Source organism: Ramlibacter rhizophilus (assembly GCF_004681965.1).
Taxonomy (GTDB): Bacteria; Pseudomonadota; Gammaproteobacteria; order Burkholderiales; family Burkholderiaceae_C; genus Ramlibacter; species Ramlibacter rhizophilus.
Window position 1 is genome coordinate 497479 of sequence record NZ_SMLL01000003.1, and the last position, 113436, is coordinate 610914.

The window sequence follows — 113436 nt, forward strand, 5'->3', positions numbered from 1 at the left end:
GCGCGCACCGACGCACGCGCGACTACACCTTCAACTCGCTGCGCCGCGCGCTCACCGAGGTGGTGGCCTGCCTGCCGGTCTATCGGACCTATCTCATCGAGGGGCCGTCGCTGCAGGACCGCCGCTACCTGGACTGGGCGGTGGAGGAGGCCATGGGCCACAGCGAGGAGGCCGACCTCTCCATCTTCCAGTTCATCCAGCAGGCCCTGCTGGGCCAGAGCTTCCCCGATGCCTCGGCCGAACTGGTGGCGCGCGTGCGGCGCTTCGCGGTGCGGCTGCAGCAGTTCAGCTCGCCGGTGGCGGCCAAGGGCGTGGAGGACACTGCCTTCTATCGCTGGTTCCCGCTCGCGTCCCTGAACGAGGTGGGCGGGGAGCCGGCGCAGTTCGGCTTCACCGTGGCCCAGTTCCACGAGGCCAGCGCCGACCGCTGCGCGCGCTGGCCGCACACCATGCTGGCCACCTCCACGCACGACCACAAGCGCTCCGAGGACGTGCGCAACCGCATCGACGTGCTCTCGGAGATGCCCGCCGCCTGGCGCCTGGCGCTGCGCCGCTGGCGCGTGGCCAACCGGCCGGTGCGCGAGCGCCTGGTCGCCGCCGGCGCGCCGGAGGACGCGCCCAGCGCCGCCGACGAGTACCTGCTGTACCAGACCCTGCTGGGCACCTGGCCGCTGGAAGGCCCGGGCGAGGACTACCGCGAGCGCATCGTCGGCTACATGCGCAAGGCCGTGCGCGAGGCCAAGCTGCGCACGCGCTGGACCCAGCCGAACGAGCGCTACGAGAACGCGCTGGACGGCTTCATCGAGGCCATCCTCTCGCCGGAGCAGCACAGCCCCTTCCTGCCAGAACTGCAGGCCCTGGCACGGCAGCTCGCCTGGTTCGGCGCGCTCAACAGCCTGGGCACCACGCTGCTGAAGTTCGCCTCCCCCGGCGTGCCGGACACCTACCAGGGCCACGAGGTCCTGAGCCTCACCCTGGTCGATCCGGACAACCGCCGCCCGGTGGACTATGGGCGCCTTGAGGCCCTGCTGGACGAGCTGCAGGGCCTGGGGGACCGCGTGTCCGAGGTGGCGGCCACGCCCACCGACGGCCGGGCCAAGCTCTGGATCACCTGGCAGCTGCTCTCGCTGCGCCGCGAGGCGCCGCTGCTCTTCGAGCAGGGCGACTACCAGCCCCTGGCCACGGGTGGCGCGCACGCGGGCCGGCTGGTGGCCTTCGCGCGGCGGCAGGGGGATCGGCAGCTGCTGGCCATCAGCGGGCGCCTCTGGTCCCAGCTGCCCACCGGCGTGGGCACGCCCCCGCTGGGCGAGGCGGCCTGGGGCGACAGCTGGGTGGAGTGCGGCCTGCCGGAGGGCACGCGGCTTCGGAACGTGCTGGATGGGGGTGAGGTCGTGGTGAGTGGCGGGCGCATTGCCGTGGCCCAGGCCTTTGCGCGTTTTCCGGGCGCGGCCTTGGTGCCTGTCGCGAGCGATGGCTAAGATCGCCGGACCCCAGGAGGTCCCATGCAAGTCACTGCCGACGAGGCCGAGAAGCACTTCGAGTACTACTGCGATCAGGCAAAGGCCGATCCCGTCATCGTCGAGATAGACGGGCGCCCCGACACCGTGATGATGGACTTCGAGGCTTTCCAGGCGCTGAGGCAGCAGGCGGGGCCGATCTGCCCGGCCGACCCTCCGGCCGGCTGAGACCAGCCTCCGGTGACTGACCTGCGCCCCTTCAAGATCCCCGAGTCCGTCCTGGTCGTGATCCACACGCCCGCGCTCGAGGTGCTGCTGATCGAGCGCGCCGATGCGCCGGGCTTCTGGCAGTCGGTCACCGGCAGCAAGGACACGCCCGCCGAGGACCTGCGCCAGACCGCCGCGCGCGAGGTGTGGGAGGAGACCGGCATCGAATGCGGCCCCGGAACGCCGCTGCAGGCGCAGTTGAGCGACTGGGGCCTGGTCAACGTGTACGACATCTACCCGCAGTGGCTGCACCGCTACGCGCCGGGCACCGTGCGCAACACCGAGCACCTGTTCGGCCTGTGCGTGCCGCCGGGCACGACCGTGACGCTGGACGCGCGCGAGCACCGGGCCTTCCGCTGGCTGCCCTGGCGCGAGGCGGCCGACGCCTGCTTCTCCCCGTCCAACGCCGAAGCGATCCTCTTGCTGCCAGAATTCCGTCGATGACCGAAGTGCTCCGGGTGGCGACCTACAACATCCACAAGGGCGTGCAGGGGATCGGACCGGCGCGGCGGCTGGAAATCCACAACCTCGGCCACGCAATCGAACAGCTCGACGCGGACTTGGTGTGCCTGCAGGAGGTGCGCAAGCTCCACCGCCGCGAGTCCATCTACTTCAAGCGCTGGCCCGAGCTGCCGCAGGCCGAGTTCCTCTGCCCCGAAGGCTACGAAGCCGTCTACCAGACCAATGCCTTCACCCGCCACGGCGAGCACGGCAATGCGCTGCTCACGCGCTGGCCCGTGCTCTCGCATGGGCACGAGGACATGTCCGACCACCGCTTCGAGCAGCGCGGCTTGCTGCACGTGGGCCTGCACGTGCACGAGCGGCCCGTGCACGTGGTCGTGGTGCATCTGGGCCTCATTGCCGGCAGCCGGGTGCGGCAGGTACAGCGCCTGGCCGACTTCGTCGAGCGCGAGGTGCCCGCCCACGAGCCGCTGGTGGTCGCGGGCGACTTCAATGACTGGGGCGGCAAGCTGCGCGCGCCCATGAAGGCCCTGGGCCTGCACGACTGCGACTGGCTGCGCGGCCTGACCTACCCCGCGCGGCTGCCGCTCGCGCAGCTCGACTACGTGTACGCGCGCGGCCTGCAGCCGCGCAGCCTCATGATCCCGCGCGGGCGCATCTGGTGGCGCATGTCGGACCACCTGCCGCTGATCGCGGAGTTCGCGTTCTAGCCGCGCCACGATGTCGCTGCGCCTGCCACCCCTGCGCCCGGGCCACCGCATCGCGCTGCTCGAAGGCAGCGCCGAGCTGTTCCCGGCCCTGGTGGCGGCCGTGGACGCGGCCACGCACGAGGTCTGGCTGGAGACCTACATCTTCGACTTCACCAGCGCCAGCGCCGAAGTCGCCTGGGCGCTGGAGCGCGCGGCGCGGCGTGGCGTGGCCGTGCGCGTGGTGGTCGACGGCTTCGGCACGCCCGAGCTGCCCGCGCACTGGCGCGAGCGCTTCGACGCCGCCGGCGTGCGCTGGCTCGTCTATGCCCCCCTGGGCAGCCTGGGCGTGGCCTGGCCGGGCAGCTGGCGGCGGCTGCACCGCAAGCTGTGCGTGGTCGATGCGCGCCTGGCCTTCTGCGGCGGCATCAACCTGCTGGACGACTGGCACGACCCCAACCACGGCGCGCTGGAATCGCCGCGCCTGGACTTCGCCGTTCAGGTGAGCGGGCCCGTGGTGGCGGACGTGCGGCACGCCATGCACCAGCTCTGGCAACGCCTGCGCGCCGTGCGCCAGCTCGATCCGCACCTGCTGTCGGAGGTGCTGGCCTCGCCGCCGCCCCTGGCCGCGCAGCCCCGGTGGCGGGACGACGCCGGCGCGCCCGCGCAGGCCAAGGTCGCCCTGCTGCTGCGCGACAACCTGCGCCACCGCCGCCACATCGAGAAAAGCTACCTGCGCGCCATCGGCCGCGCGCAGCGCGAGATCATCATCGCGAACGCCTACTTCGTCCCCGGCGGGCGCCTGCGCCGCGCGCTCATTCGCGCGGCGCGGCGCGGCGTGCGGGTGATGCTGCTGCTGCAGGGCCGCTACGAGTACTTCATGCAGTACTACGCCTCCAGGCCGGTGTACGACGCGCTGCTGCGCGCGGGCGTGGAGATCCACGAGTACTCGCGCAGCTTCCTGCATGCCAAGGTGGCGGTCTTCGACCGCCGCGTGGCCACCGTGGGCTCGTCCAACCTGGACCCGCTGAGCCTGCTGCTCGCGCGCGAGGCCAACATGATGGTGGAGGACGGCGCCTTCGCCGAGTGCCTGCGCCTGCGCCTGCTGCACGCCATCGAGCACCAGGGCGTGGCCATGGACCCGGCGCAGTACGCGCGCCGCCCCTGGCGCGAACGCGGGCTGGAGTACCTGGCCCTGGGCGTGATGCGCCTGGCCCTCGTCGTGCAGGGAAAGAAGTACCTGTGAACGGCGACCTGGTCGTGCAGCGCCCCGAGGGCCTTTACTGCCCGCCCGGCGACTTCTACATCGACCCCTGGCGCCCGGTGGGGCGCGCTGTCATCACGCACGCCCATGCCGACCATGCGCGCGTGGGCCATGGCCACTACCTGGCCGCCACGCCCTCCGAAGGCGTGCTGCGCGCCCGCCTGGGCCGCGAACTGAACCTGATGACGCTGCCCTATGGCGAGCGCATCACGCACCACGGCGTCACCGTCTCGCTGCATCCCGCGGGCCACGTGCTCGGCTCCGCGCAGGTGCGGCTGGAATGCGGCGGGCAGGTGTGGGTGGCCAGCGGCGACTACAAGGTGGCGCCGGACCCCACCTGCGCGGCCTTCGAGCCGGTGCGTTGCGAGGTCTTCATCACCGAATCTACCTTCGGCCTGCCGATCTACCGGTGGCTTCCCGACGAGGAACTCTTCGCGGACATGAACGCCTGGTGGGCGGCCAATGCCGCGGCGGGGCGCGCGAGCGTGCTGGCCTGCTACAGCTTCGGCAAGGCGCAGCGCATCCTGGCCGGGGTCGATCCCGCCATCGGCCCCATCGTCGTGCACGGCGCGGTGGAGCCCCTGAACCGCGCCTACCGCGAGGCCGGCGTCGCCCTGCCGCCGACCGCGCTGGTCACCGACATCCCCGACAAGGCCAGCCTGCGCCGCGCCTTGGTGCTGTGCCCGCCCTCGGCCACGGCCAGCACCTGGCTGCGCCGCTTCGGCGACAGCAGCGTCGCCTTCGCGAGCGGCTGGATGCAGCTGCGCGGCGCGCGTCGGCGCGGCGGCTACGACCGCGGCTTCGTGCTCTCCGACCACGCCGACTGGCCCGGCCTGCACCGCGCCATCGCGGCCACCGGCGCCTCGCGCGTGATCGTCACCCACGGCAGCGTGCCGGTGATGGTGCGCCACCTCACGGAGCAGGGCCTGCGCGCCGAGGCCTTCGCCACCGAGTACGGCGACGACCGGATCGAGGCCGACCTGGAGCCACCCGCCGCATGACCTACCTCGCGCTCAAGTACCTGCACCTGATCGGCTCGGCCATCCTGTTCGGCACCGGCATGGGCATCGCCTTCTTTGCCTGGTTCGGCTATCGCAAGGCCTTGCGCGAGGACCAGCTCGCGCTGCTGCAAGGGGTGCTGTCGCTCACGGTCACGGCCGACACCGTCTTCACGGCAACGGCGGCGGTGCTGCAGCCCATCACGGGCCTTCTGCTGTGGCACATGGCGGGCGGCAGCTGGACCAGCCCGTGGCTCGCGTGGGTATTCGGCGTGTACGTCTTCGTGGGCGCGTGCTGGCTGCCAGTGGTGGTGCTGCAGGTCCGCCTGCGCAACGCGGCGCGCGCGGCGCCCTCCGTCGCCGCGCTGGGCCCGCAGTTTCATCGCTGGTTCCGCGTCTGGTTCCTCCTGGGCTGGCCGGCTTTCGCGGGCGTGCTCGTGCTCTTTGCCCTGATGCTGGGCCGCGGCTGGCTGGCATGAGGCAGTTCGCGGCCCTGTACGCGCAGCTGGATGCGACCACCTCCACCGCCGCCAAGGTGGAAGCCATGCAGCGCTACTTCGCGCTGGCCGAGCCGCGCGATGCCGCCTGGGCGGTGTACTTCCTTGCCGGCGGCAAGCCGCGGCAGGTGGCGCCCATGGCCACGCTGGCGCAGCTGGCCTGCGAGGAAGCGGGCATCGCGCCCTGGCTCTTCGACGAGTGCTACCAGGCCGTGGGCGACATCGCCGAGACCATCGCCCACGTGCTCCCGCGCGGCGAGCTGGTCTCCACCCTGGGCCTGGCCGACTGGGTGGAGCAGCGCCTGCTGCCCCTGCGCGGGCTGCCGCCGCCGGAGATCGCCGAGCGGGTGCGCGGCTACTGGAGCGAGCTGGACTGGCAGGGGCGCTTCCTGCTGCTCAAGCTGGTGGGCGGGGGCTTTCGCGTCGGCGTGAGCAAGCTGCTGGTGCAGCGCGCGCTGGCCGCGCATGGCGGCATCGACGCCAAGCTCGTGGCGCAGCGCATGATGGGCTACACGGACGGCCGCAGCATGCCCTCGGCCGAGCGCCTGGCCGCCCTCATCGCCACGCCGGCGCCCGGCGCCGAGCGCAGCGCCGCGGACATCGGCCAGCCCTATCCCTTCTTCCTCGCGCACCCGCTGGACGGCGCCGCCGAGGACTTCGAGGCCCGCCTGGGCCCGGTGGCGCAGTGGCAGGTGGAATGGAAGTACGACGGCATCCGCGGCCAGGTGGTCAAGCGCGGCGGCGCGGTGTGGATCTGGTCGCGCGGCGAGGAGCTGGTCACCGACCGCTTCCCGGAAATCGTCGCCCTCGCGCAGCCGCTGCCGGACGGCACCGTGCTGGACGGAGAAATCATGGCCTGGCGCGCGCCGCCGGCCGAAGGCGGCGAAGCGCGCGTGGACGTGGGCTGGGGCCTGGCCGGCCAGCCCGCGCCCTTCGCGCTGCTGCAGCAACGCATCGGCCGCAAGACGGTCACCCGCAAGGTCCTGGCCGACGCACCCGTTACCTTCATGGCCTACGACCTGCTCGAAGAGGCCGGCCAGGACATCCGCACCCTGTCCCAGCACGAGCGCCGCGCGCGGCTGGAGGAACTGCTGCAGGGCCGGCCCATGCCGCTGTCGCCCATCGAGCGGGCGAACTCCTGGGAGGAGCTGGCCCGCCGCCGCGAGCAGGCCAGGGCACTCGGCCTGGAAGGCTTCATGCTCAAGCGCCTGGACGCCGCCTACGGCACCGGCCGCACCAAGGCCGATGGCCTGTGGTGGAAGTGGAAGATCGACCCCATGAGCGTGGACTGCGTGCTGGTCTATGCGCAGGCCGGCCACGGCCGGCGCGCGTCCGTGTACACCGACTACACCTTCGCCGTCTGGAGCCGCGCGCCGGCCAGCCGGGAGGAAGCCGAGGCCGTGGTGGAAGCCATCGCCCGCCGCGAGCCGCCAGCGCCGGGTGGCCTGCAGCTCGTCGCCGTCGCCAAGGCCTACTCGGGCCTGACCGACGAGGAGTTCCGCCGCATCGATGCGCTCATCCGCCGCAACACGGTGGAGAAGTTCGGCCCGGTCCGCAGCGTGCGGCCCACGCTCGTCTTCGAGCTGGGCTTCGAAGGTATCAACCGCAGCGGCCGCCACAAGAGCGGCATCGCCGTGCGCTTCCCGCGCATGCTGCGCATCCGGGCCGACAAGCCGCTGCACGAGGCGAACACCTTGCAGGACCTGGAGGCGCTGTTGATGTCGACGTGAGCGGGCGGTGGAGGGGTGAAAGACATGCCCGATCAAACACATCCGTTCGCCCATGGGCTTGTCGAAGGGCTCGCGTGGTGGTCTGGGGCGATGTGCTTCGACAGGCTCAGCCCGAACGGTTTGGGGCTGGGTGCGCTGTTTGTTGAGAGACATGCCCGATCAAAACATCCGTTCGCACTGAGCTTGTCGAAGGGCTCGGGTGGTGGTCTGGGGCGATGGGCTTCGACAGGCTCAGCCCGAACGGTTTGGGACTGGGTGCGCTGTTTATTGGAAGCCTGTCGAGGGGCCTGCGCACGGGGCGAAGCTCCGACAGCCCATGGCGGGGCTCGTCCTCAGGCGAAAAGCCAGTCGGCGTGTACAGACTCCGCACTTGCAGTGGGTGTGGCCAGCTCCGCGCCGGACGCTGAAGGCGCTTCCGTCGCTCCTAGCTGCTGCGTTTCTGGTGTCGCTTCCGTCGCTATCTCCCTTTCCGCCGCGGAGCTGACCCATAGCATGAGCTCTACGTTGGCCGATGCCCCGGCGCGGTCAGTGGCCTGCAGGCGCAGGCCCCATTCGCCCGCGTCGCCGTGGCCAGGCCGCGCTTCGATGAACAGCAGCGCCGGGTCGAAACTCAGCCACTCGGGCAGGCCCGAGCCGTCGGCCCGGTCCAGGCGCCATGCGAGGGTGTCGCCGGCGTCCGCATCGGTGACCAGGTCCTGCGGCAGTTGCAGCGACAGCACCTCGCCCGCTGCGGTGCTCACCGCGGGCAGTGTGGCCGTGCCCGCCACCGGCGCCGTGTTGGGTGGTGGCGTCAACCCGCCGCGTGCGATCACCTCGCGTACGGCCGCCATGTCCATCTCGGTGCCGTCGGCGAACTGCAGCCGCTCGACCTGCTGGTAGGGCTGGCTCGGGTTGAGTCCGTACTGGACCAGCAATGTCTCGTCCGTCTCCAGAATGCGCAGAATCAGGCTCTGGTTGCCATCGGTCTCCAGCTTCACGTCCCAAGGGCGCAAACCGGTGAGGGCGATCACGTCCGCCTCGGTGGGCGAAGGCCAGTTGCCCTGCTCGCTGATGGTGTCGTGGCCCTGGCCGGCGCCCCAGACGTAGGTGTCGTTGCCGGCGCCGCCGACGAGATGGTCGTCGCCAGCGCCGCCGCTGAGCGTGTCGTCGCCATTGCCGCCGAACAGCTGGTCGTTGGCGGCGCCGCCGTCCAGCACATCGCTTCCGCCCTCGCCATACAGCGTGTCGTTGGCAGCCCCACCGAGCATCACCTCGTCGAGGAGGCTGCCCTGTCGGCTGTCGCCGACGGTGATGCGGTAGTCGGCCATCATCGCCCGCAGCGCGTCGCCGTCCACGGCGGCCCACTCGCGCAGCATGTCCATGAGCGGCTGGTACTGGCCGGTGGCGATCAGCTGGGGGCGGAACAGGGCGACCAGGTCCACGAGGTCGCCGCCGGCGGCCAGAGCGTCGGTCGTGTGTCGCTCGGCGAGCATCGTCGCCATGGCGCTGCCGTCCAGGCGCACGCCGTCCTCGTCGATGACGATGTTGATGGCGTCCAGATACGGTTTCAAGCGGGTCTGCAGGACCAGGGCGGCGTAGACGCTGTCGGACAGGGCGGTCCAGGCTTGCTCCAACATCGCCACCTGCGGCCCGGTGATCGTCACGTTGAACTGAAAGCGACCGGTCGCCGCGCCGCCACCGCCGGACGCACCCGCCGCGTTGGTTGCGCCGACTTGCGTCTGTTCGATCGCGCCCCGGTTCACCGGCACCTGCACGAAGTGCGAGCCATTGAACACCTCCAGGACATGCAGCCGGCCCATGAAGTCCACGCTCTCCGCGGAGACCTGTCTGGCCTGGCGGTCACCCGTCTCTGGCATGTAGGTCATGCCCTCAAAGGTGACTTGAAAGAACGCCATGGCATCGGCCAGCTCACTGAGGCCGCCGGTGGTCTGGATGTTCCCTTCGGTGATCAGGGGGTACAGGAAGCGCGCATCGTTCAAGCGTCCCGAGCTCTCCGCCCAGGCATCGACCACATTACGCAGAAGTTCCCCGCGTTGCGATGTTCGGTCGCCAGACTCTGCGAAGGCGCGCACCGCCTCCTCCAGGCCAGCAGCCTCCGGCGTGCCCAGGCTCATCGCCTCCCGCAAATCCCGCACCCAGCCCGAGCCGCGCATCTGCGGCAGCGCGCGCGCTGAGTCGCTAAGTTCTGGGTTGTCCGTGAATGTCCGAAAAAAGTTATTGCTTGCCAGAAGCAGACTCCCCGACAGCTCCGTCGTGCCGCTGCCGCCCACGCCGCCGTCGGTGCGCGTGAATCCGCCGCTGAGCACCTGCGTGTTGCCGTGGCCCAGTGCCTGCGTGTGCGGCGTACCCACGGCATTGATGCTGGCAATGCCGCTGTCGGCCAGTGCGCTCAGTTCACCGGACTGGCTCACGCCATCGCCATTGACATCGCGCCACAGTTGCAGCCGCCCATAGACCGGGTCCGCCGCGTCGATGCGCCCGTCGCCATTGGCGTCATGCTGCGCCAGCGCCTCGAAGCCGTCGCGCGCCAGCGTGCCGTCCGGCAGGCGTGTGTTGTCGCCGAAGAGTTCGCGGCCGCTGTCGATGCGGCCATTGCCATCCAGGTCCAGCACGACGAGCGCGTCGTCGGGGGCGATCCAGCCGGTGGCGGTGAGGATGCCGTCGGCGTTGTGGTCGAAGAGGGTTGGGGTGTCGTCGATGGGCGTGGTCTCGATGCCGTCGCCGTCGAGGTCCAGGACGAGGGGGTCGCGAGGGGGTGGGGTGAGGGCGGCGTTGAAGTGTGAGTTGACTGCAAGATTGACGGGCAGTGGCTCCCACACTTGCGGTTGGTCAATGCACAGCTCGCGAAGCATGTCGCGGGCAGCGTTCCAACTGGCGTTGATCTCCGATTGGCGATCAGGCGGTAGCGGCTCGTCAGTCCCTGGGGCCCGCCAGATTCCGGAGGGGTCCCGTAAATCCCGATACGCTGTACCGTCAGCTGTCGTTGCTAGCAAAGGAACACGATCTGAGTTGGCGCCAGCTGGGAGTGACGTAAAGAGCAGCCCCCAGCCCGGAATAGGCCCAAATGGAAAGCCAAAACCATTCGTCGCGATGAAGTTGACCGGAAGGCTGATTGCGAAACGTGACATTGGATTTGATTTAGTCGGTGAGAGTTATCCAGGCTGCGTAAGCGAGAGCAACAACAGCCACGGTGTAAACGGCGTAAGCGTCGACTTGTCTAATGCTAATCCGCCGCTTGCCGTTGAAGAGTTTGTTCAGTGCTATCGCAATCAGCGTGAAAGCGACATAAGAAACGCATATAAAGAAGACGTAGCTGCTCATGTGATCATTGAAAAGGCGGGTAAGCCGAAGAAATGAGTTCGCCAGGTTACGCTGATCGCCAGGCCAGGACGCATCGCGGATGGCGTTGGGGGAAGCGCTGTATAGGTCAACCCTCCAACGGCAGCGGAAGCTGCTATATCGCCGGTTGCCGCTGTATAGTCTGCGAGCGCGTCCGCTTCTTGGAACTTCTTGAACGCATCGGCAAGCCCGCGCGTATCTTCGGTTCTCCGAAGTACTTCTATTGCTCGGCCCGGAAGTGACAAGATCAATATATAAAGTTCGAAATGAAGTTGAAGGTTGGAAGCGCTGATAGAAACGCGAGCCGATAGAGTCGATCAAACATACTCCTCTGGTCCACGCTGGTTATCGAGAGGTTGATGTGGAATACCAGCAGCAGTGGTGGGCACAGGAGCCACGTTGCAACCCACTTCTCGGACGAACCGCTTTTGACGGGCAGCCAACCCGGCTCCGCCCAGTTCAGGGTCGCCAATAACAGCGATGTTGCGCTGATAAAAAGGACTAACTTACCTTCCAATGATCGGGGGAGATTCCTGATGTATCCGCTGACGGTCTCGCGCCCGCTGAGCATTGTGTTTCCTCTATGCTTGACTTGTTCATTGATATCAAAGCTTCCCGCTGAGGCAGAGTGCTTGTATTTCTACTGATTGCCCTCACCACCGAGGAGGTCCATTCGGATCGACTTTGGGTCCGATGAAATAGCGGACCAGGCAGGCCATTGCGCAGATGTAGAAGATGATGGTCATGCCCTGCGGGCCGGCCCATAGCCAAAGCGGGGTGAGGAAGAAGGTCAGTGGGCCGCGGGGTTCGCCGCCTTCCTTGACGAAGGAAGTGATGGTTGCCACGACGAAGAAGCCCGCGCATCCTCCGAGCCAACTGCGCTTGCGCTGTGAACGTTCGATCAGTTCGAGCATGTTTCCTCCTGAGGGTCGATGCGCTGCTGCTTCGGGACGCGGTGACGTCGCGCAGCGTCAGCCGGGAACGTTGAATGTGAAGACCGGGAGTGCGCCAACGAAGGCGGGGCGGTTCAGCTCCCGGTGGCGCAGTGTAGTTGTATATAGCTACAGCCAGGCGTCAAGAGCCCTTCGGTGTTACCGCGGCCCTGGCAAATCTGCCACTCGCCACGGCGCCCGCAAGGATTGCGGGAGCGGCAAGAAGCCGCCCCCGGCGAGGCTTAGCTGTCCTGCGGCCCCGGTGCCGGCAGCTTCGGCTGCAACTCCACCAGCGTGGTCATCATTTCCTTCGGCGGCCAGACGACCTGGGCGGACAGGGGCGGCAGCGGCGGGACGTAGGGGCGGCCGTCCACGGTGACGCGGGCATCGTCCATCATCTTCCGCATGAGGTCGCCATCGGCCGCGATCCAGTCGCGCAGCAACGCGGTGAGGGGTTCGTAGTGATGGGCGGCGATGGCCTGCGTGCGGAAATAGACGATGAAGTCGAGGAGGTCGCCGCGGGCGATGCGCGGGTGGGTGCCGTGCAGCTGGACCAGGAGCGCCGCCAGGCCCTCGGCGTGCAGGTGGGGGGTGTCGTCCTCGACGGTGAAGCCGGTCGCATCGACATAGGGCTTCAGTCGCGTCTGCAGGGCCAGGGCGGTGTAGACGCTGTCGGCCAGCAGGTGCCAGGCGTCTTCCATGACGTCGCCGTCGTAGAGGCCGATCACCTGCACCACGCGCGCGATGTGCTCGCCATCCAGGTACTGGCGGAAGCTGGGCGGGGCGGGGCGGTAGGGCACGCCGTTGAAGGCATACAGCGCGTTCAGCTCCTGGTAGAAGCGGATGCTCTCGGGCGTGAGTTCGTGGTCGTAGGCGACCGGGCTGGGGCCCGGTTCGGCGCTGAGCTTGAAGGGCAGGAAGTGCAGGACGATCTGCAGCCGGTTCTCCCTGGCATGGACGGTCCAGCCGAATTCGCCGGTGGCGGTCCAGGCGTCGATCACCGCTTCCAGCAGCGTGCCTCGCTGGGCCGAGCGCTCGGTCGATGCGGCGAAGGCGCGCACGGCGCTTTCCAGGGTGCGCGCCGCACGGGTGCCCAGGCTCATGGCTTCGCGCAGGTCGCGCATCCAGCCGGCTCCGCGCATCTGGGGCAGGGCGCAGGCCGCCGCGCTGGGCTCGAAGGTGTCCGGCTGCTCCAGCCGCTCCTCGCTGCCCATGGACAGCTCGATGGGCTGGCCCTTGTGGTTGCGGCGCAGGGCGGTCGGCGCCAGCGCCCGCCGGAATGCCGGGTGCAACTGCGGGCTCGGCCGCAGGAAGTCGCCGATGGTCGAGGCGGGCGCGGCGCTGTTCGCCGGGGTCGGCAGGGCGCTCGGGGCTGCGCCCGGCGGCCCGCTGGCGCCACTGAGCTGGCGCAGCACGTCCACGGTGGTGTCGGATGCAGGCATGGTGGTCGATTCCTCTCGAAAGCGCCCGGGCTGGCCCGGGCAGCGGCGCCGCGGCGCACGGGGGCGGTCCGGCGCGGAGTTTAGGTGAATCGAATTAGTTGTCCCAGCCATGGCGTACCCTAATTGATGAAGGACGACGGCGGCACGGGCTGCATGGCTGTACGCGGTACGGGCCTTCTGCCGCGCTTGAGCCATGCCGCGGCAACCCCGGTGTTAGCATCCCCCTGCCCATGAAAGCCGAACCGACTCCCTCCACCCTCGCCCATGCGGCGGATGACGAAGGCACGCCCGTTTCGGTCAAGATCCGCGAGCGCATCCGGGCGGCCCGCAAGCGCTTCCACGCCAACGACAACATCGCCGAGTTCATCGAGCCGGGCGAGCTGGAGGCGCTGCTCGACGAGGTCGAGGTCAAGATGCAGGGCGTGCTGGACAGCCTGGTCATCGACACCGACAGCGACCACAACACCAACGACACCGCGCGCCGCGTCGCCAAGCTGTACCTGCGCGAGGTGTTCAAGGGCCGCTATGTCAAGCCGCCGCCCATCACGGACTTCCCCAACGCCGAGCACCTGAACGAGCTGATGATCGTGGGGCCGCTCACCGTGCGTTCGGCCTGCAGCCATCACTTCTGCCCCGTGATCGGCAAGGTGTGGATCGGCGTCATGCCCAACGAGCACACCAACGTCATCGGCCTGTCCAAGTACGCGCGCCTGGCCGAATGGGTGATGGGCCGGCCGCAGATCCAGGAAGAGGCGGTGGTGCAACTGGCCGACCTCATCATGGAAAAGACGCAGCCCGACGGCCTGGCCATCGTGATGGAGGCCACGCACTACTGCATGGCCTGGCGCGGCGTGAAGGACATGGACAGCCGCATGATCAATTCCGTCATGCGCGGCGCCTTCCTCAAGGACCCGACGCTGCGCCGCGAATTCCTGGCCCTGCTGCCCAAGGGATGAGCCACATGCTGGTGCGACTTCTCTATTGCAGCCGCGCGGTGGACCCGAGCCCCGACGTGATCGAGTCGATCCTCGCGCAGTCACGCCAGCACAACCCCACCTGCGGGATCACCGGCATCCTGTGCTACGGCGGGGGCATCTTCCTGCAGGCCATCGAGGGCGGCCGCATGCCGGTGTCGGACCTGTACGGCCACATCCAGCGCGATCCGCGCCACAAGGACGTGGCCCTCTTGCACTACGAAGAGATTTCCGAGCGCCGCTTTAGCGGCTGGACCATGGGCACGGTGAACACCACCAAGGTTAACCAGACCGTGCTGCTCAAGTACTCCGAAAAGCCCGAGCTGGACCCGTATTCGGTCTCCGGCCGCGTGTCGCTGGCCCTGCTCGAAGACCTGATGGCCACCGCCGCGATCTGCGGCCGCGCCTGATCGTCGCCCGGTGAGCACGCCGCTGGCCGGCTGCGATTTCTCCAGCGCCCCCACGCCCCGCAAACCCATCGTGCTCGCGCACGGCACGCGCCTGGGCGAGCGCGTTCAGCTCACCGGACTGGAGGCCCTGCCCACGCTCGATGCCTTCGCGCAGTGGCTGCGCCGCCCGGCCGCGTGGGTGGGCGGCTTCGACTTCCCCTTCGGCCTGCCGCGCGAGCTGGTGGAGCACCTGGGCTGGCCGCGCGAGTGGCGGGCCTGCATGGACCACTACGCCAGCCTCACGCGCCCGCAGATCCGCGACACCTTCGCTGCCTTCTGCGCCGCGCGACCCGCAGGCGCCAAGTTCGCGCACCGCGCCTTCGACCGGCGCGCCGGCTCCAGTCCCTCCATGAAGTGGGTCAACCCGCCGGTGGCCTGGATGCTGCACGCGGCGGTTCCCTTGTTGATCGACGCGGGCGTCCACCTGCCCGGGCTCCACGCGGGAGACGCCGGCCGCGTGGCGCTGGAGGCCTACCCCGGCCTGCTCGCGCGCGAGCTGATCGGGCGGCGCAGCTACAAGAGCGACGACCGCGCCAGGCACACGCCCGAGCGGCTCATCGCCCGCAAGGACCTGCTCGCCGCGCTGGAGCTGGGGCGCACGCGTCTGGGCCTGCGCCTGAAGCTCACGCACGCGCAGCGGGATGCGCTGGTGGACGACGCGAGCGGCGACCGGCTGGACGCCGTGCTGTGCCTGGTGCAGGCCGCCTGGGCCGAGCGCCACGGCGCGCCCGCCTATGGCCTGCCGGCGGACCTGGATCCGCTGGAGGGCTGGATCGTGAGCGCGTAGGCGGGTGTGCGGCGCGCCCGAGGCGAGTGCCCGGCGCGGGTACGATTCCCAGCCATGCCCACTCCTCGACGCCCCAAGATCGGCCTGGCCCTCGGCAGCGGTTCAGCCCGCGGCTGGTCGCACATCGGCGTGCTGCGCGTGCTGGAGCGCGCCGGCATCGTGCCCGACGTGGTGTGCGGCACCTCCATCGGCGCCCTGGTCGGCGCCGCCTACGCGGCCGGCCAGCTCGATCGGCTGGAGGACTGGGTGCGCGGGCTCAGCTGGCAGTCGGTCATGGGGCTGCTGGACTTCACCACGCTCGCCGGCGGCCTGATCCAGGGCGAGCGCCTGCTCGCGTTCTTCCGCCGGCACTTCGAGGACCGCGCCTTCGCGGACCTGCCCGTGCAGTTCGGCGCCGTCGCCACCGAGCTGGCGAATGGCCGCGAGGTGTGGCTGCGCGAAGGCTCCGTGGTGGACGCCGTGCGCGCGTCCATGGCGCTGCCGGGCCTGTTCACGCCGGCGCAGATGGACGGCCGCCTGCTGGTCGATGGCGGGCTGGTCAATCCGGTCCCGGTGTCCCTGTGCCGCGCCATGGGGGCCGACATCGTCATCGCCGTGGACCTGAACTGGGACCTGATCGGCCGTCACCTGGAAATGGAGGCGCGCGAGCAGTCGCCGGGCGTGCTGGCGAGCTGGCTCGGCCGCCTGCCGCTGGGCCTGGGCCGCGTGCGCAGCGGCGCGCCCCGCGAGGTGGCGACGCCGACGCTGTCCATGTTCGACGTGCTGGGCGTGAGCCTGAACATCATGCAGGTGCGCATCACGCGCAGCCGACTGGCCGGCGAGCCGGCCGACGTGATGGTGCGCCCGCGCCTGGCGCAGCTCGCGCTGATGGACTTCCATCGCGGCGCGCTGGCCATTGCCGAAGGCGAGCGGGTGGCGGGGGAGGTGCTGCGGGAGATCGAGTCGCTGCTGGGGCCGCTGCAGCCCGGGATGCGCGAGCTGACTCCGCCCCGCGAGTGAGCTGGTGCGGATTGGAGATGGGCGGCCGCAGCGCGGAAGCGTCGCTCAAGGCCTGCGGCAGGAAGTCAGCGGCTAGAAAGCCGCCCCGGGCGTTCAGCCGTCATGCTCCCGGCGCCGGCATGAGCCGGCTCCCCCATGCTGCTCAGGCGCCGAGAGGCCCTCCGCAGTCCGCGCAACTTCCCGCGAGGCCCCGCCCATGACCGCCACCCCCGCCGCCTTCTCCATCAGCGTTCAGACCCCGCCTGCCGCATCGATCCCGCGAGACTCCAAGCGGACCGCATGGGCTGACACCGCCGTCACCGTCGGGGCTACGCCGCGACTGGTGCGTGCGATTTCGCCCTTGGAGACCGAGCCGTTCGAGAAAAGAAGCTTTGCCGTCGTCCTGTCGAGCCTCGTTGTGAGCAGCGTCACCGGTGCGTCCTTGTTGGGGACCGGCACGGTGCGGCACGGCGGTCTTGTTGCTGCTCCGTTGTTCGGCTTTATGACCCCATTGATCGGCGTGGGGATTTCCAGTTATCTGAAGCATCGGCAGGCGCTTGCCCGCGAGCTGGCGGGCGCTGGCGACGAACCGCAGGACGCAGCCGGAAAGTTGAAGATGGCCTGCGACGAGTGGCGGGGCAAGAAGGCCAACGGCGCCGGCGTCCATACGATGGTGTGGCGCATCGTCGATTTCGATGAGGCCACCGGGCGCAGCCTCTCGGAAGACCAGCTTGCAGGCGCCATCTGCGGACTCATCCGGGATGGTGTTGCCCACGCGCGTGATTACTACAGCCTCGCGACGATCTCGTCCGCACTGAGGACGCTCATCGAGGATAAGCGCTGCAGCGCGGCAGCCATCGAGCGGGAGCTGCGCAGCGCATTCAATGACGCCCCAACGACCGGGCTTGAACCCGACTCCGCAATGAAGGCGGAGTTCGTCGCACGGACGGTCGAATGGATGATGAAGGAGAAGGCTTCACCAGACCACATGCCAAAGGGGGTGGACCATCCAGTCCGACACCGAGGCTGCTGACCAGCGACTCGCGAATCAGGTCCCGATCAGGACCTGCTTTGTTCGAACGCCGCCAGCGCTTCCCCGTCGGTCCGGTACAGCCGCAGCAGCGGATCCTCCCGCAGCTCGCCCGCCCGCTCCAGCATGGTCTGCACCGGCAGCTTCAGGCCGCTCAGGTGCAGCGTGATGCCGCGGCCAACCAGGAAGCGCCGCAGCTGCCCGAACATCTCGACGCCGGTCGCATCGATGCGGTTGATCGGCTGCGCGAAGAGGCACACGTGGCGCAGCCCGGGATGGCTGGCCACGTACTCCACCACCTGCCGCTCCAGCGCGCTGGCCGAGGCGAAGTCGAGCTCGTCGTCCATGCGCAGCGCGTAGGTCTCGGGCGCGATGGGCGCGAGCTTCCAGAGGTGGCGGTCCCGCAGGCTGCCGTCCGGGTGCAGGCCGACCTCGATGATGCGCGGGTGCAGGCGGTGATGCAGGAAGTGCACCAGCCCGAGCAGCACGCCCGTGAGCACGCCCCAGTAGATGCGCGGCGCCGACAGCAGCGTGACCGCGAAGGTGACGACCGCGATCACCGCCTCCACCCGGTGCAGCCGCCACAGCGCCGGCACCAGGCGCGGCTTGATCAAACCCACCACGGCCGTGACCACCACCGCCGACAGCACCGGGGAGGGCACGTAGTAGAGCGCCGGCGTGAGGAACAGCAGCACGCCCAGCACCACGCCCGTGGCGAAGACCGTGGCCCAGCCCGTGCGCGCGCCGGCGTACAGCGTGATGGCCGAGCGTGAGAAGGACGTGCTGACCGGGAAGGCGCCCGAGAAGGCTGCGGCGAGCTTGCCCATGCCCTGGCCGACCAGGTCCTGGCTCGCGTCCCAGCGCCGTCCCTCACGCTGGTTCTCGATCTTGGCGCTGGCCGCCATTTCCAGCGAGGTGACCAGCGACAGCACGAGCGCCGGTGCGATGAGGGTGGCGAACTGTTCCCAGGGCAGCAGGCCCGGCCAGTAGAAGCCGGGCAGGCCGGCGGGCAGCTGGCCCACCACCGCCCCGCGCGTGGCATAGCCGGTGGCGGCGCTCAGGGCGGCGGCGCCGGCCAGCACCAGCAGCACGATGGGCAGCTTGGGCATGAGGCGCTTGCCGGCCTCGAAAAGGGTGAGGGCGACCACGCCGTAGGCCAGGCCTTCCCACTCGGGGCTCGGCGCCTGCAAGGCCTGGAGCAGGGCGCCCTTCAGTCCGAGCAAGGCCGGCAGCTGCGAGGCGATGATCAGCACCGCCGCCGCCTGGCTGAAGCCTGCCAGCACCGGCGAACTCACCAGGTTCAGCAGCCACGACGCCCCGCTCAGGCCCACGGCCAGCTGCACCACGCCGGCCAGCAGCGCGAGCCACACGGCCAGGGCCACCCACTGCGCGCTGCCCGGTTCGGCCAGGCCCACCAGGGACGCGCCCACCAGCACCGCGCTCAGAGCCGAGGGGCCCACCGACAGCCGCGTGGAGCGGCTGAAGAGGACGGCCGCGAGCGCCGGCAGGAAGGTGGCGTACAGGCCGGTGACCAGCGGCATGCCCGCCAAGCCGGCGTAGGCCACCGACTGCGGGATCATGACCACCGCCACCGTGAGCGCCGCGGCCAGCTCGCCGCGCAGGAGGGCCGCGTCAGGGCGCGGCCAGTCGAGGAAGGGGAACCAGTGGCGAAGCTTGGACATCAGTGGCCGAGCTTAAACGCGATGGGCAAGGCCCGGCTTCGCTCCTTCCCCCAGAGGGGGAGGGTGTTTTCGCACCATCCCTCGCGCCGCTCACCGCTGCGGCATGTCCTTGTAGCCGTAGCCCAGGCTCACGGTCGCATCCGCGGGAATGGCGGGCATGGTCTCGTTCCAGGCCTCCCAGGCCTCGCGCATGCGGGCCAGGCGCTGCGGGTCGCGGCCGGCCTGGTTCGCGCGCTCGCGCTCGTCGGCGGGGATGTTGAACAGGTAGTCGTGCCCGTCCACGCGCAGGTACTTCCAGTCGCCGTCGCGCGTGGCGCGCTGGCCGCGGTGGTTCATGCGCCAGTGCATGGGGCGGGCGAACTCCGCGCCGGCTTCGCGCAGCACGGGCAGCAGCGACACGCCGTCGAGCGGATAGGCCGGGTCGGGCTCGGCGCCGCCGGCCTCGATCATGGTGGCGGACCAGTCCATGCTCATGCAGTGCTGCGCGCTGCTGCGCCCCGGCCGGATGACGGCGGGCCAGTGCGCGATCCAGGGCACGCGGATGCCGCCTTCGGTCAGGTCCATCTTGCCGCCCACCAGCGGCCAGTTGTCCGAGAAGCGCTCGCCGCCGTTGTCGCTGGTGAAGACGATGAGGGTGTTGTCCAACTGCCCGTTGCGCCGCAGGGCCTCCACGATCCAGCCGATGCCCTCGTCCATGTGGTGGATCATGCGGCGGTAGGTGTGGATGTTGCCGCCGTGCAGGTGGAAGAGGTTGTCACGCACCTCGGGCGCCTTGTCCGCATCGTCGCGCGTCTCCCAGGGCCAGTGGGGCGCGGTGTAGTGCAGGCTCAGGAGGAAGGGCGCCTCCTGCGCCGCCATGCGGTCCACGTAGTCCACGGCGCGGCGGGACAGCAGGTCGGTGAGGTAGCCCTCTTCGTGCTTTTCCTCCTCGCCGAAGTACAGGTCGTGGTCGCCCGTGCCGGCGCAATGGGTGAAGTAGTCCACGCCGCCGGCCATGGGGCCGAAGAACTCCTCGTAGCCCGAGCGCAGCGGCCCGAAGGTGGGCGGGTAGCCCAGGTGCCACTTGCCGATGAGGGCCGTGCGGTAGCCCGCGCCCTTGAGCAGCGAGGGCAGGGTGGGCTGCTCGGTGGGCAGGCCGAGCGTGGTGCTGTGGCGCGCGCGGCTGTTGATCGGTTCTTCGGCCGCGCCGCGCAGGCGGTACTGGTAGCGCGCGGTCATGATCGCGAAGCGCGTGGGCGAGCACACCGGCGAGTTGGAATAGCCCTGCGTGAAGCGCAGGCCGTTCGCGGCCAGCGCATCGAGCACGGGCGAGACGGCGCCGAACTCGGCCTCGCGGCCGCCGTAGCAGCCCAGGTCGGCGAAGCCCAGGTCGTCGGCGACGATGTAGATGAAGTTGGGACGCTTCTGCGTGGAGCTCATTTATTCGACTTTCATGCCGGTGGCGCGGATGACCTTGCCGTAGCGATCGTGCAGGTCGGACAGGCGCTTGGCGGCCTGCTCGCCGGCCAGGCCTTCGTAGTGCATGTCCAGGGCCTTCAGGCGCTCACGCAGCGCGGGCTGGGCCAGGGCGTCGGCCACGCCCTTTTGCAGCTTCTGCACCACCGCGTCCGGCGTGGCGGCGGGGACGTGCATGGTGTAGAGCACTTCCTGTTCGAGCTGCGGCAGCCCGGCTTCGCTCACCGTGGGAATGTCCGGCGCGAGCTGCGAACGCTGGCGGCTGGTCACGGCCAGCGGCGTGATCTTGCCGGCTTTCACGTGCGGCAGCATGCCGGGCGTGGCGAGCACGCCGCCGTCCACCTCGCCGGAGAGCACGGCCGTCACGGCCGGCGCGTTGCCCTTGTAGGGAATGTGATTGATCTTCATGCCGGTGGCGTCGGTGGCCATCTCGGCGGCCAGGTGGCCGGGGCTGCCGGGGCCGGCGGAGCTGAAGTTCACGCCCTTGGCCTTGCCCGCGGCCACCAGGTCCTTCATGGACTTGAAGCCGGTCTGCGGGTTCACGCCCACCAGCAGGCCCGAGGAACTCATGACCATCACCGGACGCAGCTCGGAGGTCTTGAAGGGTGCGGCCTTGTAGATGTGCGGGTTGACCGTGTAGATGGTGTCGATGCCGAGCAGCACCGTGTAGCCATCGGCCGGGGCCTTGGCGACGCTGTCCGCGCCGATGTTGCCGGCCGCGCCGGGCTTGTTCTCGACGACGAAGGTCTGCTTGAAGTCCTTCTGCAGCGAGTCCGCCACTGCGCGTGCGAGCACGTCCAGCGGGCCTCCTGGCGGAAAGGCGACGACGAACTTGACCGGCTTGTCGGGCCAGGCGGCGGGCTGCGCCAGGGCCGTGCCGGCCGAGAGGGCCAGGGCGGCTGCGATCAGCAGGCTGCGGCGCAGGTGGGAAGTGGCATGCATGGTGTTCTCCCGGGGAAACGAAATCAGGGCGTGTAGCCGGACTGCTGCACCACCGGCGCCCACTGCTTGCGGTAGGCGTCCAGCATGGCGCGGGTCTGCGCCTGCGTGGCGGCCACGGGCGTCATCTTGGCGTCGTTGAATTTCTTGACGGTGTCCGGATCGCGCATGACCTCGTGAATGGCCTTGGACAGCAGGTCCACCTTCTCCTTGGGCATGCTGGCGGGTGCGAAGAGGGCGTTCCAGCCGGTGCCCACCAGGTTCAGGCCCTGCTCCTTGAGCGTGGGAATCTGCGGCGCATACGGCGAGCGCTTCTCGCCGCCGATGGCCAGGATGCGCAGCTTGCCGCCTTCGTGCTGCGGCAGCAAGGTCTCGAAGGTGTCGAAGGCCACCGGCACCTGGCCGCCGATCAGGTCCGTGATCAGCGGGCCGGAGCCGCGGTAGCCCACCACCTCGGCCTTCACGCCGGCCTTCTCGCCGGTCATGAGCGCGAAGAAGTGCGGCAGGCTGCCGGTGGCCGGCACGCCGAAGTTGGACTTCTCGGGGTTGGCGCGCATCCAGGCGATCAGGTGGCTCAGCTCCTTGACCGGCACGGCGGTGGCGACCGCCAGGCCGAAGTCGTAGTCGTTCACGTGCGAGACGGGCACGAAGTCGCGCTGCGGGTCGTAGCCGGCGTCCTTGAACACCAGCGGCGCGACCACCATGACGGCGGGGTTGCCCACCATCAGCACGTTCTGGTTGGCCGGCGTGTTCTTGACCTGCTGGGCCGCCAGGCGCCCACCCGCGCCGGTCTTGTTCTCCACCACCACGGGAACGCCCAGCTTGGCCTGGAGCTTGTCGGCCACGATGCGGGCGACGCGGTCGGTGGAGCCGCCTGGTGCATAGCCCGAGACGATGCGCAGCGGCCCGTCGAGCGCGGGCGCGGCTTGCGCGAAGGCGAGGGCGCCCGAGAGGGCCAGGGCGGCGCCCAGGAAGATATTGCGTCGGTTCATGCTTGTCTCCTCGGGCCCGTGCGATCTGCGGTGGCCCGTATCGGGCAACTCTAGTTCGCGGAGAATTCATTGATCAAATCAATCATCCACCGCACAAACCCTGATGCCTGCCCGCCCCTCGCGCCTGCGCCAGCCCGAGCGGCTGGACGATCTCCTCCTGTACCGCCTCGGCCGGCTCACGGCCACGGCCGGCACCATGGTCATCCGCCTGTGCGAGGGCCGGCACGGCATCACCCGGCGCGAATGGCGCGTGATCGCGGCGCTCTGGGAAGCGGAAGCGCTGCTGTCCTCCGAGCTGGCCGAGCGCATCCAGCTCGACCGCGCGCGCACCTCGCGCGCCATCACCTCCATGGTCGCCAAGCAGCTGCTGCAGCGCACGGCCGGTGCCGCCGACCGGCGGCAGGCGCGGCTGTCGCTGACCGAGGCCGGCCGCAGCCTCTACCGAAAGCTCATGCCGGAGGTGCAGGCCATCAACCGCGACATCCTCGCCGTGCTCTCGGCGGACCAGGTGCGCACGCTCGACGAGGCGCTGGCCCGCATGCAGCTGCGCGCCGCGCAGCTGGCGGCCGAGGCCGAGCTGCCCAAGGCCGACCGGCGACGCGGCGGACGCTCGCGTGCGCTGCTGGGGTGAGACGCTGAAGTGAAGCGCGCCCTGGCGTCGCAGTGGCTGGCCGCACGCGGCTGGAAGCCCTTCGCCTTCCAGCGCGAGGTCTGGCGCCACGTGGCGGCCGGGCGCAGCGGGCTGCTGCATGCGAGCACCGGGGCCGGCAAGACCTATGCGGTGTGGCTGGGCATCGTGCAGGCCGTGGCGGGCGAGGCGTCCGGCACGGCCCCGGGCCTGCGCGTGCTGTGGATCACGCCCATGCGCGCCCTGGCCTCGGACACGGCCAAGGCCCTGGCCGAGCCGCTGAGCGATCTGCTGCCCGCGTGGTCGCTGGGCCTGCGCACCGGCGACACGCCCTCGGCCGAGCGCGCGCGCCAGGACCGGCGCCTGCCGCAGGTTCTGGTGACCACGCCGGAGTCGCTGAGCCTGCTGCTCTCGCGCGAGAACGCGCGCGCGGAGCTGGGGGGCGTGTCCCATGTGGTGGTGGACGAGTGGCACGAGCTCCTGGGCAGCAAGCGCGGCGTGCAGGTGCAGCTGGCGCTGGCGCGGCTGCGCGTGTGGAACCCGGCGCTGGTGAGCTGGGGCCTGTCGGCCACGCTGGGCGACATGGCGCTGGCCGCGCAGGCCTTGTGCGGCCCCGGCAGCGAGCCCGCGCGGGTGCAGGGCAAGGTGCACAAGGACCTGGTGATCGACACCCTGCTGCCGCCCGACCCCGGCCGCCATGCCTGGGCGGGGCACCTGGGCGCGCAGATGCAGCAGCCCGTGGCCGAGGAGATCGCGCGCTCGGGGACCACGCTGGTCTTCACCAACGTGCGCTCGCAGGCCGAGATCTGGTACCAGCTGCTGCTGCAGGCGCGCCCGGACTGGGCCGGCGAGATCGCGCTGCACCACGGCTCTCTGGACCGCGCCACGCGCGACTGGGTCGAGGACGGCCTCAAGCAGGGGCGCCTGAAGGCCGTGGTGGCCACCTCCTCGCTGGACCTCGGCGTGGACTTCCTGCCGGTCGAACGCGTGCTGCAGATCGGCTCGGCCAAGGCGGTGGCGCGCATGCTGCAGCGCGCCGGGCGCAGCGGCCATGCGCCGGGCCGCCGCAGCCGGCTGACGCTGGTGCCCACGAATGCCCTGGAGCTGGTGGAAGCCGCGGCCGTGCGGCGGGCCATGCGGGCGGGGCAGCTGGAAAGCCGCGAACCGCCGGACAAGCCGCTGGACGTGCTGGTGCAGCACCTGGTCACCCTGGCCCTGGGCGGCGGCTTCCACGAGGACGCCGTGTTCGAGGAAGTTCGCGCGGCGTATTCGTACCGCCAGCTCACGCGCGAGGAGTTCGACTGGGCCATGGCCTTCTGCGCGCGCGGCGGCCAGAGCCTGACCGCCTACCCGGACTACCACCGCATCGCGCGGGACGAGGAGGGCCTGTGGCGCGTGCCGGACCGCGGCATCGCGCGGCGCCACCGCATGGGCATCGGCACCATCGTGAGCGACGCGAACCTGCAGGTGAAGTACGTGGGCGGCGCCACGCTGGGCACCATGGAGGAAGGCTTCATCGCCCGACTGCGGCCCGGCGACTGCTTCTACTTCGCCGGGCGCCTGCTGGAGTTCGTGCGCCTGCGCGAGATGGTGGCCTACGTGCGCCGGCCCACGCGCAGCAAGGGGACGGTTCCCACCTGGCAGGGCAGCAAGATGGCGCTGTCGGCGCAGATGGGGCGGGCAGTGCTGGAGGTGATGCAGCTGGCCGCCGACGGGCGCTTCCCGGACCCGGAGCTCAAGGCCGCGCGGCCCATGCTGCAGACGCAGGCGCGCCTCTCACGCCTGCCCACGCCCGACACGCTGCTGGTGGAAAGCCTGCGATCGCGCGAAGGGCAGCATGTGTTCATCCATCCCTTCGCGGGCCGCCACGTGCACCTGGGCCTGGCGAGCCTCCTGGCCTGGCGCCTCGCGCGCGAGCGGCCCAACACCTTCAGCCTGTCGGTGAACGACTACGGCTTCGAGCTGCTCGCGGCCGAGCCCTTCGCGCTGGACGATTTGCTGGCCGGACGCCTGTTCGAGGACGGCGAGCTGCTGCACGACGTGCTCGCCTCGCTGAACGCCTCGGAGATGGCGCGGCGGCGCTTCCGCGAGATCGCGCGCATCGCCGGCCTGGTGTTCACCGGCTACCCGGGCCAGCCGCGCAGCGCGCGCCAGCTGCAGGCGAGCAGCGGCCTCTTCTACGAAGTGTTCCGCAAGTGGGACGCGGGCAACCTCCTCATCACCCAGGCCGAGCGCGAAGTGCTGGGGCAGGAGCTGGAGATCACGCGCCTGGCGGCGACGCTGGCGCGCATGCGGGTGCAGCGCATCGAGCATGTGGGGCTGGCGACGGCCAGTCCGCTGAGCCTGCCGCTCATGGTGGAGCGCTTTCGCGAGAAGCTAACGACCGAGCAGCTCTCCGAGCGGCTGGACCGCATGCTGCGCGCGATGGAGGCCGAGTCCACGCGCTGACGGCAGGCCGGACGGAACGCAGGCCGGCGCTTGCGTTTGTCCTACGGGCAGATGGCATGGTGTCCAACGCCGGCAGCTCGGGACGCGGCCAACATCGGGTCCACCCGAGGGCGCACCCCGTCGCGCCCCGCATGTCCCCAAGGAGTGACCCATGAAATTCAACCGCTACAAGACCCTGACCGCGGCCTCGTCCGCTGCCGTGCTGCTGGCCCTGGTGGGCTGCGGCGACCGCGAGATCGAAACCACCTCCGTCACGCCGACGACGACCGGCCAGCCCGTGGCCGCCGCGCCGGTGGTTACCGCGCCCGACGCGAACCTGCCTGCGACGCAGGCCGCAGCGCAGCCGGAAGCCGAGGAGCGCCCCGTGCAGCAGGCCGTGGAGCAGGCGCAGCAGGAGACGCAGCAGACGCTGAACCAGGCCGAGAACCAGGCCCAGCAGGCCTTGCAGGAAGCGCAGAAGACCACCAGCCAGGCCATGGAGACCGCCAGCGAGCAGGTCAAGCAGGAGTTCAACCAGGCGCAGCAGCAGACCACCGAGACCCTGCAGGAAGCCAAGGGCGAGGCGCAGCAGGCGGCGCAGGAAATCCGCCAGGACTACGCGCAGCTGCAGCAGGAAATGCAGCAGGCCCGCGAGGAGCTGAAGCAGGCGCGTGAAGACCTGGCGCAGGCGCGCCAGGAGGCCCAGCAGAACGTGCAGGAGGCTCGCACCGAGGCGCAGCAGAACCTGCAGGAAGCGCGTCGTGATGCCCAGGAGACCGTGGCCGAGGCGCGCCAGGAAAGCCAGTCCAACCTGCAGGACGCGCGCCAGGAGGTCCGCAGCCAAGCGCAGGACGTGCGTCAGGACATGAGCCAGGCCCGCACGGAGATCGCGCAGGCCACGCCGCCGCAGCAGGATCGTGACACGGCCAGCGCCGGCGCCTCGGCCTCGCAGGGCTCCGACAAAGGCGTGAACTGGCAGGACCAGAAGATGGAACGCGCCGAATCACCCGAGCGCGCGACCATGGCCATGGGCAGCTCCGGCTCGACCTCGGCGCAGGGCAGCAGCGCCGCATCGTCCTCCCAAGGCAGCGGCAGCGCCGACAAGGCGGCCACGAGCGACTCGGGCACGAAGTCCATGGGCGCCGCGGGTGCCTCGGGCTCGTCCGACACGGCACGCACCGGCATCACCGGCGAGATCAACGACGCCCAGATCACCGCCAAGGTGAACACCGGCCTGTCGGTGGACAAGCGCCTGAGCGCCACCGGCATCAACGTGGACACCGAAGCTGGCGTGGTCACGCTCAAGGGCAATGCGCCGACGCAGGAAGCCAAGCAGCGGGCCGGGGAGATCGCCCGCTATGTGGCCGGCGTGAAGGACGTGAAGAACGAGCTCGAGATCAAGCAGGACACGGCCGGCACCGGCTCGGGTTCCTCGACCATGGGCGCAGGCGCGTCCTCGGGCAGCACCGGCTCGGGCACCTCGAGCATGGGCGCGGCCTCGTCGAGCGCGGACAAGTCCTCCTCCAGCAGCGCCGGCGGAATGAATGCCGACGGCACGGCGGCCGACCTGACCATCACCACCAAGGTGACGACGGGCCTGTCCGTGGACCGGGACCTGGGCGACAAGCGCCTGGACGTGGCGACCAAGGAGCGCGTGGTGACCCTCAAGGGCACCGTGCCCTCGGAAGAGGCCAAGAAGCGCGCCGCCGAGATCGCGGGCAACGTGGAGAACGTCAAGGAAGTGAAGAACGAGCTGAAGGTGGTCAAGTCCAGCTGACGTTCGGCATGCGGCGGGCCTGAACGGTCCGCCTCACGTGCGCATCATGGCCGGGTGGCGTCACGCTGCCCGGCCATTCTTTCGTCCCGTGTGCGGACCGGTGCTCAGCCCAGGCTCTTGTCTTTTCCTACGCGCGCTGTCGCGCCGTGCCCACCCGGGCGGGGCGGCGGGCGCCGCAGCATGGTCCGGCCATGCGACTTGTCTGCTGTTCCAGCACGGAGAAAGGGGCTGCCCATGCCGGAGGCTGAGGGCGCCATGGCACTCGACGGGGTGGCGGCCGGCATCGTGTTCGCCTTCGCGCTGGTGCATGCCTACGGCGGGCGCCTGCGCTTTCTCAGCCGCACGCCGCGCAGCGTGTGGCTGTCCGTGGGTGGCGGGGTCTCGGTGGCCTACGTCTTCCTGCACCTGTTGCCGGACCTGCAGCGCAGCCAGCAGCGCCTGGAGCAGATGCTGGAAATCGGCGGCTGGCTGAACCACCACATCTACCTGATGGCGCTGGCGGGCCTGACCCTGTTCTACGGGCTGGAGCGCCTGGCCTGCCGCTCGCGCGGCGGCGGGGTCGGCATCGACGAGGGGCAGTCCACGCCGCAAGGCGTGTACACGCTGCACATCTCGGCCTTCGCCATCTACAACTTCGCCGTCGGCGTGCTGCTGGCCACGCGGGAGGAGGGCAGCCTCGGCGAGCTGGTCCTCTACGGCGTGGCCCTGGCGCTGCACTTCCTCGTCAACGACTACGGGCTGCGCAACCACCATCGCGCCCGCTACCAGCGCCACGGCCGCTGGCTGCTGGCGGCGGCCGTGGTGCTGGGCTGGCTCACCGGGCTGTTCGCGCCCCTGCCGCCGCTGACGGTGGAGGTGGCCGTCGCGCTGCTGGCCGGCGGCATCGTCATGAACGTGATGAAGGAGGAACTGCCGGGCGAGCGGGAGAGCCGGTTCAGCGCGTTCCTGGCGGGCGTGGTGCTGTACGGGGCCTTGCTGGTGTCGGTGGGTTGAGCGGGCACGCTCAGCCGCAGCTGCCGAGATAGCCGCACTGGCCACACCAGTCGCAGCCGTCGCGCCGCACCAGCGCGTGCGCGCCGCACTCCGGGCAGCGCCGCCCGCCGGCGTCCGCAGCCACCACGCTGGGCGCGGGCTCGGGCGTTGCCAGGCCGGGCACGGAGGCGTCCGAACGCCGGGCGATGATGTTCTGCACCGCATACGCGATGGCCGCCACCTCGGAGTCGTGCCAGCGCGGGACCTCGGTGCCGTCGGCGCGCCGCAGCGTCCCCAGGCGCACGGGCCCCTGGTCCCAGGCGACCTTGCGCATGTCGGACAGCGCGCGCTCCAGGAAGCCGCCGCGCGCGGCCAGCGAGAGCATGCGCATGCAGGCCGAAATCCATTGCTGCGATTCGCTGCGCTGGCCCACCGGCATGAAGAACTCGATGGCCCGTTCGCGCCCGCCCTCCACGGGCAGGAAGGACACCAGCAGGTACAGGGTCTGGCGGCCCTCGCGGGTCCAGTACTCGATCTTCTCGGCCACCGCGGGCAGCGCGCCGGGCGGGCGGCGGGCGATCACGGCGCGCATGGGGTCGGAAGCAGGCTCGTCCGGCGCGGCTTGGGCCGTCTCCAGCACCGCGCCGCGGCCGGCGCTGGGGCGGTAGGTGGACAGGCCCTTGAGGCCGCTGGCCCAGGCGGTCCGGTACAGGTCCTGGAACGACTCCCAGGGGCAGTCGGCCGGCACGTTCACCGTCTTGGAGATGCCGGTGTCGATGAAGGGCTGCACTGCCGCGACCATGGCCAGGTGGTCCGCTGGCGCGAGTTCCAGGGCCGAGACGAAGGCCGGCGGGAGCGGCGCCTCCTCGCCCGCCAGGGACCGCCACAGGCGAAAGGCGTGGTCCTGCACCTGGTAGACGGTGGTGCTGCCGTCCGGCTCCCGCTTGTGGCGCCGGTAGGTCCAGGCAAAGGGCGGCTCGATGCCGTTGGAGGCGTTGTCCGCGAAGGCCAGGCTCACGGTGCCCGTGGGCGCGATGGACAGCAGGTGGCTGTTGCGGATACCGTGCTTCGCAATGGCCTCGCGCAGCGGTGCGTCCAGGCGCGAGGCGAAGCTGCCCGGGCGCAGGTAGCCTTCGGCGCGAAAGGCCGCAAAGGGGCCTTTCTCCTGCGCCAGCGCCACCGAGGCGCGGTAGGCCGCATCGCGCATGTGGCGGGCGATGCGCGCGGCCATGGCGCGGCCCGCATCGTTGTCGTAGCGCAGGCCCAGCATGGCCAGGGTGTTGCCCAGGCCCGTGAAGCCCACGCCGATGCGCCGCTTGGCCATTGCCTCCTCGCGCTGCTGGGGCAGGGGCCAGAAGCTCAGCGCCAGCACGTTGTCCAGCGCGCGCACCTGCACGGCCACGGCCTGCTCGAAGGCCGCGAAGTCGAATTGCGCCACGCCGTCCAGGCCGAAGGGGTGGCGCACGAAGCGGGGCAGGATGAGGGGGCCGAGGTCGCAGCAGCCATAGGCCGGCAGCGGCTGCTCGCCGCAGGGGTTGGTCGCGGCGATCTGCTCGCAGTAGGCGAGGTTGTTGTCGCGGGCGATGGCGTCGAGGAACAGCACGCCGGGTTCGGCGGTGTCGTAGGTCGAGCGCATGACCTCGTCCCACAGCGTGCGGGCGGGCAGGTGGCGGTAGACCCACAGGCCGTCCTCGCGCTGGTGCGCGCCGGCCGCGAGCTGCGCCGGGCCGGGGCGCGCGCGGTGGACGAGCGGCCAGTCGGCGCCGGCCGCGAGCGCCTGCATGAAGGCGTCGGGCACGCCGACGGAGACGTTGAAGTTGCGCCAGCGCGCCGGGTCGTGCTTGGCTGCGACGAAGGCCTGGATGTCCGGGTGGTCGATGCGCAGCACGCCCATCTGCGCGCCGCGGCGGGCGCCGGCGCTTTCCACCGTGGCACAGGAGCGGTCGAAGACGTCCATGTAGCTGCAGGGCCCGCTCGCGACCGAGCCGGTGCCGCCGACATGAGCGCCGTGCGGCCGGATGCGCGAGAAGTCGTAGCCGACGCCACCGCCGCGGCGCAGGGTCTCGGCGGCTTCGCGCAGCGCCTCGTAGATGCCGGGCTGGCCCTCGTCGTCGCGACCCTGGATGCTGTCGCCCACCGGTTGCACGAAGCAATTGATCAGGGTGGCGTCCAGTCCGCTGCCGGCGGCGCTCATGATGCGTCCGGCGCCGATGGCACCCGCCTGCAGGTTGGCCAGGAAGCGCGCCTGCCACTCGCCTTGCAGGGCCGGGGCCTCGACGCTGGCCAGCGCGCGGGCGACGCGCGCGAACACCTCGGCTTCGCTGCGCTCGTCGCCCTTGCAGTACTTCTCGCGCAGCACGACCTCGCTGATGTCCTGCGGGGCCGGCACGGGGGCGGGTTCGCGCTGCATGGCCGCTCCCGCCATCAGCGCGGCGCAGCCTGGGCGTGGATCAGGTCGTGCACGAAGTGCAGCTTGTCCAGCGCCGCCGGGCTTGGCGCGAAGGGATAGGCATCCTCCTGGCCGAGGCTGCGCGTGAGGCTGTTGACGAGGACCGTGAGCGGCAGCCAGTGGCGCAGCAGCGAATCGAAGTCCAGCGGCGCACCGGCGAAGGGGTCCGGCACCTGCTCGGTCTCGAAGCCCGGCAGGGCCAGCTGCGTCTGGAATGACGAGGCCGTCTCCATCAGGTCCACCAGGTGCAGGTAGTGCGCCCAGGTTTCCGCCCAGTCTTCCCAGGGGTGTGAGGTGGCATAGGCGCTCACGTGCCGCTCCTGCCACCCCGCGGGAGGACCGTGGGTGTAGTGGCGGTCGAGCGCGGCCGCGTAGTCGGCGCGCTCGTCGCCGAAGGCGCGGCGGAAGTCCTCGTGGCGGCCGGCCTGGTCGATCAGCTGCTCCCAGTAGAAGTGGCCGGACTCGTGGCGCAGATGCCCCAGGAGGGTGCGATAGGGCTCGTGCAGCGCCAGCCGCCGGCGCACGCGCTCGTCGTCGTCGGCTTCGGCCACGTTGAGCGTGATGACGCCGTCACTATGCCCAGTGAGCACCGGCTCGTGGGGCAGGTTGGCGAGGAAGTGGAAACGCGGTCCGGTCGACTCGCCCCCCGCAGGCCGCGTGTCCACCAGGCCCAGCCGCGCCAGCGTGAAGAAGAGGCGCCGCTTGGCGACCTCGATGCGGAACCACCGCCGGCGGTTGTCGGGGATGGACAGGTCCGGGAGCCTGCGCGTCTGCCGGCAGGAGACGCACAGGGGATTGGGGTCGTCCGCGGCAACGCCGAAGTTGCAGGCGCGCGTGCGCGTGTGTTCGCAGGGACGCCAGCGGCCCGGGTCCGCGCCGCCCTTGCGGCGCCACGTGCCCGCGACCTCTGCGGGCTCGATCGCGCACAGGGCCATGCGATCGGGCAGGAAGGCGAGCTCACTGCTGCAACGCAGGCACCTGACGTTCTCGAAGAACAGTGCGTTGCCGCAGTGGTCGCAGCGGAAGATCCTCATGCCCGCATGGTATGCGGGATGAGGACCGAAGACCCGTCGGTCAGGGCCGCACGATCAGGTTGTTCACGACTTGGCGCACGCCGGGCGTGGTGCGGGCGAGCGCCTCGGCCTGGGCCTTCTCGGACGGCGACTTGGCGAAGCCGGACAGGGCGACGATGCCGTCGAGCGTGTCGACGTTGATCGACATGCCGCCGGTGGTGCGGTCTTCCAGCAGCTTGGCCTTGACGCGGGCGGTGGTGACCTTGTCGTCCACGTAGCCGCCGACGGTGGTCTGGTCGCGCGCGACCGAGCAGCCGGCGGTGGTGAGGACGGCCAGGCCGGTCATGGCGGCCAGGAGGACGATACGGGCTTGTTTCATTGAAGACTCCTTGTTGATGATGGTGTGTGCTGCGGGAAAGCGCGGTGCGGCGTCAGGGCGGCGGCGGCATGGTGGGCTCCTCCTCGCCGGGGCCGTAGACCGCGGCGATGAGCGCCGAGGACAGCTGGGGCGAACGCAGGGCCGCCAGGGCCAATCCACTCAGCGAGATGAGGCGCCAGGGCCGCGCCACCCAGATCACGGCGCCGACAGCAGCCGACGCGGCCAGGAAGGTGAAGGGTCGGCGCTGTGCATAGGAGGACAGGGCAGGGGTCGCGAGTTCGACCACGAGCCGCGCGGGATGGTGCTGCCAGTAGGCGCGGCCCGCCTCCCCCAGCCCGGCGAAGCGGCCGCTGAAGAGGCGGTGCGCACGCTCGGCGTGGCGAGCCGCCGGGTCCGACTCGGCCCCCGGTCCCGCATAGTCCAGCGCTTCGGCCCGGTCGGCCGCCTCGATGCGCGCCTCGGCGGCGGCCTGCTCGAAAGGTTCGTTGGCCTTGCGCACTTCGGGCGATGGCGAGGGCCCCGCGGAGCGCGACAAGCCGGCGGCCTGCGCCGCCTTGTTCAGCGCCGAGCGGATCATGCCGGGGCTTTCCTGCTTGCGCTGGATGTGCTCCAGGATGGCCAGGCGCGACTGCTCCAGGCGGTGGCTGTTTTCGCTCATGACTGCGCCCCCAGGGTGTGCAGGGCCTGCGCGTCGGCATTGAGCTGCGAGCGAAGCTCCTTGAAGGCGCCATTGGGCAGCTTCTTCTTGGCTTCGAGGCCGGCGACGATGGCGATCACGAGGAAGACCCCGGGAACGACCAGCAGCATCCAGTGGAAGCCCGCGATCGCCCCCAGCATGGCGGCGACGCCCGCCAGCACGAGGAAGACGAGCAGGCACACGGCGGCGAGCACGCCAGCGACCGCTCGCTTGGCCAGCTCGGAGCCGACGTCCCGCGCCTCGTCGCGCACCAGGCCTGCGTAGCTCGAAAGATGGTCGGCCACGAGCTCGGGCTTCCTGAGCAGGACCGAGAAGATGGGATGGAACATGGTCGGGCCGTCCGCGCTCAGTCGTAGTAGCGGCGGCGGCGGGCCGTGAGCACGACCGCCATGACCAGGGCGCCGACCGCGGCGGCCATCATGGCGGCCTTCACCGGCTGCTCGGCGACGTAGCGCGTCGTGGCATCGGCATACACGCCGGCCTGGCGCTGCGCCGCCCCGGCGCGGTCGGCCACGCCGTAGCGCAGGTCCCGCATGCGTTCGGCCGTGCGCTCCAGCGCCTGCGCGGCGTAGTCCCGCGCGGTATCGACGGCGCGATGCGCCGATGCGCTCGCCTGGTCGGCGTACTGACTGCTCTTGCTGCGGTTGAACATGGCGGATCCTCTCGTCCTGGTTGTTGGTGTTCCGCCCGCGAGGGCGGCGAGGTGAAATGGCACGACACGAGGGTACGGCTCAAGGTCAGCCGTCCCCGATAAGCATCGGGCGTGAGTGCTTGTCGGCAGGTGCGGGGTGGCCTCGTAGGAGCCCACCGACGCGCTGACGAGCAGTTCAGGAGCTTGCGGTGGGGGCCTGCAGCGGCTTGGCTTCGGGCGTCTGCGGCAGCACGGCCAGCACCCGCGTGCCCTTGCCGCGTTCGGAGGTGACGGTCAGGCGCCCTCCGGCGGCCTCGACCCGGTGGCGCATGCCCGCCAGGCCATGCGTGGAAGGCCGGATGCCGCCCACGTCGAAGCCCTGTCCGTCGTCGCGCACGCTGACCTCCACCACGTTGGTGTAGGCATGCACGCTCACCTCGACATGCCGGGCCTGCGCGTACTTGGCGACGTTGGTGAGCGACTCCTGGACCAGCCGGTACGCGGTCAGTTGCCGCGCCTCGTCCAGTTCCACCGGCTCCAGGCTGGTGGCGACCTCCACGCCCGCCTGCTCGGAGAACTCGCGCGCCAGGATCTCCAGCGAGGAGGACAGGCCCAGGTTGGTGAGCGAGGACGGCCGCAGGTCCTCGATGATCCGGCGTTTGAGGGCGATGCCGCTGTTGAGCGTGTCGGTCAGGTGCTGCAGGCGCTGCGACACCTCGGGTGCAGGCGTGCCCAGGCGCGACTTGAGTCGCGCCACGTCCAGCTTGGCGGCGGTGAGCAGCGCGCCCAGCTCGTCGTGCAGCTCGCGCGCGAGGTGGCCGCGCTCCTGCTCGCGCACCTGCTGCAGGTGGGTGGCCAGTTCGCGCAGGGAGGCCGTGCGTTCGCGCACCTGCTGCTCCAGCAGGTCGCGCTCGGCCTGCAGCGCGTCCTGCTGCCGCTCGCCCGCGGCCTTGAGGGCATTGGTCTGGCGCAGGTACATGTAGAACGCGAAGAGCGCGACGAAAGCGACCAGGCCGATCCCCACGCGGGCCAGCAGGAGCGAGCGGCGCACCTGCTCCTGGCTCGCCTCGATGCGCGCGGTGGCGGTGTCCACCAGCTCGGCGACCTGCGTGCGGATCGCGTCCATGTGCCGCATGCCCATGTCCGTCATCAGCACGAACTTCCAGGCGTCGTCGTTGCCCTGCTGGCGCATCCGCACCAGCAGGTCCATCTCGGCCAGCTTGCGCTGTACCTCGCGCGAAATCTCCACCAGGGTAGCCCGCGCCTGCGGCTGGCCTGCGTAGACGCTGCGCAATTCGTCCAGGTGCTCGCCGATTTCCGCCACGGCGCGCTCATAGGGCTCCAGGTACTTGGGCTCGCCCGTGAGAAGGAAGCCGCGCGAGCCGGTTTCGGCGTCGAGCACCAGCTGCATGGCCCGGTTGAGGGCGCCGCGGGTGCGGGCGGCATTGGTGATTTCGCTGAGCGCTGCGGTTGAGCGCAGGAAGCCGAGTTCGTTGATCGCGATGAGCGTCCCCAGCGCGACCACGGCAAGCAGCAAGGTGATCGCGGTACGAGGCCAGGCGCGCCGCGCCATCAGACCCGCTCCACGGCGCACCCGTTGTGCATAGAATCCAGGCTCGTCATGTTAAAAGGGTAGGACATTTCAGTCGCCCTCGGAGTCCCGAGCAACAGGCGAGGAAAGAGAAGAGACATGATCAAAGTCGGCATTGTGGATGACCACGCCATCGTCAGGTCGGGACTGAAGCAGTTCTTTTCCGAACAGGTGGATCTGCGCGTGGTGGGCGAAGCGGCCAGCGGCCGGGAGGCCATCGACCTGGTGCGCACCACCGAGCTGGACGTGCTGGTCATGGACCTGTCCATGCCCGGCCAGAGCGGCATCGATGCCCTGGGCATGATCCGCGCGAAGGCGCCCGACGTGGGGATCCTCATCCTCTCGGGCTACCCGGAGGAGCACTACGCGATGAACCTCATCCGGCAGGGCGCGAGTGGCTACCTCAACAAGGAATGCGAGCCCATGGAGATCGTCAACGCGATCCGCACCATCGCGCTGGGCCGTCGCTATATCTCCCCCGCCGTGGCCGAGCTGCTCGCGCAGCAGCTCAACCGCAAGGAAGGCGGCGCTCCGCACGAGCAGCTGTCCGAGCGCGAGTTCCAGGTGTTCCTCAAGCTGGCCAAGGGCGAGACGGCCGGCGACATTGCCAAGGCCCTGTCCCTGTCGGTCAAGACCGTGAGCACCTACCGCACGCGCCTGATGGAAAAGATGTCGCTCACCTCGAACAGCGACCTGACCTACTACGCCCTCAAGAACAAGCTGATCGACTGATCGCGTGAGTGAGTGAATCCACGGCGCAGGCCGATCAGGCGCCTGCGTTTCTCGCCGTCCCCCTGCGCGGCTGCGATGCTCGGCGGCAGCTCCAGCCGCTCGCTGCGATTCCTTCCTACCTTCCCGATTTTCGGCTGTAGGCACCGGCTCACAGTCCTTGGCGCGGCGCACCGACGGCGCTACAAATCCTCACCCCACACACTGCACGAAACAGCCGGCCCGCCGGCTTGAAGGTGTGCGGTGACCCTGAGGCTTTTCGTCGGTTCCCTGATGATCTTCTTCGGCACCCTGCTGCTGGCGGGGCTGCTGGCCCTCGGCGCGCCGGGTGGCTGGGGCATTCCGTCCCTGGACTTCGAGGCCTTCACGCAACCAGGGCCGCCGCCATGGCGCCTGCTGGTGTCCTGGCTGGAGCCGTCCTGAAGAGGCCCATGCGCGCCGATTCCGCTGCCCCCCACGGCGCCGCGCGCTGGCGTTGGCAGCGGATCCTGGCCTGGGCCCTCCTCATCCTCCTGCTGTTGGTCGCGCTGCCGGTCGTCTTCCCCTGGGACTGGATGCGCGGCCCGCTCAACCGCTACGTGTCCGAACGCACGGGGCGGCACTTCGAGATCACGCGGCGGCTGGACGTGCGCTTCGGTTTCCCGATTCGGGTGATCGCCGAGGGCCTGGTGGTCGGCAATCCCGAATGGGCGACCGAGCGGTACCTGGTCCAAGCCGAACGAGCCGAAGTGGAGATCAAGCTGCTGCCGCTCATCCTGCAGCGACGGCTGGAGCTGCCCTGGGTGTCGCTGCGGCGTCCTCGGCTGGGTCTGGAGCTGCTGCCCGACGGGCGCCGAAGCTGGAGCCTGGAGCGCGGCGAGGGCCGCGAACGGGGCATGCAGGTGGGCGCCATGGCCCTCGACCAGGGCAGCCTGCGCTTCATCGCGCCGCAGTACGGCGCCGACCTGCGCGCCGACTTCGTCCTGGAAGGGCAACCGAAGACACCGGACGCGGCCATGCTGCCGCTGAGCTTCCGCGGGGGAGGGCGCTGGCGCGGCGAATCGGTCGTGATCGAGGGACGGGCCGGCAACGTGCTGGCCCTGCGGCAAAGCGGCGCCGAGCCGTTCCCGGCGGAGATCTACGCCACCTCGGGCAAGAGCTCCCTGCGCGCGGCCGGACGCATCGGCAGCCTCGTGGGCTTCGAGGGCGCGGACATCACCCTGGCATTGAGCGGCCGCAACCTGGCCGACCTGAACGGTGTCACCGGCCTGGTACTGCCGGCCACGCCGGCCTACACGCTGGAGTCGCGGTTGCGCCACCAGGCGCAGCGCTGGCAGGCCACGGACCTGCGCGCCGTCATCGGACGCAGCCCGATCTCGGGTGAACTGGCCTACGACAACTCGGGTGACGTGCCGCAGCTCACCGGCTCCCTGCATTCACGTCGGCTGGACTTCGACGACCTGGCGCCGCTGGTGGGCCTGGATCGCAAGCCGGCACGCGGCGCCGCCCAGCGGAACGCGAAGGCGCCTGCGGCGTCCCCCCGGAGCGGTGACCGGGTGCTGCCGCAGACGCGCTTGAGCGTGGCCGCGCTCACGCGCATGAATGCCGACGTGCAGTTCTCGGCCGACCGCGTGGTCGATGCACGCCCCTTGCCACTGGACCGGATCGCCACCCACGTGCGGCTGCAGGACGGGGTGCTGACGCTGGATCCGCTGGAGTTCGGTATCGCGGGCGGGCGCGTGGCCGGTGATCTCCGCCTGGCCGGCGCGAGCCGGCCAGTCCAGGCACGCCTTCAACTGACGGCGCAGGGCCTGCGGCTGGACCGCATGTTCACCGCGGCCGAGCTGAACCGGGCCAGCGCGGGACAAGTGCGCGGCCGGCTCAGCCTGGCCGGGCAGGGCGACAGCGTGGCCGAGCTGCTGGGCAGCGCCTCCGGCGAAGTGGCGCTGCTGATGGGGCAAGGGCGGATCAGCAACCTGCTGCTGGAAATACTCGGCCTGGACGGTGCGGAGATCATCAAGTTCATGATGGGCCGGGACCAGCGCGTGCTCCTTCGCTGCGCGGCGGCGAACTTCGCGGTCGACAACGGCCTGATGAGCTCGCGCGCCCTGGTGCTGGACACGGCGGACACGGTGATCTACGGCCACGGCCTGATCCACCTGGGCAGCGAACGCGTGGAGCTGGAATTCCGTCCGTATCCCAAGGACCCGAGCATCCTCACGCTGCGCTCGCCGCTGAAGTTGACCGGAACGCTGGCCCAGCTGGATGCGAGCGTGGACCGCGCCGCCGTGGCCGGCCGCGCGGCCATTGCCGTGGCGCTGGCCGCGATCAACCCGCTGCTCGGCCTGGCTGCCACGGTGGAGACCGGGCCGGGCGAGGACGCCGACTGCGCGCAGGTGCTCAAGCAGGCGGCCATGCCGCGCCAGGAGCCGCCGGCACCGCCTGCTGCGCCGCCTGCTGCGCCACCGGCGCGGGGCAAACGCCCCTGAGGCGGACGGTTCTCAGCGTTCGCCGCACACCGGGCAGCGGGGATTGCGCGGCACGCGGATTTCGTTCCATTCCATGCGCCGGGCGTCCAGCATGGACAGGCGCCCGCGCAGCGGCTCGCCCACGCCGGCCAGCAGCTTGAGTGCCTCGGCCGCCTGGATGCTGCCGATGATGCCCACCAGCGGCGCGAACACGCCCATCACCGCGCAGCGCGTTTCCTCCACCGGCGCGTCCGGCGGGAAGACGCAGGCATAGCAGGGGGCGTCTGCCGCGCGGGAATCGAACACCGCCACCTGGCCGTCGAAGCGGATGGCCGCGCCCGAGACCAGGGGCACGCGGTGGCGCACGCAGGCGGCATTGAGCGCCTGGCGCGTTGCGAAGTTGTCGCTGCAGTCGATGGCGACGTCGCTGGCCGCGACCAGTTCCCCCAGCAGCGCCGCATCGGCACGCTGCTCGACCGTGCGCACGTGCGTGGTGGCGTTCAGGGCCAGCATGGCCTGCCGCGCCGACTCGACCTTGGGCTGGCCTACGCGTGCCTGCGAATGCGCGATCTGCCGCTGCAGGTTGGTGAGATCGACCGTGTCGCCATCGACCAGGGTGATGCTCCCGATGCCGGCCCCGGCGAGGTAGAGCGCCACCGGCGAGCCCAGGCCGCCGGCGCCGATCACCAGCGCTCGTCCGCGCGACAGGCGCTCCTGTCCCTCGACCCCGATCTCCTCCAGCAGGATGTGGCGCGAATAGCGCAGCAGCTCGTCGTCCGTCATGCGGCGATTACAAACGAAAAAGCCGGCGGGCTTTCGGCCGCCGGCTGGGTGGGGAGCACGAAGGATCAGTTTTCCTTCTTGGCGTTCTTTTCCTCGACCACCTGGGTCTTGCTGATCAGCACGGGACGGCCCTTGAGCTGGTTGAGCGCCTGCTTGAGCTGGAAGTCCTTGTCGCTGCCGAACTCGGGCATCTTGGCGCGCTCGGCCACGGGCTTGCGGGACTCTTCCTCGGCGCGGCGCATGGCTTCCTCGCGTGCCTTCTCGCGCAGCGGGTCTTTCGCCTCGGGGCTCTTGTCGTTGCCCAGGTGCTTGACCAGGTCCGCCTCGCGGGTGCGCAGGATGGCGAAGACGTTGCCTTCCTCGCTCTCGTCCACCAGCACGTCCGGGACGATGCCACGCGCCTGGATCGACTTGCCCAGCGGCGTGTAGTAGCGCGCCGTGGTGAGCTTCAGGCCGGTGTCCGGGCCCAGCGGCCGCACCGTCTGCACCGAGCCCTTGCCGAAGGTCTGGCTGCCCAGGATGGTGGCGCGCTTGTGGTCCTGCAGCGCACCGGCCACGATCTCGCTGGCCGAAGCCGAGCCTTCGTTGACCAGCACCACCAGCGGCACGGTCTTGAGGGCGGCGGGAAGCCGCTTGAGCGGGTCGGCGCCGGCGCGGCGCTGGTAGAACTCGGGCGAGGCCTTGTAGACGAACTTGCTCTCGGGCAGCTGGCCGTTGGTGGACACCACGGTCACGCCCTCGGGCAGGAAAGCCGCCGAGATGGCCACCGCCGCGTCGAGCAGGCCACCCGGGTCGTTGCGCAGGTCCAGCACCAGCCCGCGCAGGGCAGGGTCGGCCTTGTACAGCTCTTCCACCTTGCGCACGAAGTCGTCGACCGTGCGCTCCTGGAACTGCGACAGGCGGATCCAGCCGTAGCCGGGTTCCACGACCTTGCCCTTGACGGAGACGGTCTTGATCTCCTCGCGGGTGATGGTGACCGGGAAGGTGCGGCTCTCGTCCTTGCGGTAGATGGTGAGCATCACCTTGGTCTGGGGCTCGCCGCGCATGCGCTTGACGGCCTCGGACAGGGTCAGGCCCTTCACGGCGACGTCGTCGATCTTGGTGATGAGGTCGCCGGGCTGCAGGCCCGCTCGGAAGGCGGGCGAGCCTTCGATGGGTGAGACCACCTTGACCAGGCCCTCTTCCTGAGCGATCTCGATGCCCACGCCGACGAAGCGGCCGGACGTGCCCTCGCGAAATTCCTTGAAGGACTTCTTGTCGAAGTACTGCGAGTGCGGATCGAGGCTGGCCACCATGCCGGAGATGGCATCGGTGATGAGCTTGCGCTCGTCCACCGGCTCGACGTAGTCGCTCTTGACCATGCCGAACACGGCGGCGAGCTGCTGCAGTTCTTCCAGCGGGAGCGGGGCCAACGAGCCACGGGCGGCGGTTTGCAACGAAACCGTGGTGAGCGCTCCGGCCAGTGCGCCTACGGAAATCCAGCCGGCAATCTTGAGTTTCTGGCTCATGGAAGTGCTTGTGTCCTCTTGACCTGCAATTTATACACCTGGGATAGCGCTATGACGCAATGGTTACCGGGTGGTTCCATGAGCGCTGCACAGGGCGTGCGAAAAATCCGCGTAGCGGCGTCGGACGCCGTGCTGCGGACCGGGTCCGATCCGGCGGCAACCGGGAAATTCCCGGCCGGCCGAAATCAGCCCTTGCCCTGCGCAGCGACCGCCGCGGCCGCCGCCTTGGCCGCCTCTTCATCGCCGAGGTAATAGTGGCGAATGGGGCGAAGCTGCGCATCCAGCTCATACACGAGCGGAATGCCGTTGGGGATGTTGAGCCCCACGATGTCCGTGTCGGAAATGCCGTCCAGGTATTTCACCAGCGCACGCATGGAATTGCCGTGCGCCGCCACGAGCACCCGCTGGCCGGCGCGGATCGCCGGGGCCATGGTCTCGTTCCAGAACGGCAGCACGCGTGCCACGGTGTCCTTGAGGCATTCGGTCAGCGGCACCTGCTCGGTGTCGAGCTTGGCGTAGCGCACGTCGCCACGCTCGCTGCGCGGGTCGCCCGGCTCCAGCGCGGGCGGGGGCACGTCGTAGCTGCGGCGCCAGACCAGGACCTGCTCGTCACCGAACTTGCGCGCGGTCTCGGCCTTGTCCAGGCCCTGCAGCGCGCCGTAGTGCCGCTCGTTCAGGCGCCAGGAGTGGGTGACCGGCAGCCAGGTGCGATCGAGCTCGTCCAGGCAGTGCCAGAGCGTGCGCGTGGCGCGCTTGAGAACGCTGGTGTAGCAGATGTCGAAGTCGTAGCCCTCGCTGCGCAGCAGCCGGCCGGCGTTCTTGGCCTGCTCGATGCCGGTGGGCGTGAGGTCCACGTCGGTCCAGCCGGTGAAGCGGTTTTCGAGGTTCCAGGTCGATTCGCCGTGGCGAACGAGGACGAGTTTGTGCATGGGCCGTCGTGTGCGGGGGAAAGGAAGGAACCCGGGATTCTAGAATCGCGGGTTGCCCTGCTGGCGGGTGCCAGCGGGCTGTAAAGGTGCAAAGTGAATTTCCTGATCGACAACTGGATGCTGATTTCGGTGGCCCTGCTCTCCGGGGGCATGCTCGCGTGGCCGCTCGTCAAGGGCGGCACCGGAGGCGGCATCAACCCCGCGAACGCGGTGCAACTGATCAACCGCGAGCGCGGTGTGCTGGTGGACGTGAGCGATCCCGAGGAGTTCGCGCAGCAGCATGCCGGTGGCGCGCGGAACGTGCCGCTGGCGCAGTTCGAGCAGCGCCTGCCCGAGGTGGTGAAGAACAAGGCCGTGCCCGTGATCCTGGTGTGCCCCTCGGGGTCACGCGCCAACCGGGCGCTGCCGCTGGCCAAGAAACTCGGCTACGAGAAGGCCCAAGTCCTGGGCGGCGGGCTGCGGGCCTGGAAAGACGCTAACCTGCCGGTCGAGAAAGCCTGAAAGCAAGACCCTCCCCCATGCAACCCGTCAAGATGTACACCACGGCCGTCTGCCCTTTCTGCATTCGCGCCAAGCAGATCCTCAAGTCCAAGGGCGTCGATCAGATCGACGAGATCCGCATCGACACCGATCCCCAGGAGCGCACGAAGATGATGGAGATCACCGGCCGGCGCACCGTGCCGCAGATCTTCATCGGCGACACCCACGTGGGAGGCTGCGACGACCTGATCGCCCTCGACGGCCGCGGCGGGCTGGTGCCCCTGCTGCAGGGCGCCTGATCGCGTGGTCCTGCGGGGCCGCCTGAGATAATCCCCGATCGTGCCCGCCGGCACCCTGCGCTGCCGGCGGGCCTCTTCACGACTGAAAGACACTTTCCATGGCCGAATCCCAAGACCCCGTGTTCCAGATCCAGCGCGTCTACCTGAAGGAGGCCTCGCTCGAGCAGCCCAACTCGCCCGCCATCCTGCTCGAGCAGGAACAGCCCGGCGTGGACATCCAGCTCGGCGTGGAAGCCTCGCAGGCCGCCGAAGGCGTGTTCGAGGTCTGCGTCACCGCGACCGTGCATACGCGCCTGAAGGAACGCACGGTGTTCCTGGCCGAGGTCAAGCAGGCCGGGATCTTCGAGATCCGCAACATCGACGCCGAGCAGATGAACGCCGTCATGGGCATCGCCTGCCCGCAGATCATCTACCCCTACCTGCGCGGCAACGTGGCCGACCTGATCACCCGCGCCGGCTTCCCGCCCGTGCACCTGGCCGAGATCAACTTCCAGGCCATGTACGAACAGCAGCAGGCCGCCCAGCAGCAGGAAGGCGCGGGCATCATCACCAGCGCCTGATGAAGCTGCTCGTGCTCGGCGCCGGCGCCTGGGGCACCGCCCTGGCGGTCAGTGCGTCGGCACGGCACGAGGTGCGGCTGTGGCTGCGCGACGCGCAGCAGGCGCAGGCGCTGCGCGCGCAGCGCGAGAATTCCCGCTACCTCCCCGGCGTCGTGCTGCCGGCGGGCTTGGCGGTGAGCGATGCGCCCTTCGACGAGCTCGCATCGCGCGTCGAAGCCCACGATCTGGCCATCGTCGCCACGCCCATGGCGGGGCTGCGGCCGATGCTGCGGCAGCTCGCGCAGGCCACGGTCCCGGTGGCCTGGCTGTGCAAGGGCTTCGAGTCGGCGGCGGATCACCCGGATGGGCTGCTGGGCCATGAAATACAGGCCGAGGTCGCGCCGCAGCTCAAGGGCGGTGCGCTGAGCGGTCCCAGTTTTGCGCAGGAGGTGGCCCGCGGCCTTCCCGCTGCGCTGGTCGCCGCCAGCGCCGACGCGCAGGTGCGCGAGGCGCTGGTGCAGGCTTTCCATGGCCCGGCGCTGCGCGTCTACGCCAACGACGACCTGGTCGGGGTGGAAGTGGGCGGCGCGGTCAAGAACGTGCTGGCCATCGCCACGGGCCTGTGCGACGGGCTCGGGCTCGGCCTGAATGCGCGGGCCGCGCTCATTACGCGCGGCCTGTCCGAGATGAGCCGCCTGGGCGTGGCGCTCGGCGCACGCGCGGACACCTTTACGGGCTTGTCAGGCCTGGGCGACCTGGTGCTCACGGCCACCGGAGACCTCAGCCGCAACCGCCGCGTGGGGCTGCTGCTGGCCCAGGGGCAGACTTTGGAGCAGGTGCTGCAGTCGCTCGGGCACGTGGCCGAAGGCGTGTACTGCGCCCGCGCCGTGGTGCAGCGCGCGGCGCGGCTCGGGGTTGAGATGCCCATCAGCGCCGCGGTGGTTGCCCTGCTGGACGGCGTCCTCACGCCGCCCGAGGCGGTGGCCGCCCTGATGGGCCGCTTGCCGCGGGCCGAGACGCCTTAGGCTTTCAGGCGGAGTCCGGCGTGGTGATCGTGCGTAGCGCCTGGGCGATGGCCTGGCTCGAATCGGGCCGCACCAGGCGCTCCACCTCCTGGCCGTCACGCAGGAAGATCAGCGTGGGCCAGAGCTTCACGCGATACGAGCGGCCCAGCGGCCGGCCCGGACCATCCTCGACCTTGATGTGCCTCAGGCCCTCGTGCTCGGCCATGGCCTTTTCGATGTCGGGCTGGGCGCCGCGGCACCAGCCGCACCAGGCGGTGCCGAATTCCAGCAGCGTGGGGCCGGGCAGGGCGTCGACCTCGCGGCGCTCGGGGGGCTGGGCGGCGTACTCACGGTTCATGCGGCCATTGTGGCGCGGCGGTGCATGGCCTGCGCGGGCGGCTATGCTCGGGCCCTTGTCCGACATATTCGCCTGGCGCGTGGGCTTGCGGATGATCCGCCTGCCCGCATGTGTCCCGCACGACGCCTGACCGAACCCTCGCCCATGAGTGCAGTGATCCCGATTTTCGACGTGGAGTACGAGCAGCCAGCCGGTGCTGCCTGCGACACGCGCCATGCCTGGGCCCGCGTGCCGCAGGAGCCCGGGCCCGAGGAGCGCGAGGCGCTCAAGGCGCGCGTCCGGCGCCTGCTGGCGGAGCGCAACGCGGTCATGGTCTCGCACTACTACGTGCATCCCGACCTGCAGGACCTGGCCGAGGAGACCGGCGGGCTGGTCAGCGATTCGCTGGAGATGGCCCGCTTCGGCCGCGACCATCCGGCCCGCACGCTGGTGGTCTCCGGCGTGCGCTTCATGGGCGAGACGGCCAAGATCCTCTCGCCGGAAAAGCGCGTGCTCATGCCCGACCTGGACGCCACCTGCTCGCTGGACCTGGGCTGCCCCGCCGACGCGTTCAGCGCGTTCTGCGACCAGCACCCGGACCGAACGGTGGTGGTCTATGCCAACACCAGCGCCGCGGTGAAGGCGCGTGCGGACTGGCTGGTCACGTCCAGCTGCGCACTGGAGATCGTGAGCGCGCTCAAGGACAAGGGCCACAAGATCCTCTGGGCGCCCGACCGGCACCTGGGCCAGTACATCGAGCGCGAGACGGGCGCCGACATGCTGATGTGGAACGGCTCGTGCATCGTCCACAACGAGTTCAAGGCCTTCGAACTGGAGGCACTGATGCGCGAGCACCCCGCTGCCAAGGTGCTGGTGCATCCGGAATCACCGGCGGAGGTCGTGGCCCTGGCCGATGCGGTGGGCTCCACCTCCGCCATCCTCAAGGCCGCGCGCGAGATGGACGCGACGGAGTTCATCGTCGCCACCGACAACGGCATGATGCACAAGCTGCGCACGCTCAACCCCGGCAAGCGCTTCATCGAGGCGCCCACCTCGGGCAACAGCGCGACCTGCAAGAGCTGTGCGCATTGCCCGTGGATGGCCATGAACGGCCTGGCCGGCGTGGCGCGGGTCCTGGAGACCGGCGCCAACGAGATTCACGTGGACCCGGACCTGGGCGCGCGTGCGCGGGTTCCCATCGACCGCATGCTGGCTTTCACGGCCGCCCTCAAGAGCGGCCGCCCGGCAGGCGCGCTGGTGCCGAATATCGGCGCCGCCTGATTCAAAGCGGCAGCCAGCGCTTCTCCTGCAGGCCGTGGCGCCCGGTCGCGGCGCGCACCACCAGCATCGACGCCAGGATCGAGCCGGCCAGCTTGACCGGGATCGATGCCCGCCGCGTGGCCATGAACAGCACCAGGCCGCCCGCCAGGGCCATCCAGTGCTCCGCGGGCAGGCCATCGCGGCTGGCATCCCAGGCCTGGACGCGGTGCTTGAGGTCCTGGGCCTGGACCTTCAGGTTGTCGAGTGTCGAATGCTGCATGGCAGGGGCCTCGGTGTCGTGATGAATCACGGCACTGTAGGCAGGCCCGTGGGACGAGCCTGTGCGCGGGCTACCGTCCCGCCTGTAGGAATCGTACCGCTGGGCTGGCCCGGGCGCGGCGTGGCTCAGGGCGGGGTGAGCACCGTGGGGGTGGCGACGGGCACCCGCTGCGGGTAGTCGCGGCTGAAGTGCAGGCCGCGGCTTTCCCGCCGCTGGCGCGCCGACTGAACGATGAGGTCGGCCACCTCGACCAGGTTGCGCAGCTCCAGCAGGTCGCGGCTCACATGGAAGGCGCTGTAGAAGTCGTGGATTTCCTGGCGCAGCAGCGCGATGCGGTGCGCCGCGCGCTCCAGGCGCTTGTTGGTCCGCACGATGCCCACGTAGTCCCACATGAAGCGGCGCAGCTCGTCCCAGTTGTGCGAGATGACGACCACCTCGTCCGGGTCGGTCACGCGGCTGTCGTCCCAGGGACGGAAGTCCGGCGGAGGCGGCAGCGAGGTGGCGAGGATCGCCTCGGCCGCCGAGCGCGCGAACACCATGCATTCCACCAGCGAGTTGCTGGCCAGGCGGTTGGCGCCGTGCAGGCCCGTGCAGGCCGCCTCGCCGATGGTGTGCAGGCCGGGCAGGTCGGTGCGGCCTGCCAGGTCGGTGAGCACGCCGCCGCAGGTGTAGTGCGCAGCCGGCACCACGGGGATGGGCTCGCGCGTGATGTCGATGCCCAGCTCCAGGCAGCGCGCATGGATGGTGGGGAAATGCGCGCGGATGAAGTCCGCGCCCTGGTGCGAGATGTCCAGCAGCACGCAGTCCAGGCCGTGCTTCTTCATCTCGAAGTCGATGGCGCGCGCCACGATGTCGCGCGGCGCCAGCTCGGCGCGCGCGTCGTGCGCGGGCATGAAGCGCGTGCCGTCCGGCAGCAGCAGGCGGCCGCCTTCGCCCCGCACCGCCTCGGAGATGAGGAAGTTCTTGACGTGCGGGTGATACAGGCAGGTCGGGTGGAACTGCACGAACTCCATGTTGGCGACGCGGCACCCCGCGCGCCAGGCCGCGGCGATGCCGTCTCCGGTAGCGGTGTCGGGGTTGGTGGTGTAGAGGTACACCTTGCCCGCGCCGCCCGTGGCCAGCACCGTCAGGGGCGCGCGGAAGGCCAGCACCTCGTCGCGCGCCTCGTCCAGCGCGTACAGGCCCACGCAGCGCTGCGGCGACTGCCCGAGCTTTCCGGCGGTGACCAGGTCCACCAGCATGTGGCGCTCGAAAACCGTGATGTTGGGGGTGCGCCGCACCTGCTCCACCAGCGTGCGCTGCACCGCCGCGCCGGTGGCGTCGGTCACGTGCGCGATGCGGCGGGCGCTGTGGCCGCCCTCGCGCGTGAGGTGCAACTGCCCCTGCTGCTGCGAGAAGGGAACACCCAGCGAGCGCAGCCAGTCGATGGTCTGCGGCGCATGCTCGACGACGAAGCGCACCGCCTCCGGGTCCGACAGGCCGGCGCCCGCGGTGAGGGTGTCGTTCACGTGCGCATCGAAGCTGTCGTCCTCGGACAGCACGGCCGCGATGCCGCCCTGCGCCCAGCCGCTCGCGCCGTCGCTCAGGGTGCGCTTGGTCAGGAGCGCCACGCGGTGGGTGGGCGCCAGGTGCAGCGCGGCGGACAGGCCCGCCAGGCCGCTGCCCACGATGAGGACGTCGAAGTCGAGCGTGGCTTCAGGGTTCATGGACGGCGTGGAAGTCAGGCCGGCTGGTAGGCCAGCCGAACATAGATGGGAGCGAAGGCCTCGGCCTGGGTCACCTCGATGAGCGACTCCTTGGCCAGCTCCAGCATGGCGATGAAGGTCACGACCAGGACGGGCACGCCCCGGTCGAGGTCGAACAGGTCCTCGAAGCCCACGAAGCGGCGGCCCTGCAGCTTGCGCAGCACGATGCTCATGTGCTCGCGCACGGACAGCTCCTCGCGGCTGATCCTGTGGTGCTGCACCAGGCGCGCGCGCCTGAGGATGTCGCGCCAGGCCTCCTGCAGCTCGGACAGCTGCACGTCGGGGAAACGCGGCTGCAGTGACTGCTCGATATGGACCTGTGCGCGCAGCACGTCGCGCCCGAGCTGGGGCACCTCGTTCAGGCGCCCGGCGGCCAGCTTCATCTGCTCGTATTCCAGCAGCCGTCGCACCAGCTCGGCCCGCGGATCTTCGGGCTCCTGGCCTTCGGCCGACTTCTTGGGCGGCAGCAGCATGCGCGACTTGATCTCGATCAGCATGGCCGCCATCAGCAGGTACTCGGCCGCGAGCTCCAGGTTGCGGCTGCGGATCTCGTCCACGTACTGCAGGTACTGGCGCGTCACCCCGGCCATGGGGATGTCCAGGATGTTGAAGTTCTGCTTGCGGATCAGGTAGAGGAGCAGGTCCAGCGGGCCCTCGAAGGCTTCGAGGAACACCTCCAGCGCATCGGGCGGGATGTACAGGTCGGTCGGCATGGCGAACAGCGGTTCGCCGTAGAGGCGCGCGAGCGCCACCTGGTCGACCACGTCCGGCATGCCGTCCACCGTGGGCGCCTCGACGCCGGCAACGTCCGCGGGGCGGGCGGGGTGGGGGTGCGGGGGAGCGGTCATGGGCCGAGGGATTCTACCGAGGGGCATTCCGCCCGCGCCCGGAACCGCAGGCGCAAGGACCGGTACTCAGCCGGCTCAGCCATGCTCCTGGAGGGACCGCCGTGCACCGCAACACCTTCACCGACGACCAGCAACGGGTGGACCGATGGCTGCGGGCACTGGGGCAGAAGGCCGGCCTGCCGCTGGCACTGGACGCGCAGGGGGTCTGTGCGGTGGGCCATGCCTCGGGCCTGGCCTGCGCGGTCGAGGTCGGCGCGGGCGAGGTCTTCTTCCGGGTGCCGCTCATGGACTGGGAGCCGGGACATTCCGCGTCCCTGGCGGAGTTCTGCCTCGGTGAGCACTTCCTGGGGCTCGCAACCAGCGGCGCGAGCTTCGCCATCGACCGCGATGAAGCTGAGCTGGTGTTGTGGCGGTCCATGCCTCTTGTGGTGCTGGACGAAGCCTCTTTCGCCGCCGCGCTGATGGATCTGCTGGAAGCCGCCAGCCACTGGCGGGAACAGCTCCAGGGCGTGCTGCACCGTTCCCTGGCGCCGAGCGGCGCCACGTCGCCTGCTTCCTTGTCTTCCGGTCTGGCCTGAACATCATGACCACTACCAGCTCCATCTCCGCCCCCATCGCGCATCCGGTCAGCACCGCGTCGTCGCGCGGCTTCAGCGCAGCGTACGAGTCCCTGCGGCCCGTGAGCCGCGGCTTCGTCGCCCGCCTGCGGGCCTGGTTCGGGCAAGCGCCAGTGCTGAGCGAGCCGCAGCGTCGGCTCGCGCGGCTCGCCCACACGGAGGTGCGCTATCAGGCGGCCCTCGCCCGTCACGTTGCGGGCCCCGCCGCGCAGGCGGAGGAGGGCGGCGTCCAGCTGGGCGATGGCTTGCGCGCGGCCTTGCGAAGGTCCCGCAGCGATCCGGGCCGGCTATTCGATGCCATGCGGGCGCATGCGGGCCAGAACGCCCCCGAAGTGCATGCACTGCTCGCATCAGGCACACCGGACGAGGTGGTCGCTGCGCTTGCCGCGGAATTCCGCCGCATGGGCGATCGGTGGCAGGCGCAGTCACGCGCCGAGCTGGTCCATGCCGCGCTGAGTACCCGCATGGCCGTGATCGACGCGCAGTACCGGGTGGGCGCGCGGGGTCTCGAGGTCGACTGGTCGGTCGCCGCGCGCAGCGAGGGGTCGTTCAGCAAGCGACTGGCAGCTCTGGACCGTGTCGAGGCGCAGCTCAAGGGCGCGGAGCATCCCGAGGCGCATGCACGTGCGCAGGCCTGCGGGGCGCTGCGTGCGGAGCTGTCGGCGCAGCTGCGAGACGTGCCCGCGAGAGTGAAGGAGGTGCTCGCCGGGACACGCGTCGACTCGGCGCTGGACGACATCAAGGCGCTTCGTGATGAACTCGCCTGGATGCTGCAGTGGCTCGAAGCGGACCCGGGCACCTCGGCGGCGCAGCGGGAGCAGGCGCGCGTCCTCCTGGGTGAGGCCTCGGAAGGACTTGCGCTGCTGGAGACGCGCGGTGCGAAGCTCGGTGCCCACCGGGCGGCGTGTCCCCTCCTGACCTCGGCGCTGGAGAAGCTCGATGCACGCGGGTACATGCTGCAGGCCCTGCGCATCCAGCGTGTGCTCGCTGCCGTGGGACCCGGGGAAGAGAACGCGGCCTGGAAAGCCCTTGAAGGCGTCACCGGAGGTGCGGGGGGCGAGTTCGTGATGCTCGAGGTGCTGTGCGACGTTCAGTCCGGGGCCAAGGACGCCCAGGACCGCCAGACGGCGTCGAGCAACCATGAATCCATGGCCGGACAAAGGCATGTCCAGGAGCGCCAGGACAACGAGCTGGTGGACCGCGCCTTCGGCGGCGAGACGTGGCTTGAGACGGCAGCGCTCCTGAAGCATGCGCGCATCGACCGTGCGCACGCGCGCGAGCGGCTCCAGATTCTTCTCGAGCAGCCGCCCGAGCGGCGGCCCGCCCTGCTGGAAGCGCTCGAGCAGCGAACCGAGCAACGGCGGCGGGCCGTGGACGTCCAGCACAACCTTCGCATCGCGCGCAACGAGCTCGATCGCCTGCTGAGGCTGGAGGCGTTCAAGCGCCTGCCGGGCGCTGCCAAGCTTCCCGCCGGGGCGTTCAGCGCCTTGGCGCCCAGTGCGGAGTGGATCCGCTGGTTGCGCAGCACCGCGCCCCAGTTCGTGCACAACACCGACCTGATGATCGCCAACTGGATCCGCCTGTCCTTCACCGACCCGAACACGCAGAAGGTCGATGAGGCGCGCGTTCGCCCCTTGCTGGCGCAGCTGGATCTGCCCGAGGTGCAGGCGCAGCAGCTGCAGCAATGGGTGGCGGAAGGCTTTTCCAGTGCGGCGGCCGTGGCCACCTGCCGGCGCCAGATCCAGCACTTCGCCACTGCCTTGCGGGATGCCGCCCTCGTCGGCGCCGCCGACGAACGCCAGGACGAGCGCACGGCGAGCCAACGCGTCGTCAAAGCGCTTCTTGCGCAGGTGTGTGGCCACCAGGTCGCGGTGGCCAGCGGTGAACCCACCGCTGCACGGGTTCGCCGGGCGGTACGCGAACAGGCGCCCTGGATCGGCATGGAGGCGGGCGTGGCTGTCCATCGCGCTATGCGTGACCAGCACCTGGCCGAGCTGTCGACCCCGGACTGGGCCCGGATGCGCGAGGGCCCCGAATCACCACGCCAGTGGCTGCGGGATGCGGCGCAACGCGCCCAGCGCCTGCCCCAGCTGCAGCCCTTGCTAAACCTGTTCGACCACCATCGCCGCGTCAGGGAGCTGCAGCAGCGCAAGGACGCCAACCCGAAAGATGCCGCCGTGTCCCAGGAGCTGGGGTTGGCGGCACGGGCCCTGGCCGATTCGACGCGGGCGCTCGAACGCCTCGACCTGACGGAGCTTCGCATCCTCAGCGAAGCCGAGGCGCGCCAGCGCGGGCACACGCCGCCCAGCACCGCGGACCTGCTGAAGCTGGAGCACCACGCCATGGCGATCCGCAGCCTCAGCACCCTGTCGCGCGTCGAGACCGAGATCGAGAAGCACAAGACCCCCGATTCTTTGGCCCTCGTGGACAGGCTGGTGGCTATCGCCATCCTCCAGGAAGCGCTGGCCTCGGGCGATCCGGCGTTCCGGCTGGACAAGCCGAGCAACGGTGCGAGCCACGTCGCGGGCGTGCTCAAGCGGCTGCGGGACTTCGGACTGGGGCCGGAGGTCGAAAGCCCCACGCTGCGCGTGAAACTGGCCTCGGTGGCCGAGGCGCTGGCCCGAGACGGCCGCACGCTGGCCGAGCTGAACAAGGCCCTCGCACCGCGCCAGGGCGCCGTGGCCAAGGTCCGCGCCCTGGCCGGGCTGAGCCCAAGCACCGCGCCGCCGGCCGCCGAGGACGAGGAGCCGAGCGCGACCCCGGAAGACGAGCGGGCGCAGGCCAATGCGGCCATCCTGGAGCGGCGCTTCGGCGAGCTTCAGCCCAACCAGAGCTTCGCGATCTTCATGGGGCAGTACGGAGACGTCGTGGCCGCGCAGCCGGTCGTGCCGGGTATCAGCGTCACGCAGGAAGTCCGGCTGGAGCGCAGCAGCGGCATCAACGTGTCCCGGCTGGGCGATGGCCGCTACCAGGTGCACCTGCAGGACGGCTTGAAGGCGCGCTGCGGCGTGTCGCTGGCGAGCTTCTCGCAGCTCCTGCAGCTGACCGGCAGCGCACTGCGGGAGCAGCGCGGCGGCCATCGTTTCACCTTCACGGACCGGGCGGCCTGCGAGCGCTTTGTGCAGGCGCTGGCCCGCGGCGACGCGACCGAGCCGCAGCTGTGGGCTGACGCCATGGTCGAGGCGACGCAGACGCGCGAGAGCGGCGGCGCGCTCGTGCTGGCAGCCAAGGCGGAGGCGGCAGTTGGCGGGCTGAGCCTGGCCGCGCTGTCGGCCGAAGTGGGCGCCTCGGCGCGGGTCTCGCGCAGCAGCTTCCGCACGGCCCAGGGTGAGGTCGTGCAGGAGCGCTGGCAGGCCAGCCAGCGGGTGAGTGGTCGCGCGGAAGCCGCCGGGGGCAGGCTGTCGGTGGATGGCGTGGCCGGGCGCGACCTGGCGGTCGAGCGCAGCCTCGTGCGCCAGTACGGCCTGCTGCAGCCGGGCTCGGGCCTGGCTTTCACGGCGACCGTGGTCGGCGGCAAGGTGGACCGCTGCCTGGCCGGCTTGCTGCCGCACCTGCCGGCGGACAGCGCCGAACTCCGGAAGCTGCAAGGCGCGGTTGGCGAGGTGGCCGACGGCACCGCCATCACCCTGTCCTGCCGGCTGTCCGAGGCGGCCATCCGGCAGGCCAACCAGGCCCTGGGAGATGCGCAGCGGGAGCTGATCGCGGCGGGGCGTTCCCGCGGCGCCGCGGCCGAGCAGGCCAAGTCACGCGCGCGCGAACAGATGGCGAAGATGCAGGCGGTGCTGAACGACCCGTCCAGCTACGTGCCCGAGGGGCTGGGCCTCACCAGCGGCAGCGAAGCCACCGCCGCGCGCCGGCGTGGGCTGCATCATGCCTTCGCCACCGTCTCGGCGCAGGCCACGCGCAGCTTGGCACTGGAGGGGGCGGCGGCGCTGCCCGTTCTTACGACTGCCTATCGCCCTCTGCTGGGCTAGCGCTTCCGTACACGTAGGCGTTCTGTCGCACCCGGGCCTGGCGCCATTCCTGCTGCTGGTCGCGGTCCACGCGCTTGTCCCACCAGATCGCGCGGCCGGCGCGCTGCTGGGCTTCCAGGTCGGGCTTCTGCTCCTTCAGTTGCTCGATGAACTGGGTGACTTCCGACTGGTAGTCGGGCCGGCGGAAGATGCGGAGCAACTTGGACATAGACTGGCGCTGTGAAGACCGGCCAGATTCTATCGACCCGTACCCCCTGGCGCGGCGCCGCCGCGGCCCTGTGCATGGCGTTTCTGCTGTCCGGCTGCGACCGCCAGCGCATCGCCGAGCTGGAGGAGGGCGTGGCCACGGAAGCCGACGTGCGCGCCCGCTTCGGCACGCCCGAGGCCATCTGGGAGGCGCCCGGCGGTGGCTACACGCTGGAATACAACCGCAACCCGGCCGGCCACCAGAACTACATGATCACCATCGGCCCGGACGGGCGCATGTCCTCGCTGCGGCAGGTGCTGCATCCGGGCAACTTCGCGCAGGTCAAGCCCGGCATGAGCATGGAACAGGTGCGGCGGATGCTGGGCAAGCCGGCGCGGCAGATGGACTTTCCCCTGCGCAACCAGGCCGCCTGGGACTGGCGCTGGATGCAGCCGCCCAACACGTCCATGTTCTTCACCGTCTGGTTCGACCGCGACTGGCGCGTGGTGGGCAGCGAAACCCGCCCGGACACGGAGGCGCCGGAGAACCGCTGAGGTCGGCGGTTCCGGTCAGGCGCCGACTTCGGGCGAGGCGCGGTGCTGCGCCAGCTCCTGCGTGAACCCGGAGCGTTCCATCACCTCCGCGGGTTGTGGCTGGAGCCCTTCGATCAGCAGCGTGCCGGCACGCAGCAGCACGGCCTTGTGCAGCTGGCGCAGGGCGTCCAGACCGGTCGTGTCCAGGTGGACCAGGTGCAGCGCATCGAGCACGACGCGGGGCGATGCAGGGCCGGCCTCGATGGCCTGCACCGCGGCGTCGAGCTTGGCCGCTGCGCCGAAGAAGAGCGACCCGTAGAGCCGGAAGCGCAAGCTCTTCTCCTCGCCGCCCTCGATCTGCTCGACCGAGAACAGCGTGTTCATGCGGCGGATGAAGAGCGCGCAGGCGGCGACGAGCCCCACCTCCAGCGCCACGGTCAGATCGAACACGACCGTGAGCACGAAGGTGCCGACCATCAGCACGCGGTAGTGCAGGCTGTAATGCGACAGCCGGGCGAACTCGCGCCATTCGCCCATGTTCCAGGCCACGAAGAGCAGGATGCCGGCCAGCACCGCCAGCGGCACGTGCAAGGCCAGCGGCGCGGCCAGCAGCACGATCAGGCCCAGCACCACCGCATGCGCGAGCCCCGCCACGGGCGTGCTCGCGCCGGCGCGCACGTTCGTCACCGTGCGGGCGATCGTGCCCGTGGCCGGCATGCCGCCGAAGAAAGGGACGACCACGTTGGCGATGCCCTGGGCCATCAGTTCCTGGTTCGGGTCGTGGCGCGGCAGGCCGCTCACCTGGTCGGCCACGCGGGCGCACAGCAGCGACTCGATGGCCCCGAGCAGCGCGATGGTCAGCGTGGGCGTGACCAGCAGCTTGACCGTCTCCCAGGAGAAGGCCGGCAGCGCGAACGCTGGCAGCCCCTGCGGAATGCCGCCGAAGCGCGAGCCGATCGTCGCCACCGGCAGCTGCAGCGCCCACGCCAGGAGCGTGAGCGACACCAGCGCCACCACCGGCCCGGGCAGGCGCGCGTTGACGGAGGCCGCGCCGCGCAGCAGCGGCAGCTTCAGCACGGGCTGCAGGGGCGACTCCCGCGCCCACAGCCGTGGCCACAGGGCCAGCCCGGCCACGCAGGCCAGGCCCAGCGCGAAGGCGTAGGGGTTGAAGCTGCCCAGGTGCAGCGCGATCTGCCGCCCCTGGCCGAAGAAGTCGGCCGGCATGCGCGCGATTTCCAGGCCCAGCCAGTCCTTGAGCTGCGACAGCGCGATCAGCACCGCGATCCCGTTGGTGAAGCCGACCACGATGCTCACCGGCACGTAGCGCACGAGGTTGCCCAGGCGCAGGAGGCCCAGCACGAACAGCAGCACCCCGGCGCAGGCGGTGGCGATCAGCAGGTTGGCCAGGCCGTAGCGCTCGACGATGCCATAGACGATGACGATGAAGGCGCCGGCCGGCCCGGCGATCTGCACATTGGAGCCGCCGAGAAGCGCGACCAGGGTGCCGGCGATGATGGCCGTCCACAGGCCCGCCCCGGGCGGCAGCCCCGAGGCGATGGCGAAGGCCATGGCCAGCGGCAGGGCGACGATGGCGACCGTCGCGCCCGCGCCCAGGTCGCGCACGAAGCGGCTGCGGTCATAGCCGGCAAGGGAATCCAGCAGGCGCGGACGGAAGCGCGCGAGGGGCAGCTTGGTCGCCATGACTGGCGATTGTGCGCCTGAGCTAGTCGGTGTTCGAGTCCGGAACGGCGAGGTCCACGGCCGCCCCCACCGCACGGCCGGTGAGCTTGACGGCGCCGACACCGGCGCCGACGGCGAGCGAGGCACCCGTCACGGCCACCGAGGTGGCGGTCGAGGCCACCGTGATGACGGCACAACCGGAGGTGGCAAGGGCGAGGAGCATGGCCGCGACGAGCGCGATGCGCCGAGGGGCCGGGGAGGCTGGGTGGGACATGAAGGAGCGCCCCTGCTGCTGAGGCGTCCCCGGATTCTAGGCAGGCTCGGCTGTGAACCTGAAGCGCATGCGTGACCAAGCGCAACAGCGCCGGGTGCTAGGCCTTCCCGCAGCGCCCTCGCACGTAGCCCGCCAGCACCTGCAGCAGCGCCGACAAGTCGCGCTGCACGCGCCCGAAGCCCTCATTGCGCTCGCGCGTCGCCTCGTCCATGTACAGCGGCCGGCGGATCTCCACCTGCAGGCTGTGGCGCCCCTGCTGCGGCTGGCCGATGCGGGCGATCAGCTGCACGCCCTTGTAGGGGTCGTTGCGCGCCACGGTGTAGCCGCGCGAACGCAGCTCGCGCTCGACCAGGTCGACGAAGCCCGGCTCGCAGGTCGTGCCGTCGCGGTCGCCCAGCACGAAGTCCGCCAGGGGATGCGGGCTGTCGATCTTCAGGCGCGCGTAGGCGTCGTTGGGCATGGAGTGCAGGTTCAGGTGCCAGACGGCCCCGAAGCGCTGCGCCGTGTCCTCGATCGCCCGCGACAGCGCGGCGTGGTAGGGCTCGTAGTAGTGGCGGATGCGGTGGCGCACCAGCTCGGGTGCCAGCGGCCCCGCGTAGATCGGTACGCCCGCGCCGACGTTGCGCCACACCAGCCCGTAGCCCAGGCGCGTCTTCTCGCCCGGGTTGAGCGGCGCGTCCCAGGGGCCGGACAGCAGCTCGGGGTCCAGGTCGTCCAGCGTGCGGTTGACGTCGATGTAGGTGCGCGGAAAACGCGCCGCCAGCAGCGTGGCGCCCACCGAGGGCGCCGCCTGCCAGAGCGCTTCCACGTGCGTGTCCTCGCCGCGGCGCAGCAGCGCGCGGGGCACCGCGTGCCCGAAGTCCTCGGGGTAGTCGGTGCCGCTGTGCGGCGAGTCGCACACCAGCGCCACCGGCTCGCCGGCGGGCGGGTGCAGATCGTAGGCCGTGACCGGCTTCATGCCTGTGTCAGTCGATCGCGATCTTCGCCACTTCCGCGACGCGCTTGTAGCGGGCCATGGCCTGCTCGATCTGGCGGGCGAAGTCGGCCGGCGTGCCGGGGATCAGCGTGGAGCCCGACTCGTCCATCTTGCGCGCGAACTCCGGATGCTTCATGGCCTTGTGGATGGCCGCGTTCAGCTTGTTCACCACCTCCGGCGGCGTGCCCGCCGGCGCCACCACGCCGAACCAGCCGCCCGTACCCATCTGGGGGAAGCCCAGCTCGCCGTAGGTGGGCACGTCGGGCAGCGTGGGCGAGCGCTTCTCGGCCAGCACGGCCAGGGGGCGCAGCTTGCCGGCCTTGATGTTGGTCAGCGCCGAGGGGAGGTTGTCGGTGATGGAATCGACCTGGCCGGCGAGCGCGTCGTTCATGGCCTGGCCCGCGCCCTTGTAGGGGATGTGCAGCAGCTCGATGCCCGACAGGTGCATGAAGTGCTCGATGTTCGCGTGGCCCAGCGAGCCCGTGCCGGGGGAGGCGAAGCTGAACTTGCCGGGCGCGGCCTTGGCCTTGGCGATGAATTCCTGCATGGTGGCAGCCGGCACGCGCGGATGCACGGCGAACACGCTGGGGGTGGTGGCCACGTTGGTCACCGGGGCGAAGTCCTTCACCGGGTCGTACTTGAGCTTGCTGCCGTACACGGCGGGGTTGCTGCCGTGCGTGCTCACGGTCGCCATGCCCAGGGTGTAGCCGTCGGGTTTGGACTTGGCCACGAACTCCATGCCCAGCGAGCCGCCGGCGCCGGCCTTGTTCTCCACCACGATGCTCTGCCCCAGCTCGCGGCTCGCGTACTCGGCCACCAGGCGGGCGGCCAGGTCGGTGGAGCCACCGGGGCCGAAGGGCACCACCAGCTTGATCGGGCGATCGGGCCAGGTCTGCGCGTGCAGGCCGCCGGCCAGGGCCAGGGCCGCCACGGCCGCGGCGGTCTTGAGGAAATGACGTGTGTTCATCAGAAGCTCCGGTCCAAGGAAGAGATGGACGCAGGGTAGGCAGCGGGGGTTCCGCCGGCAATCGACTTTTCGGTGCCAGGTGATGACATGCTGTAATCGCGTGCATGCCCATTCGCAGCCCTTCGCTGGTCGAGCTCCATGCCTTCCTGGCCGTGGCGCGCACCGGCAGCTTCCGCCGGGCGGCCGATGCCCTGTCGGTCACGCAGGCGGCCGTGAGCCGCGCGGTGCAGCGGCTCGAATCCGAGCTGGGTGTGCACGTCTTCGAGCGCAGCGGCGCGGGTGTGTCCCTGACATCCGCGGGCCTGGAGCTTCGCCGCCGGACCGAGAAGCACGTCCTCGCCCTGGAAGATGCAGCGCTGGCGCTTCGCCGCAGCGCCGACCGCCTGGGCCTGCGCGTGTCGGTGGCGCCCAGCATCGGCACCTTGTGGCTGCTGCCGCGCCTGCCCGACTTCCATGCGCGCCACCCGGAGGTGGGGCTGGAATTCCGTCAGTACCACCACGAGGAGGACTTCCAGCGCGAGGACGTGGACCTGTGGATCGCGCTGAAGGCCCGCGCCGGGCAACGCTGGCCCCGGCACATCGCCGCGGACTACCTGGTGGGCCGGGACATCGTGGCCGTGTGCGCGCCTTCGCGGGCGCGGGGCCTGCGCAGCGCCGACCAGCTCCTCGCGCAGCCGCTGCTGTACCACTCCAACTACCCGGACAACTGGGCGCTGTGGGCGCGGGCCGTGGGCGCGCAGCTGCCGCCCCGCTGGCGCGGCACCGGCTTCGACCTGGTCCTGAACCTGGTGGAGGCCGCCCGCGCCGGCATGGGCGTGGCGGTGGTGCAGCGCTGCATGGTGGAGGCGGACCTGGCCGAGGGGCGCCTGCGCATGCCGGTGCCCGGCTCGGCGTCCACCGGGCGCGGCTACTACCTGTGCCGCCGCCGCGCGCAGGCGGCGCACCCGGCGGGGGAGCGTTTCGTCGCCTGGTTACGGGAGCAGGCGGGCGCCGCCGAGGTTTAGCGAACCCGCATGCCCGGCTGCGCGCCCGGCCAGGGTTCGAGGATGAAGATGCCCGGCTGCTGCTTCTCGTCGGCGTGGCTGGCCGCCAGCACCATGCCTTCGCTCAGGCCGAACTTCATCTTGCGCGGCGTGAGGTTGGCCACCATCACCGTGAGCTTGCCCACCAGCTGCGCCGGCTCGTAGGCCGAGGCGATGCCGGAGAAGACGTTGCGGGTCTTGCCCTCGCCCACGTCCAGCGTCAGGCGCAGCAGCTTGGTCGAGCCCTCGACGCGCTCGCATTGCTCGATGCGCGCGATGCGCAGGTCGATCTTGGCGAAGTCGTCGATGGCGATGGTGGGCGCGAGTTCCTCGCCGCCGGGCACCGGCGCCGCAAGCTCGGCAGGCGCGGCTTCGGCGGGCGGCTCGAACAGGGCGTCGAGCTGCTTGGGGTCCACGCGCTGCATCAGGTGCTTGTACTCGCCCACGGCATGGCCGGCCGCAAGGGGGCGGGCCGCATTGGAGAAGTCCAGCGGCTCGCACTGCAGGAAGGCTTCCGCGGCGCCGGCCAGCTGCGGCAGCACGGGCTTGAGGCAGGCGGTGAGCACCTTGAAATGCTCGATGCACTCGGAGCAGATGGCGGCGGCCTCGTCCCCCCGGCCTTCCTTGACCAGCTTCCAGGGCGCGGCGGCGTCGAAGGCTTCGTTCACCTGGTCGGCATAGGCCATGATCTCGCGCAGCGCCTTGCCGTACTCGCGGGCCTCGTAGAGCTGGGCCACGCTCGCGACGAGTTCCTGCGGCTTCAGGCGCGCCGCGCCGTTGGCCACGAGGCGGCCGCCGGGGATGAACTTCACCGCCCGGCTCGCGATGTTCACGTACTTGCCGATCAGGTCCGCGTTCACCCGCGCCACGAAGTCGTCCGGGTTGAAGTCCACGTCTTCCACGCGCCCGTTGAGCTTGGCCGCGATGTAGTAGCGCAGCCACTCCGGGTTCATGCCCAGGGAGAGGTACTTGAGCGGATCGATGCCGGTGCCGCGGCTCTTGGACATCTTCTCGCCGCTCACGGTGATGAAGCCGTGCACGTTCACCTGCGACGGCGTCTTGCGCCCGGAGAACTCCAGCATGGCGGGCCAGAACAGGGTGTGGAAGTAAACGATGTCCTTGCCGATGAAGTGCACCTGCTCCACGGAATCGTCGCCCATGAAGGCCTCGAAGCTGGCCTCGGTGCGTGAAGGCGCGTGCCAGTGCTCGCGCGCCTGGCCCTTGTCGAAGTGGTTCTTCAGGCTGGCCAGGTAGCCGATGGGTGCGTCCAGCCAGACGTAGAAGTACTTGCCCGGGGCGTCCGGGATCTCGATGCCGAAGTAGGGCGCCTCGCGGCTGATGTCCCAGTCGGCCATGCCGGCCTCGAACCACTCGCTGGCCTTCTTGGCCATCTCGGGCTGCAGGCGGCCGGGCGCCTGCGTCCAGCCCTTCAGGAAGTCCACCACCTGCGGGTCCGAGAGCTTGAAGAAGAAGTGCTCGGAGCTGCGCAGCTCGGGCGTGGCGCCGGTGAGCGTCGAATACGGATTGATCAGGTCCGTGGGGGCATACACGCTGCTGCACACCTCGCAGCTGTCGCCGTACTGGTCCTTGGCGTGGCAGGTCGGGCACTCGCCCTTGATGTAGCGGTCGGGCAGGAACATGCCCTTGACCGGGTCGTAGAACTGCTCGATGGTGCGGCGCGCGATGAGGCCGCGCTGGTCCAGGCGGCGGTAGATGGCCTGGGCCAGCTCGGTGTTCTCGGCGCTCTCGGTGGAGTGCCAGTTGTCGAAGCGCACGTGGAAGCCGTCCAGGTACTCCTTGCGCCCGGCGGCGATCTCGGCCACGAACTGCTGCGGTGTCTTGCCGGCCTTCTCGGCGGCGATCATGATCGGCGCGCCGTGCGCGTCGTCGGCGCCCACGAAGTGCACCATGTGGCCCTGCATGCGCTGGACGCGCACCCAGATGTCGGCCTGGATGTACTCCATGATGTGGCCGATGTGGAACTTGCCGTTGGCGTAGGGCAGGGCGGTGGTGACGAAGAGCTTGCGCTGGGTCATGGGCGGCTGGGGCGGGCGGAACCGGCGATTCTAGGCCGCGGCAGCACGGCGCCTGGCGGGGCGGGTCCCCCCGGATCGAAGGGCCGGGGCGCGCTCGCTACACTGCCAGGTTCCCGACGCTTCACACCATGGCCACACCCGACCAGCTGCTTGCCGCCCTTGCGGCCGTAAAAGACCCCAACACCGGCCTCGACTTCGTCAGCACCAAGGCCATCAAGAACCTGCGCGTCGAAGGCGGCAAGGCGTCCTTCGACGTGGAGCTGGGCTACCCGGCCCGCAGCCAGGTGCCGGCGCTGCGCAATGCGCTCATCGCGGCCGCCCGGGGCGTGCCCGGCATCAGCGAGGTCGCGGTGCAGGTCACGATGCGCGTGACCGCGCACGCCGTGCAGCGCGGCGTGCAGCTGCTGCCCAAGGTGAAGAACATCATCGCGGTGGCCTCGGGCAAGGGCGGCGTGGGCAAGAGCACCACGGCCGCCAACCTGGCCCTGGCCCTGTCGGCCGAAGGAGCCAGCGTGGGCCTGCTCGACGCCGACATCTACGGCCCCAGCCAGCCCATGATGATGGGCATCGAGGGTCGCCCCGAAAGCCCCGACGGCAAGACCATGGACCCGCTGGAGAACCATGGCGTGCAGGTCATGTCCATCGGCTTCCTGGTCAACCAGGACGAAGCCATGATCTGGCGCGGCCCCATGGCCACCCAGGCGCTGGAGCAGTTGCTGCGCCAGACCAACTGGCGCGAGCTGGACTACCTCATCGTGGACCTGCCGCCCGGCACCGGCGACATCCAGCTCACGCTCTCGCAGCGCGTGCCCATGACCGGCGCGGTGATCGTCACCACGCCGCAGGACATCGCCCTCCTGGACGCGCGCAAGGGCGTGGCCATGTTCGAGAAGGTGGGCGTGCCCATCCTGGGCCTGGTGGAAAACATGGCCGCGCACGTGTGCAGCCAGTGCGGCCATGTGGAGCACATCTTCGGCGAGGGCGGCGGAAAGCGCTATGCGGCCGAGCGCGGCATCGATTACCTGGGCGCGCTGCCGCTGGACATGTCCATCCGCCTGCAGGCCGACGGCGGCAAGCCCACCGTGGTGGCCGACCCGGACGGCGCCATTGCGGCGCAGTACAAGGCGGTGGCGCGCCAGGTGGCGGTGAAGATCGCGGCCAAGGCCAAGGACTTCTCCTCGCGCTTTCCCACCATCACCGTCTCCAAGGACACCTGATGCAGCAATCGCCCGTCCGGCTGTTTCGCGGGGGCGATCGCACGGGGCGGCTCAAGGGCCGGCCGGTCGACGAGACAGCCCTGGAAGAGGTGCGCGCGCTGCTGGGGCCGGGTCCCCACGCACGCGACCTGCTGATCGAGCACCTGCACGTCCTGAACGACCACTGGCACGGCCTGCACGAGCGGCACCTGGCCGCGCTCGCGCGCGAGATGAACCTGCCCATGGCCGAGGTGTTCGAGGTCGCGAGCTTCTACCACCACTTCGACATCCTGCGCGCGGGGGAAGAGGGCGCGGCGCTGACGGTGCGGGTGTGTGACGGCTTGCCCTGTGAGATGGCAGGCGCGCGCTCGCTCCTGGATCGCCTCCCGGCGCTCCTGGGGCCTTCGGTGCGCGTGGTGGCGGCGCCGTGCATCGGGCGCTGCGAGCAGGCGCCGGCGGCCCTGGTGGGGCAGGAGGCGGTGGGGCAGGCGAGTGTGGAGAAGATCGCGGCTTTCGTGGGGGGCAGCCCCCAGCCTGGCCCTCCCCCAGAGGGGGAGGGGACGCATCCACTCCCTCCCCCTCTGGGGGAGGGCAGGGGTGGGGGCCCGCGCGCCAACCCTATCCTCTACACCGCCTACCGTGCCCAAGGCGGCTACCGCCTGGCCACCGCGCTTGCCCGAGGCGAGCGCGACCCCGAGTCCATCCTCGCCACCCTCGACCACGCCGGCCTGCGGGGCCTGGGCGGTGCCGGCTTTCCCGCCGCGCGCAAGTGGCGCATCGTGCGCGAGCAGCCCGCGCCGCGGCTCATGGCCGTGAACATCGACGAGGGCGAACCCGGCACCTTCAAGGACCGCCATTACCTGGAGCGCGACCCGCACCGCTTCCTCGAAGGCATGCTGGTGGCGGCCCGCGTGGTGGGCTGCGACGCCGTCTACATCTACCTGCGCGACGAATACCACGCCTGCCGGCAGCTGCTGCAGGCCGAGATCGCCGCCTTGCAGGCCGACCCGCCTTGTCCGCTGCCGGCCATCCACCTGCGCCGCGGCGCGGGCGCCTACATCTGCGGCGAGGAGTCGGCCATGATCGAGAGCATCGAGGGCAAGCGCGGCGAGCCGCGCCTGCGACCGCCCTACATCGCGCAGCTCGGCCTGTTCGGGCGGCCCACGCTGGAACACAACTTCGAGACGCTGTACTGGGTGCGCGAGCTCGTCGAGCGCGGACCCGACTGGTTCGCCCGCCAGGGCCGGCACGGCCGCCAGGGCCTGCGCTCCTTCAGCGTGAGCGGCCGCGTGCGCGAGCCCGGCGTCAAGCTGGCGCCGGCCGGCATCACGCTGCGCGAACTCATCGACGAATACTGCGGCGGCATGGCCGAGGGGCACACGCTCTACGGCTACCTGCCCGGTGGAGCATCCGGCGGCATCCTGCCGGCGGCGCTGGCCGACGTGCCGCTGGACTTCGACACGCTCCAGCCGCATGGCGCCTTCATCGGCTCGGCCGCGGTCATCGTCCTGGGGCACCACGACCGGGCCCGTGACGCCGCGCTCAACATGATGCGGTTCTTCGCCCACGAGAGCTGCGGCCAGTGCACGCCCTGCCGCGTCGGCACCGCCAAGGCCGCCGTGCTGATGGAGGCGCCGCAGTGGGACGATGCCACGCTGGGCGACCTCGCCGAGGTCATGGCCGAGGCCAGCATCTGCGGCCTGGGCCAGGCCGCGCCCAACCCGATTCGCTGCGTGCAACGCTACTTTCCCCATGAAATCGCCTGACCTGCCCCTCGTCTCCTTCCGCCTGGACGGCCAAGACGTGCAGGCCCTGCAGGGCGAAACCATCCTGCAGGCCGCCGAGCGCGTGGGCGTGGAGATTCCGCGCCTGTGCTTCACCCAAGGCATGCGCGCCGATGGCAACTGCCGCGCCTGCGTGGTGGAGATCGCCGGCGAGCGGGTACTGGCGCCCAGTTGCTGCCGCATCGTGACGCCCGGCATGGAGGTGCAGGCGCGCAGCGAGCGGGCGCTCAAGAGCCAGAAGATGGTGCTGGAGCTGCTGCTGGCGGATGTGCCGGCGCGGGGCTTCAAGTGGAACGATGGCGCGGGCCCTTCGACAGGCTCTGGGCGAACGGATTCCTCGCTTCTTCGAACACCCGCTTCCTCCGTTCGGGCTGAGCCTGTCGAAGCCCAGTCAGCCGGCCAGTCTTTGGAAGCGGGCCCTTCGACGGGCTCAGGGCGAACGGATCCATCGCTCCTTCCCCCCGGCCAGCATGGCGAGCTGAGCGCCTGGGCCGCGCGCCTGGGCGTCCAGCCCCGACCGGCGCTGAAGGCGCTCGAGCGCACCCAGCCCGCGCCCGACCTCTCCCACCCGGCCATGGCCGTCAACCTCGACGCCTGCATCCAGTGCACGCGCTGCGTGCGCGCCTGCCGCGAGGTGCAGGTCAACGACGTCATCGGCTTCGCCGGCCGGGGCGCCGAGGCGCGGATCGTCTTCGACCTGGAGGACCCCATGGGCGCGAGCACCTGCGTGGCCTGCGGCGAATGCGTGCAGGCCTGCCCCACGGGCGCGCTCATGCCCAAGACCCTGCTCGGCTCCCAGCAGGTCGATCGCGAGGTAGCCTCTGTCTGCCCCTTCTGCGGCGTCGGCTGCCAGATCAGCTACAAGGTGCGGGACGAGAAGATCGTGGCCGTGGACGGCCGCGACGGACCCGCCAACCATGGCCGCCTGTGCGTCAAGGGCCGCTTCGGCTGGGACTATGCCCACCACCCGCAGCGCCTGACCGTGCCCCTGATCCGGCGCGAGGGCGTGCCCAAGGACCCGTACGCGCTGCCGCCCGCCGGCCCCGATGCGCTCGCCGCCACCTTCCGCGAAGCGAGCTGGGACGAGGCCCTGGACTTCGCCGCCGGCCGCTTGAAAGCGCTGCGCGACACGCACGGCGCCCGCGCGCTCGCCGGCTTCGGCTCGGCCAAGGGCACCAACGAAGAGGCCTACCTGTTCCAGAAGCTGGTGCGCACGGGCTTTGGCAGCAACAACGTGGACCACTGCACGCGCCTGTGCCATGCCTCCAGCGTGGCGGCGCTGCTCGAAGGCGTGGGCTCGGGCGCGGTGAGCAATCCGGTGGCCGACGTGGCCGAGGCCGAGCTGGTCCTCGTCATCGGTGCCAACCCGACCTCCAACCACCCGGTGGCCGCCACCTGGATGAAGAACGCGGCCCGCGCCGGCACGAAGATCGTGCTGGCCGATCCGCGCGTGACAGACCTGGGCCGGCACGCCTGGCGCACGCTGCAGTTCCGCGCGGACACCGACGTCGCCCTGCTCAACGCGATGATCCACACCGTCATCGCCGAAGGGCTGGCCGACCAGGCCTTCATCGAGGCCCGCGCCAGCAACTTCGAGGCGCTGAAGGCTTCCGTTGCGGCCTTCACGCCCGAGGCCATGGAACCCGTCTGCGGCGTGCCGGCAGCCACCATCCGCGAAGTCGCCCGCGCCTTCGCCGCCGCGCGCAGCGCCATGATCCTGTGGGGCATGGGCGTGAGCCAGCACGTTCACGGCACCGACAACGCACGCTGCCTCATCGCCCTGTGCGCCGTCACCGGCCAGATCGGCAAGCCCGGCAGCGGCCTGCATCCCCTGCGCGGGCAGAACAACGTGCAGGGCGCGAGCGACGCGGGACTCATCCCCATGATGCTGCCCAACTACCAGCGCGTGGACAACGCGGCGGCGCGCACCTGGTTCCAGGACTTCTGGGGCACGACGCTGGACCCGGAACCCGGCTACACCGTGGTCGAGATCATGGACAAGGCGCTCGCGCCCGACGCCGATCCGCACAAGGTGCGCGGCATGTACGTGCAGGGCGAGAACCCGGCCATGAGCGACCCCGACCTGAACCACGCGCGCGAGGCCCTCGCGGCGCTGGAGCACCTGGTCGTGCAGGACATCTTCATGACCGAGACGGCTTGGTTGGCCGACGTGGTGCTCCCGGCCACGGCCTGGCCCGAGAAGACCGGTACCGTCACCAACACCGACCGCACCGTGCAGCTCGGCCGCCAGGCCATCGAGCCGCCCGGCGACGCCCGGCCCGACCTGTGGCTGATCCAGCAGGTCGCCCGCCGCATGGGCCTGGCCTGGCACTACGAAGGCGAGCACGCCGGCGTGGCCGCCGTGTACGAGGAGATGCGCCAGGCCATGCACGGCGCCATTGCCGGCATCGGCTGGGAGCGCCTGCAGCGCGAGGGCAGCGTGACCTACCCGTGCCTGGCCGAGGACGACCCGGGCCAGCCCATCGTCTTCACCGACCGCTTCCCCACCGAGGACGGCCGCGTGCGGCTGGTGCCGACGCAACTCGTGCCCGCCGACGAGCGGCCCGACCCGGACTACCCGCTGGTGCTGATCACCGGCCGCCAGCTCGAACACTGGCACACCGGCAGCATGACCCGGCGCAGTTTCGTGCTGGACGCCATCGAGCCGGTGCCCACGGTGGCCCTCAACGGGCGCGAGCTGGCGCGGCGCGGCCTGGTAGCGGGCCAGCCGGCCACGGTGCAGTCGCGCCGGGGGGAAGTCCGCTGCCATGTGCGCCGCGACGACGGCACGCCCGACGGCGCGGTGTTCATGGCCTTCGCCTATGCCGAGGCGGCCGCCAACCTGCTGACCAACGCGGCGCTGGACCCCTTCGGCAAAATTCCCGAGTTCAAGTACTGCGCGGTGCGCCTTCTGCCATGACTGAACGTCCCAAGCTCCAGGTCGCGGTGGTGATGCGCCGCGAGAAGATTGACAACCGCTGGCAGCCCTGGCGCTGGGTGCTGGATGCGGTCGTTCCGCAGGAAGACCGCTTCGGCGCCGAGCCGCGCCTCTTGCGCGAGGACGCGGGCGAGGCGCTGTGGCTGCATCCCGGCTTCGAGGTGGAGCTGTTCCGCGACGACGCCGAAGGCTACTACCTCAATGCCAGCTCGCCCGCGCCCTGCTGGTTCGTGCTGTGGCGCATGGAGGAAACGCCCACCGTGGCCGACGAGCCCATCGCCCGCCCGGCCATCGTCACCCTGAGCTACCACGACGCCGGCCGCTGGCTGGATGCGCAGGAGACGGTGGAGAACGTGCCCGCGCCGCCCGAGGTGGTGGCGCTGATGCGCGAGTTCGTCGAGGCCCACTACGTGCCCGAGCCCAAGCGGCGCAAGCGCCCCGAGAGCTTCAAGCCCCTGCAGGACCGCTTCGGCAACCCGGTCTCGGTCAGCACGGACAAGGTGCGGGGAGGTGGCGGCCATGGCTGATGGATTCCTCGGGCGCTGGGCGCGCCGCAAGCTGGACGTGCAGCAGGGCAAGCCGGTCGAGCCCGATCCGGAGCCGCCGGTTGCGGCGCTGTCGCCGCGGCCGTCGGAGCTGCCCGTGCCGCCCGCCGCCGCGCCGGAGGCGAAACCGGCCGAGCCCACCGACGAGCGCCCGCCCGCGCCGCCCCCGCCCACCCTGGAGGACGTTGCCGCCCTTACGCCGGACGACGACTTCAGCCGCTTCGTCGCCTCGGACGTGGCGCCGGACGTGAAGAACGCCGCCGTGAAGAAGCTCTTCGCCGACCCGCACTTCAACCTGATGGACGGCCTGGACGTCTATATCGACGACTACTCCAAACCCGATCCGCTGCCCGAGTCCATGTTGCGCGACCTGGCGAGCGCGGAGTTCCTCGGCCTCTTCCGCGAGGAAAAAGACACGCATCCCGACGTGGCCGCGCCGGCCGGCGGGACAAGGGAAGCTGCCGATGCGCAGGTCGGGCAAACCGTGGCACAGTCGCAGCCGCCCGAAGAGACCCCCAGCCAAGGCGTGAACGCCGAAGACGGCCGCCCCGCATCCGAACGCCCGAGCCACCATGCCGACCCTGATCTGCGACTGCAACAAGACCATGCCCCTGGACCCGAAGGTCCTGGGCCAGGCCCTCGGTGAGGACCTGACGCTCCACTCCACCCTGTGCCGGCGCGAGGCCGGCGCCTTCCAGCAGGCCCTGCGCGGCGGCAGCGAGCTGGTCGTCGCCTGCACGCAGGAGCAGCGCCTGTTCGCCGAGCTCGCCGAGCAGACCGAGGGCGTGGGCTGGGTGCCGCTCAAGTTCGTCAACATCCGCGAGACCGGCGGCTGGAGCCGTGACGCCTGGCAGGCCGCGCCCAAGATGGCCGCGCTGCTGGCCGCCGCGCGCCTGCCGGAGCCGGAGCCCGTGGCCACGGTGAGCTACAGGAGCGAAGGGCGGCTGCTCGTGATCGGTCCGCTGGAGGCGGCCGAGAAGATTGCCGCCAGCGTGGCCGACGTGCTGCAGGTCACGGTCTTTTCCACCGGCGGCAGTGGGGCGCAGGAGCGCCGCTGGCCGGTGCTGTCCGGCCGCGTGGACCGCGTGAGCGGCTGGCTGGGCGCCTTCGAGCTGGCCTTCACCCAGGACAACCCCATCGACCTGGACCTGTGCACGCGCTGCAACGCCTGCATCGAAGCCTGTCCGGAAGGCGCCATCGGCTTCGACTACCAGGTCCGCCTGGATGCCTGCACCGGGCACCGCGCCTGCGTGAAGGCCTGCGAGGCGGCCGGCGCCATCGACTTCACCCGCGACGCCCGCAGCGACACGCAGGCCTTCGACCTGGTGCTGGACCTGCGCCCGCAGCCGGCCATGCTGCGCCACGCGCTGCCCCAGGGCTACCTGCATCTGCCTCCGGACAGCGCCCCCGAGGTGCGCCTGGCGGCCGTGCTGCGCCTGCGCGAGCTGGTGGGCGAGTTCGAGAAGCCCAAGTTCTTCGCCTACAAGCAGAAGCTGTGCGCCCACAGCCGCAACGAGACGGTGGGCTGCCAGGCCTGCATCGACATCTGCTCGGCCGAGGCCATCTCCAGCGACAAGTCGCGCCAGCAGGTCAAGGTCAATCCCAATCTGTGCGTGGGCTGCGGCGCCTGCACCACCGTGTGCCCCACGGGCGCCATGAGCTACAGCTACCCGCGCCCGAACGAGCAGGGCGACAAGCTGCGCGCCTTGCTGTCCACGTATGCGAAGAGCGGCGGCCGTGATGCCGTCCTGCTGCTGCACAGCCAGGAAGCCGGCCGCCTCATGGTCGAGGAACTCGGCCGCGCCGCGCGCGTGGGCACGGCCCAGGGCGTGCCGGCCAACGTGATCCCCGTGCCCCTGTGGCACGTGGCCAGCACGGGCCTTGAGCTGTGGCTCACGGCCGTGGCCGGCGGTGCGCGGCACATCGCGGTGCTGGCCACGAGCGAGGAGGCGCCGCAGTACCTGGACGCGCTGCGCCAGCAGATGGACGTGGCGCAGGCCCTGCTCGAAGGCCTGGGCTATGCCGGCACGCACCTGTCACTCCTGCGCTGCGCGCATCCGAGCGACCTGGACCAGGAACTGCAGCTGGTCACGCGCCGCCTGGGCGCCGTGCCGGCGACCCCGGCGCGCCATGCCGTCTCCGGCGACAAGCGTGCCACGCTGGAGCTGGCGCTGGACCACCTGGTCGAACAGGCGCGCGTGCGGCCCGAGGTGATCGCCCTCCCGGCGGTCGGCTCGCCGCTCGGAACCATCGCGGTGGACAAGGACAAGTGCACGCTCTGCATGAGCTGCGTAGGCGCCTGCCCGGCCAGTGCCCTGCAGGACAACACCGAGCTGCCGCAGCTGAAGTTCATCGAGAAGAACTGCGTGCAGTGCGGCCTGTGCGCCACGACCTGCCCCGAGGACGCCATCTCGCTCACGCCGCGCCTGCTGCTCACGCCCGAGCGCCGCCAGCCGCGCGTGCTGAACGAAACCCAGCCCTATGGCTGCGTGCGCTGCGGCAAGCCCTTCGGCACCCTCAAGGCCATCGAAGCCATGCTGGGCAAGCTCTCCGGCCACAGCATGTTCCAGGGCGCGGCGCTGGAGCGCCTGAAGATGTGCGGCGATTGTCGCGTGGTCGACATCTACTCCGCCGAGAACGAAGCCAAGATCACCGACCTATGAGTGACACCTACACCCCCACCTCGGCCCTGGACGAAGAGACGGCGCGTGCCGAGGTCTATGGCGTGCTGGCGCAGCTCTGGTATGCGCCCATCACCCCCGAGCTGCTGGAGGCGCTGCGCGTCGCACCCACCGACGCGCCCACCCAGGGTGGCTTCCTGGAGGAGCCCTGGCGCGAGCTGGTGGGCATCAGCCGCGCCATGTCGCGCGACGAAGTGGCCGCCGAATACGACGCGCTCTTCGGCGGCGTGGGCAAGCCCGAGGTGTACCTGTTCGGCTCGCATTACCTCTCCGGCTTCCTGAACGAGAAGCCGCTCGCCAAGCTGCGCGAGGACCTGGCCGCGCTGTCGCTCACGCGGGGCGATGCCATGTCCGAGACCGAAGACCACTTCGCCTACCTGTGCGAGGTGATGCGTTATCTCATCGCCGGCGACGACGTGGCGGTGGCCAACCTCACGAAGCAGCGCGAATTCTTCACCGAGCACCTGCAGCCCTGGGCCACGGGGATGTGCGAAGCCGTCTCCGCCCATCCCCGCGCCCGCTTCTACGCCGTGCTGGCCGACTTCACGCGGGCCTTCCTGAACGTGGAGCAGCAGGGCTTCGACATGCTCGGCTGATCGAAGGACGGCACCTGTTCACGCTTTGACTCGCTACGGCTGCTGCGTCATGCTCCACTGCTGGAAGGCCTGCTGCCATGCCAGCAAGGCCGCAGCGTCCAGGTCGCCCGCCGGAGGCAGGGGCGGGCCGGGCCAGCTTGCCGGGTCCTGTGCGGTGACGTTGCCCAGGGCGGCCTGAAAGTCGGGGTCGTTCACTTGCGATCCGCTCAAACGGGCGGCAGGGCGCCAGACGCCCTGTTCAAGCGCAAACGCCTGGGACCGCCCGAACCGGAGAAGGCATTCGGGGTAGGCCATCGCTCCCGCTGGTGACGTGCACATGCTGTAGCCGGGCTCGGGGAGCACTGGCGAGACCAAGGTCACCGACGTGCCAGCGGGGTCCATCGCCACCAGGGTGCCGAGCTGGTCGTCGCCCTCGCCCGGGAACACGCTGGCAGGTGTCCAGGCGGGGCGGCCGAAGGGCGCTTCGAAGAGGATGGCCTGTCCGGCATTCCGGGTGACGGACAGCCGCCCATCCGGTTCTTCTCGCAAGCGCACACCCGGTGCGCCGACCAGCAGGCGCTGGGCGTTGGCGGAGAACGCCACGCTGGTGCCGAATGCCTGGCCCGCACTGGAGATTCCCAGCCGTGCCACCGGCGCCCAGTCAGCGCTTCCCTGATTCATGTACACCTGCACGGCACCCGCGGGGCGGCCCTGCGCGTCGGGCGCATCGGGCAGGCCGATCGCCAGTGCGCTGCCGGAGCCGGCCAAGGCCAGCGACAGGCGCGTGGCGCTGCAGTCGCCGGTGGTGCCCAGGTTCAGGCGGTCGATGCGATCGCGCGCTGCGCTCGTGTCGATCAGGACGATCTCGGTGCAGGTGCCGTTGCGGACCGCGAAGGCCGCACGCGTGCCGGCGGGTGAGATCGAGAACGTCCGTGCCAGGGCGAAGGCGCGGGCGATGGCGGGTGCGTCCAGGCGGACCGTGGCGGACGCGCCGTTGCAGTCCCAGAAGGTCTTGGGCACGACCAGCCATCCTTGCCTCATCAGCTTCACAGTGGCCGTGCAGGCTGCGACGCGGTAGTGCGCGCCCAGCACCTGCGCCAGCGCCGTGCCGGCCGGCAGGTTCAGCGTGGGACTGTTCGTCACGGGGGTGATCGGCCGCTCCGGCAGCGGGCCGCTGCCATCCGGATCCTCCATGAGGCGGTGGTAGCCGGCAGGGGCCTGGACCACGAAGGTGCGGTTCATCACGGTGAGCCGCGGTACCGAGGGAGCCAGCGGCATTTCGGGCGGGGCGGGCTCCATGAAGATCGGATCCCCCGTCGACGGGGCCATGGCCTTGGTGCTGAAGGCGGCTTCTTCTGCCGCAAGGGCGTCGCCGGCTGGCGCATCGCCTCCGCCACATCCCGTGAGCGCGAGGGCGGCGAGCAGCGGCAGGGCGTGCCACCTGGAATGGATCATGGTCGTATCTCCCTGGTTGTGGACCAGGGCATGGGTGGCCGTGAGCCGGCTCGGGTTCCGAGCGGGCGCAAGCGCCGCCCCGACGCGCGATATCCTGCCGGGCTCAACGCCCATTCGCTCGCGCCATGATCTCGCCTTCGACCGCTCTCTCGCCCACGTTCCCAGGCGCATGCTGATGGGGAGCTCCGTCCCCACACCGACCCGCTCGGACCAGGCATCCGCCTGGACCATGCTCCTGGCCTTCACGGCCGTGTTCGCCATGAGCCAGGCCTTTCGCACGCTGCCGGCCATCGTGGCACCGCCGCTGGTGAGCGAGTTCGGCCTCACGCCTGGCCAGCTCGGGGTCTTCGCCGGCGCCTTCCATTTCGCCTTCGGCGGGCTGCAGTTCGTGATGGGCGTGGGCATGGACATGTTCGGGCCGCGCCGCACGGTGCTGTGGGTGTTTCCGCTGGCGATCGCGGGCGCGCTGATCGCGGCGGCGGCGCCGGGCTACGGCGCGCTGCTGATCGGACAGGTGCTGATCGGGACCGGCTGCGCGCCGGCCTTCGTCGCCTGCACGCTCTTCATCGCGACGCGCTTCGAGCCGGCGCGGTTTGCATCCATGTCCGGGGCCATCCTGGGGCTGGGCTCCGTGGGGCTGCTGGTGACGGGCACGCCGCTGGCCTGGCTGATCGAGGCCTCATCCTGGCGTGCGGCCTTCATCGCCCTGGCGGCAGCCTCGGCCCTGGCCTGGCTGGCGGTGTGGCGCATCGTGAAGGACCCGCCCGGCGCAGGGGCAGGTGCCCGCATGTCATTGGGCACCGCCCTGCGTGGGTACGGCGAACTGTTCCGCCTGCCGCACACCTGGGGCATCGTGGCCCTGGGCCTGGTCACCTATGCCTCCTTCATGGCGCTGCGCGGCCTGTGGCTCGGGCCGCTGCTGGTGGACCGCCATGGCTTCAGCCTGGTGGCGAGCGGGCACGTGGCGCTGGCGGTCTCGGTGGTGGGCATGCTGGGGCCGCCGCTCTTCGGTCGGATCGACCCGGGCACGGGAACGCGCCGGCGCTGGCTGGTGGGCTACAGCCTGCTGATCGCGTTGGGTTTCTTCGTGATGGCGGCCACGCACAACCCCGGCGTGGACGTGGGACTGGCCGTCGTGATGAGCCTGGTCTCCGGCTACATGGTGCTGCAGTACGCGGACGTGAAGTCCGCCTACCCCGCCGCGATGACGGGGCGGGCCATGGCCATCTTCACGATGGCCATGTTCCTGGGGGTGGCGCTGGTGCAGTGGCTCACGGGCCGGGTGGCGTCCGTGGCGGCAGCGCGGGGCGCGGAGCCCTATGCCTGGATCCTGGCCAGCATCGGCCTGATGCTGGTGGCCGGGGCGCTGGCCTTCCGCTGGCTGCCTGCGCCGGGGCGGCCGGGCGAACGCGCCTGAAAAGGGCGAGCAGCGCCGGGAGGCTTCAGTACAGGTAGACGGCGCCCGATTCGGAGGCGCTGCTGTTGCCCTCGACCGGAAAGCGCCGCGCGCCACCCAGGTCGGAGGGCTCCGCTGTGTCGCCTGCGGCCAGGGTCTTTCCGTCGCCCGAGATCGCGACGCTGGTCCAGTACGAGCCGAGGCTCCATTCGGTCCCACCCAGCCGGGTGGCGGCGACGGTCCTGCCGGTCTTGAGGTAGGCGGCCTGAGCCCAGCCGCTGCTGGCGCGTTTGAACACGTACAGGGCGCCCGAGCCCGGGCTGCTGGTGTCGGCGCCATTGAGCACGGCATCCCCCATGCGCGCGGCGCTGTCCTCGAGCGGCGCGCCGGCCACCAGGGTCTGACCGTCGGCCGAGAGCGCCACGGCCAGCCCGAAGCGGTGATTGCTGCGGGTGTTGGTGCCCTGCACGCTGGCCGTGAGTTGCCAGCCCATCGCGTCACGATCAAACACGTGCACGGATCCGCCACCGGGCGCGCCGGCGGCCAGCACCTTCCCGTCGGCCGAGAAGGCCAGGGCGGCGCCGAAATCGGTGAAGGGGGCGCTCGGATCGTTCGTGGCGGGGCTCGCAATCTGGACCGGCATGACCCAGTCCGGGCCCTGCCGGGTGAAGACGTGGATCGCGCCGTTCGTCGCGGAGTCGGCGGGGTCGCTTACGGCGAGCGTCTGCCCGTCCGGCGCAATCGCCACGGCGCGACCGAAGGCCAAGCTCGTACTCGTCGTTGCGAGAGCCGACATCGGGGCCCAGCCACTGTCCTCCAGGCGGGAGGCGAAAGCCCCGACGCCGGCCGACGTGCCGGCCACCACCGTGCGGCCGTCGGCCGACACCGCCACGCGCCAGCCGAACCCGGCCTCGGCGGGGAGGGTGGACATGCCCTGTCCGGGTCTGAAGGACTGTTCCAGGCGATAGCTTGCGAACCATCGCCGGAAGACGTAGACCGCACCGGTTTCGCTGGACTCGCCCTGCGCGCCGACCACCACGGTGCTGCCATCCGCGGAGACCGCCACGCTGGAGCCGAACCGGCCGTTGATTGCCGACGCTGGGCTGTTCAGCGTGCCGTTCAGGACCCACTGCCCGTCCGCTCGCGCATACACGCGCACCTCCCCGCTGCGCAGCGGCGCACCGTTTGGGGTGGAGGCATTGACGCCGACCACCAGCGTGTCGCCGTCCTGCGACAAGGCGACGGCCGAGCCGAAATGTTCGTTCGTCACCGGCGCATCCGCCTTGAGGAAACCCATGGTGTCGATCACCCGCGGTGCCACGGCGGCGGAGGCGCTGCTGCAGCCGCTGCCATCGCAGGCGCGCACCGAGAACCGTGCGTCCGGCAGGCCGTACAGCTCGGGCGGCGGCGTGTACTCCTTCGTAACCCGCGCGTCGCCGCCTGGTGCCGCGATGTCGCCATCGACCGGGTCCGCCGGGAGCGGACCGTCGCCGTCCGGGTCGAGCAGCAGCTGGTAGAAGCTGGCGCCGGGCAAGGCGTCCCAGCTGAAGGAGTAACGTTTGATGCCGGCGGTGAACCCGAGACCGGCAGGCGCCGCGAGGGTGACGGCTTGCGCATCGGGCGGCGTGGGCGCGACCGGCGGCGCGGCCGCGTCGTCGGGCGCGGCGACCGCAGGCGCCTCGGGCTCGGGCGGGGCGCCGGCGCCGCCGCCACAGGCGGCCAGGATCAGGAGGCTGCTGGCGCACAGGCAGCGCGCGAGTCGCAGGGCAACAGGGGACATGAGGGCTCCGGGAAATGAAAGGACGGGCGCGCGAGCAGGCCGCGCGCTGCGCCTCAGTCACAGCCGAAGCGATTTGGTTCTCATCAATTCGAGGCGGCGGCGATCACCGCCTCGGGCGGCACCGGCTCGGTGGCCAGGCGCAGGCGGAACACCGCGCCGCCGCCGGCACCGGGCAGGGCTTCGAGCCGCCCGCCGTAGCGCTCCACCAGGCTCTGGCTCACCCACAGGCCCAGGCCATGGCCGTCCGGCCGCGTGGTGAAGAAGGGCCGGAACAGCCGCTCCGTGCTGCCGGGCGGCAGGCCGATGCCGTTGTCCTCCACCTCCAGGCTGACGCCGGCTTCGATGTCGCGCGTGCGCAGGACGAGGCGTCCGCCCCCGGGCATGGCCTGCACGGCGTTGAGGATGAGGTTGATGAGGACCTGCTGCAGCTCCTGGTGGTTGAAGCCCACCGTCCCCGTGGCGGCGTAGTCCTTGACCACGTCGATCTTGGCCTGGGCGAGTTGCGGACCCGCCAGGACCAGGCATTCGTCGAAGACGCGCCCGGGGTGCAGCGACTCGACGTAGCCGGCGTAGTCGGTCGGCCGCGCATGCTGCAGCAGCTGGTTGACGATGCGCCGCATGCGCTCGACCTGCTGGTCCACCAGCTTCAGTTCGGCCAGCACCGGCGTGGCCTTCGGCCCCAGGGTCTCGCGCAGCAGGTCGAGGTTGCCCTGGATCACCGCGATGGGGTTGTTGATCTCGTGGGCCACGCTGGCCGTGAGCTGGCCGATGGCGGCGAGCTTTTCCGACTGCACGAGCTGCCGCTGCGCCTGCACCAGCGAGGCGTTGCTCTGCGCCAGCTCGCGGGTGCGCTCGGCCACCTTGTGATCGAGCTCGTCGGCCCAGCGCTGGAGGCTGCGGGTCTTGTCGTCCACCACGTCCAGCAGGTGGTCCAGGTGCTGGGCGAGGGCGCCGATCTCGTCGCGCGAGGCGAGTGCGCCCACGCGCGCCCGGGCGTCGCCCGCCTCCACCTGCTCGATGGTGCGGTTCATCCGCTCCACCGGCCGGAAGATGCTGCGCGCCAGGCGCAGCGACACGATGGCCGCCAGCGCCATCACCGCGAGGAAGAGGAGGGCGATGCTTCCGAGCATGGCCTGCATCACCCACCGGAACGGCTGCTCCAGGAAGCCGACGTAGAGCATGCCCACGCGCTTGCCCTGCGCATCGACCAGCGGCTCGTAGGCCGAGACGTACCAGTCGTTGACCACGAAGGCGCGGTCCAGCCAGGTGCTTCCGCGCTGCAGCACCGCTTCGCGCACGGCCTGCGACACGCGGGTGCCCACGGCGCGGCGGTCCTGGAACAGGCGCACGTTGGTGGTGATGCGCACATCGTCCAGGAAGAGGGTGGCCGTGCCCTGGCTGCCGAAGGGCAGCGAGCCTTCGGGATAGACGATGCGGTTGATGTGGTCGATGAAGTCCAGGTTCTGATTGAGCAGCACGCCGCCGCGCAGCACGGCCAGCACCTCGCCCGCGTCGCCGCGCACCGGTGAGGCGGCCAGCACCACCAGGGCGCGGTCCTCCACGGTGCGGTCGGTGGGCGTCGCGTTGCGCGTGGGCACCAGGGGCACCGCCACCCGCTCGGCGGCGTGCGGCGCGAGCGCGGCGAAGCGCTCTCCGTCGATGAGGGCCAGGCGGGCGGCACGGGCGCCGGTCACCGCACCGGACCAGGTCGGGTCTCCGGGCGCCGAGATCACGAGGAAGTCCAGGTCCAGCGCCTCGCGCTCGCGGGCGAGCAGGGCGTCCAGCCGCGCGCGGTCGCGGGCCGCCAGCGCCCGGTGCAGCGCATGGGACTGCGCCACGGACTCGGTGCCGCCGCCCACTTCGCTGACCACCTGGTCGAAGTAGCCACGCGCCACCGCCAGGTCGCTGCGCACCTTGGTGATCAGGAGCCGGTCGTAGGCCTGGTCGCCCCAGATCACCAGCGCACCGATCAGGAGCGGCAGGGCCACCAGCAGCGGCAGCAAGGCCATGGCCAGCAGCTTGCGGCGCACCGAGTGCGCGAGCCACGCCTTGGGGCTGGCGAGGATCACGGCAGCGCCCATTCGGCCACGCGCCGCTCCAGCGTGCGCCGCGAGATGCCGAGCAGCTGCGCCGCGCGCGTCTTGTCACCCTGCACCGACTCCAGCACGGACAGGATGTGCTGCTTCTCCAGCGCATGCAGGTCGGTGGGCTGGCCCGCGGTGGTCAGGCGCGCCGCCGCCGGCTGCGCGTACAGGGCCGAGACGTTGAGCGCGCCCAGGATCAGCGAGCGCTCGATCAGGTTGCGCAGCTCGCGCACGTTGCCCGGCCAGTCGTAGCGCTGGAGGAAGGCCATCTCGGTGTCGCTCAGGGCCAGCGGCTCGGCGCCGAGGGCGGGGGCGAGCTGCGCCATGAAGTGCGCGGCCAGCTCGGGAATGTCCTCTTTGTGCTCGCGCAAGGGCGCGAGCGTGAGTTCGACCACCTGCAGCCGGTAATAGAGGTCCTTGCGGAAGCGGCCGGCCGCCACTTCGCTGGCCAGGTGGCGGTTGGTCGCGGCGATGATGCGCACGTTCACCGGCACGAGCTGCTCGCTGCCCACGGGACGGATCTTGAGGTCTTCCAGCACGCGCAGCAGGGTGGACTGCAGGGGCAGCGGCAGCTCCGCCACCTCGTCGAGGAACAGCGTGCCGCCCTGCGCGTAGTGGAAGAGGCCGTTGCGCGCCCGGGTGGCGCCTGTGAAGGCGCCCTTGGCGTGGCCGAAGAGCTCGCTTTCGATCAGCTCCGGCGAGACGGCGGCGCAGTTCACCGGAACGAAGGGCCCCTGGGCGCGCGCGCTTTGCGCGTGCAGGGCACGCGCGACGAGTTCCTTGCCGGTGCCCGACTCGCCCTGCAGCAGCACGGTGCTGTGCACGCCCGCGGCGCGGCGCACCGACTCCCAGAGCTGCGCCATGGCAGGCGAGGAGCCCACCAGCCCCCCGCGCGCCTGCCCCTCGACCGCGCTCGCACGCCGCAGGATGTAGTTCTCGCGCGCCAGGCGCGAGCGCACCCAGCAGTGCTGCACCGCATTGAGGATCTGCGGCATGCGAAAGGGCTTGAGGATGAAGTCCGAGGCCCCCGCGCGCAGGGCCTCGATGGCGGTGTCCAGGTCGGCGAAGGCGGTGATGAGGATCACGTCGCCCGACCAGCCCTGCTCGCGCAGCTCCTTGAGCCAGGCCACGCCATTCTTCCCGGGCAGGGAGATGTCCAGGATGATCAGGTCCACGTGGTGCGCGCGCAGCTGCTGCTCGCCGGCCTCGGCGCTCGCGGCCTCCAGCACGGCGTGGCAGCGCGGGCCGAGCGCCTTGACCAGGAAGTTGCGCATGCCCTGTTCGTCGTCCACGACCAGGAGGGTCCAGAACGGCCAGGCTTCGGCGGCTCGCTCGGGCGGGGGAGTGGTGCTGGGGGTCGTCACGGGATCCTGGGTTGTGCGCTGCGGATTCTAGGAAGCCTCGGCCGAGCAATTTGCTCGGGTATGCCATGCCCGCGACAGCGGCGCGCGACAAGTTGTCGCACGCCGCGCGACAGGATGACGCAGCTCACGTTCATGCTGCAGTGCAACCTCCAGTGAAGCGATGCGAACGAGTGGCTGCAGAGCTTGTGGCACGGTTTCTGCAACCCCGTCGCCTAGGGTCGGTCCCATTGCCGCGGTGAAGGCGTGGGAATAAATTCCGCGAGCGCTATGCACCCGTGTGCATAGCCCCGAGCTTGCACGTTAGGAGACAACATGAGCCAGCCCAATCAACGCCAGCTCTCGCGGCGCACCCTCTTCGCGGGTGCGGGCACCGTCGGTGCCGCCGCCGCAGCCGTCACCCTTTTGCCCACGGTGCGCGTGGAAGCGCCCACGGCTCCGGAGCAGAAGCAGCCCCCGGCACGCGGGGGTGGCTACCACCTGAGCGAACACGTTCGCCGTTACTTCAAGACCACCCTCATCTGACGCCCGAAAGGCGGGAGACCCCATGTTGCTGACTAAAAAATCGGGCAGCGCTTCCGGCGGCGCGCGTTCGCCCTTCGTCCACAGCCTCCAGCGCGGCCTGGCGCACGCGCTGCCCACCATGGACCGTCGCGGCTTCCTACGCCGCTCGGGCATCGGGGTGGGCGTGGGCCTCGCCGCGGGCAGCCTCACGCTGGTGAAGAAAGCCCAGGCGGCGCAGAACGCCCCGGCCATCGGCCAGGGCAAGATCGAGGTCAAGCGCACCGTCTGCACCCACTGCTCGGTGGGCTGCGCGGTCGATGCCGTCGTCGAGAACGGCGTCTGGGTGCGCCAGGAGCCGGTGTTCGACTCGCCCATCAACCTGGGCGCGCACTGTGCCAAGGGCGCGGCGCTGCGCGAGCACGGCCACGGCGAGTACCGCCTGCGCTATCCCATGAAGCTGGTGGACGGCAAGTACCAGCGCATCAGCTGGGACCAGGCCTACAACGAGATCAGCGCCAAGATGCTGGAGCTGCGCAAGGCGAGCGGCCCGGACTCCATCTACTGGATCGGTTCGTCCAAGCACAACAACGAGCAGGCGTACCTGATGCGCAAGTTCGTGAGCCTCTGGGGCAGCAACAACTGCGACCACCAGGCGCGCATCTGCCACTCCACCACGGTCGCCGGCGTCGCCAACACCTGGGGTTATGGCGCCATGACCAATTCGTACAACGACATGCAGAACAGCAAGTGCGCGTTGTACATCGGCTCCAACGCCGCCGAGGCGCACCCGGTCTCCATGCTGCACATGCTCCACGCCAAGGAGAACGGCTGCAAGATGATCGTGGTGGACCCGCGCTTCACGCGCACCGCGGCCAAGGCCGACGAGTACGTGCGCATCCGCTCGGGCAGCGACATCCCCTTCCTGTTCGGGCTGATGCACCACATCTTCAAGAACGGCTGGGAAGACCAGAAGTACATCAACGACCGCGTCTGGGGCATGGACAAGGTGCGCCAGGAGGTCATGACCAAGTGGACGCCGGACAAGGTCGAGGAGGCCTGCGGCGTCTCCGAGGCCCAGATGGCCAAGGTGGCCGAGATGATGGCCAAGAACCGGCCCTCGACCATCGTCTGGTGCATGGGCCAGACGCAGCACACCATCGGCAACGCCATGGTGCGCGCCTCCTGCCTGCTGCAGCTCGCGCTGGGCAACATCGGCGTCTCCGGCGGCGGTGCCAACATCTTCCGCGGCCACGACAACGTGCAGGGCGCCACCGACGTGGGCCCCAACCCCGACTCGCTGCCCGGCTACTACGGCATCGCCGAAGGCTCCTGGAAGCACTTCGCCACCGTCTGGGGCGTGGACTTCGACTGGATCAAGAACCGCTTCGCCAGCCCCGCGATGCTCACCAAGCCGGGCATCACGGTCTCGCGCTGGATCGACGGCGTGCTCGAGAAGAACGAGAACATCGACCAGGACCCCAACCTGCGCGGCGTGGTCTTCTGGGGCCACGCGCCGAACTCGCAGACCCGCGGCCTGGAGATGAAGCAGGCCATGGACAAGTTGGACCTGCTAGTGGTGGTGGACCCCTACCCCTCGGCGACCGCCGCCATGGCGGCCATGCCGGGCCGGGCCGAGGACCGCAACCCCAACCGCGCGGTGTACCTGCTGCCCGCGGCCACGCAGTTCGAGACCTCGGGCTCGTGCACGGCGTCCAACCGCTCCATCCAGTGGCGCGAGAAGGTCATCGATCCGCTGTGGGAAAGCCGCAGCGACCACATGATCATGTACCAGCTGGCGCAGAAGCTCGGCTTCGGCAACGAGCTGGTCAAGAACTACAAGATGCAGAAGGTCAAGGGCCTGGACGAGCCCGTGCCCGAGGACATCCTGCGCGAGATCAACCGCTCCGTCTGGACCATCGGCTACACCGGCCAGAGCCCCGAGCGCCTGAAGGCGCACATGAAGAACATGCACGTGTTCGACGTCAAGTCGCTCAAGGCCAAGGGCGGCAAGGACAAGGACACGGGCTACGACCTCACCGGCGACTACTTCGGCCTGCCCTGGCCGTCGTTCGGCACGCCGGAGATGAAGCACCCGGGCACGCCCAACCTGTACGACCCGAGCAAGCACGTCATGGACGGCGGCGGCAACTTCCGCGCCAACTTCGGCGTCGAGCGTGACGGCGAGAGCCTGCTCGCGGCCGACGGCTCGCACTCGGTCGGCGCGGACATCACTACCGGCTATCCCGAGTTCGACCACGTCCTGCTCAAGAAGCTGGGCTGGTGGGGCGAGCTGACCGAGGCCGAGCAGAAGGCCGCCGAGGGCAAGAACTGGAAGACCGACCTGTCCGGCGGCATCCAGCGCGTGGTCATGAAGAACCATGGCTGCCACCCCTTCGGCAACGCCAAGGCACGGGCGGTGGTCTGGAACTTCCCGGACGCCATCCCGCAGCACCGCGAGGCCCTCTACAGCACCCGGCCCGACCTGGTCGCCAAGTACCCCTCGCACGACGACAAGAAGGCCTTCTGGCGCCTGCCCACGCTGTACAAGTCCGTGCAGCAGAAGAACCTGCAGGACAAGGTGCACGAGAAGTTCCCGCTGATCCTCACCTCCGGCCGCCTGGTCGAATACGAGGGCGGCGGCGAGGAGACGCGCTCGAACCCCTGGCTGGCCGAACTGCAGCAGGAAGCCTTCGTGGAACTCAACCCCAAGGCCGCGGCCGACCGGGGCATCCGCAACGGCGACCGTGTCTGGCTCACCACGCCCACCGGCGCGCGCCTGAACGTGCAGGCCCAGGTGACCGAGCGTGTGGGGCCCGACACCGCCTTCATGCCCTTCCACTTCTCCGGCCGCTGGCAGGGACAGGACATGCTGGCCTACTACCCCAAGGGGGCCTACCCCGTGGTGCGCGGCGAGGCGGTCAACACGGCCACCACCTACGGTTATGACAGCGTGACGATGATGCAGGAGACCAAGACCACCGTCTGCAACATCGAGCGCGCCACGACGGCATAAGGAGAGCGAACATGGCACGAATGAAATTTGTTTGCGACTCCGAGCGCTGCATCGAGTGCAACAGCTGCGTCACCGCCTGCAAGAACGAGCACGAGGTGCCCTGGGGCGTGAACCGCCGCCGCGTCGTCACCCTCAATGACGGCGTGCCCGGCGAGCGCTCCATCTCCGTGGCCTGCATGCACTGCTCGGACGCCCCCTGCATGGCGGTGTGCCCGGTCAACTGCTTCTACCGCACGGAAGAAGGCGTGGTGCTGCACGACAAGGACGTGTGCATCGGCTGTGGCTACTGCAGCTACGCCTGCCCCTTCGGCGCACCGCAGTTCCCCTCGGCCGGCACCTTCGGCGTGCGCGGAAAGATGGACAAGTGCACCTTCTGCGCCGGCGGCCCCGAGGCCAACGGATCGCAGGCCGAGTTCGAGAAGTACGGGCGCAACCGCCTGGCCGAAGGCAAGCTTCCGGCCTGCGCCGAGATGTGCTCCACCAAGGCCCTCCTGGCCGGTGACGGCGACATGGTCGCCGACATCTTCCGCAACCGCGTGCTGGCACGCGGCAAGGGCGCCGAGGTCTGGGGCTGGGGCACCGCCTACGGCTCGCAGCAGGCCGGTCAACCGAAAGGAAAGTCATGATCGCGCGCGTCCTCATCGCCACCTTCGCGCTTGCGGCCCTGGCGGGCTGCGCCGACCGCGAACAGACCGCCACCGGGGTCAAGAGCGACCAGCCTTCCTTCGCCGGCACGGGCGCTCCAGCCCCCTACGCCCTGGCCGACTGGAAGCAGGGCGACAAGGCCAGCTGGGAACAGCAGCTGCGCGCCCGCACGCAAAGGCAGAACGAATATGTCCGTGTCAACCAGCAGTGAGCGTGGCCGCATGCTGCGGGGCCTGGCGGCCTCGCTGCTGATGTGCGTGGGCCTGGTGGCCGGCGTCTCGGCGCAGACCGTGCGTCCGGCCGACGAGGCGCCGCCCGCCGCCGCCCCGGCCCAGCCCGGGCCGGGCGGCATCCGCAGCCAGAACATCTTCGACGTGAAGCCCGATGCCGACCAGCAGAAGGGCTACATGGAGCAGAACAACGCCCAGCGCAACCAGGTCCAGCCTGGCAACAACGCCCCCATGTGGCGGGCCGTGGGTGACGGCGTGGCCGGCTACAGCAGCCTGCCGGTCTCGCAGGCGCCCGAGGCGGGCGTGCTGATCCAGCGCCAGGTGCAATACCCGGGCTCGCGCCTGACCACGGCCGGCGAGGCCTGGCGGCAGGTGCGCAACAGCTGGATCGTGCCCTATGGCGGCGCGCTCCTGCTGATCATGCTGGGCGCGCTGGCGATCTTCTACTTCACCAAGGGCTCCATGGGTTCGGCACAAGGCGGCGGCCGGCGCATCGAACGCTTCACGCCGTTCGAACGCTCGGCTCACTGGGCCAACGCCATTGCCTTCGTGCTGCTGGCCGTCTCCGGGATCATCATGGCCTTCGGCCGGTTCTTCCTGCAGCCGGTGATCGGCACCACGCTCTTCGGCTGGCTGACCTACGCGCTCAAGAACGTCCACAACTTCGTGGGGCCGCTCTTCGTGGTGTCGGTGGTCATCGTGTTCTTCACCTTCGTGAAGGACAACCTGCCGCAGCGCGGGGACCTGCGCTGGATGCTCAAGGCCGGCGGCGTGTTCAGCAAGCACGAGGTGCCCTCGCACCGCTTCAATGCGGGCGAGAAGGTGGTGTTCTGGGGAGGCGTGTTCTTCCTGGGTGCCATCGTCGCCGGGTCCGGGCTGGTGCTGAACATGCTGATCCCGGGCCTCCTGTACGACCGGGGCACCATGCAGGTGGCGCACATGATCCACGCCGTCGCGGCCGTGCTCATGATGACCATGTTCCTGCTGCACATCTACATGGGCACCATCGGCATGCGCGGCGCCTACAAGGCCATGCGCACCGGCTACGTGGACGAGGCCTGGGCGCACGAGCACCACGAGTACTGGGCCGAGGACATCAAGTCCGGCAAGATCCCTGCGCAGCGCAGCAAGCCCGCCGGCGTGACGGCGCCCCCGGCCGACGTGCGGCCCGCCTGACTGGAAGACCCGCGATGAAGAACCTGACCCTGTCCCTCCTCCTCGGCCTGCTCGCCCCCGTGGCCCTGGCCAAGCTGCCGGCCCCCGTGCTGGACGACGCCGCCAAGGCCAAGGCCGAGGAAGCCAAGGCCAAGACGGCCTGGCAGTCCAAGGTCGATGCCTTCCAGCTGTGCAAGGCGCAGGACCGCGCCGTGGCCAATGCGCGCAAGTCCGGCAATGGCGCGAAGCAGGCCCCCGCGGCGGCGGGTTCGGCGAACGGCACCGCGCCCACCGCAGCCGCTGGCGCGGCGCCCGCGGTGCCGACGCCGGTGTCCTCGCCCATGGCGGCCGTGGCCTGCATGGACCCGGGGCCCTTCGCCTACACGCCTCCGGCGCAAAAGCCGCTGGAGGCCTCGGGGGCCCACTCGCCCACCGGCACCGCGATCAGCCCGCCCAGCACCAAGCAGCCCGCCGCGGCGACGCCCGACAAGAAGTCCTGAGGCTGGCCCAGCCAGCCCTCGAACCGGGCCCCGGCGCCGCGGCTTGCCGCGGGTCGGGGCCTTTGCACGTCCTGCCCGCGCGCTGTGAACGCGCGGCCTACACTCGCCTGCCATGTCCCTGCCCCACCTGACCGAAGCCCGCGCCGACCTCGTCCGCGAGGTCGAGGTGACCGACGAGCACGGCGTGCGGCAGACCCTGCAGATTCCCGCCGAGCGTGACCTCACGGTGTACGTGGACCGGCGTGAGCTGGTCACCCTCATGACGCTGGGCGCGCGGCCGGAATGGCTGGTGCTGGGATACCTGCGCAACCAGCGACTGGTGCGCTCACCCGAGGAGGTGGAGTCCATCACGGTGGACTGGGAGGTGGGCGCCGCGGCCGTGCGCACCCGCAGCGGCATCGAGCGCATCGAGGAGCGCACCGCCAAGCGCGTGGTCACCACCGGCTGCGGCCAGGGCAGCGTGTTCGGCGGCCTGATGGACGAGGTGAACGCGCTCGCGCTGCCCGAGGCACGCCTCGCGCAGGGGCAGCTCTATGCCATCGTCAACGCCATCCGCCTCCAGGAGAGCACCTACAAGTCGGCCGGCTCGGTGCATGGCTGCGCGTTGTTCCGGGGTCCGGAGATGCTGGTCTTCGTGGAAGACGTGGGCCGCCACAACGCCATCGACACCATCGCCGGCTGGATGTGGATGCACGGCGTGAGCACCGATCATGCCCGGCCCGACGAGCCTTTCGTCTTCTACACCACCGGCCGGCTCACCAGCGAGATGGTCATCAAGTCGGCGCAGATGGGCGTGGCCCTGGTCGTCTCGCGCAGCGGCATCACGCAGATGGGCCATGCCATTGCGGCCCAGATCGGCCTGTGCGCCATCGGGCGCGCGACCAACCGGCACTTCTACTGCTACACCGCGCCCGAGCGGCTGCTGTGGCAGCCGGAGCTGGCCTCGGCGCCGCGGCAGGCGGGCTGAAGCCCGCGGCAGGCCTGGTCAAGGATCTTTCCAGCGTCGCCTCTCGTCGCGCCGATGCCGAAGCGACGCGGCGAAAAAGCCCTTAGTCGATGCGCCTGAACCAGCGCACCGACAGCCCCACGGCCGCCAACGTGAGCAGCGCCGCCAGCAAGGCCAGCACCGCGGTGATCTCCGTCTCGCGCATCTCCACCTGCGCGCGCGTGCCCAGGCCCTGGTACACCTCACGCAGCCTGTCGGCCGTTCCGGCGTGCTGGTAGATGCCGCCGGTGATGCGGGCCACCTCGCGGAGCGTGGGCTCGTCCAGGCGCAGGTAGATGGCCATGCCTTCGGGGTGGGTGCCTTCGCCATCGGCGGTGCCCAGCCCGATCACGTCGATGCGCACGCCGCGCTCGGCGGCCATCTTCGCGGCTTCCAGCGTGTCCACGCCCGTGGTGCGGCGGCCGTCGCTCAGCAGGATGATCGCGGCCGACTTGTACGAGCCGGGCGCCACGGGCGTGATGCTCTTGGGGGCGACCTTCGGCTTCTCGTCCAGGCTGCGCGCCGCAGCGCGCTGGCTGCCGAAGGTCATCTCGCCGACGTCCAGGCCGTGGTCCGGGAACAGCTCGGCCAGGCTCACCACGATGGCGTTGCCCACCGCGGTGGCGGTCTGCATCTGGAAGCTGTCGATGGCTTCGGCCAGCACGGCGCGGTCGAGCGTGGGACGCTGGGCCACCTGCGCGGTGCCGGCGAAGGTGACGATGCCGACCTCGATGTCGCGCGGCAGCTCACGCAGGAACTGCCGGGCCGCGGCCTGCGCAGCCACCATCCGGCTCGGCTCCACGTCGCGCACGCGCATGCTGAGCGACACGTCCATGGCCAGGATGAGGGTGGTGCGCGCCCAGGGCAAGGGGATGCGCGAGACCGGCCGGGCTGCCGCGACCAGCAGGGCCGCGCAGGCCAGCAGCAGCAGCAGCGGTGGCATGTGGCGGCGCCAGCTCGGCCTGTCCAGCGCCGCCCGCACCGTCGCAAGGCTGCTCAAGCGCACGGCCGCCCGCCTGCGCCGGCGCAGCAGCCAGGCGTAGAGCAGGGGCAGTACGGGCAGCGCCAGTAGCAGCCAGAGGAAGTCGGGCCAAAGGAAAGACATGGGCGCGGGTTGTCGTTGACGCCCCATCGTGGGAGGCCGTGGGTGACTTGGCAATCCCGGCGCGAAATCACGCCTGCGTCGCGGCGCGCAGACGGTGCGCCGGCGCCACCATGGGCCCGCGGTGTAGGTAAGTGCCGCATCCTTCTGTAATCGCCCCCGTTGCGCGGCCGAGCCAGGCTTTGCGGGCCCCACGAGGCTCGACAGAAGTAGCAAGATGAGCCTTGACCGCGCGGAATTCGACCACTGCGCGGACGCTCGAGATTTCGACACGCGATGACCTGTACCCCTTGCTTCATCACCGCCGAACCGGCCTTCATACGAGCGGCGGCGCATCGTGTCCATAGCTCTTTGGGGCTGTGCAGTCCCCGCCTGCCGCGCGCGTCCAATCGGGTGCGGCTTCCACTTCCGAATTCCCGCGAGACCGACCGCCGGGCTGCCGCACCCGGCACGCCTGGCAATGGATTTTTCTCACCGGTGAATCATTCTTTTGCGAGACCCTGAATGTTGACTCCCATGCGCGCAGTGTTCGTCGGCAATGGCACGCTCCTGATCCGGTGTGCCGAGGCCTTCCGCAGCGAAGGCCACGAGATCGCGGCCGTCGCGAGCAGCGACCCCGCCATCCTCGACTGGGCCCGGCAGCAGGCCATCGTGGCCGAGTGCATCGACGGCCGCGTGCCCTCGCTCGAGGGCTTCGATTACGACTATCTCTTCAGCGTCGCCTGGCTGCAGGTCCTGCCCGAGCCGCTGATCCGGCGTGCCCGGAAGCTGGCGGTCAACTTCCATGACGGCCCGCTTCCGCGTTACGCGGGCCTGAACGCCACGTCCTGGGCCGTGATGGCCGGCGAGCGGCAGCACGGCGTCACCTGGCACGAGATGACCGCCGAGGTGGACCGTGGCCGCATCCTGCGCCAGGAGCTGTTCGAGCTCGCGCCCGACGAGACCGCCTTCAGCCTGAACGCACGCTGCTACGAGCGCGGCTTCCAGGCCTTCTGCACGCTGCTGGCGGACCTTGCACGCGCTGCGCCGGTGCTGCAGGAGCAGCCCGCCGGCGGCAGCTACTTCGCGCGCCACCAGCGGCCGGCCGCCCTGGGCACGCTGGACTGGCAGCGCCCGGCCAGCGCCCTGGCCGCACTGGTGCGGGGACTGGACTTCGGCAACTACGCCAACCCGCTGGCGCTGCCCAAGGTGCTGCTGCCCGACGGGGCGCTGCTGGTGCCGCGTTCGGCCCGTGTCGCCCCCGCACCAACCGCGGCGAGCCCCGGAACCGTGCTGGAAGCCCAGGGGGCGCGCCTGCGCATCGCCACGGCCGACGGCGAGCTGCTGCTGGACGGCCTGCGCGGCATCGACGGCTCGGCAAGCCTCGGCGGCCTGCAGGCCGGCCAGGTTCTGCCCTCGCTCACTCCGCCGACGCTCGCGCTGCTGGACGAGCGCGCGCCCGCGCTGGCGCGGGGCGAGGCGCACTGGCGTGCCGAGCTGGGTGCGGTGCGTTCGGCCGAACTGCCGTACCCGCGCCTGGCCCAGCGCGACGCGGCCGTCGCACCGGTTCGCCTGCCGCTGGAGGTCACCGCGCGCGGACCCGCGACGCTCGCGGCCTTCGCGGCCTGGCTGTGTGCGCTGGGCGGGCAGGACCGCGTGTCCCTGGCCTATGCCGACAGCGCCCTCGCGCAGCAGGCGCGCGGCCTCGAAGCCTGGGCCACGCCCTGGGTGCCGCTCACGATCGCCTGCAACCCGGACGAGGGGGCGGCGCAGCTCGCCGAGCGCGCCGCCGGCCTGGTGTCCCATGCCCACGCCGCCGGCCCCATGACGCGCGACCTGCCGCTGCGGCTGGGTGGCGCGGTCCCGGCGCCCGCGACCTTCGCCATCAGCCTCGGCGGCGGCGAGCCGCAGGCCCCCGCGCAGCTGGCCCTGGTGGCTGCCGCGCCCGACGCGCCGCTGGAGCTGCGGGTCGAAGGCGGCCTCTTCGATCCGGCGGTGATGGCCTGCATCGCCGCCCATCTGCAGGCGTGGCTGCGCGCCTTCGAGCAGGCGCCGGGGCCGCTGCGCGCCCTGCCGCTGCAGCCGCCGGCGGAACAGGCGCAGCTTTCGGCCGGCAATGACGCGAGCACGGTGGCGGTGGACACGTCCGAGGCCGTCCACCTGCAGATCGCCCGAGCCGCGGCCGAGCGTCCGCAGGAAGAGGCCCTGGTCTGCGGCGAGGCGAGCCTGACCCACGCCGAGCTGCAGGGCCGCGCCACGGTGCTGGCCCAGGCGCTGCGCGAAGGCGGCGTCGGCGCCGGAGACATCGTCGGCGTCTGCCTGGACCGGGGCCCGGAGCTGCTGGTCGCGGTGCTCGCCATCCTGAAGTCGGGCGCCGCCTACCTGCCGCTGGACCCCGACTACCCGCACGACCGCCTGCGCTACATGGTGGCCGACTCCCAGGCGCGCCTCGTGGTCTGCCGCGGTCCGATGGCCGGGCTGCTGGACCTGCCGGCGGACCGCGTGATGGCCCCGGACGCACGCCCCGCGAGCGAGGTCTCGGCCGAGCTCCCCGCCGTGCCCGCGAGCAGCCCCGCCTACGTGATCTACACCTCGGGGTCCACCGGCAAGCCCAAGGGCGTGGTGGTCACTCACGCGAACGTGCTGAACTTCTTCGCCGGCATGAGCGCCCGCGTGCCGCACGCGCCCGGCGCGCGCTGGCTGGCCGTCACCAGCCTGTCCTTCGACATCTCGGTGCTGGAGCTGCTGTGGACGCTCTCGCGCGGCCTCACGGTGGTGCTCTATGCGCCGACCCAGGCGCAGCAGGCCGGCCCCGAATTCAGCCTCTTCTACTTCTCCAGCGACGAGTCGGCCGCGGGCGCCGACCGCTACCGCCTGCTGATGGAGGGCGCCCGCTATGCCGACGAGCACGGCTTCGCGGCCGTGTGGACTCCCGAGCGCCACTTCCACGCCTTCGGCGGCCTGTACCCCAATCCCATGCTGACCAGCGCCGCCATTGCGGCCGCCACGCGCCGGGTGAAGATCCGCGCCGGCAGCTGCGTGCTGCCGCTGCACCATCCGGCCCGCGTGGCCGAGGACTGGTCGGTGGTGGACAACCTCTCGAATGGGCGCGTGGGCGTGTCCTTCGCGGCGGGCTGGCAGCCCAACGACTTCGTGCTGGCGCCACAGAATTTCGCCAACCGCAAGCAGTCCATGCTGGACAACATCGACGTGGTGCGGCGACTCTGGCGGGGCGAGAGCATCGACTTCCCGGGCCACGACGGCAAGCCGGTTTCCGTGCGCACGCTGCCGCGCCCCGTGCAGCGCGAGCTGCCCATGTGGCTCACCGCGGCCTCGAACCCCGAAACCTTCCAGCAGGCCGGCGAGAAAGGCTGCCATGTGCTCACCCACCTGCTGGGCCAGAGCGTGGAGGACCTGGCCGGCAAGATCGAGGTCTTCCGCGCCGCCTGGCGCGCCGCGGGCCACCCGGGCGAGGGCCAGGTCACGCTCATGCTGCATACCTTCGTCGGACCCGACGAGGACGCCGTGCGCGAGACCGCGCGCGGGCCCATGAAGGCCTACCTGCGCAGCTCGGTGGATTTGATCCGCCAGGCGGCCTGGAGCTTCCCCACCTTCGTGCAGCGCGGCAAGGCGGCCGGCCGCACGCCGCTGGAAGTGATGCAGGAGCAGCCCCTGTCCGAAGCGGAGATGGACGCGCTGCTCGACCACGCCTTCTCCCGCTACTGGAACACCAGCGCCCTCATCGGCACGCCCGAGCGCTGCCTGGAGATGGTGCAGCGGCTGCAGGACGTGGGCGTGGACGAGATCGCCTGCCTGATCGACTTCGGCATCGAGACCGACACCGTGCTCGCCCACCTGGAGCCGCTGCGCCGGCTGATGCAGATGGCCCAGCGCCCGCGCCGCGGCGACGCGGACCTGGGCGTGGCCGGCCACATCCAGCGGCACGCGGTCACGCACCTGCAGTGCACGCCCTCCATGGCCACCATGCTGGTGGCCGATGCACCGGGCCGCGAGGCGCTGTCGCGTCTGTCGGCCCTGCTGGTGGGCGGCGAGGCCCTGCCACTGCCGCTGGCGCGGCGCCTGCGCGAGCTGGTGCCCGGCCAGCTTCTGAACATGTACGGTCCGACCGAGACCACCGTGTGGTCCAGCTGCTGCGCGCTAGACGCCATCGGCGATTTCGTTCCGCTGGGCGAGCCCATTGCCAACACGCAGCTCCACGTGCGCAACGCCTGGGGGCAGGAATGCCCGGCGCTGGTGCCCGGAGAACTCCTCATCGGCGGCGCCGGCGTGACGCCGGGCTACCTGAACCGGCCCGAGCTGACCGCCGAGCGCTTCGTGGCCGACCCCGCGCGCCCCGGCGAGCGCCTCTACCGCACCGGTGACCTGGTGCGGCGCCACCCCGACGGCCGGCTCGAATTCCTCGGCCGCCTCGACCACCAGGTCAAGATCCGCGGCCACCGCATCGAGCTGGGCGAGATCGAGAACACGCTCGCGCGCCAGCCGGGCGTGCGCGAAGCGGTGGTCATCGCGCGCCAGGATGCCGCGGGCGAGTACGTCCTGCTCGGCTATGTCACGCCGGAGGCGGGCGCGAACCTGGAGGCCGAGGCGCTGCGCCGCGCGATCGCCCAGGCCCTGCCCGAGATCATGGTGCCGCGCGCCGTGGCGGTACGAAGCAGCCTGCCGCTCACGCCCAACGGCAAGGTCGATCGCAAGGCCCTGGCGCAGTCCGGCGCGGAGGCGGCGGCTGCGCCGGCGCAGCCATCGGCAGCGCCCGCGGGCGGTGCGCCCGGCGACGCGCTGGAGCAGACCGTCGCGGGCATCTGGCGCGAGGTGCTGGGCCTGGACGAGGTGGCGCGCGACAGCAACTTCTTCGACCTGGGCGGCCATTCGCTGCTGGTGATCCAGGTGCAGCGGCGCCTGAAGGACGCGGTGGGCCAGGAGGTCTCCATCACGGACATGTTCCGCCTGCCCACCGTGGCGGCCATTGCCGAACACCTGCGCGGGAACACGCGCGACAACGCCGTGAGCGCGGGCCTGAGCCGCGCGCATGCACGCCGCGCGCTGCGCGGGCAGGGCGCGCGCACGGCTTGAGACGACCAGGGAGGACGACAACAAGATGACTGCACAGACCGAGAACCTCGCGGGCCAGATCGCCATCGTGGGCATGGCCGGCCGTTTCCCCGGTGCACGCAACGTGGGCGAGCTGTGGCGCCTGCTGCGCGAGGGCCGCGAGGCCACCGAGTGGCCGGACGACGAGGCGCTGCTGGCCGCCGGCGTGAGCGAGGCCGAACTGGCCGACCCGCAGTACGTCCGCGCCACGCTGCCGCTGGCGGACATGGAGATGTTCGACGCCGGCTTCTTCGGCTTCAGCAAGCGCGACGCCGCCGTGCTGGACCCGCAGCACCGCCATTTCCTGGAGTGCGCCTGGGAGGCGCTGGAGGACGCGGGCCACCCGCCCGAGAAGTTCGACGGCGCCATCGGCGTCTTTGGCGGCTGCGGCATGCAGGCCTACATGGCCTACAACCTGCTGACCAACGCACCGCTGCTGCAGTCCATGGGCCTGTTCCTGCTGCGGCACACCGGCAACGACAAGGACTTCCTCACCACCCGCGTGTCCTACCTGCTGGACCTGAAAGGGCCCAGCGTGGGCGTACAGACCGCCTGCTCCACCTCGCTGGTGGCGGTGCACATGGCAGCGCAGAGCCTGCTCTCGGGCGAGTGCGACATGGCGCTGGCCGGCGGCGCGAGCATCGAGCTGCCGCACCGCCGCGGCTACCGCTGGGCCGATGGCGAGATCCTCGCGCCCGACGGGCACTGCCGCGCCTTCGACGACGAAGCGGCCGGCACGCTCTTCGGCAGCGGCGCGGGCATCGTGGTGCTGCGCCGGCTGGAGGACGCGCTGCGCGATGGGGACCATGTCTATGCCGTCATCCGCGGCTCGGCGATCAACAACGACGGCAGCGGCAAGGCCGGCTACCTCGCGCCCAGCGTGGACGGGCAGGCGCGTGCGGCGGTGGAGGCGCTGGCGGTCGCGGACGTGGACCCGGCATCGGTGGGCTACATCGAGGCACACGGCACGGGCACGCCCGTGGGCGACCCCATCGAAGTCGCCGCGCTCGCGCAGGCCTATGGCGACGCGCCGCAGGGCGGCGTCGGCCTGGGATCCATCAAGACCAACATCGGCCACCTCGACACCGCCGCCGGCGTGGCGTCCCTCATCAAGGTGTGCCTGGCACTGCGCCACGGCCTGCTGCCGGCCACACTGAACTTCCAGCGCGCCAACAGCCGCTTCCAGGACGCGCTGCGGCCCTTCCACGTCAACGACCAGCCGCGCCCCTGGCCGCGCGGCGAGCGGCCCCGCCGGGCCGCCGTCAATTCACTGGGCGTGGGCGGCACCAACGCCCACGTGGTGCTGGAAGAGCCGCCGCTGCGGCAACGTGCCGGTGATGCCGGTGATGCCGGCGAGCCGGGCTGGCAGGTCTTCACGCTCTCGGCCCGGAGCGCCGCGTCCCTGGCCGCCCTGCGCGAACGCTGGCAGGCCTTCGCCGCCGAGCCGCCGCCGGAGTTCGACCTCGCAGACGCGGCCTTCACCACGCAGGAGGGGCGGCGCGCCTTCCCGCACCGGCTGGCGCTGGTCGCCCGCGACCTGGACGGCCTGCGCGCGGCGCTCAAGGGCCCCGTGCCCGGCCGGCCATCCGCCGCGAGTGGGGTGGCGGGCCGCACGGCGCCGCCGGTGGTCTTCCTTTTTCCCGGTGGTGGCGCGCACTTCCCCGGCGCGGGCCGCGACCTGCTGCGCTATGCCGCCTTCCGTGCGGCGGTGGACGAGTGCATCGCGGCCCTGCCGGCCGATGCGCCGCCCCAGCTCGGACAGCGCCTCTTCGCGGGCGAGCCCGGCCATGCCGAGGACGTCGCCTGGCTGGAGGCACCCGTCAACGCCATCCCGGCGCTCTTCATCCTGGAGTACGCGCTGGGGCGGCTGTGGCTGTCCTGGGGCGTGAAGCCGGCCGCGATGATGGGCCACAGCGCGGGCGAGTACGCGGCCGCGTGCCTGGCGGGCGTTTTGAGCCTGCCCGACGCGCTGCGCATCGTGGTGCTGCGCGGACGCCTGTTCGAGAAGGCACCGCGCGGCGGCATGCTCTCGGTGGACCTGCCGCGCGATCAGCTCGCGCCGCTGGTGGACGAACTGGGCCTGGACATCGCCGCCGTGAATGCGCCCGACCTGTGCCTGGTCTCCGGCGCACCGGACCGCCTCGCTGTTCTGAAGGAGCGGCTCGCGCAGCAGGGCGTGGAAGCGCGACGCCTGCACATCGACGTGGCCGCGCACTCGCGCCTGCTGGACGGCATCCTGGACGAATTCCGCGAGGGCATCCGCGGCATCGCGCTCAAGCCGCCGCAGATCCCCATCCTCTCCAGCCTGAGCGGGGAATGGATCACGCCCGAGCGTCCCCTCGAGGGGGACTACTGGGCGCGCCACCTGCGCGAGCCGGTGCAGTTCGCCCGGGGCATTTCGCGCCTGATGGCCGAGTTGCCCGACTGCGTGCTGCTGGAGACGGGGCCGGGGCAGGGGCTGGGGTCCCTCGCCCGCCACAACGGCGCCGGCACCGGTCATCCGGTGCTGGCCTCCGGCCGCAAGGCCGACGAGGCGGACGGCGACGTTCCCGCCCTGCTCGCCAGCGCCGGGGTGCTCTGGACCCGGGGTCTTGCCCTCGACTGGTCGGCCCTGCGCGGCGAGCAGCCGCGTCGGCGCATCCCGCTGCCCACCTACGCCTTCGAGCACGAACGCCACTGGATCGAAGCCGGACGCATGGCGACCGAGCCCGCGCCGCAGGAAGCGTCCGCTGAGGCGTCGGGGCCGAAGCGGCTCGCGTCGCTGGACGACTGGTTCCGCGCGCCGCAGTGGCAACCGCAGCCGGCGCCGCAGGGCCCGGCGCCCGGACGCTGGCTGTTGCTGGGCGCCGAGGTTCCCATCGCAGCCGCCTTGCGCCAGACCCTGCAGGCGCAGGGCGCGCAGGTCCTGGCCGTGGAATCCGGCCCGACCTTCGAGCGCCGCAGCCCCGAAGCCTTCGCCTGCGACCTCGGTCGCCCCGAGCAGCTCGCGCAGCTCCTGGAAACCCTGGAAGGCGAGGGCCGCTGGCCGCAGCGCGTGCTGCACTTCGGCGCACTGCTCGGCGCGGGAGAAGGCGCTTTCGCCGCGCAACGCGCCGGCGCCTTCGACCAGCCGGTCGCCTTCGCCCAGGCCCTGCAGCAGGCCGACCTCAGCCAGCCGCTGGAACTGCTGCTCGTCACGCGCGGCAGCCAGGGCGTGGAGGGCCACGCGCCGGTTGCGCCCGCGCAGGCCCTGGCCCTGGGGCCCTGCCGCGTGATCCCGCGCGAGCTGCCGCAGGTGCGCGCCCGCCTGGTGGACCTCGACCCCGGGGCCAGCCCCGAGGACTCGGCCCCGCAGCTGCTGGCCGAGGCGGCCGCCACCGACGCCGGTGACCTCGCCGCCTGGCGCGCCGGCAAGCGCTGGCAGCCGCGCACCGTGCGCCTGCCGGCCCCCCAGGCTGGCGTGGCGCAGCGGCTGCGCGACGGCGGCGTGTACCTCATCACCGGCGGCCTGGGCGGCATCGGCCTGGAGCTGGCGGACTTCCTGGCCCGGCGTCACAAAGGCCGGCTGGCCCTGGTCGGGCGGCGCGGCTTTGCACCGCGCGCGCAGTGGCCCGCCCTGGCCGCCCGCGCCGCCACCGACCCGCAAGGCCGCGTTGCCGCGCGCCTCATCGCGATGGAGGAGGTCGGCGGGCAGGTCCTGTGTCTGCGCGCCGACGTGCTCGATCGCGCCAGCATGGCCGAGGCGCTGGAGGCCTGCCGGCGTGAGCTGGGTCCTGTCGAGGGCGTGTTCCACGCGGCCGGCGAAATGGCCGACGCGCCGCTCGCGACCAAGCCGCTGGCCGACATGCACCGCCTGATGGCCGGCAAGGCCGAAGGCGCGCAGCTGCTGCACGCGCTGCTGCCGCCGGGGGCGCTGCGCTTCTTCGCGGTCTTCTCGTCCACCAGCGTGGAACTCGGGCCGCCGGGCCAGGTGGACTACGTCGCCGCCAACGCCATGCTGGAGGCGCTGGCCCTGTCGCGGCCCGACGGCTGGGTGCTGCGTTGGGGCGTCTGGGCGGATGTGGGCATGGCGGCGCGCGCCGATGCGGGGTCGGCCCAGGCGGCACCGGACGCGCCGCCGCTGCATCCCCTGCTCGGATGGCGCGCCGATGCCGAGGGCGCCGTGGTGTTCGAGACGCTGCTCGATCCGGCCCGGCTCTGGGTGCTGGACGAGCATCGCGTGGGCGGCCGCGCCGTGCTCCCGGGGACCGGCTACCTGGAGATCGCCCGCGCCGCGCTGGCCGCCTTGCATCCGGGCGTGCCCATGGAGCTGGAGTCGCTGTCCTTCGAGGAAGGCATGGTGTTCGAGCAGGGCCCGCGCCGCATGCAGGTGCGCCTGCAGGCCGGCGAGGACGGCTACGACTTCCTGGTGCGCAGCCGCGGCGCCGACGACGCGGGCTGGACCGACCATGCGCGTGCCGGCCTCAAGCCCTTCCTGGGCACGCTCGTGCCGGCACCCGCGCCGGCAGGGCCGTGGCAGGCCGGGCGGGCGCCGCAGGCGCGCAGCACCGCACTCGCCTTCGGCCCGCGCTGGGGCAACCTGGCGCGCATGCGCCTGGCCCAGCGCTCGGCCGTCGCCGAGCTGGTCCTGCCCGACGCCTTCCGCGCCGACCTGCCGACCTGGGGCGCGCACCCGGCGCTGGCCGACATGGCCGCCACTTTCGGCCTGCACCTGCTGGAGGAGGGCGAGCGCGAGCAGCGCCTCTGGGTGCCGGTCTCCGTGGACCGGGTGCGCTGGATCGCGCCACTGACGCCCGAAATCACCAGCCGCGTGGAGTTGCGCGGGCGGCCGGGCCACGGCGTCGCGAGCTTCGATGTGAGCCTGCATGGCCCGGACGGCGCGCCGCTGGCCACCTTCGAGGGCTTCACCCTGCGCGCCATCGATCCGGCGCAGCTCAGTGCGCCGCGCGCGGCCAGCGGCCAGCGTCCGGCGGCCCTGGCGCAGGCGCTGCGCGAGAACGGCATTCGTGCGCAGGACGCACCGGCGGTGTTCGAGCGCCTGTTCAGCCTCGATGCGCCGCAGCTGACCGTCTCCTCGGTGGAACTGCGCAGCGTGCGGTCCCTGATGGCGCCGACGGCGCAGCGTGCACCGGCGGTGCCTGCACGCCCGCGTGAGGCGGGCGCGCCGGACGAGGCCGCGCTCACGCCGACCGAGCAGGCGCTGGCCCAGGTCTGGCGCGAGCTGCTGGGTATCGAGCAGGTCGGGCGCGGCGACGACTTCTTCGCCCTCGGCGGCCACTCGCTGGTCGCCGTGCGGCTCTTCGCGCGCCTGCGCAAGCAGTTCGGCGCCGACCTGCCGCTGGCCACGCTGTTCGAGGCGCCCACGCTGGGGCAACTCGCTGCGCTGGTGGCGCAGCACGGCACCTCGGTGCCTGCGGCCGCCGCGTCGGCGGCCGCCGCGCCCGCACCCGACGCCCAGGCGCCGGAGCCGGCGCGCTCCCCCGCGCCGTCCAACGTCATTCCCCTGGGCAAGCGCGGCTGGTCGCCGCTGGTGGAGATCTGCCGCGGCGAGGCGGGCCGCAGGGCACTGTTCTGCGTGCACGGCGCCGGCGGCAACGTGCTGAACTTCAAGCTGATCTCCGACCGCGTCGGAACCCACCAGCCCTTCTTCGGCCTGCAGGCGCAGGGCGTGGACGGACGGCTACCGCCCCTGGGGACGGTCGAGCAGATGGCGGCGCAGTACCTGGAGGCGATCCGCAGCGCGCAGCCGCAGGGGCCCTACCGCCTTGCGGGCTACTCGGCGGGCGGCGTCATCGCGCTGGAGATGGCGCAGCGCCTGCGCGCCCAGGGCGAGCAGATCGAGCTGCTGCTGATGATCGACACCCTCTCGCCCGCGGCGGCGCGGCGGCCGGTGCCGCTGTGGCGCAAGCTGTGGCTGATGCGGCACTGGACGCTGCGCTTCGCGCTCGACTGGCCGCAGCGCCGGCGGCGCGGGCGCGAGATCGAGCTGCGCTACACCGAGGCGCTGGAACAGCTCGCACGCGGCGAGCCGCTGCCGCCGGAGCTGGTGGACTTCCACCTGTTCCGCAACTTCATGGCCGCCCAGGCCCGCTACGAGCCGCAGCCCTATCCGGGCGACATGGTGCTGCTGCGGGCGCGCGAAAGCGAAAACCAGTACCTGCAGGCCGGCCGCACGCTGGGCTGGGAGGCGCATGTGCAGGGCCCGATCGACTCGCAGTTCGTGGACGGCTCGCACTTCACGATGATGAACGAGCCCGGCCTGAGCCAGCTCGCACAGGCCATCCGGGGCGAGCTGGAGCGGGTGGACAGCGGCCGCCGGCGCGACCCGGCCGGCGGCTCCCGCGGCGCGGGACGGGGGTGGTGGAGGGCGTTCGCGCGCTGACCGGATCGGGCCTGTGTGATGGCGGCGGGCCAATGTCCCAGCAGGTGAGGTCCGCACCCGGTCTGCGGTATGGTCCGCCGCATGACCACCGGCACTTCCTTCTGGCACCTGGGCTGGCGCACCCTCTGGCGTGACTTGCGCGCGGGCGAGCTGCGCCTCTTGATCGTCGCGGTCGTGCTCGCGGTGGGCGCCCTCACCGCCGTCGGCTTCTTCGCCGACCGGCTCAAGGGCGGCTTGAACCGCGATGCGCGCCAGCTGCTCGGCGGCGATGCGGTGGTCTCCAGCGACCATCCGGCGCCACCCGCGTTCCTCGACCGGGCGCGTGAGCTGGGCCTGGAGACCGCCCGCACCCTCACCTTTCCCACGATGGCGCGCGCCGCGCAGGCGCAGGGCGGCGCCGTGCGCCTGGTGGCGCTCAAGGCGGTGGAGGCTGGCTATCCGCTGCGGGGACGGGTGCGCACGGCGCCGGCCGTCGGTGCCTCGGGCAGCGAGACCGCCGAGGTGCCCGCTGCCGGCGAGGCCTGGGTCGATGCGCCGCTGCTGGAGGCGCTGTCGCTGCGCGTGGGCGACGCCTTGCTGCTTGGCGACGCGAGCCTGCGCATCGCCCGCATCATCACGCTGGAGCCCGACCGTGGCGCCGGCTTCATGAGCTTCGCGCCGCGCGTGATGATCAACGAGGCGGACCTCGCGGCCACCGCGCTGGTGCAGCCGGCCAGCCGCGTGCGTTACCGCCTCGCGGTGGCGGGGCCCGACCCGGCAGTGTCGCGCTTCGTGGACTGGGCCGAGCAGCGCCTGGAGGCGCGCGAGCTGCGCGGCATGCGCATCGAGTCGCTGCAGGCCGGCCGGCCGGAGATGAGCCAGACGCTGGACCGTGCCGAGAAATTCCTCAACCTGGTGGCGCTGCTGGCTGCCTTGCTCAGTGCCGTGGCCGTGGCCCTGGCCGCACGGGGGTTCGCGGCGCGGCACCTGGACGACTGCGCCATGCTGCGCGTGCTGGGGCAGAGCCAGCGCACCATCGCGCTGGCCTACGCGGTGGAGTTCGCGGTGGTCGGCCTCGCGGCCTCCGCGCTCGGCGTGGCGCTGGGCTTCGGCGTCCACTTCGTCTTCGTGCTGCTGCTCGCCGGGCTGGTGGAGACGGCGTTGCCGGCACCGGGCCTGTGGCCCGTGGCCTTCGGCTTCGGCATGGGGCTGACGCTGCTCTTCGCCTTCGGCCTGCCGCCCGTGCTGCAGCTGGCACGCGTGCCGCCGCTGCGGGTCATCCGCCGTGAGCTGGGCGCGCTCAAGCCGGCCTCGCTCGCGGTGCTGGGCGTGGGCATCACCGGCTTCGCCACCTTGCTGCTCGCGGCCAGCAGCGACCTGAAGCTGGGCGGCATCGCCGTGGGCGGCTTCGCCGGCGCCGTGCTGCTCTTCGCCGGCCTGAGCTGGGCGGCGGTGAAGCTGTTGCGCCGCGTGGTCAACGAGAGCACGGCGCCGCGCTGGCTGGTGCTGGCCACGCGCCAGGTCTCGGCCCGGCCGGTCTATGCGGTGGTACAGGTCAGCGCGCTGGCCGTGGGCCTGCTGGCGCTCATGCTGCTGGTGCTGCTGCGCACCGACCTCATCGCCAGCTGGCGCGCGGCCACGCCGCCGGACGCACCCAACCGCTTCGTCATCAACGTGATGCCCGAGCAGGAGGAGGGCTTCCGAGCGCTGCTGCGCGAGGCGGGCGTGCCGCGCTACGACTGGTACCCCATGTTCCGGGGTCGTCTCGTCGCGGTGAACGATCGGCCCGTGTCGCCGGACGATTTCACCGACGACCGCGCGCAGCGCCTGGTGGACCGCGAGTTCAACCTCTCGCACAGCGCCGAGCAGCCGCCCCACAACCAGATCGTGGCCGGCCGCTGGCAGACCGAGGAGGCTGGCGCGGTGAGCGTGGAGGAGGGGCTGGCCGAGACCCTGGGCCTGAAGCTGGGCGACGTGCTGCGCTTCGACATCGGCGGCGTGCAGAGCGAGGCGCGCGTCACCTCGCTGCGCAAGGTGGACTGGGGCTCCATGCGGGCCAACTTTTTCGTCATGTACCCGGTCAGCCGCCTGCCCGAGGTGCCTGTGACCTACATGGGCGCCTACCGGGCGCCCGACCGGCCGGGCTTCGACAACGCGGTGGTGCGCGCCTTCCCCAATGTCACCAGCGTGGACATGACCGCCACCTTGAACCAGGTGCAGCGGGTGCTGGACCAGGTGATCCGCGCCGTGGAGTTCCTCTTCGGCTTCACCCTGGCCGCCGGGCTGGTGGTGCTGTTCGCGGCCGTGACGGCCACGCGCGAGGAGCGCGCTCGCGAGTACGCGATCATGCGCGCGGTCGGCGCGCAGTCCTCGCTGCTGCGGCAGGTGCAGCGCGCCGAGCTGGCCGGCGTCGGCCTGCTGGCGGGCTTCCTGGCCAGCGTGGTGGCCATCGCGGTGGGCTGGGCGCTGGCGCGCTACGCCTTCGACTTCAGCTGGCGCGCGTCCCCGTGGGTGCCGCTCTTCGGCGCGCTGGCCGGCGCCGCGCTCGCACTGGCGGCCGGGTGGTGGGGCTTGCGGGAAGTGCTGAACCGGCCGGTGATCGTGACGCTGCGGCAGGCCAGCGAGTAAGGATCGCAGCTTCTCAGGGCAGCTGCGCCGAACGCATGCGGGCGCTGATCACCCCGGCCCGGTCGGCCAGGTAGTCGGACTGGGGCAGCTTCTCGTAATGCTTGGGCCGCGGCAGCATGACGGCCAGGCGCGCCGCTTCCCAGGCGCTGAGCTGGGAGGCGCTCTTGCCGTGGTAGCGCCGCGCCGCGGCTTCCGCCCCGAACACGCCTTCACCCCACTCGACGCTGTTGAGGTACAGCTCCAGGATGCGCTCCTTGGGCAGAAGGATTTCCAGCGCCAGGGTCAGCACGGCTTCCTGGCCCTTGCGCAGCAGGGTGCGCTCGCCCGAGAGGAACAGGTTCTTCGCCAGCTGCTGCGTGATGGTGGAGCCGCCGATGATCCTGGGGCTGCGGCCCGCGGCGAGCCGGGCGCGGCGGGCGGCCTGGCGCTCGGCCCGCGCGTTGCGTTCCCAGGCGGACTCGATGGCTTCCCAGTCGAGGCCGTCGTGCTGGGTGAAGCTGTCGTCCTCGGAGGCGATGACGGCGCGCTTGAGGTGGTCGGACAGCTCGCCATAGGGCACCCACTCCTGGCGCCAGCGCCAGCGCTTGCCGGGCTCGGTCGCGAGGCGCCAGGCTTCGGAGCGCTGGAAGGCGGTGGACTGCGGGTCGATCCAGGCCATGAGCGCGATGCGCAGCACGAAGAACAGCTGCAGCGCGAGGAAGGCCGCGAGCACGAGCAGCAGCCAGCGCAGGGCGATCTTCATGCGCGCGGCGCTGCGCCTTCGAGCAGCGTGCGCAGTTGCGAAAGCACCGCCGCCGTGGGCGGCCGAACGCCGCGCCAGCGGAGGAAGGACTCCGCCGCCTGCTCCACCAGCATGCCCAGGCCGTCGCGCGGCACCGCGCCATGGCTGGCCGCCCAGTCCAGGAAGCCACGCGCCGCCGGCCCGTACATCAGGTCGCAGGCGAGGGCGCCGCGCGCCAGCACGTCAGGGCGCACCGGCACGGCCGCCTCCTTGAGGCTGCTGGCCGTGGCGTTGACGACGAGCTCGTGGGCCTCGCCCGCCTCGTCGAGGGTTCCGCAGGCAAGCTGCACGCCGTGCTCGTCGGCCCATGCCTGATGCGCCGCGACCAGTGCCTCGGCCTTGGCCACCGTGCGATTGACCATCATGACCCGTGCCGGCCGCGCCGAAATCACCGGTCCCAGCAGCCCGGCGGCGGCGCCGCCGGCGCCGACCAGCAGCACGCGCCGCCCAGCCAGCGCGAAGCCCGCGCCCTGCTCAATGTCGCGCACCCAGCCGGCACCGTCCGTGTTGTCGCCCAGGATGCTGCCGTCCTCGCGCAGCACCAGCGTGTTGCAGGCGCCTGCGAGTGTGGCGCGGTCGGTCAGTTCCGAGGCCAGGGCCGCGGCCTCGAACTTGAAGGGCACGGTGACGTTGCAGCCGCGCCCGCCTTCGGCCTGGAAGCGCCGCACCGCATCGGCAAAGCCGTCCAGCGGCGCCAGCAGGGCGTCATAGCGCAGGGCCTGCCCGGTGAGCTCGGCGAAGCGGGCGTGGATCCAGGGCGACTTGCTGTGCGCCACGGGATGGCCGATCACGCAGTAGCGATCCATCATCGTGCGGCGATCAGCGGTCCGAGAGCTGGGTTTCCAGCGTCTCCTCGCGGGTGAAGCGGAAGCGCGAGACCACCACGATCTGGTCGGCCCGCGCACGCATGCCCTGGTTGAAGCGGCCGAAGGGGCTGGCCGCGCGGGCAATGCTGACCGCACGGCGGTCCAGCGTGGGGTTGCCCGATCCGGAGACGATCTCGGCGGCCAGCATGCGGCCGTCGTGGTTGACGGTCAGGAGCATGGTGAGCTCGCCATAGAGCTTGTTGCCGGCGAGCTCGGGGAAGTTCTGCGTGCCGCGGTCCTCGATCCTGCGACGCAGCGCGTCGTAGTAGATGGCGTAGACCTCCTCGCGGGTGGAGGGGCTGATGTAGCGCTTCTTGGGTCGCGCGTTCTCTTCGTTGATGCGGCGTTCGATCTCGGCGAGCAGCTGCAGCAGCTGGCGCCGCTTGTCCTCGCGGGCACGCGCCTCGGGGTTGTTGGCACGCTGGCGCGGATCGGGCGGGGGCAGGGCCGCGAGCTGCCGCTGCGCCTGGGCCAGCAGCAGCATCTGCTGCTCCTGCATAGCCTCCACGCGGGCTTGCGCGTCCTCGGCCGAGTCGCCGGTGGCCGTGAGCGCCGAGGGCGGCAGGGGCGAAGTGGCGCGGCCCTTGTCCAGATCTCCGCCGCCGGCCAGCGAGAACTGCGCGATGGCCTGGGCCTTGTCCGGGCGTTCGTCGCTGCGGGCGTTGACCAGCACCACCTCCAGGGGCGTGTCCTGGAAAACGCGGTTGAAGGCCTCCGGGTCGACGATGCGGACCGTGAGCAGCGCCGCATGCACGGCGACCGACAGTCCCAGGGCAATCTGCAGGGTGCTCAGGCGCTTGAGGTTCACGAGGGCGGATTATCGTCGGCCGCCGCGGGCTCGCTCACGTCCACCGCGATGGCGATGGGCCCGGCCACGGTTTCTTCCTCCGCGGTGTCGTCGAGGGCCGACACCGCAGCCGGCCCGGTGTCCAGGCGCTCCACCACCGTGCCATGCACGTCCAGCGCGATCTCGTCGATCTCGCCGAGGCGCACGCGCACGCGGGCGCCGCGCGGCAGGTCGCCCGCGCCCAGCACGGGCAGCACCAGGGGGAGGGTGTCGGCACGCACCAGCCCCTCCTTGATCACGCTGGCCTCCAGCTCCGTGATGCCCTGCTGGCGCAGGTAGCGCAGCGTCCAGAAACGCTCCATGGCGGCCTGGTGGCCGTTGTAGGCCGAGTAGGCCGCGTCGAAGCCCGAGATGATGGAAAAGAGCTCGGCGTCCTTGGGCTTGAAGGGTGCGGCCAGGGCCGCGGTGCGGCCGTGGCGCGCGGCCGCGATGATCTGCCACTGGTTCACCAGGTCGGTGTAGCGGCGAAGCGGCGAGGTGCTCCAGGCATAGCACTTGACACCGATGCCCGCGTGGGGCGCCGGCTTGGTTCCCATGCGCACCTTCACGCCCGGAGCCATGCTGGCCTGGCTGCGGTAGATGGCGGGCACGCCCAGGTCGGCCAGCCACTGGCCCCAGCTGCTGTTGGCGAGGATCATGGCCTCGGCCACGATCAGGTCCAGCGGCGCGCCGCGACGGCGCACGCCGATCTCCACCTGCTCGGCCCCAGAGGGCTCGGCGCCGTCCTTGCCGACCAGGCGGAAGTTGTAGTCGGGCCGGCTGAAGTTCTCCGGCTTGCCCCGCACCAGCTCGCGCAGCGACTTCAGGTGCCGGGCGAGGCGCCAGAGAAAGGCCAGTGGCTCACGCAGGCGCGCGGCGAAGTCGGGCACGTCGGCAGCGCCATCGTCTGCGCCTTCCAGCCAGGCTTCGGTGATGGCGGTGTCGAGCTGGTCGTGCCGCAGGTTGACTTCGATGGGGACACGCTCGAGGCGCGTCTGCGTGTCCTCGATCGCCAGGCTGGCTTCGTCGAAGGTGACGTAGAGCGACACGGCGGGGCAGGCGCGCCCGGCCTCCAGGGTGTAGGCCTGTACCACCTCGTCGGGCAGCATGGTGATCTTGTGGCCCGGCATGTACACCGTGGACAGGCGCTGGCGGGCGACGCCGTCGAGCGGGCTGCCCGGTTGCAGCGCCAGCCCCGGCGCGGCGATGTGGATGCCCACGGTGACGCGGCCGCTGCCCAGGCCCTGCACGGACAGCGCGTCGTCGATCTCCGTGGTGGCGGAGTCGTCGATGGACCAGGCCGACACCTGGGCGAGCGGCAGCTCGCCGGTGCTGTCCGGCACGGGCAGGGCGGCAAAGCCGGTGCCCTTGGGAAAGTACTCCAGCAGGAAGCGCTTCCAGTGGAACTGGTAGGGCGAGTCGATGGCGCCGGCCTTCTGCAGCAGCGCCAGCGGCGCCAGGTGCGTGCTGCGCGAGGCTTCCACCACGGCCTTGTACTCGGGCGCGTTCTTGTCCGGCTTGAAAAGAATGCGATAGAGCTGCTCGCGGATCGCGGCCGGGCAGGTGCCTGCCGCCAGTTCGGCGGCCCAGGCCTCGATCTGCGCCTGCTGCTGCTTTTTCTTCTCGATGGCGGCCAGGGCCTGCTGCACGATCTCCGCCGGCGCCTTGCGGAAGCGCCCCTTGCCCGCGCGGCGGAAATAGTGCGGCGCCTCGAAGAGGCGGAACAGGGCGCCCGCCTGCTGCGCCAGGCTGGCCTGCTCGCTGAAATAGTCGCGCGCCAGGTCGGCGAAGCCGAACTCCTCGTCGGGCGCGAACTCCCAGGCCAGCTCCAGCTCGATGCTCTGGGCCACGGCCTGCGCCTGCGCGATCAGTTCGGCCGGCTGCGGCTTGTCGAACTTCAGCAGGACGTTGGACGCCTTGACCTTCACGCGCTTGCCGCTTTCCAACTCCACCTGCGCGGAGGACTCTGCCTCGGACAGGATGCGGCCGGCCTGGAACTTCCCGGCCTCTTCAAACAGGATGAACATCGGGCGATTGTCCCATCCCAGGTTCAGCCGCCAGTCCCAGGAAGCCGAGCACGCGCGGCAGGCGCTCGGCGAAGTCGGAGATGGCGTGGTCGCCGCCTTCGATCAGCTCGATGCGCGCGCCGGGGTACCGGCCTGTCATCTCCCGCCAGTCCAGCACCTCGTCGCCCTTGGCGATGATCGCGAAGTAGCGCGCCGGGTCGGTGATCGCGCCCGGTTCCAGGGCCCGCAGTTCGTCGATGAAGCGCGGCTCGAACCAGAAGCGCTGCCCGGGGTCGTGCCAGGCGCTGTGTTCGCCGACATGGCCGGCCAGGTCGCGCGCGGGGTTCACCGCCGGGTTCAGCAGCACCGCCCGGCATCCGGTGGCCTGGGCGACGCAGGTGGCATAGAAGCCGCCGAGCGACGAGCCGATCACCCCCATGCGTTCGCGTGGCCAGTTCGCCACGCCGTGCAGAACCATTTCCATGGCCTCGCGCGGCGAAGGCGGCAGCTGCGGACACCACCAGTGCAGCGGCGGATGCGCCTTCGCCACGCACTCGGCCACCATCACGGCCTTGGTGGAGCGGGGCGAGGAGCGGAAGCCGTGGAGGTACAGCAGATGTGTAACCGGCTGGGCTAGGGTCATGGCCGCATGATGCCAGCGGCGATAATCGCCGCCCTATGTCAGCCGTGTTCGAGAAGCCTCCGCTGTGGCGCCGCGCCGCGCCCCTGCTGCAGGGCTTCGACGGGCCGCTCGCGTTCGCCGTGTTCCTGCTCGCCGGTGCGGGCCTGCTGGCCATGTATTCCTCGGGGTTCGACCACGGCACGCGCTTCGTGGACCATGGCCGGAACATGCTCATCGCGGGCTTCGTGATGTTCGTGGTGGCGCAGATTCCGCCGCAGCGGCTCATGGCGTTGGCGGTGCCGCTCTACGTGCTCGGCGTGTCGCTCCTGGTCGCGGTGGCGATCTTCGGCATCACCAAGAAGGGCGCCAAGCGCTGGGTCAACGTCGGCATCGTCATCCAGCCCAGCGAGTTGCTGAAGATCGCCACGCCCCTGATGCTGGCCTGGTGGTTCCAGAAGCGCGAGGGACAGCTTCGACCGCTGGACTTCCTCGTGGCCGGCGCGCTCCTCCTGCTGCCCGTGGGCCTGATCATGAAGCAGCCGGACCTGGGCACGTCGCTGCTGGTCATGGCGGCGGGACTCTCGGTCATCTTCTTCGCCGGCCTGCCTTGGCGGCTCATCGTGCCGCCTTTCCTGCTGGTACTCGTGGGCATGGTGCTGCTGGTCGCCTTCGAGCCGCAGCTGTGCGAGGCCGGCAACCGCTGGCCCGTGCTGCACGACTACCAGCAGCAGCGCATCTGCACCCTGCTCGATCCCGGCAAGGACCCGCTCGGCAAGGGCTTCCACATCATCCAGGGCATGATCGCCATCGGCTCGGGGGGCCTGTTCGGCAAGGGCTTCATGCAGGGCACGCAGACGCACCTGGAGTTCATTCCCGAGCGCACGACGGACTTCATCTTCGCCGCGTACTCCGAGGAGTTCGGCCTGGCGGGCAACCTGCTGCTCATCGCCGGCTTCGTGTTCCTGATCCTGCGCGGCTTCGCCATCGCCCTGGAAGGCTCGACCCTGTTCGCGCGCCTCATGGCCGGCGCGGTGACCATGATCTTTTTCACCTACGCCTTCGTGAACATGGGCATGGTCAGCGGCATCCTGCCCGTGGTGGGCGTGCCGCTTCCCTTCATCAGCTACGGCGGCACGGCCATGGTGACGCTGGGCCTGGCCCTGGGCATCCTGATGTCCATCGCGCGGACCAAGCGGCTCGTGCAGAGCTAGGCTTGTCCCCGGTCCGCAGCGGGTGAGACCTTCACCCTAGAATGCCCCATGCTTTCCCGCGACCCCACCATCGAACGGCTGGCCACCGCCCAGCGCCTGCTGCTGGAGCCCTTCGGGCTCGATGAATCCCACCTCACCCGCGCCCTGGCGGAGATCACCCGCCACCGCGTGGACGACGCCGACCTGTACTTCCAGTACACCCGCAGCGAAGGCTGGAGCCTGGAAGAGGGCATCGTCAAGACCGGCAGCTTCAGCATCGACCAGGGCGTGGGCGTGCGGGCGGTCAGCGGTGAGAAGACCGCCTTCGCCTATTCCGACGACATCTCCGAAGCCTCGCTGCTCGATGCCGCGCAGACCGTGCGCACCATCGCCGCCGCCGGCCGCTCCGCGCGTGCCAAGGTGCCCGCGCGCCGCGTGGCCAGCAGCCGCTCGCTCTACGACGGGCTGGACCCCATCGCCACGCTGGACAGCACGGCCAAGGTCAAGCTGCTGGAAAAAGCCGAACAGCTCGCCCGCGCCAAGGACCCGCGCATCGTGCAGGTCATGGCGGGCCTGGCCAGCGAGTGGGACGTGGTGCTGGTGGCCCGTGCCGACGGCACCCTCGCCGCCGACGTGCGCCCGCTGGTGCGCCTGTCGGTCACCGTCATCGCCGAGCAGGACGGCCGCCGCGAGGTGGGCTCCCATGGCGGCGGCGGCCGCTTCGGGCTGGCCTACTTCGATGAAGCCCGCGTGCAGGAGTACGTGGATGCAGCGGTGAACGCCGCCCTCACCAACCTGGAGTCGCGTCCCGCGCCGGCCGGCGAGATGACGGTGGTGCTGGGTTCGGGCTGGCCGGGCATCCTGCTGCATGAGGCCGTGGGCCATGGCCTTGAAGGCGACTTCAACCGCAAGGGCTCCAGCGCGTTCTCCGGCCGCATTGGCAAGCGCGTGGCGGCCAAGGGCGTCACGGTGCTGGACGACGGCACCATCGCCGACCGTCGCGGCTCGCTCAACGTCGATGACGAGGGCAACGCCAGCCAGCGCAACGTGCTGATCGAGGACGGCATCCTGCGCGGCTACATCCAGGACTCGCTCAATGCGCGGCTCATGGGCGTCAAGCCCACCGGCAACGGCCGGCGCGAGAGCTATGCGCACGTGCCCATGCCGCGCATGACCAACACCTACATGCTCGGCGGCGACAGGTCGCCCGACGAGATTGTGGCCAGCATCAAGAAAGGCCTGTTCGCCACCAACTTCGGCGGCGGCCAGGTGGACATCACCTCGGGCAAGTTCGTCTTCTCCGCCAGCGAGGCTTTCTGGGTCGAGAACGGAAAGATCCTGTACCCGGTCAAGGGCGCGACCATCGTGGGCAACGGCCCCGATGCGCTCACGCGCGTGAGCATGATCGGCAACGACATGCGCCTGGACTCGGGCGTGGGCACCTGCGGCAAGGAAGGCCAGAGCGTGCCGGTGGGCGTGGGCCAGCCGACGCTGCGCATCGACGGCCTGACCGTGGGCGGCACGGCCTGAGTGGCCGCACGCCGGTTCCCTGTGCTACATTCCCGCCCCATGCCTCGCAGCAGCGTTTTCTTCTTCGGCTACTTTTGGTTTTTCTCCAGCCCCGGCGGCCGAGAGACCTGCGCGTAGCCCGAACAGACAGCGCAAGAATCCCGAGAAAACCGCCGGACCCCCGGCGGTTTTTTTTCGTCCCCGGCTTTCTTTCCGACCCTTCAGCAAGGAGCTTCCGATGTCCACCGCCCCCAACGCTTCCGCCGCCGATGACTGGCGCACGCATCCCGTCGACAAGACCAGCCGGACCGACGACGAGCGCATCAAGGACATCACCGTGCTGCCCCCGCCGGAACACCTGATCCGCTTCTTCCCGATCCGGGGCACGCCGGTCGAGCAGCTCATCTCGGACACGCGGCGGCGCATCCACGACATCATGGCCGGCACCGACGACCGCCTGCTGGTGGTGGTCGGACCCTGCTCCATCCACGACCCCGTCGCCGCGCTGGACTACGCGCGCCGGCTCAGGGAGGTGCGGGCGCGGCACGCGGACACGCTGGAGGTCGTTATGCGGGTGTACTTCGAGAAGCCCCGCACCACGGTGGGTTGGAAGGGCCTGATCAACGACCCCTACCTGGACGAGAGCTTCCGCATCGACGAGGGCCTGCGCATCGCGCGCCAGCTCCTGATCGACATCAACCGCCTGGGCGTTCCGGCCGGCAGCGAGTTCCTGGACGTCATCTCGCCGCAGTACATCGGCGACCTGATCGCCTGGGGCGCCATCGGTGCGCGCACCACGGAAAGCCAGGTGCACCGCGAGCTGGCCTCGGGCCTGTCGGCGCCGATCGGATTCAAGAACGGCACCGACGGGAACATCCGCATCGCCACGGACGCCATCCAGGCGGCCGCGCGCGGCCACCACTTCCTGTCGGTGCACAAGAACGGGCAGGTCGCCATCGTGCAGACCCAGGGCAACCGCGACTGCCACGTGATCCTGCGGGGCGGCAAGGCCCCCAACTACGATGCCCGAAGCGTGGCCGCCGCCTGCGCCGACCTCGAAGCCGCGGGCCTGCCGCCGCGCCTGATGGTGGACTGCAGCCATGCCAACAGCAGCAAGCAGCACGAGCGGCAGCTGGAGGTGTCCCGCGACATCGCCGGGCAGCTCGCGAGCGGATCGCGCCAGGTCTTCGGGGTCATGATCGAAAGTCATCTGGAAGCCGGCGCCCAGAAGTTCACGCCCGGCAAGGACGACGCGAGCCGGCTCGCCTACGGCCAGAGCATCACCGATGCGTGCCTCGGCTGGGACCAGTCCATGCAGGCGCTGGACCAGCTCGCACAAGGCGTGAAGGCGCGGCGCGGCTGAGCCGGCAGGCGTCAGCCCAGGGCCTGCAGCAGCCGGCCGTGGATGCCGCCGAAGCCGCCGTTGCTCATGCACAGCACTTGGTCGCCTTCGCGCACCTCGGCCAGCACGAGCGCGAGCAGGGCGTCGATGTCGTCCGCCACCCGGGCCCGCGGCCCCATGGGCGCCAGCGCCTCGCGCGGGTCCCAGCCCAGGCCGCCGGCATGGCAGAAGGCGAGGTCGGCCTGTTCCAGGCTCCAGGGCAGCTGGGACTTCATGGTGCCCAGCTTCATGGTGTTGCTGCGCGGCTCGAACACCGCCAGCAGGCGCTGGCCCGGTGCGAGCCGCCGGCGCAGGCCGTCCACCGTGGTGCGGATGGCGGTGGGGTGGTGGGCGAAGTCGTCGTAGACGGCGATGCCGCGCACCGTCCCGCGCAACTCCATGCGCCGCTTGACGTTGCGGAACTCGCCCAGCGCCCGGCAGGCGTGCGCGGGCGCCACGCCCAGGTGATCGGCGGCGGCGATGGCGGCCAGGGCATTGAGCTGGTTGTGCACGCCGCCCAGAGCCCACTCGACGCGCCCGCAGACCTTGCCGCCCTGCAGCACGTCGAAAGCCTCCGGTTCGCCCCGCGCGGTGAAGTCGCTCACCGCCGCGCCGAAGCTGCGCACCTCGCTCCAGCAGCCCGCGTGCAGAACGCGCGTGAGGCTTTCTTCCAGGCCGTTGACGACGACACGACCGCTGGCCGGGACCGTGCGCACCAGGTGGTGGAACTGCCGCTCGATGGCCGCCAGGTCGTCGAAGATGTCCGCGTGGTCGAACTCCAGGTTGTTCAGGACGGCCGTGCGCGGCCGGTAGTGGACGAACTTGCTGCGCTTGTCGAAGAAGGCGGTGTCGTACTCGTCGGCCTCGATCACGAAGGGCCGTCCTTGGCCGAGGCGGGCCGAGACGCCGAAGTTCACCGGCACCCCACCCACCAGGAAGCCCGGCGACAGCCCCGCCTGCTCGAGGACCCAGGCCAGCATCGAGGTGGTGGTGGTCTTGCCGTGCGTGCCGGCCACGGCGAGCACATGGCGGCCCTGCAGCACATGCTCGGCCAGCCACTGCGGGCCGCTGGTGTAGGGCTGGCCGGACTCGAGAATGGCCTCCATCAGCGGGAATTTCGGCGAGCCGTCGGCCTGGCGGGCGCGCGAGACCACGTTGCCGATCACCCAGACGCCGGGTGCCAGGCTCATCTGGTCAGTGCCCCAGCCCTCGATCAGCTCGATGCCCAGGGCCCGCAGCTGGTCGCTCATGGGCGGATAGACACCGGCGTCGCAGCCGGTGACGCGGTGCCCGGCCTCTCGCGCCAGCGCGGCCAGGCCGCCCATGAAGGTCCCGCAGATGCCCAGGATGTGAATGTGCATGGGCGGCGATTATCGATGGGCAGGCGGGTGCAACACCGGGCATCCGCATCGGGGCGAGAATCGTCGGCTTATGGACAGCCTGAAGAACGAGATCGCCGCGACGGCCGCCCGCCTGGTGGTGGAGGAGGGCCTGGAATGGGGCCCGGCCAAGCGCCGCGCCGTGCGCCAGATGGGTCTGGGCCCGCGCACGGCACTCCCGGACAACGACATCCTGGAGGATGCGGTGCGCGAGTACCTGCAGCTTTTCTGCGCCGACACCCAGCCGGCCGAGCTGGCCGCGCTGCGGCGCCTGGCCCTGGCGTGGATGCAGCGGCTGGCCGAGTTCCGACCGCACCTGTGCGGCGCCGTCTGGCACGGCACGGCCACGCGGCTGTCGGACGTGTACCTCCAGCTCTTCTGCGACGACCCCAAGTCGGCCGAGATCGCCCTCATCGAGCGCGGCGTGAGTTACGACGCGCGCACCATCACCGGCTTCAACGGTGAGGCGGTCGATGCGCTGAGCCTCTCCAGCCCTTGCCCGGAGTTGGGCGAGAGCATCGGCGTTCACCTGATGATCCACGACCACGACGACCTGCGTGGCGCCCTGCGGCCGGACGGTCGCGGTCGGCAGCCCCGCGGCGACCTGCAGGACCTGCGGCAGCGCATGAGCGAGGAGGGCACCGATGGCCCGACCTGAATCCCGCCGCGGCCTCCTGTTCGCGGGCGTGGCGGCGCTCGCCGGCCTGGCCGGCGGCGGCCTGGCCTGGTGGCGCTTCAGAGACGATTCGCCAGCCGATGAACGCATCGCACCGACGTTCTGGTCGCTGCGCTTCCCGACGCCACAGGACGGCGAACTGCGCATGGACGCCTTCCGGGGCCGGCCGCTGCTCGTGAACTTCTGGGCCACCTGGTGCCCGCCCTGCGTGGAGGAGATGCCGCTGCTGGACCGCTTCCATCGCGAGCACGCGGCCGCGGGCTGGCAGGTGGTGGGCGTGGCCGTGGACCAGGCGCCGGCGGTGCGGCAGTTCCTCGGCCGCACGCCCGTGGGCTTTCCGATCGCACTGGCCGGGCTGGACGGGGCCAGCCTCGGGCGGGACCTCGGCAACCGGGTCGGGGGCCTGCCCTTCACGGTGCTGATCGGCCCGGACGGGCGCATCCTCCAACGTAGAATCGGCCAGCTTTCTGCTGATGAGCTAGCCCGCTGGCGTTCCGCCAGCACCGGCTGAGGCTTGGCGCACCGCCCTGTCGCATGTAAAAAGGCGACAAGAAAAACGTAAATAACGGTGAATCGATGTACATTCGCCGCTTTTCTGGACTCGGGAGATTTGATGGACCTGCGCAAACTGAAGACCTTGATCGACCTGGTTTCAGAGTCCAACGTCTCGGAACTTGAGATCACCGAGGCCGAGGGCAAGGTTCGCATCGTCAAGGGGCAGCCTCCCGTCATGCAGGTTCCCATGGCCGCTCCCCTGGTCCAGGCGAGCGCGCCGGCACCGGCGCAGGCCGCTCCCGCAGCCGCGCCTGCCGTGGCCGCCGCCCCGGCCCAGGAGAGCGGCCACGTGGTCAAGTCGCCGATGGTCGGCACCTTCTACCGCGCATCCAGCCCGGGGGCCAAGCCCTTCGTGGAGCTCGGCGCGCAGGTCAAGGCCGGCGACACGATCTGCATCATCGAGGCCATGAAGATCCTCAACGAGATCGAGACCGACAAGGCCGGCACCATCGTCAAGGTGCTGTGCGAGAACGGCCAGCCAGTCGAGTACGGTCAGCCGCTGTTCGTCATCGAGTGAGATCGCCGGCCGTACCAGCCGGACGCTTCGGGCAGGCGGCCCGCGCCGTATCGGCGGGCGCCTTTCCTGCCGCCCTCGGCCTGTGCGGCGGACGGCGGCAGAAGAACATGTTCAACCCACACCATCCCGATCCCCGGCCGCAGCGCGTGCGCTGCCACGGCACGGCCGGGCGGTCCCCCTGCGACGGAGGCATCGCGTGTTCAAGAAAATCCTGATCGCCAACCGCGGCGAAATCGCGCTGCGCGTCCAGCGCGCCTGCCGCGAACTGGGCGTCAAGGCCGTGATGGTCTATTCCGAGGCCGACCGGGACGCCAAGTACGTGAAGCTGGCCGAGGAGGCCGTCTGCATCGGACCGGCCCCTTCGCCCCTGAGTTACCTCAACATGCCGGCGATCATCTCGGCCGCCGAGGTGACCGATGCCGAGGCCATCCACCCGGGCTACGGCTTCCTGTCGGAGAACGCCGGCTTTGCCGAGCGGGTGGAAAAGAGCGGCTTCCAGTTCATCGGGCCCACGCCCGAGTCCATCCGCATCATGGGCGACAAGGTCTCGGCCAAGCAGGCCATGATCAAGGCCGGCGTGCCCTGCGTGCCGGGTTCGGACGGCGAGCTGCCCGACGACCCGGTCCAGGTGCGGCGCATCGCGCGCACCATCGGCTATCCGGTGATCATCAAGGCGGCCGGCGGTGGCGGCGGGCGCGGCATGCGCGTGGTCCACACCGAGGCGGCGCTGGTCAATGCGGTGCAGATGACCCGCGCCGAAGCGGG

At 70.7% G+C, this 113436-nt stretch carries 93 protein-coding genes (2 of these 93 cut by a window edge); 55 read left to right on the plus strand and 38 right to left on the minus strand.

Going from position 1 to position 113436, the window contains the following annotated elements:
* The 8 genes in view from EZ242_RS08800 to EZ242_RS08835 are tightly spaced (at most 24 nt apart) and all read left to right on the plus strand, a layout consistent with a single transcriptional unit that may run on beyond the window.
* Positions 1–1478, plus strand: partial view of a malto-oligosyltrehalose synthase gene (locus tag EZ242_RS08800; protein WP_205960623.1) — the final stretch only. It extends 3628 nt beyond the left edge of the window; 1478 of the gene's 5106 nt are visible here — the last part of the coding sequence; the start codon falls outside the window, past its left edge; it ends in the stop codon at positions 1476–1478.
* A 24-nt stretch (positions 1479–1502) separates the two neighbouring features.
* The gene (locus EZ242_RS08805) at positions 1503–1685 is read left to right on the plus strand and encodes a type II toxin-antitoxin system Phd/YefM family antitoxin (protein WP_135284761.1); all 183 of its coding nucleotides are present in this window, start codon (positions 1503–1505) and stop codon (positions 1683–1685) included.
* 21 nt (positions 1686–1706) lie between these two features.
* Positions 1707–2168 (plus strand): dihydroneopterin triphosphate diphosphatase, encoded by a 462-nt coding sequence (gene nudB / locus EZ242_RS08810; RefSeq protein ID WP_135285000.1) that lies wholly within the window; start codon positions 1707–1709, stop codon positions 2166–2168.
* Entirely contained in the window at positions 2165–2896 is a 732-nt protein-coding gene (locus EZ242_RS08815; protein ID WP_135284762.1) for an endonuclease/exonuclease/phosphatase family protein, read from the plus strand. Before nudB ends, EZ242_RS08815 begins: the two co-directional genes overlap by 4 nt.
* Before the next feature lie 10 nt (positions 2897–2906).
* The gene (gene clsB / locus EZ242_RS08820) at positions 2907–4118 is read left to right on the plus strand and encodes a cardiolipin synthase ClsB (protein ID WP_135284763.1); all 1212 of its coding nucleotides are present in this window, start codon (positions 2907–2909) and stop codon (positions 4116–4118) included.
* On the plus strand, positions 4115–5137 hold the full coding sequence (locus EZ242_RS08825) for a ligase-associated DNA damage response exonuclease (RefSeq protein WP_135284764.1): 1023 nt from the start codon (positions 4115–4117) through the stop codon (positions 5135–5137). The genes clsB and EZ242_RS08825 overlap by 4 nt, the downstream gene beginning before the upstream one ends.
* Positions 5134–5613: a DUF2269 family protein gene (locus EZ242_RS08830; RefSeq protein ID WP_135284765.1), complete on the plus strand. Its 480-nt coding sequence runs from the start codon at positions 5134–5136 to the stop codon at positions 5611–5613. The genes EZ242_RS08825 and EZ242_RS08830 overlap by 4 nt, the downstream gene beginning before the upstream one ends.
* Positions 5610–7361, plus strand: a complete 1752-nt coding sequence (locus EZ242_RS08835) for an ATP-dependent DNA ligase (RefSeq protein ID WP_135284766.1) — start codon at positions 5610–5612, stop codon at positions 7359–7361. Before EZ242_RS08830 ends, EZ242_RS08835 begins: the two co-directional genes overlap by 4 nt.
* A 332-nt stretch (positions 7362–7693) precedes the next feature.
* Here EZ242_RS08835 and EZ242_RS08840 read toward each other — a convergent pair whose 3' ends face one another.
* On the minus strand, positions 7694–10213 hold the full coding sequence (locus tag EZ242_RS08840; RefSeq protein ID WP_135284767.1) for a putative Ig domain-containing protein: 2520 nt from the start codon (positions 10211–10213) through the stop codon (positions 7694–7696).
* Positions 10214–10451: 238 nt separating this feature from the next.
* On the opposite strand from EZ242_RS08840, the gene EZ242_RS08845 reads away from it, so the two are divergent.
* Positions 10452–10718, plus strand: a complete 267-nt coding sequence (locus EZ242_RS08845) for a hypothetical protein (protein WP_135284768.1) — start codon at positions 10452–10454, stop codon at positions 10716–10718.
* A 635-nt stretch (positions 10719–11353) separates the two neighbouring features.
* Here the strand turns inward: EZ242_RS08845 and EZ242_RS08850 are convergent.
* Complete coding sequence (locus EZ242_RS08850; RefSeq protein WP_135284769.1) at positions 11354–11614, minus strand: hypothetical protein; 261 nt, start codon at positions 11612–11614, stop codon at positions 11354–11356.
* A gap of 260 nt (positions 11615–11874) precedes the next feature.
* The gene (locus tag EZ242_RS08855) at positions 11875–13074 is read right to left on the minus strand and encodes a hypothetical protein (RefSeq protein WP_135284770.1); all 1200 of its coding nucleotides are present in this window, start codon (positions 13072–13074) and stop codon (positions 11875–11877) included.
* 230 nt (positions 13075–13304) lie between these two features.
* Here EZ242_RS08855 and folE point away from each other — a divergent pair, with 230 nt between their 5' ends.
* The 5 genes from folE (at position 13305) to EZ242_RS08880 (ending at position 17295) form a co-directional block, all read left to right on the plus strand.
* Positions 13305–14030 carry a GTP cyclohydrolase I gene (gene folE, locus EZ242_RS08860; protein WP_135284771.1) on the plus strand — a complete coding sequence of 242 codons (726 nt, stop codon included), beginning with the start codon at positions 13305–13307 and terminating at the stop codon, positions 14028–14030.
* Between the two features lie 5 nt (positions 14031–14035).
* On the plus strand, positions 14036–14458 hold the full coding sequence (locus tag EZ242_RS08865) for a BLUF domain-containing protein (RefSeq protein ID WP_135284772.1): 423 nt from the start codon (positions 14036–14038) through the stop codon (positions 14456–14458).
* A 10-nt stretch (positions 14459–14468) separates the two neighbouring features.
* Positions 14469–15284, plus strand: a complete 816-nt coding sequence (locus tag EZ242_RS08870; RefSeq protein WP_135284773.1) for a DUF429 domain-containing protein — start codon at positions 14469–14471, stop codon at positions 15282–15284.
* Positions 15285–15338: 54 nt separating this feature from the next.
* Positions 15339–16283, plus strand: coding sequence for a patatin-like phospholipase RssA (gene rssA / locus EZ242_RS08875; RefSeq protein WP_135284774.1), 945 nt, complete (start codon positions 15339–15341; stop codon positions 16281–16283).
* 196 nt (positions 16284–16479) lie between these two features.
* Positions 16480–17295 (plus strand): hypothetical protein, encoded by an 816-nt coding sequence (locus EZ242_RS08880; RefSeq protein WP_135284775.1) that lies wholly within the window; start codon positions 16480–16482, stop codon positions 17293–17295.
* A 26-nt stretch (positions 17296–17321) separates the two neighbouring features.
* Here EZ242_RS08880 and EZ242_RS08885 read toward each other — a convergent pair whose 3' ends face one another.
* The 4 genes from EZ242_RS08885 to EZ242_RS08900 form a co-directional block, all read right to left on the minus strand.
* Complete coding sequence (locus EZ242_RS08885) at positions 17322–18974, minus strand: SulP family inorganic anion transporter (protein WP_135284776.1); 1653 nt, start codon at positions 18972–18974, stop codon at positions 17322–17324.
* 90 nt (positions 18975–19064) lie between these two features.
* Positions 19065–20393 carry a sulfatase family protein gene (locus EZ242_RS08890; RefSeq protein ID WP_135284777.1) on the minus strand — a complete coding sequence of 443 codons (1329 nt, stop codon included), beginning with the start codon at positions 20391–20393 and terminating at the stop codon, positions 19065–19067.
* Positions 20394–21371: a Bug family tripartite tricarboxylate transporter substrate binding protein gene (locus tag EZ242_RS08895; RefSeq protein ID WP_135284778.1), complete on the minus strand. Its 978-nt coding sequence runs from the start codon at positions 21369–21371 to the stop codon at positions 20394–20396.
* A 23-nt stretch (positions 21372–21394) separates the two neighbouring features.
* Positions 21395–22360, minus strand: a complete 966-nt coding sequence (locus EZ242_RS08900; protein ID WP_135284779.1) for a Bug family tripartite tricarboxylate transporter substrate binding protein — start codon at positions 22358–22360, stop codon at positions 21395–21397.
* Positions 22361–22463: 103 nt separating this feature from the next.
* Between EZ242_RS08900 and EZ242_RS08905 the strand changes: the two genes are divergently transcribed.
* From EZ242_RS08905 to EZ242_RS08920, 4 genes are all read left to right on the plus strand, one after another.
* Positions 22464–22991, plus strand: coding sequence for a MarR family winged helix-turn-helix transcriptional regulator (locus EZ242_RS08905; protein WP_135284780.1), 528 nt, complete (start codon positions 22464–22466; stop codon positions 22989–22991).
* 9 nt (positions 22992–23000) lie between these two features.
* Positions 23001–25436 carry a ligase-associated DNA damage response DEXH box helicase gene (locus EZ242_RS08910; RefSeq protein ID WP_135284781.1) on the plus strand — a complete coding sequence of 812 codons (2436 nt, stop codon included), beginning with the start codon at positions 23001–23003 and terminating at the stop codon, positions 25434–25436.
* A gap of 151 nt (positions 25437–25587) precedes the next feature.
* Complete coding sequence (locus tag EZ242_RS08915) at positions 25588–27192, plus strand: BON domain-containing protein (protein WP_135284782.1); 1605 nt, start codon at positions 25588–25590, stop codon at positions 27190–27192.
* Positions 27193–27447: 255 nt separating this feature from the next.
* Positions 27448–28185, plus strand: coding sequence for a hypothetical protein (locus EZ242_RS08920; RefSeq protein ID WP_205960624.1), 738 nt, complete (start codon positions 27448–27450; stop codon positions 28183–28185).
* A gap of 10 nt (positions 28186–28195) precedes the next feature.
* Here the strand turns inward: EZ242_RS08920 and EZ242_RS08925 are convergent, their stop codons facing one another.
* The 7 genes from EZ242_RS08925 to EZ242_RS08955 form a co-directional block, all read right to left on the minus strand.
* Entirely contained in the window at positions 28196–30574 is a 2379-nt protein-coding gene (locus EZ242_RS08925) for an adenosylcobalamin-dependent ribonucleoside-diphosphate reductase (protein ID WP_135284783.1), read from the minus strand.
* 14 nt (positions 30575–30588) lie between these two features.
* Positions 30589–31647 carry a zinc-binding metallopeptidase family protein gene (locus tag EZ242_RS08930; protein ID WP_135284784.1) on the minus strand — a complete coding sequence of 353 codons (1059 nt, stop codon included), beginning with the start codon at positions 31645–31647 and terminating at the stop codon, positions 30589–30591.
* A gap of 40 nt (positions 31648–31687) precedes the next feature.
* Positions 31688–32005, minus strand: coding sequence for a BON domain-containing protein (locus tag EZ242_RS08935; RefSeq protein ID WP_135284785.1), 318 nt, complete (start codon positions 32003–32005; stop codon positions 31688–31690).
* Positions 32006–32057: 52 nt separating this feature from the next.
* Positions 32058–32663 carry a hypothetical protein gene (locus EZ242_RS08940; RefSeq protein WP_135284786.1) on the minus strand — a complete coding sequence of 202 codons (606 nt, stop codon included), beginning with the start codon at positions 32661–32663 and terminating at the stop codon, positions 32058–32060.
* Positions 32660–33031: a phage holin family protein gene (locus tag EZ242_RS08945; protein WP_135284787.1), complete on the minus strand. Its 372-nt coding sequence runs from the start codon at positions 33029–33031 to the stop codon at positions 32660–32662. The genes EZ242_RS08940 and EZ242_RS08945 overlap by 4 nt, the downstream gene beginning before the upstream one ends.
* A gap of 17 nt (positions 33032–33048) precedes the next feature.
* A complete protein-coding gene (locus EZ242_RS08950; RefSeq protein WP_135284788.1) occupies positions 33049–33354 on the minus strand; it encodes a hypothetical protein in 306 nt (101 codons plus the stop codon).
* 175 nt (positions 33355–33529) lie between these two features.
* The gene (locus tag EZ242_RS08955; RefSeq protein WP_135284789.1) at positions 33530–34906 is read right to left on the minus strand and encodes a CHASE3 domain-containing protein; all 1377 of its coding nucleotides are present in this window, start codon (positions 34904–34906) and stop codon (positions 33530–33532) included.
* 117 nt (positions 34907–35023) lie between these two features.
* On the opposite strand from EZ242_RS08955, the gene EZ242_RS08960 reads away from it, so the two are divergent.
* From EZ242_RS08960 to EZ242_RS08970, 3 genes are all read left to right on the plus strand, one after another.
* A complete protein-coding gene (locus EZ242_RS08960) occupies positions 35024–35656 on the plus strand; it encodes a response regulator (protein ID WP_135284790.1) in 633 nt (210 codons plus the stop codon).
* A 240-nt stretch (positions 35657–35896) separates the two neighbouring features.
* Positions 35897–36076, plus strand: coding sequence for a hypothetical protein (locus EZ242_RS08965; RefSeq protein WP_135284791.1), 180 nt, complete (start codon positions 35897–35899; stop codon positions 36074–36076).
* Positions 36077–36084: 8 nt separating this feature from the next.
* A complete protein-coding gene (locus EZ242_RS08970; RefSeq protein WP_167784698.1) occupies positions 36085–38121 on the plus strand; it encodes an AsmA family protein in 2037 nt (678 codons plus the stop codon).
* 12 nt (positions 38122–38133) lie between these two features.
* Here EZ242_RS08970 and EZ242_RS08975 read toward each other — a convergent pair whose 3' ends face one another.
* The 3 genes from EZ242_RS08975 to gpmA all read right to left on the minus strand — a co-directional run bounded on the left by EZ242_RS08975 (position 38134) and on the right by gpmA (position 41320).
* Positions 38134–38883, minus strand: coding sequence for a HesA/MoeB/ThiF family protein (locus EZ242_RS08975; RefSeq protein WP_135284793.1), 750 nt, complete (start codon positions 38881–38883; stop codon positions 38134–38136).
* A gap of 65 nt (positions 38884–38948) precedes the next feature.
* Positions 38949–40391 carry a S41 family peptidase gene (locus EZ242_RS08980; protein ID WP_135284794.1) on the minus strand — a complete coding sequence of 481 codons (1443 nt, stop codon included), beginning with the start codon at positions 40389–40391 and terminating at the stop codon, positions 38949–38951.
* Between the two features lie 185 nt (positions 40392–40576).
* Positions 40577–41320 (minus strand): 2,3-diphosphoglycerate-dependent phosphoglycerate mutase, encoded by a 744-nt coding sequence (gpmA, locus tag EZ242_RS08985; RefSeq protein WP_135284795.1) that lies wholly within the window; start codon positions 41318–41320, stop codon positions 40577–40579.
* A 93-nt stretch (positions 41321–41413) separates the two neighbouring features.
* Between gpmA and EZ242_RS08990 the strand changes: the two genes are divergently transcribed.
* The 4 genes from EZ242_RS08990 to EZ242_RS09005 all read left to right on the plus strand — a co-directional run bounded on the left by EZ242_RS08990 (position 41414) and on the right by EZ242_RS09005 (position 43663).
* The gene (locus EZ242_RS08990; RefSeq protein ID WP_135284796.1) at positions 41414–41821 is read left to right on the plus strand and encodes a rhodanese-like domain-containing protein; all 408 of its coding nucleotides are present in this window, start codon (positions 41414–41416) and stop codon (positions 41819–41821) included.
* Between the two features lie 17 nt (positions 41822–41838).
* Positions 41839–42099, plus strand: coding sequence for a glutaredoxin 3 (grxC, locus tag EZ242_RS08995; RefSeq protein WP_135284797.1), 261 nt, complete (start codon positions 41839–41841; stop codon positions 42097–42099).
* Between the two features lie 98 nt (positions 42100–42197).
* Positions 42198–42659 (plus strand): protein-export chaperone SecB, encoded by a 462-nt coding sequence (gene secB, locus EZ242_RS09000; protein WP_135284798.1) that lies wholly within the window; start codon positions 42198–42200, stop codon positions 42657–42659.
* On the plus strand, positions 42659–43663 hold the full coding sequence (locus EZ242_RS09005) for an NAD(P)H-dependent glycerol-3-phosphate dehydrogenase (RefSeq protein WP_135284799.1): 1005 nt from the start codon (positions 42659–42661) through the stop codon (positions 43661–43663). The genes secB and EZ242_RS09005 overlap by 1 nt, the downstream gene beginning before the upstream one ends.
* 4 nt (positions 43664–43667) lie before the next feature.
* On the opposite strand, the gene EZ242_RS09010 is transcribed toward EZ242_RS09005, so the two are convergent.
* Positions 43668–44000, minus strand: a complete 333-nt coding sequence (locus EZ242_RS09010) for a thioredoxin family protein (protein WP_135284800.1) — start codon at positions 43998–44000, stop codon at positions 43668–43670.
* A gap of 144 nt (positions 44001–44144) precedes the next feature.
* Here EZ242_RS09010 and nadA point away from each other — a divergent pair, with 144 nt between their 5' ends.
* A complete protein-coding gene (nadA, locus tag EZ242_RS09015) occupies positions 44145–45260 on the plus strand; it encodes a quinolinate synthase NadA (protein WP_135284801.1) in 1116 nt (371 codons plus the stop codon).
* A gap of 1 nt (position 45261) precedes the next feature.
* Here the strand turns inward: nadA and EZ242_RS09020 are convergent, their stop codons facing one another.
* From EZ242_RS09020 to EZ242_RS09030, 3 genes are all read right to left on the minus strand, one after another.
* On the minus strand, positions 45262–45519 hold the full coding sequence (locus tag EZ242_RS09020) for a hypothetical protein (RefSeq protein ID WP_135284802.1): 258 nt from the start codon (positions 45517–45519) through the stop codon (positions 45262–45264).
* A 125-nt stretch (positions 45520–45644) separates the two neighbouring features.
* Positions 45645–47225 (minus strand): L-aspartate oxidase, encoded by a 1581-nt coding sequence (gene nadB / locus EZ242_RS09025; RefSeq protein ID WP_135284803.1) that lies wholly within the window; start codon positions 47223–47225, stop codon positions 45645–45647.
* Positions 47226–47239: 14 nt separating this feature from the next.
* Positions 47240–48037: a segregation and condensation protein A gene (locus EZ242_RS09030; RefSeq protein WP_240787041.1), complete on the minus strand. Its 798-nt coding sequence runs from the start codon at positions 48035–48037 to the stop codon at positions 47240–47242.
* Positions 48038–48213: 176 nt separating this feature from the next.
* Between EZ242_RS09030 and EZ242_RS09035 the strand changes: the two genes are divergently transcribed.
* Both EZ242_RS09035 and EZ242_RS09040 read left to right on the plus strand, forming a co-directional pair.
* Positions 48214–48690, plus strand: coding sequence for a type III secretion system chaperone (locus EZ242_RS09035; protein WP_135284805.1), 477 nt, complete (start codon positions 48214–48216; stop codon positions 48688–48690).
* 5 nt (positions 48691–48695) lie between these two features.
* Positions 48696–52703 (plus strand): hypothetical protein, encoded by a 4008-nt coding sequence (locus tag EZ242_RS09040; protein WP_135284806.1) that lies wholly within the window; start codon positions 48696–48698, stop codon positions 52701–52703.
* Here EZ242_RS09040 and EZ242_RS09045 read toward each other — a convergent pair.
* Entirely contained in the window at positions 52672–52911 is a 240-nt protein-coding gene (locus EZ242_RS09045; RefSeq protein ID WP_135284807.1) for a DUF3460 family protein, read from the minus strand. The genes EZ242_RS09040 and EZ242_RS09045 overlap by 32 nt on opposite strands.
* A gap of 74 nt (positions 52912–52985) precedes the next feature.
* Between EZ242_RS09045 and bamE the strand changes: the two genes are divergently transcribed.
* A complete protein-coding gene (gene bamE / locus EZ242_RS09050) occupies positions 52986–53444 on the plus strand; it encodes an outer membrane protein assembly factor BamE domain-containing protein (protein ID WP_135285002.1) in 459 nt (152 codons plus the stop codon).
* 15 nt (positions 53445–53459) lie between these two features.
* Here the strand turns inward: bamE and EZ242_RS09055 are convergent, their stop codons facing one another.
* The 4 genes from EZ242_RS09055 to EZ242_RS09070 form a co-directional block, all read right to left on the minus strand.
* Positions 53460–55124 (minus strand): SulP family inorganic anion transporter, encoded by a 1665-nt coding sequence (locus EZ242_RS09055; protein WP_135284808.1) that lies wholly within the window; start codon positions 55122–55124, stop codon positions 53460–53462.
* Between the two features lie 22 nt (positions 55125–55146).
* The gene (locus EZ242_RS09060; protein ID WP_240787028.1) at positions 55147–55326 is read right to left on the minus strand and encodes a hypothetical protein; all 180 of its coding nucleotides are present in this window, start codon (positions 55324–55326) and stop codon (positions 55147–55149) included.
* Between the two features lie 148 nt (positions 55327–55474).
* The gene (locus EZ242_RS09065; protein WP_135284810.1) at positions 55475–56335 is read right to left on the minus strand and encodes an N-formylglutamate amidohydrolase; all 861 of its coding nucleotides are present in this window, start codon (positions 56333–56335) and stop codon (positions 55475–55477) included.
* 7 nt (positions 56336–56342) lie between these two features.
* Positions 56343–57320, minus strand: coding sequence for a Bug family tripartite tricarboxylate transporter substrate binding protein (locus EZ242_RS09070; RefSeq protein WP_135284811.1), 978 nt, complete (start codon positions 57318–57320; stop codon positions 56343–56345).
* Positions 57321–57424: 104 nt separating this feature from the next.
* On the opposite strand from EZ242_RS09070, the gene EZ242_RS09075 reads away from it, so the two are divergent.
* Entirely contained in the window at positions 57425–58324 is a 900-nt protein-coding gene (locus tag EZ242_RS09075; protein WP_135284812.1) for a LysR substrate-binding domain-containing protein, read from the plus strand.
* On the opposite strand, the gene metG is transcribed toward EZ242_RS09075, so the two are convergent.
* Entirely contained in the window at positions 58321–60378 is a 2058-nt protein-coding gene (metG, locus tag EZ242_RS09080; protein WP_135284813.1) for a methionine--tRNA ligase, read from the minus strand. The two genes, EZ242_RS09075 and metG, sit on opposite strands and share 4 nt — an antisense overlap.
* Before the next feature lie 128 nt (positions 60379–60506).
* On the opposite strand from metG, the gene apbC reads away from it, so the two are divergent.
* From apbC to EZ242_RS09115, 7 genes are read left to right on the plus strand one after another with little or no spacing between them, the layout of a single operon-like run.
* The gene (apbC, locus tag EZ242_RS09085; RefSeq protein WP_135284814.1) at positions 60507–61595 is read left to right on the plus strand and encodes an iron-sulfur cluster carrier protein ApbC; all 1089 of its coding nucleotides are present in this window, start codon (positions 60507–60509) and stop codon (positions 61593–61595) included.
* Positions 61595–63340, plus strand: a complete 1746-nt coding sequence (locus EZ242_RS09090; RefSeq protein ID WP_135284815.1) for an NADH-ubiquinone oxidoreductase-F iron-sulfur binding region domain-containing protein — start codon at positions 61595–61597, stop codon at positions 63338–63340. The genes apbC and EZ242_RS09090 overlap by 1 nt, the downstream gene beginning before the upstream one ends.
* A complete protein-coding gene (gene fdhF / locus EZ242_RS09095; protein WP_205960625.1) occupies positions 63327–66278 on the plus strand; it encodes a formate dehydrogenase subunit alpha in 2952 nt (983 codons plus the stop codon). Before EZ242_RS09090 ends, fdhF begins: the two co-directional genes overlap by 14 nt.
* Positions 66275–66823 carry a DUF3305 domain-containing protein gene (locus EZ242_RS09100; protein WP_135284816.1) on the plus strand — a complete coding sequence of 183 codons (549 nt, stop codon included), beginning with the start codon at positions 66275–66277 and terminating at the stop codon, positions 66821–66823. The genes fdhF and EZ242_RS09100 overlap by 4 nt, the downstream gene beginning before the upstream one ends.
* Entirely contained in the window at positions 66816–67487 is a 672-nt protein-coding gene (locus EZ242_RS09105) for a DUF3306 domain-containing protein (protein ID WP_135284817.1), read from the plus strand. The genes EZ242_RS09100 and EZ242_RS09105 overlap by 8 nt, the downstream gene beginning before the upstream one ends.
* Entirely contained in the window at positions 67414–69504 is a 2091-nt protein-coding gene (locus EZ242_RS09110; protein WP_205960626.1) for a 4Fe-4S binding protein, read from the plus strand. The genes EZ242_RS09105 and EZ242_RS09110 overlap by 74 nt, the downstream gene beginning before the upstream one ends.
* The gene (locus EZ242_RS09115) at positions 69501–70118 is read left to right on the plus strand and encodes a TorD/DmsD family molecular chaperone (RefSeq protein ID WP_135284818.1); all 618 of its coding nucleotides are present in this window, start codon (positions 69501–69503) and stop codon (positions 70116–70118) included. The genes EZ242_RS09110 and EZ242_RS09115 overlap by 4 nt, the downstream gene beginning before the upstream one ends.
* Positions 70119–70151: 33 nt before the next feature.
* Here EZ242_RS09115 and EZ242_RS09120 read toward each other — a convergent pair whose 3' ends face one another.
* Positions 70152–71552, minus strand: a complete 1401-nt coding sequence (locus tag EZ242_RS09120) for a hypothetical protein (protein WP_135284819.1) — start codon at positions 71550–71552, stop codon at positions 70152–70154.
* A gap of 175 nt (positions 71553–71727) precedes the next feature.
* Here EZ242_RS09120 and EZ242_RS09125 point away from each other — a divergent pair, with 175 nt between their 5' ends.
* A complete protein-coding gene (locus EZ242_RS09125; protein WP_135284820.1) occupies positions 71728–72969 on the plus strand; it encodes an MFS transporter in 1242 nt (413 codons plus the stop codon).
* 25 nt (positions 72970–72994) lie between these two features.
* On the opposite strand, the gene EZ242_RS09130 is transcribed toward EZ242_RS09125, so the two are convergent.
* The 3 genes from EZ242_RS09130 to EZ242_RS09140 all read right to left on the minus strand — a co-directional run bounded on the left by EZ242_RS09130 (position 72995) and on the right by EZ242_RS09140 (position 78176).
* Positions 72995–74728, minus strand: coding sequence for a WD40 repeat domain-containing protein (locus tag EZ242_RS09130; protein WP_135284821.1), 1734 nt, complete (start codon positions 74726–74728; stop codon positions 72995–72997).
* Positions 74729–74811: 83 nt separating this feature from the next.
* Positions 74812–76797, minus strand: a complete 1986-nt coding sequence (locus EZ242_RS09135; RefSeq protein WP_240787029.1) for a sensor histidine kinase — start codon at positions 76795–76797, stop codon at positions 74812–74814.
* Positions 76794–78176 (minus strand): sigma-54-dependent transcriptional regulator, encoded by a 1383-nt coding sequence (locus EZ242_RS09140; RefSeq protein WP_167784700.1) that lies wholly within the window; start codon positions 78174–78176, stop codon positions 76794–76796. Before EZ242_RS09140 ends, EZ242_RS09135 begins: the two co-directional genes overlap by 4 nt.
* A gap of 312 nt (positions 78177–78488) precedes the next feature.
* On the opposite strand from EZ242_RS09140, the gene EZ242_RS09145 reads away from it, so the two are divergent.
* The 7 genes from EZ242_RS09145 to EZ242_RS09175 all read left to right on the plus strand — a co-directional run bounded on the left by EZ242_RS09145 (position 78489) and on the right by EZ242_RS09175 (position 85187).
* Positions 78489–78698, plus strand: coding sequence for a formate dehydrogenase (locus tag EZ242_RS09145; protein ID WP_135284823.1), 210 nt, complete (start codon positions 78489–78491; stop codon positions 78696–78698).
* Between the two features lie 22 nt (positions 78699–78720).
* The gene (locus EZ242_RS09150; protein ID WP_135284824.1) at positions 78721–81690 is read left to right on the plus strand and encodes a formate dehydrogenase subunit alpha; all 2970 of its coding nucleotides are present in this window, start codon (positions 78721–78723) and stop codon (positions 81688–81690) included.
* An 11-nt stretch (positions 81691–81701) separates the two neighbouring features.
* Positions 81702–82316 (plus strand): formate dehydrogenase FDH3 subunit beta, encoded by a 615-nt coding sequence (gene fdh3B / locus EZ242_RS09155; RefSeq protein ID WP_135284825.1) that lies wholly within the window; start codon positions 81702–81704, stop codon positions 82314–82316.
* The gene (locus EZ242_RS09160) at positions 82313–82546 is read left to right on the plus strand and encodes a hypothetical protein (RefSeq protein WP_135284826.1); all 234 of its coding nucleotides are present in this window, start codon (positions 82313–82315) and stop codon (positions 82544–82546) included. Before fdh3B ends, EZ242_RS09160 begins: the two co-directional genes overlap by 4 nt.
* Positions 82524–83741 (plus strand): formate dehydrogenase subunit gamma, encoded by a 1218-nt coding sequence (locus EZ242_RS09165; RefSeq protein WP_135284827.1) that lies wholly within the window; start codon positions 82524–82526, stop codon positions 83739–83741. The genes EZ242_RS09160 and EZ242_RS09165 overlap by 23 nt, the downstream gene beginning before the upstream one ends.
* Before the next feature lie 14 nt (positions 83742–83755).
* Entirely contained in the window at positions 83756–84220 is a 465-nt protein-coding gene (locus EZ242_RS09170) for a hypothetical protein (RefSeq protein WP_135284828.1), read from the plus strand.
* A gap of 112 nt (positions 84221–84332) precedes the next feature.
* Entirely contained in the window at positions 84333–85187 is an 855-nt protein-coding gene (locus EZ242_RS09175; protein WP_135284829.1) for a formate dehydrogenase accessory sulfurtransferase FdhD, read from the plus strand.
* Positions 85188–85269: 82 nt separating this feature from the next.
* On the opposite strand, the gene EZ242_RS09180 is transcribed toward EZ242_RS09175, so the two are convergent.
* The gene (locus EZ242_RS09180; RefSeq protein ID WP_135284830.1) at positions 85270–86310 is read right to left on the minus strand and encodes a VWA domain-containing protein; all 1041 of its coding nucleotides are present in this window, start codon (positions 86308–86310) and stop codon (positions 85270–85272) included.
* 513 nt (positions 86311–86823) lie between these two features.
* On the opposite strand from EZ242_RS09180, the gene EZ242_RS09185 reads away from it, so the two are divergent.
* The 3 genes from EZ242_RS09185 (at position 86824) to EZ242_RS09195 (ending at position 100363) form a co-directional block, all read left to right on the plus strand.
* On the plus strand, positions 86824–91377 hold the full coding sequence (locus EZ242_RS09185; protein ID WP_167784701.1) for a MupA/Atu3671 family FMN-dependent luciferase-like monooxygenase: 4554 nt from the start codon (positions 86824–86826) through the stop codon (positions 91375–91377).
* A gap of 25 nt (positions 91378–91402) precedes the next feature.
* Positions 91403–97756 carry a type I polyketide synthase gene (locus EZ242_RS09190; RefSeq protein ID WP_167784702.1) on the plus strand — a complete coding sequence of 2118 codons (6354 nt, stop codon included), beginning with the start codon at positions 91403–91405 and terminating at the stop codon, positions 97754–97756.
* Between the two features lie 81 nt (positions 97757–97837).
* The gene (locus EZ242_RS09195; RefSeq protein ID WP_135284833.1) at positions 97838–100363 is read left to right on the plus strand and encodes an ABC transporter permease; all 2526 of its coding nucleotides are present in this window, start codon (positions 97838–97840) and stop codon (positions 100361–100363) included.
* Positions 100364–100376: 13 nt separating this feature from the next.
* On the opposite strand, the gene mtgA is transcribed toward EZ242_RS09195, so the two are convergent.
* The 5 genes from mtgA to EZ242_RS09220 are packed head-to-tail and all read right to left on the minus strand — an operon-like array spanning position 100377 to position 105485.
* Entirely contained in the window at positions 100377–101105 is a 729-nt protein-coding gene (mtgA, locus tag EZ242_RS09200; RefSeq protein ID WP_135284834.1) for a monofunctional biosynthetic peptidoglycan transglycosylase, read from the minus strand.
* On the minus strand, positions 101102–101953 hold the full coding sequence (gene aroE / locus EZ242_RS09205) for a shikimate dehydrogenase (RefSeq protein WP_135284835.1): 852 nt from the start codon (positions 101951–101953) through the stop codon (positions 101102–101104). The genes mtgA and aroE overlap by 4 nt, the downstream gene beginning before the upstream one ends.
* Positions 101954–101963: 10 nt before the next feature.
* Positions 101964–102818 carry an energy transducer TonB gene (locus EZ242_RS09210; RefSeq protein WP_135284836.1) on the minus strand — a complete coding sequence of 285 codons (855 nt, stop codon included), beginning with the start codon at positions 102816–102818 and terminating at the stop codon, positions 101964–101966.
* Complete coding sequence (locus EZ242_RS09215; protein ID WP_135284837.1) at positions 102815–104863, minus strand: ribonuclease catalytic domain-containing protein; 2049 nt, start codon at positions 104861–104863, stop codon at positions 102815–102817. Before EZ242_RS09215 ends, EZ242_RS09210 begins: the two co-directional genes overlap by 4 nt.
* Positions 104847–105485 (minus strand): YqiA/YcfP family alpha/beta fold hydrolase, encoded by a 639-nt coding sequence (locus EZ242_RS09220; RefSeq protein ID WP_135284838.1) that lies wholly within the window; start codon positions 105483–105485, stop codon positions 104847–104849. The genes EZ242_RS09215 and EZ242_RS09220 overlap by 17 nt, the downstream gene beginning before the upstream one ends.
* A 35-nt stretch (positions 105486–105520) precedes the next feature.
* Here EZ242_RS09220 and rodA point away from each other — a divergent pair, with 35 nt between their 5' ends.
* The 3 genes from rodA (at position 105521) to EZ242_RS09235 (ending at position 109526) form a co-directional block, all read left to right on the plus strand.
* Positions 105521–106675, plus strand: coding sequence for a rod shape-determining protein RodA (gene rodA / locus EZ242_RS09225; protein ID WP_135284839.1), 1155 nt, complete (start codon positions 105521–105523; stop codon positions 106673–106675).
* Positions 106676–106723: 48 nt separating this feature from the next.
* Positions 106724–108184, plus strand: a complete 1461-nt coding sequence (gene tldD / locus EZ242_RS09230; protein WP_135284840.1) for a metalloprotease TldD — start codon at positions 106724–106726, stop codon at positions 108182–108184.
* A gap of 217 nt (positions 108185–108401) precedes the next feature.
* Complete coding sequence (locus tag EZ242_RS09235; RefSeq protein ID WP_135284841.1) at positions 108402–109526, plus strand: 3-deoxy-7-phosphoheptulonate synthase; 1125 nt, start codon at positions 108402–108404, stop codon at positions 109524–109526.
* An 11-nt stretch (positions 109527–109537) separates the two neighbouring features.
* On the opposite strand, the gene mpl is transcribed toward EZ242_RS09235, so the two are convergent.
* Positions 109538–110905 carry a UDP-N-acetylmuramate:L-alanyl-gamma-D-glutamyl-meso-diaminopimelate ligase gene (gene mpl, locus EZ242_RS09240; RefSeq protein ID WP_135284842.1) on the minus strand — a complete coding sequence of 456 codons (1368 nt, stop codon included), beginning with the start codon at positions 110903–110905 and terminating at the stop codon, positions 109538–109540.
* A gap of 70 nt (positions 110906–110975) precedes the next feature.
* Here mpl and EZ242_RS09245 point away from each other — a divergent pair, with 70 nt between their 5' ends.
* From EZ242_RS09245 to accC, 4 genes are all read left to right on the plus strand, one after another.
* On the plus strand, positions 110976–111581 hold the full coding sequence (locus EZ242_RS09245) for a hypothetical protein (protein ID WP_135284843.1): 606 nt from the start codon (positions 110976–110978) through the stop codon (positions 111579–111581).
* Positions 111568–112110 carry a TlpA family protein disulfide reductase gene (locus EZ242_RS09250; RefSeq protein WP_135284844.1) on the plus strand — a complete coding sequence of 181 codons (543 nt, stop codon included), beginning with the start codon at positions 111568–111570 and terminating at the stop codon, positions 112108–112110. Before EZ242_RS09245 ends, EZ242_RS09250 begins: the two co-directional genes overlap by 14 nt.
* A gap of 102 nt (positions 112111–112212) precedes the next feature.
* Positions 112213–112671 carry an acetyl-CoA carboxylase biotin carboxyl carrier protein gene (accB, locus tag EZ242_RS09255; RefSeq protein ID WP_135284845.1) on the plus strand — a complete coding sequence of 153 codons (459 nt, stop codon included), beginning with the start codon at positions 112213–112215 and terminating at the stop codon, positions 112669–112671.
* Positions 112672–112867: 196 nt separating this feature from the next.
* Positions 112868–113436, plus strand: partial view of an acetyl-CoA carboxylase biotin carboxylase subunit gene (accC, locus tag EZ242_RS09260; RefSeq protein ID WP_135284846.1) — the beginning only. It continues 781 nt past the right edge of the window; only the first 569 of its 1350 coding nucleotides appear in the window; the start codon lies at positions 112868–112870; its stop codon lies off the right edge, out of view.

What these genes read in the sequence shown, in the direction of transcription:
- EZ242_RS08805 (WP_135284761.1), top strand. Translation starts at nt 1,503, where the DNA reads ATGCAAGTCACTGCCGACGAGGCCGAGAAGCACTTCGAGTACTACTGC.
- EZ242_RS08815 (WP_135284762.1), top strand. Translation starts at nt 2,165, where the DNA reads ATGACCGAAGTGCTCCGGGTGGCGACCTACAACATCCACAAGGGCGTG.
- clsB (WP_135284763.1), top strand. Translation starts at nt 2,907, where the DNA reads ATGTCGCTGCGCCTGCCACCCCTGCGCCCGGGCCACCGCATCGCGCTG.
- EZ242_RS08830 (WP_135284765.1), top strand. Translation starts at nt 5,134, where the DNA reads ATGACCTACCTCGCGCTCAAGTACCTGCACCTGATCGGCTCGGCCATC.
- EZ242_RS08835 (WP_135284766.1), top strand. Translation starts at nt 5,610, where the DNA reads ATGAGGCAGTTCGCGGCCCTGTACGCGCAGCTGGATGCGACCACCTCC.
- EZ242_RS08840 (WP_135284767.1), bottom strand. Translation starts at nt 10,213, where the DNA reads ATGCTTCGCGAGCTGTGCATTGACCAACCGCAAGTGTGGGAGCCACTG.
- EZ242_RS08845 (WP_135284768.1), top strand. Translation starts at nt 10,452, where the DNA reads ATGAAGTTGACCGGAAGGCTGATTGCGAAACGTGACATTGGATTTGAT.
- EZ242_RS08850 (WP_135284769.1), bottom strand. Translation starts at nt 11,614, where the DNA reads ATGCTCGAACTGATCGAACGTTCACAGCGCAAGCGCAGTTGGCTCGGA.
- EZ242_RS08855 (WP_135284770.1), bottom strand. Translation starts at nt 13,074, where the DNA reads ATGCCTGCATCCGACACCACCGTGGACGTGCTGCGCCAGCTCAGTGGC.
- folE (WP_135284771.1), top strand. Translation starts at nt 13,305, where the DNA reads ATGAAAGCCGAACCGACTCCCTCCACCCTCGCCCATGCGGCGGATGAC.
- EZ242_RS08865 (WP_135284772.1), top strand. Translation starts at nt 14,036, where the DNA reads ATGCTGGTGCGACTTCTCTATTGCAGCCGCGCGGTGGACCCGAGCCCC.
- rssA (WP_135284774.1), top strand. Translation starts at nt 15,339, where the DNA reads ATGCCCACTCCTCGACGCCCCAAGATCGGCCTGGCCCTCGGCAGCGGT.
- EZ242_RS08880 (WP_135284775.1), top strand. Translation starts at nt 16,480, where the DNA reads ATGACCGCCACCCCCGCCGCCTTCTCCATCAGCGTTCAGACCCCGCCT.
- EZ242_RS08885 (WP_135284776.1), bottom strand. Translation starts at nt 18,974, where the DNA reads ATGTCCAAGCTTCGCCACTGGTTCCCCTTCCTCGACTGGCCGCGCCCT.
- EZ242_RS08890 (WP_135284777.1), bottom strand. Translation starts at nt 20,393, where the DNA reads ATGAGCTCCACGCAGAAGCGTCCCAACTTCATCTACATCGTCGCCGAC.
- EZ242_RS08895 (WP_135284778.1), bottom strand. Translation starts at nt 21,371, where the DNA reads ATGCATGCCACTTCCCACCTGCGCCGCAGCCTGCTGATCGCAGCCGCC.
- EZ242_RS08900 (WP_135284779.1), bottom strand. Translation starts at nt 22,360, where the DNA reads ATGAACCGACGCAATATCTTCCTGGGCGCCGCCCTGGCCCTCTCGGGC.
- EZ242_RS08905 (WP_135284780.1), top strand. Translation starts at nt 22,464, where the DNA reads ATGCCTGCCCGCCCCTCGCGCCTGCGCCAGCCCGAGCGGCTGGACGAT.
- EZ242_RS08915 (WP_135284782.1), top strand. Translation starts at nt 25,588, where the DNA reads ATGAAATTCAACCGCTACAAGACCCTGACCGCGGCCTCGTCCGCTGCC.
- EZ242_RS08920 (WP_205960624.1), top strand. Translation starts at nt 27,448, where the DNA reads ATGGCACTCGACGGGGTGGCGGCCGGCATCGTGTTCGCCTTCGCGCTG.
- EZ242_RS08925 (WP_135284783.1), bottom strand. Translation starts at nt 30,574, where the DNA reads ATGCAGCGCGAACCCGCCCCCGTGCCGGCCCCGCAGGACATCAGCGAG.
- EZ242_RS08930 (WP_135284784.1), bottom strand. Translation starts at nt 31,647, where the DNA reads ATGAGGATCTTCCGCTGCGACCACTGCGGCAACGCACTGTTCTTCGAG.
- EZ242_RS08935 (WP_135284785.1), bottom strand. Translation starts at nt 32,005, where the DNA reads ATGAAACAAGCCCGTATCGTCCTCCTGGCCGCCATGACCGGCCTGGCC.
- EZ242_RS08940 (WP_135284786.1), bottom strand. Translation starts at nt 32,663, where the DNA reads ATGAGCGAAAACAGCCACCGCCTGGAGCAGTCGCGCCTGGCCATCCTG.
- EZ242_RS08945 (WP_135284787.1), bottom strand. Translation starts at nt 33,031, where the DNA reads ATGTTCCATCCCATCTTCTCGGTCCTGCTCAGGAAGCCCGAGCTCGTG.
- EZ242_RS08950 (WP_135284788.1), bottom strand. Translation starts at nt 33,354, where the DNA reads ATGTTCAACCGCAGCAAGAGCAGTCAGTACGCCGACCAGGCGAGCGCA.
- EZ242_RS08955 (WP_135284789.1), bottom strand. Translation starts at nt 34,906, where the DNA reads ATGGCGCGGCGCGCCTGGCCTCGTACCGCGATCACCTTGCTGCTTGCC.
- EZ242_RS08960 (WP_135284790.1), top strand. Translation starts at nt 35,024, where the DNA reads ATGATCAAAGTCGGCATTGTGGATGACCACGCCATCGTCAGGTCGGGA.
- EZ242_RS08970 (WP_167784698.1), top strand. Translation starts at nt 36,085, where the DNA reads ATGCGCGCCGATTCCGCTGCCCCCCACGGCGCCGCGCGCTGGCGTTGG.
- EZ242_RS08975 (WP_135284793.1), bottom strand. Translation starts at nt 38,883, where the DNA reads ATGACGGACGACGAGCTGCTGCGCTATTCGCGCCACATCCTGCTGGAG.
- EZ242_RS08980 (WP_135284794.1), bottom strand. Translation starts at nt 40,391, where the DNA reads ATGAGCCAGAAACTCAAGATTGCCGGCTGGATTTCCGTAGGCGCACTG.
- gpmA (WP_135284795.1), bottom strand. Translation starts at nt 41,320, where the DNA reads ATGCACAAACTCGTCCTCGTTCGCCACGGCGAATCGACCTGGAACCTC.
- grxC (WP_135284797.1), top strand. Translation starts at nt 41,839, where the DNA reads ATGCAACCCGTCAAGATGTACACCACGGCCGTCTGCCCTTTCTGCATT.
- secB (WP_135284798.1), top strand. Translation starts at nt 42,198, where the DNA reads ATGGCCGAATCCCAAGACCCCGTGTTCCAGATCCAGCGCGTCTACCTG.
- EZ242_RS09005 (WP_135284799.1), top strand. Translation starts at nt 42,659, where the DNA reads ATGAAGCTGCTCGTGCTCGGCGCCGGCGCCTGGGGCACCGCCCTGGCG.
- EZ242_RS09010 (WP_135284800.1), bottom strand. Translation starts at nt 44,000, where the DNA reads ATGAACCGTGAGTACGCCGCCCAGCCCCCCGAGCGCCGCGAGGTCGAC.
- nadA (WP_135284801.1), top strand. Translation starts at nt 44,145, where the DNA reads ATGAGTGCAGTGATCCCGATTTTCGACGTGGAGTACGAGCAGCCAGCC.
- EZ242_RS09020 (WP_135284802.1), bottom strand. Translation starts at nt 45,519, where the DNA reads ATGCAGCATTCGACACTCGACAACCTGAAGGTCCAGGCCCAGGACCTC.
- nadB (WP_135284803.1), bottom strand. Translation starts at nt 47,225, where the DNA reads ATGAACCCTGAAGCCACGCTCGACTTCGACGTCCTCATCGTGGGCAGC.
- EZ242_RS09030 (WP_240787041.1), bottom strand. Translation starts at nt 48,037, where the DNA reads ATGCCGGACGTGGTCGACCAGGTGGCGCTCGCGCGCCTCTACGGCGAA.
- EZ242_RS09040 (WP_135284806.1), top strand. Translation starts at nt 48,696, where the DNA reads ATGACCACTACCAGCTCCATCTCCGCCCCCATCGCGCATCCGGTCAGC.
- EZ242_RS09045 (WP_135284807.1), bottom strand. Translation starts at nt 52,911, where the DNA reads ATGTCCAAGTTGCTCCGCATCTTCCGCCGGCCCGACTACCAGTCGGAA.
- bamE (WP_135285002.1), top strand. Translation starts at nt 52,986, where the DNA reads ATGGCGTTTCTGCTGTCCGGCTGCGACCGCCAGCGCATCGCCGAGCTG.
- EZ242_RS09055 (WP_135284808.1), bottom strand. Translation starts at nt 55,124, where the DNA reads ATGGCGACCAAGCTGCCCCTCGCGCGCTTCCGTCCGCGCCTGCTGGAT.
- EZ242_RS09060 (WP_240787028.1), bottom strand. Translation starts at nt 55,326, where the DNA reads ATGCTCCTCGCCCTTGCCACCTCCGGTTGTGCCGTCATCACGGTGGCC.
- EZ242_RS09065 (WP_135284810.1), bottom strand. Translation starts at nt 56,335, where the DNA reads ATGAAGCCGGTCACGGCCTACGATCTGCACCCGCCCGCCGGCGAGCCG.
- EZ242_RS09070 (WP_135284811.1), bottom strand. Translation starts at nt 57,320, where the DNA reads ATGAACACACGTCATTTCCTCAAGACCGCCGCGGCCGTGGCGGCCCTG.
- EZ242_RS09075 (WP_135284812.1), top strand. Translation starts at nt 57,425, where the DNA reads ATGCCCATTCGCAGCCCTTCGCTGGTCGAGCTCCATGCCTTCCTGGCC.
- metG (WP_135284813.1), bottom strand. Translation starts at nt 60,378, where the DNA reads ATGACCCAGCGCAAGCTCTTCGTCACCACCGCCCTGCCCTACGCCAAC.
- apbC (WP_135284814.1), top strand. Translation starts at nt 60,507, where the DNA reads ATGGCCACACCCGACCAGCTGCTTGCCGCCCTTGCGGCCGTAAAAGAC.
- EZ242_RS09090 (WP_135284815.1), top strand. Translation starts at nt 61,595, where the DNA reads ATGCAGCAATCGCCCGTCCGGCTGTTTCGCGGGGGCGATCGCACGGGG.
- fdhF (WP_205960625.1), top strand. Translation starts at nt 63,327, where the DNA reads ATGAAATCGCCTGACCTGCCCCTCGTCTCCTTCCGCCTGGACGGCCAA.
- EZ242_RS09100 (WP_135284816.1), top strand. Translation starts at nt 66,275, where the DNA reads ATGACTGAACGTCCCAAGCTCCAGGTCGCGGTGGTGATGCGCCGCGAG.
- EZ242_RS09105 (WP_135284817.1), top strand. Translation starts at nt 66,816, where the DNA reads ATGGCTGATGGATTCCTCGGGCGCTGGGCGCGCCGCAAGCTGGACGTG.
- EZ242_RS09110 (WP_205960626.1), top strand. Translation starts at nt 67,414, where the DNA reads ATGCCGACCCTGATCTGCGACTGCAACAAGACCATGCCCCTGGACCCG.
- EZ242_RS09115 (WP_135284818.1), top strand. Translation starts at nt 69,501, where the DNA reads ATGAGTGACACCTACACCCCCACCTCGGCCCTGGACGAAGAGACGGCG.
- EZ242_RS09120 (WP_135284819.1), bottom strand. Translation starts at nt 71,552, where the DNA reads ATGATCCATTCCAGGTGGCACGCCCTGCCGCTGCTCGCCGCCCTCGCG.
- EZ242_RS09125 (WP_135284820.1), top strand. Translation starts at nt 71,728, where the DNA reads ATGGGGAGCTCCGTCCCCACACCGACCCGCTCGGACCAGGCATCCGCC.
- EZ242_RS09130 (WP_135284821.1), bottom strand. Translation starts at nt 74,728, where the DNA reads ATGTCCCCTGTTGCCCTGCGACTCGCGCGCTGCCTGTGCGCCAGCAGC.
- EZ242_RS09145 (WP_135284823.1), top strand. Translation starts at nt 78,489, where the DNA reads ATGAGCCAGCCCAATCAACGCCAGCTCTCGCGGCGCACCCTCTTCGCG.
- EZ242_RS09150 (WP_135284824.1), top strand. Translation starts at nt 78,721, where the DNA reads ATGTTGCTGACTAAAAAATCGGGCAGCGCTTCCGGCGGCGCGCGTTCG.
- fdh3B (WP_135284825.1), top strand. Translation starts at nt 81,702, where the DNA reads ATGGCACGAATGAAATTTGTTTGCGACTCCGAGCGCTGCATCGAGTGC.
- EZ242_RS09160 (WP_135284826.1), top strand. Translation starts at nt 82,313, where the DNA reads ATGATCGCGCGCGTCCTCATCGCCACCTTCGCGCTTGCGGCCCTGGCG.
- EZ242_RS09165 (WP_135284827.1), top strand. Translation starts at nt 82,524, where the DNA reads ATGTCCGTGTCAACCAGCAGTGAGCGTGGCCGCATGCTGCGGGGCCTG.
- EZ242_RS09170 (WP_135284828.1), top strand. Translation starts at nt 83,756, where the DNA reads ATGAAGAACCTGACCCTGTCCCTCCTCCTCGGCCTGCTCGCCCCCGTG.
- EZ242_RS09175 (WP_135284829.1), top strand. Translation starts at nt 84,333, where the DNA reads ATGTCCCTGCCCCACCTGACCGAAGCCCGCGCCGACCTCGTCCGCGAG.
- EZ242_RS09180 (WP_135284830.1), bottom strand. Translation starts at nt 86,310, where the DNA reads ATGTCTTTCCTTTGGCCCGACTTCCTCTGGCTGCTACTGGCGCTGCCC.
- EZ242_RS09185 (WP_167784701.1), top strand. Translation starts at nt 86,824, where the DNA reads ATGCGCGCAGTGTTCGTCGGCAATGGCACGCTCCTGATCCGGTGTGCC.
- EZ242_RS09190 (WP_167784702.1), top strand. Translation starts at nt 91,403, where the DNA reads ATGACTGCACAGACCGAGAACCTCGCGGGCCAGATCGCCATCGTGGGC.
- EZ242_RS09195 (WP_135284833.1), top strand. Translation starts at nt 97,838, where the DNA reads ATGACCACCGGCACTTCCTTCTGGCACCTGGGCTGGCGCACCCTCTGG.
- mtgA (WP_135284834.1), bottom strand. Translation starts at nt 101,105, where the DNA reads ATGAAGATCGCCCTGCGCTGGCTGCTGCTCGTGCTCGCGGCCTTCCTC.
- aroE (WP_135284835.1), bottom strand. Translation starts at nt 101,953, where the DNA reads ATGATGGATCGCTACTGCGTGATCGGCCATCCCGTGGCGCACAGCAAG.
- EZ242_RS09215 (WP_135284837.1), bottom strand. Translation starts at nt 104,863, where the DNA reads ATGTTCATCCTGTTTGAAGAGGCCGGGAAGTTCCAGGCCGGCCGCATC.
- EZ242_RS09220 (WP_135284838.1), bottom strand. Translation starts at nt 105,485, where the DNA reads ATGACCCTAGCCCAGCCGGTTACACATCTGCTGTACCTCCACGGCTTC.
- rodA (WP_135284839.1), top strand. Translation starts at nt 105,521, where the DNA reads ATGTCAGCCGTGTTCGAGAAGCCTCCGCTGTGGCGCCGCGCCGCGCCC.
- tldD (WP_135284840.1), top strand. Translation starts at nt 106,724, where the DNA reads ATGCTTTCCCGCGACCCCACCATCGAACGGCTGGCCACCGCCCAGCGC.
- EZ242_RS09235 (WP_135284841.1), top strand. Translation starts at nt 108,402, where the DNA reads ATGTCCACCGCCCCCAACGCTTCCGCCGCCGATGACTGGCGCACGCAT.
- mpl (WP_135284842.1), bottom strand. Translation starts at nt 110,905, where the DNA reads ATGCACATTCACATCCTGGGCATCTGCGGGACCTTCATGGGCGGCCTG.
- EZ242_RS09245 (WP_135284843.1), top strand. Translation starts at nt 110,976, where the DNA reads ATGGACAGCCTGAAGAACGAGATCGCCGCGACGGCCGCCCGCCTGGTG.
- EZ242_RS09250 (WP_135284844.1), top strand. Translation starts at nt 111,568, where the DNA reads ATGGCCCGACCTGAATCCCGCCGCGGCCTCCTGTTCGCGGGCGTGGCG.
- accB (WP_135284845.1), top strand. Translation starts at nt 112,213, where the DNA reads ATGGACCTGCGCAAACTGAAGACCTTGATCGACCTGGTTTCAGAGTCC.